Here is a 115,343-nt window from a genome sequence, read left to right as displayed (position 1 = left end):
CATTACCCTGATAATCGGCTAGCGTGAGCTCACGACCCTTCTTGCCCACGACACGCGTGACCACACATCGCGTCCCTCCGTTCAGAAAGAATCCGTGAACCGCAGCGGGCAAATAGGATTTCGACCTTTTCCCATTACTTTGAAATTCTAGGCGGCCAAATATTTTCAAGAACTGCTCATAGCTTGTGATGACCGTTGGAACAGATGGACCACGCTCGGATTCGCCGATGAATCCGACGGTCGAGGTGCTGACGCCACTAATTGTTTTTATTCTCAGTGATACGTCTTTAATGTGGATTCCTGGCGCAACATATTTGGGCATGCGTGTGACTCCAGATTGGTGGAATTCGGTTATAGGCAAACGATTGCCTCCAAGAACACATCGTCATGATTTAAGATTCTCATCTATCCTGCACAGCGTAATAACTTTGTCAACATTGAAACGGAACCGGAGTGTGTGACGAGTGCAGAAAAAGGAAGTTATGTACACTGACATACTTCTTTTCTTGAGGTACCATTGATGTATGGGAGTGAATATGTTTCGGCATATCTTGGTTATTAGCTTTCTGTGTATCATTTCACCGAGTAGCATTTCTGCCAAGGAAGCTGAGAAGGTATGGCCTCTTCACGAAAATGAGTTGTACCAGTATTCCGTTTCCTTATTAGGCATTCCTGCCGGCACAGGGACGCTTCAAGCCAGGCATGAGATGCCCCCTCTGGGACAACCACGCCTTCGGCTGATGTCCACCGCACAGTCGAATGATTTTATTTCATTGTTTTTTCCCGTGAATAATCTGGTTGATTCGACTCTTGATGCGGATACATTATTACCGCAGCACTTTATTTTTCAGCGGCGAGAAGGGAATGATCATGAAGACTTCGACGTGACATTTGATCATGACATGCATGAAGCCGCGATCATCAAGAATGGGCAATTGAGTACGATGCCCATTTCTTCTCAGACACATGGCCCGCTATCGTTCCTTTATTACGTGCGAAACCTTCAACGACTGGATCCTGGACGTTCGATTCAATTACATGTCCACCATGACAAAAAGAATTATGAGATTGAAGTGAAGGTCGAGGAGATTGAAGAATTACCTGGCCCGTGGGGAGAGGTCGAAGCCATTCGATTCGAAGCCGTCATGCCGTTTCGTGGAATCTTTGCCAACCAGGGAAGTTTTCATTTTTGGTTGACCAACGATCACTCCCGCGTCCCGCTCATGATGCAAGCCAAAGTTATTGTTGGGTCTGTGAAGGCTGTGCTGGAAGGGTGGACGCCTTAAACACGTGACGCTCAAATTTGAATGTGCTACTTGACCAAGGTCGTGACCCAGATTGGGTTAGCCCCCGTTTTGTATTGTGTGATTTTCTCTAACTCACCAGTATCGGGATGAATCTGATAGACGCCGAGCTTGGCATCGCCTTTTCCTGCCACATAGAGATATTTTCCGGACTGACTAATACAGAATGAACGAGGCACATGTTCACTCGGGAAATGCTTGATGAGGCTCAAGTGTCCATTCTTTGGATCAATGCGAAATCCAATAATGCTATCGCGCTTGTTCTTATCATCGCGGTTTGAGATATAAAGGAATTGATTGTCTGGGGTAATGTGCAGGTCTGCCATCGTAATACTTTTCACATGATCGTTGGTCGTCACTATATTTTCCAGGAGGTTCAGAACACCATTTTCCGGATTCCATTCCCATGTCGCAACACCGGGATTCATTCGTTCTTGGGTGGTATAGGCAATATTTAGCTTACGGTTAAAGACAAGATGGCGAGGCTGACGTGCATCGATTTTTGGCCCACGGGCGAACGCCGGATTATTGAACGCGACTCTCCCGGTCTTCTCATCGAATGTCATCTGAAATACTTTATTGGGACCAGTTGCCGGGACAAGAATATAGTGATTATTTTTTGAAAACACTGTGGAATGCGCCTGTTGTTCTAAGGTGAATTCTTGAACGGTCTCTCCTTCATACACCCCCTTCGTCAACTTCCAGACTGACATTTTCCCTTTGCCATAATGACTCCCGATGAGATACTGGCCGGTGGCATCGGCCTGTACATATTCAGAGGGCATGTTGATTGCTGATTTCTGTTGAAATGTCAGCTTCCCATCATTGCCAATTGTGTATGTCGCGATGAACTGCTGCCTCTTTGAACGTGGCGTCTGTATCACGACATAAAGGAAGGAGTGATCAGGAGAAAAGGCGATAGGTCCGGTGCCATCGAGCTTTACAGTTTGATAGTCACGTAATGTGCCCGTGTCTTGATCAATGGCTTTCACGGTAATGGTATTCCCCGAAGCCAGATAGAGATATTCAGTTGCAAAAGTCTGATACGGGAGGCTCATGAAAACCATCAATACAAGAATGCGTTTTAAGAGGGTCATCATCATCCCTTTTTGAATGAGGTCATGTTTTGTGACAACACGTATTCTATTTCCCTGCAAGTAACAAGTGACACTGTCGCTTAATGTGACGTTATTCATTCAGTCGAACATGACAAACCCTTTCTCATGAAATAGCGGGTAAAATCGACTCCATTGAGATTTGTAGATTCGATATTTATCACTTCAAACCCAAACTTTATAAACAGTGGTTTAGAAAATTCAGACGCGTGCGTGGTAAGTACACCAATATCTGCCAATTCCGCTTCTGCGAATAAGTGAGTCAGAAGTGCTGAGGCAATCCCCTGGCGCATAGAGCCAGGTTCAACAAAGATTGATGATATTCGGCCAGTTTTTTCAAGCCCGCCAAATCCGACCAGCTCGGAATTCTCTGCAAGTGCTACAAATGTTGAAGCCTGTTGGACCCATCGTTTGAATTTGGCTTTGTCGTCAGGGTAACTCGCCCAGGCTGCAATTTGCTCAGGAGAATAGTATTCTTTTCCAATCGCCCGTATCGCCGACTGATATACATGGCTCATCGAAATGATGTCTTTTTCTTCGGCTTGCTGTATCAGCCATGTCCCCACGTCGCCCGCTTCATTCTCTAAATTTTTCAATATTCAGAAGCACTATAGCGAATCCAAGTGAGTTCCAGCTGAGGCATATCAACTAATCTCGCGCAAATACCCACTTCAAACATGCGGAAGTTATTTGAACCGGCTATAGAAAAGCAAGGCCAGGCTTTAGACATCAGCATTGCAAGCAAGGCTGCACAGGATATGTCACGAAGAAAATATTTCCGCCTGACTGACAAGGCTACGGATACAACGTGTAGAGCATCCGAGGGAAGGGAATGGTTTCGCGCACATGCTCTAACCCGCACACCCATGCCACCACCCGTTCGATCCCCATACCAAATCCGGCATGCGGGACTGAGCCATACTTCCGGAGATCGAGATACCAGCGAAAGGCTTCTTCCGGAAGTTGATGTTCTTTAATTCTCGCGAGCAACTTATCGTAATCGTGAATTCGTTGTCCGCCCCCGATGATTTCACCGTATCCTTCCGGAGCTAACACATCCATACAGAGTGCAAGGTTTGGGGCTTCAGGATCAGACTCCATATAAAACGCTTTGATCGAGGCTGGATACCGATGGACAATCACCGGCTTGTCAAATGATGAGGCTAAGACCGTTTCATCATCGCCACCAAAGTCATCGCCAAATTCAATGGAAACGCCTTTTTCTTTTAATAACTTGATGGCGTCTTCATACGTGACACGAGGTAATGGCGACACCACGGCCTCTAATTTTGAAATATCCCGTTCCAAGATCGTTAATTCATTGCGGCGACGATCCAAGACACGCTCAATCACCATCTTCAGCAATCCCTCAGCTAAGTCCATCGCATCGGAAAGTTCCGCAAAGGCCATTTCCGGTTCCACCATCCAAAACTCCATCAAATGCCGTCGCGTTTTGGATTTCTCTGCACGAAAGGTCGGGCCAAAGCAATACACGTTTCCAAAGGCTGCCGCCGAGGCTTCACTATACAGTTGCCCACTTTGCGCAAGATAGGCCGTTTGATCAAAGTATTGCGTTTGAAATAAGGTCGTCGTCCCTTCACACGCATTCGGCGTAAAGATCGGCGTATCGATCAAGGTAAAATCTCGATCATCAAAAAAGTCTCGACAGGCACGTATGATTTCATGCCGGATCCGAAGCACGGCATGTTGCCGTTTCGAACGAAGCCACAGATGCCGGTGTTCCATCAGAAATCCGACGCTGTGTTCTTTGGGTTGGATGGGAAACGGTTCGGCTAACTGAACGATGGTGATGGTCACCACATCTAACTCATAGCCACTGGACGCTCGGGGTTCTGCTCGCGGAATGCCGGTAATGACGACGGAGGATTCTTGAGTCAATTGGGCCGATCGCTCAAAATATTCTGGCTCGACAGTCGCTTTATTGACCACGGCTTGCAATTCTCCCGACCCGTCCCTGATCACAAGAAAATGGATTTTGCCGCTTGAGCGACGCTGCCGTAACCAGCCGCAAATCGTCACTTCTTGTCCAACAGCATCGGCAATATGTTCAATGGCAATACGAGGGAGATTCGGCATATTTTTCACTAGGTTATGAATTATTGTTGTTCATGATCAGTGAGCGACCTGAATAGAATCCTCAGCCGACTCTTTCCGTTGACAGCGTAGAAAGAGTAGGGATATCATAATCTTCTATTCTAATGGAGGTGCCTACAGATGAGCTATACCATGACTGTTCGAGAACTCAAAGATCGACTTGATAAAGGTGACGATCTCTTTATTTTGGATGTCCGTGAACCTCACGAATATTCCATGGCCAAGATCGATGGGTCGGTCTTGATTCCACTTGGAACGCTTCCGACTTCCCTTGAACAACTTGACCCCAATAAAGAAATCGTTGCTCTCTGTCACAAAGGCATGCGAAGCGCCGATGCCATGGGCTTCTTGCTTCAGCAAGGCTTTTCAAACGTCAAGAATCTTGTCGGCGGCATTGATGCCTGGTCCGTCGAAATTGACCAATCGGTTCCTCGATATTAGTCTGTCGGAATATATTTCGTGAAGCGTCGTTCGTATTTCGTGTAAGAGAAGTCGTCATTTAGAATGTACGGACAACGAAATACGAGCGACAACCCATGCATCCCTTCTCACGATTTAAAATATTCGACCGTTTGTGAGAGCCCCTCTGATAGGGTCACATGAGCATCCCAGCCAAACTCTTCTCGCAGTTTCGTCACATCTAAGACACTCCGCAGTTGCTCGCCCTTTTTGGCAGGCCCGTAGAGATCTTTACATTCTGACTTGGTAAACTTCTTCAAGTGCTTATAACATTCGTTGACCGTTGTCTCTTGCCCTGTTCCAACATTATAGATGCCTTGAACCTCAAGAGGTAACGTGGCCATGATCGATTCAACGACATCATCAACGTACACAAAATCTCTTGTTTGCTTGCCTGTCCCATTGATGATGGGTTGGTCTCCCTTCAACATTTTTTTGGTAAAAATGGCAATAACCCCAGCCTCCCCTTCCGGTTCCTGTCTAGGGCCATAGACATTGCCAAAGCGAAGAGCCACATATCGAATGCCTTGTTCATGGGCGTAATACGCGAGATATTTTTCACCAGCCAATTTGCTAATACCATACGGAGAGAGTGGATCTGTTCGATGAGACTCTGAAGCCGGAAACACTTCTTGCTCTCCATACACCGCCCCTCCAGAAGAGGCGAATGTAATCTTTCTCACACCATGCTGCGTCGCATATTGCAATAGATTAATGGTTCCAAGAATATTGACTGAGGCGTCAAATGTTGGATCTTCTGTCGAGAGTCGAACATTCATTTGAGCGGCCAAATGGATGATCACCGTCGGACGCTGCGTGCGAAGCACCCGGTCAATACTTCGACTTTGAATATCCATTTTGTAGAGCTTAGCTTTCTTATTGACCTGTTTCCGCTTGCCTGAGGAAAGATTATCAACAACAGAAACTTGGTGGCCTTCTTGGATTAATCGATCCACGACATGAGAACCGATAAACCCCGCTCCGCCAGTCACTAGCACATTCATAGACATACAATCCCTCCAGACAGTTCATACCATTTCCAAATGCAGCAAAACCCCAAAAAATCTAACCCGATCTTTCTGACAACACGCAATGCGACAGAACCGATTCGTAGACGTGGCGCGGAACAGCTATCACTGGACTCTGGTCATTCACGAAAATTCAACAGCACTTTCCTCTTCACTCAATCACGTCTTCGCTTTTAAGGCAATGAGAATTTCCCTATTGCCTTTTCGGCCTAAGACAGGAGAATCCATAGTCCCTATTTCTAAGAATCCCAATGATTTCGAGAATATCAGTAGCTCATCTCTCACCAATAGTCGTTTGTTCTCATCACGAACAATGCCCCCGCGATCAACCTGTCCCCTTCCCACTTCAAACTGAGGTTTCAGCAGCATCACAACGGAGGCAGCCTTATCAAGAAACTTGACAACACTCGGCAACACGATCCGCAACGAAATAAATGACACGTCAATCACTGCCAGTTCAATTCGATCCGGAATTTCTTCTACTGGCAGGTATCGAATATTACATCGTTCATGAATGACGACCCGAGGGTCATTGCGAAGCTTCCAATCTAACTGTCCATACCCCACGTCAATCGCATAGACCCGCTTAGCCCCATGCTGCAGCAGACAATCCGTAAACCCACCGGTCGAGGAACCGACATCCATCGCAACCACGTCAGAACACTGAACGCCAAAGGCATTAATCGCGGCCACAAGCTTGTCGCCAGCCCGACTCACATAGGTCGTGGCCGGGAGGTCAAGAACAATCTCGACGGTTTCATCGACAAGCTTTGCTCGCTTATCTATCAAGACCCCCTCAACTTTCACGAGTCCAGCCAAGATATAGCGATGCGCCTGCTCACGGCTGTCGGCAAAGCCACGAGCAACCAACACATGGTCCAACCGCTGCTTTCTGACAATCTGGCTTGGAGAATTCATGAATTGTTCACTGAGCAAAATGGAGATAGTGAATCGATGGGATGCATAGAATCTGTGCGAACGAATTACGACGGCTCACCGGAGGATTCAGACGACATATCCCCCTCCGAGAAGGCTTGAATTCGTTTTTTTCCGTCCTTATCTTGCACAAGAATTTCCACTTTTCGTTCAGCATCATCAAGGACTTTCATGCAGGTTTTAGATAATTTGATACCTTCCTCAAAAATTTTCAAAGACTCATCTAATGGTAATTCACCACGCTCTAATTCCGTCACAATGGTTTCTAATCTTGCCAATGCCTGTTCAAATTTCTGCGCTGCCATGTCTTCCTCACCTTCCTCGCGTCAGGACTGAATCGTTTCCAGTGCTCAATGCTCTTATCCGCCTTCTCAATTTCATTTATGTGTTCTCACATAGGTTTCGTTCTAACAAATGTCACACGTTCTGATAGTTGAGGGGATGGCTCACGACCAGCGTGCCGGTTAAGAATGTACGTCTCAACACTCCTCCTTGATTTCTTCCACAAGACATTTTACCGTCCCATCAACGAATTTGGCTCTGACATAGTCTCCTACCGTCACATCACGAATACTTTTGACAATTTTTTTCCGACTCACATCCTCGACAATGCTATACCCTCGAGACAGCACTGTTAACGGGCTCAACGTCTGGAGCATGGCTATTTTGACGAAACTCTGGTGTCTCTTTTCTTTCACTATGCTCTGCATGCCTTGTATCGCCCTGATCCACAGTTGAGGAATAAGACGTTGCCCCGCTTGAGTCCGATGTTGTGGGGTATTCGCTGAAATTTGTGATGCAAGATAGGTTAACTCCTCACGAAGCCGTGCGTGAAAGTTTCTCACCATGTAGCCAAGGCGGGCTTCCATGTCATCTACTCGTTGCCCGTATCGATACAACCAAAGTACTGGATCGGGAAGGTCGGATCTGGCAGATTTCACCTTATGTCGATCCTGCGACAACCGATTTTGTATGCATCGTGTCAGTCGATTGCTCAGTTGCATGACTTGGAGAAGAAGGTCTTCAGCAGACGGAGCCACCATCTCTGCGGCTGCTGATGGGGTCGGCGCACGAAGGTCTGCAGCCATATCGGCTAGGGTCACATCGGTTTCATGACCTACCGCCGAAATCACCGGAGTTTTCGATTCGGCAATCGCTCGAACAACCACCTCTTCATTGAACGACCACAAATCCTCAAGCGACCCTCCGCCCCTCCCAACAATAACCACATCCACTTCAACCTGCGTGTTCATGGTATGTATAGCATGAGCTATTTGCTGAGCCGCGCCCACTCCTTGAACTAAGACAGGATGTATGATGATGGACATCATCGGACACCGTCGGTGGACAATATTCAAAATATCATATAGCGCTGCCCCATGACGGGACGTGATAATTCCAATTTTTGAAGGAAAAGACGGAATGGCTTGTTTTCGATGGCGATCGAATAGACCTTCTTCTTGCAATTTGGCTTTTAATTGTTCAAAGGCAAGCTGAAGAGATCCAATCCCTTTTGGTTCAACTGATTGGAGAATGAGTTGATAGTCGCCACGGAGTTCATAAGCGGTGACTCCTCCTCGGATGATGACTTCCAACCCCTCTTCAAGAGCAAAAGAAAGATGTTGCGCCACTCCGCGAAAAAGCACGACTCGAATTTGACTCGACTGATCTTTAAGCGTGAAATACTGATGACCGGATGACGGTCGACGAAGGTTGGAAATCTGCCCCTCGACCCAAACCACAGGGAATTGGTCTTCCAGGGTGTTTCGGATCTGGCTGGTCAGTTCCGAAACGGTCAGAATGCGGGATAGGACGTTCTGCAACAACTCGCCCCTTATTCATGAACTTGCAATCGTTGAACACCGATCGCTTTACCGGTCATAGCATCTATTTCAATCAGTGCGGCTCTTAAGACGGCAGGACCTTGGGCTACCTCAAAACGCCTTGGCGTTTGCAAGAGAAATTTTTGAATCACGATATCCGCCTTCATCCCAATGACGGAATTTTGCGGACCCGTCATTCCAATGTCCGTCAAATAGGCGGTGCCTTTCGGGAGAATCTGTTCATCGGCTGTTTGAACATGAGTATGCGTTCCGACCACAGCTGAAACCTTTCCATCCAGAAAATGGCCCATCGCCATTTTCTCGGATGTTGTTTCAGCATGCATATCCACAATAATAGCCTGCGTCTGCTCTCTCAAGCTCGCCACTTCACGTTCGGCGACGCGAAACGGGCAATCAAGAATCGGCATAAATACTCTCCCCATGAGTTGGAGAATGCCGAGCGATTCACCCGAAGCCGTTTCAATAACCATTGCCCCCCGACCGGGAACCCCATCAGGGTAGTTCGCTGGTCGAAGGACACGTGAATCTTTCTGTATGAAATCAATCGCTTCCTTTTTATCCCATGCATGGTTCCCGAGCGTAATAACCGCAAGACCTAAGTCAAATAAGTCGCTGGCGATGTCTGGCGTAATCCCAAAACCTCCTGCGGCATTTTCCCCATTGCCGATAACCAAATCGACTTGGTGTTGCGCAATGACTTTATGCAGACGCTTCATCATCACGCGCCGACCAGGCTCTCCCACTATATCGCCAACAAAGAGAATGTTCATAGAGAGACGACCACTATCCGTTACTTCGCAAACTCAATAAATCGATTTTCCCGAATGACCGTGATTTTAATTTGCCCAGGATATGTCATTTCCTGCTCAATTTTTTTGGCCAACTCACGAGAAAGTGTGAAGGCTTCGGTATCATTCAACTCTCCCTGACGTACAACAACACGAATCTCCCGACCAGCTTGAATGGCATAGGCCTTATCAACGCCATTAAATCCGGTGGCTAGCGACTCTAGCTTTTCAAGCCGTTTGACATAGGCTTCGAGCGTTTCACGGCGAGCGCCAGGTCGAGCCGCGGACAACGCTTCGGCAGCAGCAACCAGCACTGATTCAGGGCAAATGGGTTCGACCTGTTCATGGTGTGCAGCAATGGCATTGATAATTTTCTCAGATTCGCCAAATTTTTTGGCCATTTCAGCACCCAGCATGGCATGCGTCCCTTCTTCTTCATGACTGACCACTTTACCAATGTCATGAAGGAGTGCTCCGCGTTTGGCTAATTTCACATCAAGCCCAAGCTCGGAAGCCATAATCCCGCAAATATAGGCTGCCTCACGTGCATGATAGAGATTATTCTGTCCATAACTGGTTCGATATTTTAAACGCCCCAAGAGTTTCACGATTTCCGGATGGAAGTCGGATAGCCCCACTTCAAAGATGACCTTTTCTGCCTCTTCTCGCATGATTTTGTCCAAATCACCTTTCACCTTTTCAACGACTTCTTCAATACGGGTTGGGTGAATTCGCCCATCCTGCATTAATCGCTCAAGAGCAATTTTGGCAATTTCACGACGTAGGGGATCAAACCCAGACACAATAACGGCTTCCGGGGTTTCATCAATAATCAAATCAACTCCAGTCGCCGCTTCCAATGCCCTGATATTTCTCCCCTCACGACCAATAATTCTCCCTTTCATCCCATCACTGGCAAGTGGAACGACGGAAATAGTCGCTTCATTGACATAGTCCCGGGTAATACGCTGAATGGATCGCGTGACCATTTCAAGCGCTTCTTTGTCCGCATTCTCGCGAGATTCATCCAGTATTCGCTTACTAATGAGCGCCGCGTCCAATCTGGCTTCGCTTTCAATTTCACTCAAAAGTTGACGTTTGGCTTCTTCCACCGTCATACCGGCCACTCGTTCAAGCGCCTGACGATGCTCTTGGACTGCTTGGTCACAGGCCGCTTCTTTGCTCGCAATGCCCTCTTCTTTCTGTATGAGCATTTTTTCTCGTCGCCGAGATTCCTCCTCTCTTTTTTCTAGGTTTCCATACTTGCGATCAAGGCCCTCTTCACGTTGAAGCAGTTTTTTCTCAGTTACCTGAAATTCTGAACGTATTTCTTTTTCCCGCCGTTGAATATCAGACTTGGCCTGAAACAGCAGGTCCTTGGCTTCAAGTTTGGCATCTTTAATGAGACGCTCCGCATCTTGTTCGGCATTCTGTGCGAGCTGCCGTGTCTGCTCTTCGACTTCAGAACGTTTTGATTCATCCTTGTTTCGTTGCATGACCCCGTTCAAAATAAAACCCAGGGCCAATGCCAGGACGCCAACAAGAACTGAAATTGTGATCGTAGTAAAAATGGCAGCCACCCCCTTCCATACTATCCACACTCTAGAGTGGTGGAGTCGTGTGAACGAACACTACGTATAGTAGTGACCGGCTCAACACGAGAGAATTGTTGTAGAGGAACTGCTAAAAATAAGGCTGTGCTGGAAAGACTGGCCGTGAAAGAGAAGGTTTCGGAGAATGTGTGCTGCGAAAACGTATCCGAGAAAAAGGCCTATCTCGCAGAAAGTCATCAGGATGACTTGATTTATTGACAGGAATGGGTGAATGGGAAAGATTCTGCAGAGGAAAAACGAGTTGATGACGAGGAATAGCTTTTAATCTTAAATACTTCGTCGACGACTCATTTCTCAACTGAGTTACGATATTCTTCAGGTTGGATACGTAGTAGTTCGCACACTGTCTTCCGAAAACGATCATCAATAGGGTGAAAGACCCCAAAAACTTAGCCATTACCAACACGGCTGCACTTTCATGACAGCCTCCTCCAATTTTCCCTTCTTGAACAAAAAAAAGGGAACGTACATTTCTTTAATTTTAATAATCTAACACAGCTTTACAGTACCAGAGATAGACAAAGATTTTCAAGTTAAGCTGGGTTACCCTTGAAATACCAATGGTCGTGAAAATTTATTGGCCTGCAACTCGCAGAAATGCTCAGCAAAGTACCTAAGCGATAGGAAAAAGGGGATAGACTGCAGTAATACGGACGAGGTCAGCTCAAGCGGGGTTGAGTTCAAGTTGGTGATCAATATGTTCAAGCATACTCTGCGTCAACCGCTCGACCTCAACTTCGCCTGCCCGTTGATCGCGTTGATGTTGAAATAACTGATCCGCAATATTGATAGCAGCCAGGATAGCCAATTTCGTGGGCGTTCCTGTCTTCATGTTTTGTGTTAATGTTCTCATCTGTTCATCGACATAGCTCGCAAGCTGTTGAATATAGACTTCATCAGCTTCTCCCTGGAGTGAAAAACGCTGACCGTAGATTTCGACTTCAATGGGTTTTCTCACATCATCCCTCCTGGTGGTTACTTGTATTATCAAGAAACTCTAATTCACCAAGGACTTTTTCAATCCGTGAACGTATATTGGTTCGCTCATCCTCCCATCCCTGCGTCAGTTCATCATGCTTCACCATTCGTTCCCGTGCAACCTGAAGTTCTTCTTCTAAAGAGGCCTTGTCATGGCGAAGCTCAACGACAAGATCAACTAACTTTCGTACCCGTACTTCCAGAGCTTCTATGTTATCCAGACTCATGATCCCCCCTTATCAACATACTTGGATGAATCCACAAATCGGAATATAAAAATTTCAACACATCCTGTCAAGCGAAGCTGCCTGGCAAGAATGCCCCAAAAGCTCTCGATAGACACGATAACTTCCGAGCACTCGCTTAACATACCCCCGTGTCTCACGGTAGGAAATCCTCTCGACAAACTCATCGGGATCGGCTTGAGGATCCTGTGCAATCCACCTCCGCACCACATGCGGACCAGCATTGTACGCCGCAACCGTATGGACAAGGTTTCCATTAAATTGCTCCAAGAGCTGTCCCACGTAGGTTGTACCTAACTGAATATTGGTTTTGGCATCAAATAGGTCATCTTGCTGTGGAGAGGACAATCCTAACTGATGAGCGACTCTCTTGGCTGTTGCCGGCATCAGTTGCATCAGACCACGAGCCCCAACCCGAGACATGGCTCGTGCATCATATAAACTTTCTTCACGAATAAGTCCCGCGACCAGATAGGGATCTAAGCCAGAGGGTGCGTGTTGTTGAATCGTTGGTATATATCCAACTGGATACGCTCCATTCCATGCGTAGGACGTTCGAGGAATGAGGTCTTGCTTCAGTTTCTGCCCAAAGTGCCGAATCGCTAAGCGTATCCCAAAATCATAAGCCCCAGTCTGTTGAGCCAAGGAAATGATTTCAACAAGATTCGCGGTTTTCGACGTCGCACGCTTTGTGACAGCCTTGACCTCTTTTCCAGCCTCTTGCAACAGACCCAACTTCAGCAACTCACGCGCTTTTTGGTAATGCAGGTCATTCATAAGGTCATTTGATACTGCGGATGATAACGGAAGAGTTTCGTGGTTCACCAAACCCACTGTTCTCGTAGAAGCAGGCTGAAACAAGCGTGCTTTCGCTAATTGACCATAATACGTCAGCGGCTGTTCTTCAAACAAATTCCGATAGACTTCTTGAGCCTTAACCGACTGCTGCAATTGATCATGTATCCGACCTTGCCAATACTGGGCGCGCGTCCGAACATCCCGATCTTTAGAGCTCTGCCCTAAGATCTTTAATGTTGTCAGAACCTTATCGTATTGTTCTTGTTCATAATATATCCACGTCATTCGCCATAAAGCGTCCTGTCGCCTATTGAGCGAACGTGCAGATTGAACCGCTTGCTGAAATGCATCCAAGGCGGCCTCTGTTTGAGCTTGATCGTGCAGCCATACCCCTGCAAAAATATGAAGAAGCGCTTGTCGATCTCTCGATAGCCGTTTAAGGTGGGCCTGCTTATGAAGAGCAAGCACTTGAGGACCTTTACTCTGCCGAAGATAAGACCGCGCCAACCACACGACTCCATCCTGACTTCGACCCGATTGGGAGCGAGACACTCGGTCGAATACTTTTTCGGCCTTGTCATATTGCTTTAATCGAGCCAATGCCATGCCTAGCTTATATTCTGCCTCATCATATTTCTTCCCTTTCGGCACCTGCTGGAGATACTGTCGAAGCCCGACAATCGCTTTTTCGAATTGAGCGGCTCGATAGAAAGCCAGCGTACGCTTGTGCTGTTCCTCGAGAGTTGGGGCTCGTTGATTCGATTGAGGTAATTGATCAAGCAGACTCTGGGCTTCCTTACCTTCAGATTTATGGGGCACTTTCCACCAAACCTCTCGAAGTGCCTGCTGTGCATTGTCCAACTTGCCAAGCTCAAGGTGACATTTTCCGATCTCGAGCAATGCCGTTGCGGCTTGGGAAGATTGAGGAGCGCTTCTGATAGCTCGAGAATACCAACGAATCGCGAGTTCACAATTTCCAGATTCACGCCAGGCTTGGCCCGCTAACACCAATGCGTCATGTCTCAGCCTTGATTGAGAGCCCCACGTATCCACGCTCTCCAACACTTTTGCGGCTTCGTGAGGTCGCTTCGCAGTTAATAGCGTTTCTGCCAACCAAAATTGTAGATAATCTTGTAAAAGTGGAAAGGCCTCATTGGCTTGACGAAAGTAGGCAATCGCATCTGCTGGAGACGTGTCTTTCAACATGAGCCCAAGATGAACGCCAGCCCGATGAGCCCAGACTGTTCCAGGAAACTGGGTTTGAACTTTTTTCAAACTGGCGACCGAATATGACTCTGGAACTACCGAAGCCGGCGTGCGTGCTTCAGGGTTCATGGCTTGGTGAAAACAGGCCTCTGCGCTCTCACACTGCACAGGGTACGGTTCAGGAGACAGCAATGATTCGGCAGAAAATGCCGACACACCCACAAAGACACTCATCAAGACGAGATGAGCTGCAGAGAGAGTTTGTCTTCGGGTAGAACGAATTATCATGCGTATCCTTGCAAGACCATTCAGAGGTCAAGATTCTATATCATTGATCGACTAGATTCTCTCAAGTATACCGAAGATTCGTCTAGCTTCAAGAAGAAATCGTCTCAAAAAAATCTGAACAGGATATCCATGACAGCCCAAGACTGTACGGGTAAAAGGACAAGCAGGAAGCAACCAGACGAGTGAATAATTTCCACTGTAGATCATCACACCAGGAATTGTCTTACAGTCAATCCAACCAGGAAGACACCAGAAAAGGTTCCATAGACCCAGAAGCCCAACTCACAGATTGATTCCAGTGATTTTCTAACGACGATGTCACTCGACAGACCTCTTTATCTTTTTCTCTATAGAAGAACTCGGTATGCTTGGACACATCAGAAATTTGTTCACGACATTCATTGTTCACACGTACCCCCCCCAAACGGCGATCACGAGCTTGATAGTCCACTAAGGCCATAAGTAATTCTCGACGACTAAAATCGGGCCAAAGCGTTTTGGTGAAGTATAGTTCGGAGTACGCAATCTGCCACAACAAAAAATTACTCACGCGCGACTCCCCACTCGTTCGGATCACTAAATCTGGGTCAGGCAAATCAGCAGTGGAAAGGTATTGAGCGAACTGAGCCTCGTTGAGACTGTGGCGGTCAACCAGACCCTTCTCAGTATCTCCCACAATCTTATTGACGGCCGAAAGAATTTCATCTCGCCCACCGTAACTGAGCGCGAGTGTCAGCGTGAATTGATCAGCAGCCTGGGTCGCCCGCTCGAGTTCACGAATCATGATTTGCACGGGCTTCGGCAATAACTCTCTACGACCAATCACTCGAAGACGGACACCCTCCTGAAGAAATTGCCGACAATGCTGTTGAAAAAACTCCGTAAAGAGTTCCATCAGCAGCGCCACTTCTTCACGAGGTCGCTTCCAATTTTCTAAAGAAAATGCATACAATGTGAGAGCAGGAATCCCAAGGTCTCGACAGAGGAGCACAGTCTCACGTGCCGATTCTACGCCGGCGCGATGCCCGGCAATACGTGAATACCCACGCTCCAACGCCCACCTCCCATTCCCATCCATAATAATCGCGACATGCCGGGGGAGCGCATCAACGCGTAATTGAGCCGTTAACATTTCGGCTGATTTATGCACCTTTTCAAGATTGGCTTGATACATAGACGTTCCTGTTCACATTCATGTCTGACTGATGAACATGTTGATCGTGGGTTATTAATCGTCACACCGCCCGTGGGTAAATTTTTCTTTGGATACATTGAAAACCCGCTGACATTCAAGAAATCAGTCCATAGACAAACAAGACAACTCCGACAAGCAACGCAAAACCAAACAGCATTTGAAGCGCAGTTTTTTTCCCAGATGTCAATGTATTCCATTCTTCGCACAACTCTGTCAGCCATTGATTCTTCACAGGTTGCTGACGTTGTCTAACATCTTCTGAAACGCATACCTCTTCGAGTTCAACAGTAGGGGAAGGCTTAACGACCAGGGGTTCAAGCACCTGTTGACACACAACCAAAGAACTTCTTTCCTTTTCTTGGTAAAGAATTGCTTCAGGAGCAGATGGGTTCATCTTTCCGCAATGTGGACAAGATAACGCGTAATTGGACATTTCCCCATCGCATTGGAGACAGGATGTCATGGCCATCTGATCGTTTCTTCCGCACGACCGTACATATTCATTGATGACATTTCTCCGTTTCGTGTTTCAACCTCCAGACCTCACATTCCCTAACATCACATCAACCGCATTCACCGTGTACCAGCTATTCCCGCGCCGCCGAAGCGCAAATTGACCGTTATGATGTTGCGAGCTCATCTTCCGCAAGCGGCACAATGACCTTTATGGGCTCTTGAATCGGTCTCTGATGCGCCAAATACATTAGGTGCATCAACAACCCATCCGTCAATTGCTGACCTTTACTGATGATAACTTTTCCCACCTCATCCCGAACACCTTCGGCAAGAATCATACCTGCCCTCAACCCATCTAATGACAACTCCATGATGGTGTATTTTCTCTCTTTCGCAAACGACTGCTTCAGTGCGTCCAACAAGATGGGGTCATACCACCCTTCACGCTTACACAATTCTTGCAGTGCCGTTCCCTGATCCGTTCCGCCAGTCTCTAACGTGTCAAAATCCAAGACCACCTTGAGCATACGCGCTTCAACAGGTATTTCCCTTCCCTGATTTGAGAGTTCGAACGGCGGACCACTACCATCAAATCGTTTTTCTTGAAAACGAACGATTTTGGCCACTTCCTCCATACGCGGAATGGCAGCAAGCAAATCTCCACCAATTTGCGGATGCTTGGCAAAGAGTTCGTCTTCTTGGGCGGTTAACGGTTCACCGCGATATTTTTTTTGAAGCACCTCTTGCGGCATCGTGACCGTTCCAATTTGAGAAAGCAGCGTCGCCGTCTCAAGGAGCCAGGTACATTCTACCCCCATCGGCCTCGTCATCCCCTTCATATATCGCTGAATACGCGATGTCCGACCAAACGCCTCCGGGTTCGACAATGAAAACACTTCAATAAGACTCTTCAAACACCCATTGAGTGTCCGCTCCAGAATATCTCGCTCCGTTCGCAAGAGCCGGTGATGTTCAAGACCGGCCTGAATGGTCTCAAGTAATAATTCATGCGGACACGGCTTTGAAAGAAACCGAAAGACCGCACCATCATTGACGGCTTTCATGGCCGTCTCGACATCAGCATATCCCGTAATGAGAATTCGAGAAGTTTCAGGCATCTGGGCTTTGACCATCTTTAAAAACTCTATCCCATCGACATTTGGCATTCGAAAATCAGACACCACCACGGCAAATGGGCCATCGCTGCTTAACTTCTCAATGCCCCATTCTGGTCCTAAGGCCGTATCGATTTCATACCCTTTACGAAACTGTCGCTTATAGGCATCCAAGACATTTCGACTATCGTCTACAAATAAGATTTTTTCAGGCATATCCCAACTCCTGCCCCTGAATCTTGGCCGCAGACCGTTGCCATTTTGGCCAAGGATCACGGTATCCATGACTCGTCAAGTACTCCATCGCGCGATTGGATGGTACACCGTCGCTGTCCTGCGGCCACCCCCCACCATCAAGCGTATTGGCAGCATACACCGCAATCGTTGGTGTAAATTCTGACATTCCTAACCCTAAAGGATTGTCATGATACGCAACAGCATCAACAATAGCCTGAGGAAATGTTTGTCGTCGAAGATATTCAGCACCAACTATTTCATGTGAAATCCCCAACTCAAGCAGTTCAGCCGTTGCAAGAGAAAGACTCTCCCGCCGTGCCCGTGACATCACATCGAGATAACGGTTCGAACCAAAAGAAACAACGAGGATCAGTAATCCAATGTCATGCGAAAATCCAGCGATACAAGACTGCATGATCACCTGTGAATCCACACACTCCTCTTTGGCCAGAGTTCCGGCCAAACAACCCGTGCGTAGACTATGCCGCCATAATCGCTCGACATTCAGAAACTCATTTCGTTCATTCTCTAATAGAGCAAACGCCCGAGCCACAGCCAGCAGTTGCTTCATCGTCTCGGCTCCCAACCACACAATTCCTTGATCAATCGTCTTTGGCTGATAATCAAATACCAACCATGTGGCCTTGAGCAGTTGAATCAACTTGCCCTTTATGTCGCGTTCTGATCCTCGACGAAGACCCTTCTCGCGGCATAACCCAGGCATGCCCAACGCGACCTCTTCGTGTCGAAGACATGTCTTGAGATTCAACAATGTGGCATCGCGAACATGACCTTGCTGTCCGCCCACTGACAATTTCTCCTGATTCAAACATTCCCACACAAATGTCGAACCAAGCAGATCAAAACTTTTTGTATTTGGCGTCCAGGGTATCTCCTGCGGGAGAACCCGTAGAGATGCATGAGAATACGTCTCTGACAGGGACGTATGATTCGTACATAATATGCGACGTGATCTTTTCATTACATAGGCCAGATCAACTGCAAGTAAGCTCATTGACTCAATTTTTGAGTAATCATGGGCAAGGCCTCGACACTCTTAGGTGGCGTACCATCTTGGCCAAGCAGTAAAATACCTTGACGTGTATCTGTCTCACCGTGAATGGGGCTCAGAGTCATATTTAAAAAATGTTCAGTACATGAGTGGTCAAGATACCGTAGCTCGAATATCTGAATGGGCTGTTGTTGATCACGACAATCTTGTACGGCCATCATCAGAGTATCCGAATCCCACTGAATGCCCATTGATTGAATCGAATGTCCTAAGATCGTTGAAGAGGAAATTCCAAATGTCTGTTCTGCCACGGCGTTCCACCGAATGACACAATTGTGTTTGTCTAGACCGATCAAGACTGAAGAAATCGCTGCGATGAGGTTTTCAGTTTCAGCAAGCACTTTTCGGAGCGCATTCTCAGTCTGACCTATGGACACCAGTTGCTGTTTGGCTCGATAAGCAAGATTCCATTTTGAGGTCAGTGAATCCGCGAGTTGCCGGACTTCGACCATGTCAAAAGGCTTACGTAAGATCAGCAATTTCTCACTATGCCCTAACCGTTGCATGACCTGATCCCATTGATGGTCTGAATAAGCCGTGCAAATCACCATTTGTAAGTCCGGATCCGCTTTCCATAAATATTCAATTGTCTCAATGCCATCCCATCCTGGCGGCATTCGCATATCAACAAAGACCATCGCAAATGGACGCTTATCCCGAATCGCCTTTTGGACAAGTGCAAATCCGACTTGACCTTGGTCCGCACAATCCACTTCATATCTCCCTGAGGTCTGGGCATCCTGGACGTCGCCAAAGAGTATTATCTCGGCATCGGTCAAATCATCGTTTCGGGATCCACTCCCGAGAATCTTCCTGAAGTCCTCATGAATTGCTTGATTTTCATCAATAATCAGAATTCGCCTGTTCACGTCAGACTCATGTTCTGTCATAGAAGCAATCTTTCTTCGCCTTTGGGATCGTTATCGGGAGGTATCTAAAGAATTTGGAAAGATACGTCAGTCCCGTATCCTTTTTTCTCGGTTAGATACCACGCACTCTTAAATGCAGAATCGCCTTAGGACCGAGTTGCCTGCGGCCTCAGAACGCTCACCATGGACATCATTAATGCAACAATGAAAAAAGCCGAAAACGAATGGAGTATAGGTATGAGGGTGTGACGATTGATCGAAGTACCAATACGCACTACGTGGCCTTTGATCGCAATGATAAGATCGGAGCCTTTTCGATCCAGCCGAGCTAGCCGATCCCGGAGCCCAGCACCGGATAGCTTGTCAGACCTACGGTCTTGGAACTCATAATCTGGAATATGCGTCAAACACGGAAAAACGTCGCCTAAGAATCTGCCAGACAATTAGTGTGAACACAAGAGATAGGACCCGGATCATTTCTCTTATGAACAGGGGAAAACTATCGTCATAGGTCAGGCGGTATCGCAACCGGCAAGGTTAAGATAAATGTTGCCCCGTATCCTTCTCCATCACTCTTCACATGAAGCGAACCACCCATATTCTTGGCCAAGAGAGCTCCACTGTGCAGTCCGAACCCATGTCCATCTTTCTTGGTAGTAAAACCTTGAGAAAAAATATGTGTGAGCTGGTCAGAATGAATGCCGACACCCGTATCGGTCACTTCGAGCTGGACCATATTTCGTTTATTCGTCGCAGGCCCAATTCGAACCGTGAGTATTTTTGAATCAACCGTCTCCATCGCTTGCGTGCTATTACGAATTAAGTTGACCAAGATTTGCAAGGTTTGATGCTTATCAACAATCACTTCTGGGGTATCGACGAATTCTCGAACAATTTTCCCTTCCAGTTTCTCTAGCAGCACCTTATTGATTGTCATGGCTTGCTCCATGAGATCAACCAACACGACGGGCTCATGCAGCCCACCCGCTTTGACCATTCCTTGCTGCATCGCCACACATTGCTTGGCATGTTCTGAGCTTTCGATTAATGACTCTAACTCTTTAAGTGTCACTCGCTGCTCATCAAGCAGGTGGTCAGCTAGCTGCGCGAGATACCCAGGGATCTGTCGGCCTTTCTCATCCCGAGACAAATAGACATTGAGGTCATCCATGTGAGCGTTGAGCATTTGGGAGATTTTTCGGACATCACCCACGAGCGACTGCCGCAACGTCGTCCCCATAATCCCAACAGAGACATTGATACTGTTCAGCACATTCCCCACATTATGAAGCACGCTAGTTGCCACATCAGCCATACCAAGACGACGAGATGTTTCAACAAGTTGATCCTGAAACTGACGCCGCTCGGCTTCGAGGCGCTTGCGCTCGGTTATATCTTGCGCAACACACACTAATCCCTGGATGACCCCGCTTTCATCTTTCATCAGTGAGCCGGAAAGTGCCATGGGAATAACTTGGCCATTTTTGGCATGGTACGTGGTTTCAACGTTACTTACCACGCCCTGAAAATACAGCCTTTCCATAATGGAGCCTTGAGTCAACTCTTCACCAAAAATCTTACTCGGACATTCCCGAAGTAATTCGTCTTCTGCGTACCCTAATAACGTCAACAACGAACGATTCACCGCCTCAATAGTCATATCAGCATTGATAACCAGTAACGTATCAGCCATCGATCCGATGATATTTTCCATATGCGTTTTGGCAGCAGACAACTCATCTTTTGCCCTCGCCAGCTCAAAATTCGTTCCGTCCAAATCTTGGGCTGTTCGAAAATTATGCGCCTCAACACTCCCACGAGGCTCCATATCTTGACTCAATTGTGCATGGGTTCCTTGTAGCTGTAAGTGTTGCGCAACAGCCACAGTTGAGACACCTCCCACCTGATACCTGATACGTTGAGAAAGAGACCATTTGTGTATCATGACAGTAAAAATTTGTTGGACGTCGATCGCGTGAAATGGCTTTCGTAGAATCAAGAGTTGCTCTCGATGCGTACTACCCTCGAGCCCTAAAACACATTGACTGTTCACATTGGCCTTGCAAAGAACGCAATGGAGAAAGCGATCAACACGCCAATATTCTTCGATGGTTTTTTCCCCTGACCATCCCGTCCCCACATTTTCATCGAAAAACACCAGAGCATAGGGATATTTAGCTTCTAAGGCTTGTCGAATGAATGCTAAACCGGCCTCACCCGTTTTCACATATTCAACGTCGAACGATGGACGAGATGTAGACGTTCCTACCAATAGTTCGTCAAAAATTTGTCGAAAATCCGCATGAATTTTCAGCTGGTCATGAACAACCAATATTCGGCATTTCGTATCTTGTAGAACATCCACGACCAGGCACCCTTCTCTGATTCAACATCTTCGACGTTAGCTGACGTTTCTTCTGTACTTAATTCAGATGGAGAGGCTTGACTCGCTGTAGACTATGCATCGCCTGTAAGCTTGCTCGATATTTGGTTATACCTTTCATAAACTCTAAATACCCGTCTAAACTATTGGGCTTGGTGATAAACGAATGGGCGCCCAAGTTATAGGCACTATCGATATGCTTGGCGACACGTGAGGTTGTCAAAACCAAAACGGGAATATCCTGCAACTCTTGATCAGATTTAATCTCGACTAAGGCCGAACATCCATCTTTTTTGGGCATATTCAAATCCAAAATAATCAGACCAGGGCGAGGTGATTTCACGGGATCACCATACACCCCGCGACGAGTCAGATAATTCATTAACTCTTCACCATCATGCACAAACCGCAAATCTTGTCCGAGTCGACACTCATCCCAAGCCGCCTGCGCGACCAAACAGTCATCAGTACTATCATCCGCCATTAACACAATGAAGGGAACGGCTTGCATACAGGTACTCATCATCACGCCCTCCTTTTATCTAAAGAAAACTCATCGTCTGGGAAATCGTGCGCTTCTCGCCCACAGTATTTCTGGTGCTAGGCATCTCCAATCACGAGGATCTATCTAGTTAAATTATTGAGTTTTTTATCATGCAGCATCTCAACGCAGAAATGTCATAATTAACAGACGGTTCGGGCATGGAAAGATCATCAATCAGGAAGTAATTGGATTTGCCTATGGTTTGCGCGACCCATTTTGGCAAGTCATGCGACATCTACTCAAAAACAAGACCGCGTGTGCGAAGATCAAAAGCAGGATGGTAGGGTCCCTCTACGCTGAGCAAGGATAGGAAACTGGAGGGAGAAGCGTGCTCCATAAACACAAACGCCCATCGACAAGATGGGCGCAAACAGACCATGACGCTTCATTGACCAGTGTGGCGGCCAGGCGAACCCCGGAAGAACCATCCTCCCAATTCAGGTCCCTTAGCTTTGCGTCCTACCTTCTCAGGTAGTTTGCCCTTTGCACCCTGTTGTCTCTTTTATCGGTGTCCAACAGGATTACTTGAGAAATGATTTTATTAGTAATTTTAATCAGTTACAGTCTGGCCTTGATACTGAAACGGTACTCGTATTCACTCGGCACTCACAGGACGATTTAAAGCTGTGGAACTGACTCCAGCTTCTGACCCACACGCGGTTTCGGTAGAATTTCCCATTGGAAGCGTGAGAAGAAAAGTCGACCCCTCTCCAAGCTGACTCTGCACGGTAATGGTACCGCCACAGCGATCAACAATTTTCTTACAGACGGCTAGGCCAATCCCCGTTCCTTCGAATTCATCTCGACCATGTAGACGTTTGAACATCCCAAAAATACGATCCGTATATTGGCTATCCATACCAATCCCTTCATCTTCGATTTGAAGTTGGCACAACATACGTGCCCGCAGTCCATCTTGTTGACGACGCTCTTTCATCATGCGAGCAGACACGCGAACGACAGGTGCTTCATGTGGCTTGTGAAATTTCAATGCGTTCCCGATTAAATTTTGCAATAACTGACGCATTTGAGTCTTGTCGGATTCAATCACCGGAAGGTCCTCCACTTCGACCTTCGCATGTGTTTCTTCAATACGCACGGCAAAATCATGAAGAATGTCCTCAACGACTTCGCCAAGCGCCACTGACTCAACACTTCGATCATGGTGTTCCAATCGAGAATAGACCAGCAAGTCTTGAATGAGCCGTTGCATTCGACCAGAAGCCTTGAGAATTCGCCCCAAGAACTCGAGGCCAGATCCGTTTAACGCACCTCCACATTTCACTCGCAATAAATCGCTAAAAACTTGGATAGTATGAAGAGGTTCTTGAAGGTCATGGGCGGCCACAGAGGCAAACTGGTCAAGCTCATGATTGGATCGTACCAATTCTTCAGCTTTATTCCGAAGTGCGAGCTCCGCTCGTTCGCGTTCATGCACCTCGATTAGCGCATGATCTCGAGCTTCACTCAGGTCTTTATTCCGTTGTTCCAAGTCTCGAATGGACTGCGCGAGTTGCGTTTCGATCGACTGTCGGCGAAGTACATCATGTTCTAATTGAGCATTGACCGCACGGAGTTCAGACATTCGCTGATCCACGAGATGCTCTAACTCGCCTAGACGGAGCCTGGCATATCCCGCCCAATACCATTTGTAGGTGAGCGAATTCGCTAATTGTCGAACTTCAATGGGATCGAACGGTTTTCGGAGAATAAGGAGTTGATCGCGATGTCCTAAGCGAGGAATCACCTCGTCCCATGGATGATCTGAGAAGGCGGTACAAATCACCGCCTGAATGGCTGGATCTATTTCCCAAATTCGCTCAATGGTTTCGACCCCATCCCATCCTGAAGGCATTCGCATGTCCACAAAGACCACAGCATAAGGATTTTCTTGCTCCACGGCCATCTTGACCAGATCAAAACCCGAAGAGCCCCGGTCAGCACTGTCAACAACAAATGTCTCTTGATAGGGTGACCTCACACTCTCCTCAAATAATGTGTCTCGTGCAGCATAAATGGGGAACTCTGAAGTCGAAGAGCCTAATACTTTTCGGTAGTCGTCAATAATGGCAGGATTATCATCAATCACCAGGATGCGTCGATTGAGGACAGGCGCTTCAGACATACGACATCGCCTCCGTTGTGTATGGGTAACCTAGGGACACTCTCGACCCAATGAGTTCACGATGGCTAAATGTTGTTGACCCAGTGCATCGCCTGCCACCTTCTGGAAATCCCAGACAAAAAAACCAGCCCCTTACGCCACTTTATTCAAAAACCCTTGGCTGCACTTTCCGAAGCCAACCGGCCACATCCATAATGAACAAATGCCTATATTCATAACTTGAAAGGAAGACAAAAACATGAGAACAAGGAAGCGGTCGATCACTCGTAGTTAATCATGTTTCGCAGGAGGCACGACCATCGCCAATTGAATTTGTTCAGCTTCTCGTTGAAATTCCTCGGCACGTTCATCCGCCAGTTGCGCCATCAGATCAAACTGCCCCTTGTCATGTTGAGCTTGATGCCATCGCTTGGTCAGGGAATTCGCTAATTGCCAGACTTCAATATTGTCGAATGGCTTTCGTAACACCAAAAGTCTGTCATTCTGCGGTAATCGTTCCATGACTTGATCCCAATCGTGATCTGAAAATGCGGTACAAATCACCACATGGAGATGGGCATCGACTTCCCAGAGATGTTCGATCGTTTCCACGCCATCCCACCCAGGAGGCATTCGCATGTCGACAAAAGCCACGGCATACGGCTTCCCCTGCTGGGCAGCCTGTTGAACCATCCGGTACCCCTCCTGCCCCTGATCAGCAAAATCAAGCTCAAACGGTTCGATCGTCTGTTGTGCAGGAACATCATCAAACAAGCCTCCCCGTGCCTCGTGAAGTAAGGTCGCATCGAATCCTTGACACAAGATCTTGCGAAAATCTTCGTGAATGGCCACGTTGTCATCAATCACAAGAATTCGCCGATTCGTCTGAATACTCTCCGTCATGAGTTGGCCTCCATTTGAACATCAGGAATATCAAAAATGAACATTGGTCAACACGTATTCCGCAATCCTGCCACGAGTCGGCTAGATTCATTAGTATCGTCGGATTTGAAATGCCAAATCTTAAGACCTAAGAGATATTTCTGTGTATTCTCCGACGTTGAAAGTCCTTATGTTTAGGATAAAGAAAATGCAAGTAACTTGAGCGGGGGAATCATCCGCACCTGTTTCACTGCCATGGGAAGAATAGGAATAACAGCCACATGGCAAGAAAATTCCCTTTATGACGAATGATCAGAAAGATGAGGTTTTTCTTTTTATTTAGTGCTGGTCAACCCCTGGTATGGACGAACGCATGAAACGAGGCTATGAGCACTTACTGAAAGATCTTGAAAAAACCAATTGGCAGCGACATCCCCAGAACTCTCTTGAGAGGGAAGAAGAAGTGATTGATAAGGTTGAGCGGTTGCGTGTCAGATGGGAATTGAGAAAACATCACCTTCCATCATCTATCAAGAAAGACCATAATGCGGCAAAACCTGACTCCTAAAAGATAGACGTCATCATCACCGTATATGGATATGGAATGGCGTTCATAGGCTTACTTAAGCACCTTGCCCTCTTCCGCCTTCCCAAAAAGAATGGATTGGCACTTGATGTCGTATCCCGCGATGTTTGGGGGTAATCGAGTCATTGGGTAGACGAACCTTTGCCTTGGACACGTTTCGGGAATGACGATAGAGACACCGACGCATTCGCCAAAATGACACCGTCGGCTTCTCTACGCGAGGCTTCGCACCATCAACAAGCTGAAGAGCCACACAACGATGCAGGGCATCTCGCTGAACTACCGGGTAGGCTAGCGTGTAGCGATTCCCCCATTGATCACCGTAACAAATCGTTAAGCGAATATTGTCCCGTTTTTCTTGAAGCAACGGAGAATCTGACCTCGTTTTAATCCAAACCTCATATTCCCTGCTCTCTGCCTCCATCATCGGTATCACCGGTAGCGGGGAAACCCCTTCCCCTCCATGAACCGTGACACGAATATCGGAGGCTTGTGAATCTCCAAGATTTTGAAGATACACGGTTAAGATATCTTCCCCATTCGAGTAGATCGTGGCACGCCTTGTAATGTGAACATCAGGCTGGATGGCACAAAAAGCTCTGTGCGTTTTTTCCAACATAACCAGATAACGTAAATACAGAATAGAAAGAACAATCAGTCCAATCCCAACTGCGAGAAGAAGATTTAAGTCATATGGCGTAAGGGTAAATGATAGGTCCATGATCATAATTCCTCTCGCACACCCACCGCTTTAATCGGTCACGAATAACTACGTACGTTGAGGGAACCCCTCATTAGTTATGAAAAAACTATAATTGATTCATTGGTCGAGCAAGATTAAAGCCAACTTTCTTCCTTATAGAGAATCAGCAAGATTTTTCGATAACGCCGTACGATCAACACCATCGATAGACATTTTACCCTACCGAAGGAATCACGTTTTTTATTGAGTGGTGTAAAACAGAAAGATGACTGACACCCTCAATCTTCGAAACCTACAAGAGTTCATCCCGAACGAAACTAGGCAACAAATAAGCGGTAAAACATGCGAGAAAAAGATAACAAAAATTCGTTAGGGTTTTTTACACTTGAGTCGTACGGTAAAAACTCTTAAGTCTTTCATGCTAAACCATAACTGAATACGAGGGTATGTGAGAAATATGGGAGCAAAAATCTAGAACTACCAAATAATACAATCATCAAACAGCTTGAAGGCTGTGCTGTTAATAGACGCTCTCCCGATGGCCACCACCCTGCATCGTGTCAACCTTCTGTCTAGAGACCATGGAAAAATTTCTCTTGATCTGCCCCATAACGACCTCTGCCCTCAGGGTGTTAAACAACTGACTCACCTTGCCAGTTTTATGACCTCAGGACAGGTCTGAGCACAAGGCAAGCCAAGAAGGTTTACGAGAATATTTCATGAAATCAGTAATTTTATTCATCAAACACATCGAACATTTCACATAGTGAAACTGGTCCGACTTTTGCTGATCTCATGAGACATGCCTACACAACCAACATCCGCTACAACTAAATATCTATCGCAGCAACCAAATCGCCTTCACACGTTAGTCAGGAAAGACACAGCATCGGGTTTTGGTCATCAGAATTCCCTAGATGCACTAACACATGCATTGCTTGATCCTTTCCTCACCGTTGAAGAAGCCACCGTACAAGCGCTCATCCAACGCCACCATCCTCCAAACCAAACACGTTGATTCAAGAAGGGTCAGAGTTCATCACCTGAACGTCAACTTGGCATTTGAAGATATATATCCCATCTCATTGTCAACCAATCGGCCGCTGCCCATCGTTCCCCTTACTATAGCGGATCCAATTAATTTCCAGTTGAGTGAGAAAAGGAAACCTAGGCGACGGTTGCTGCAAACCTCTTCTAGGATTGAAGCAGTTGCCAATGGTGCGACCAGTTCGCCTCTGGAGTGTTGATTATAGGTCGCCTAGCAGCGTAAGACTACGCCTCAAACATCGGAAGTTGTTTGAAACGGCTATAAACAGAAAAATTGGCTTAAGGTCCTTCTCATTCAGATACGATTGACACTCGCCAACTCCCTATCACACAGATATCTACAATCCATCTAGCGTCTATCCACAACATTTTGCAGAAAATGAACTGTATCCCTAGCAAAGAAAGCTTATCCAGGGGACAGTAAGGACTGTCATAGGGTCTGTTTGCACAATGAAGAAATCTAATTCTAATTGCGCATGATCGCACCTAAAGGAAAAGCCTGATACAATCTCATGAATGCATGTGTAGGAGTCATCATTCGCTTACAACCTCATCCATGCCTAGAATAGATTCATCCATCCCATTCCGAACTGACGTATGACCCCATCATCCTCAAATCCTCTTCGCGGTTTGCTGATCACACAGTTTTGCGGAGCGTTTAACGATAATGCCTGGAAACTTATGGTGGCCCTCTTGGCTATCAAACAAGTCGCAGCCGAGTTAGGTGGAGCTGGAGCCGAGTTTGAAGCCGCAGCTCAGACACAAACCACGATAACCTTTGTGATCTTTACCCTGCCCATGATGATCATCTCGGTCGTTGCCGGCGTCTTTTCTGACCGGTTCAGTAAACGAAGCGTGATCATCGCCATGAAATGGGTCGAGGTGGGATTCATGGCACTTGGCACCGCCGCGCTCTTTTACAATCCAGCTGGAGGCATTTTGCCCCTCATCATTCTCGCAGGCATGGGTGCACAAAGTGCCCTGTATAGCCCAGCCAAATATGGAATCCTTCCGGAAATCCTTCCTCATGAACGTCTCACGGCTGGGAACGGCTCTATAGAATTATGGACATTCGCCGCAATCATCACGGGGACGGCAGCCGGAGGAGTTTTACTTGAAATGACTGGCGTCACGACATGGCTGGCGGGATTATTCCTCACAACCCTTGCCCTTGTGGGATTAGTCGCGTGTTATGCCATTCCCCTCGTACCGCCCGCTCGTTCAGAAGGAGGCGTGTCTGCCACCGTCGCTTCGGCATGGAAGGCCGTACATTCCGATCAGGTTCTGCGATTTGGCATACTCGGCGCCATTATGTTTTGGACCATTGCCAGCTTGGTAGGACAAGATATTATTATTTACGGAAAGTCTGTGTTAGGACTATCGGACTCAAAAACCGGGCTCCCCTTGGCAGCCTTTGGCGTTGGCATTGGCATTGGCGCAGTCCTTGCCGGGAAATTGTCCGGAGCCAAAGTTGAATATGGACTGATCCCGCTAGGCGCGGTCGGTATCAGTTTGTGCCTACTGATTCTTGGGTTCACCACCCCCCAGCTGTTCGGGACACTCCTTTGGATGTGTTGCCTCGGCATCGCAAGCGGATTCGTCGTCGTTCCGATCAATGCACTCATTCAGTGGCGCGCGCCTCAAGATCAACGAGGGGCAGTGATCGCGATGTCAAACTCAGCGGTATTCAGTGGAGTTTTGATAGGGTCGTTGAGTGCCGGACTGTTCTCAGGAATTGGCCTCAGTACCAGTGCCATTCTGATTGTCTCTGGAGGATTCACCTTGTGTGCCACCATATGGGGGCTGACACTGTTGCCCGATGCCTTTCTTCGAGTCGTCTTAAGCCTCTTTACCAATACGTTTTACCGGCTGACCATTTTGAATCGTGAACATGTTCCTCCAGAAGGCGGTGCCCTGCTCGTAGCAAACCACGTGTCCTTTATTGATGGATTATTGGTCTTGGCCAGCCTTGATCGTCCGGTGCGATTCATTATTGACCGATACTACTACGAGCATCCACTCTTTCGCCGTTTAGCTCACATTATGGGTGCGATTCCGATTTCATCGACCGGCACTCCACGAGAAATTCTCACCGCTCTTCGCGAAGCAGGACGTCATTTGGATGATGGCCATTTAGTCTGTATTTTTCCAGAAGGTCAAATTACACGAACAGGCGGGTTGCTCCCATTCAGGCAGGGCTTTGAACGAATCGCCAAGGGCCGTAATGTCCCGATTATCCCTGTTCACCTTGATCGCGTGTGGGGAAGTATCTTTAGTTTCATTGGCGGGAAATTTCTGACGAAACTTCCCGAGCGGTTACCGTATCCAGTCACAGTCTCATATGGAGTCCCCCTCCCCTCTGACACATCAGCTCCTGCAGTTCGAAAAATTGTCCAGGAAATGGGAGAAGCCGCTTGGTATAGACGTAAACCCAGCACCCGGCCATTACATCATTCGTTTGTCTGGGCCATGCGTCGTCATCCCTTTCGATATGCCTTTGGAGACGTCACACGCCCCAAAGTCTCCTGCCTTGAAGCCCTTACTGGAGCTATGGCATTAGCACGTGCCCTTCGTCCTCATTGGGAAGGACAACACACTGTGGGAATCTTACTTCCAGCCAGTGTGGCTGGAGCGCTTACGAATGTTGCCGCCACGCTTTCAGGTCGTACAACCGTCAATCTCAATTTCACGGCAGGACAAAGAGGAATGGAGTCTGCAGCCAAGCAAGCCAGCCTCCAGACAATTGTCACCAGCCGCCTGTTCGTCGAAAAAGCGAAGCTCGACCTTCCTGAAACTCTGACGATCATATGGCTTGAAGATATTCGGAAAACAATCACGTCAGTCGAAAAACTGATCTCCATGGCCCTTTCGCTCTTTGCTCCCATGACGCTCCTCGAGCGAAGTGCAGGCGCCGTCTGCCGTCCGACGATGGATGATCTCGCCACCATTATCTTCAGCAGCGGAAGCACCGGAGATCCCAAAGGCGTGATGTTGAGCCATTTTAATATTGACTCCAACGTGGAAGCCGTGGCCCAATCGCTCCATATCGATAAACGAGATCGTATACTTGGAATTCTGCCATTTTTTCATTCATTTGGATATCTTGCGACGCTGTGGTTTCCAGCAATTCATGGTGCTGGTGTGGTCTTTCACCCTTCGCCGCTCGATGCCGCCGCCATTGGAGAGCTCGTTCATCAACATCGCATCACTGTACTTCTGACTACCCCCACATTTCTCCAGCTCTACTTGCGACGATGCACACCTGACCAGTTCGGCGCTCTTCGAATGGTCGTCACTGGTGCAGAAAAGCTCTCCAATCGATTGCTCAGTGCATTTGAAGAACGATTCGGGATTCGTCCCATTGAAGGATATGGCGTCACAGAATGCTCACCAGTCATTGCCGTGAATTGTCCAGACTTTCGAGCGGCCGGGTTTTTTCAACCGGCATCTCGTCTCGGCACCGTTGGACAACCACTTCCCGGCGTCTCAATCAGTATCGTCGATCCGGACTCGTTTGAACCAGTCCCAGTAGATTCTCCTGGCATGCTTCTGGTGAAAGGACCCAATGTCATGAAAGGGTATTTAGGGCGCGAAGACCTGACCGCAAAAGCCATGCATGACGGGTGGTACATCACTGGGGACATTGCGAAGGTCGACGAAGACGGATTTATTGCGATTACTGATCGACTCTCTCGATTTTCAAAAATTGGAGGAGAAATGGTACCGCACGGAAAAGTGGAAGAAGCGCTGCATCATGCTGCAAATGCCGAAACGCAGGTCTTGGCCGTCACGTCTGTACCGAATGAAAAAAAAGGAGAACAATTAGCCGTTCTGCACATGCTCGATGATGAAGCAATCGCAGAAATTCTTGACAAGGTCTCCGCAAGCGGACTACCGAATCTTTTCATTCCCCGAAAAGATCACTTTATCAAAGTAGAACAACTTCCCGTACTAGGCACAGGCAAATTAGACCTCCGTGCTTTAAAGCAAATAGCGAAGGACAACCTTTGTCCATCGAACTAATCCGCAGAACTTGAAATCAGCCCATCACTCAGAATTTTCCCACCGTTTTTGATTTTCTGGATAAATCCTGGTCACGATTGGACAGCAGGACAACAAAACTTTATTAGGAATTCGTACGTTCTCTACCACACTTCCAGCAGGTTGTGAACTCGCCAGAATGTTGTTCACCGCAACCGACGCAGGTCCATGCCGAGTCTTCTGACGGCGAAGCGTTATCCCATTTATCTAATATGTCTTTGGCTTTCTGATACTCATCATCATTGACCACCCAGAGTTCAGGAAAGACTTCAGCAAACGGCACTTCGCCCGCAAGCGAAGATCCCTGTTGATTTTTAACCGTGCAGAGGATGCCTTCTTGATCGAGAATGTCCTTGCGCGATTCAACTTCAATGAGACTATTCGAAATAAAGAGTTTAAGCACTGCTAATCCTCTATCAGAAAACAGGCCCATTTTGGAAGCTTATAGCCGATTCAGTTAACTTGCCTACCCTTGAAGTGTTTGATACCGCATTGAGAGTACGTATGATTCAGCTGCACGTATTTAGATTCGCTATAATGGATCGCATTGAGGTTCTAGTGTGAAAAAGCATGACCAATATGATCACGACAATGTGGTCAAGAAAATTACCGTCTCCATATAGAAAACAACCGCCAGGAAATAAGCTGATCAAAGGGTATGCGTGTCATCCAAATCAATAGTGGATTAGCAGCTCTCTCAATGTTCAAACTCTTACGGAATAAAAAAGGAAAATCCACCACTAAACAACCAGGCGTTCAATCCCACATTTCGAGACCCCGTATTGGCATTGGAGATATGGTGATAACGCACACTCGTCGTAAGCGCAAACTGTTCGGTCACAAAATAGTGCAGGCCAGGCCCAGTCTCCAGAACAAAATTAAATCGCTGGCTCTGCTCGGGAATCTTGGGAGCCAAGTCTGTCCACAACATGCCGGCTCCGATATCCCAAAATGGCATCCAAGGGCCAAACGACAAGAAGTTGTACTTCACAACAAGAGAACCGCCAAAGGCGTACGCTGTGAAAGGCTTTGAATAACGAGCCCCCAGCGGCTCTGCAAGCACTTCGATATTTCCACTCAACCACCCGGCATCAAATTCGTCAGTCAAAATCATTCCGATTTGAGGAAGCACAAAGACGGCTCGCTGATTCGAGGAAGGCTTAGTCCCATCCAAACTATTTTCTTTCCAATATCCGCCAATCACTCCCAGCTCAACGGTACCTTTTTTCACCGTATCACGTGCTTCAAATTCAGCAAAAGCCGAGGCCGGATGAATGGGCAACAGACACAACAGAAGCAGGACAACGCTCCGCATCCAGTTAAGGACGACTAATTGAAAGAAACAAACATCCATGTTCATCACAACAATTCCTCACCTATCAGAAATCACCATCAAGAAATTTGGCAGAACGCCACATCTTATCCTTGGGGCCTGGCTCGATCAACTCTACAAAATTTCAGCAACAAGCACGAGATTTCACAAATCGAAAAGAACAAATCAATGATATTCTCTGCAAGGTTCAGTACAATAAAGCACGTTTCATTCACTTCACTGCAACAATGTCACATCCACACACATCACAATCGGCCAATGACATCGATCAGTTCGTCGGCATCATCGAGCGTATCAATACTGCCATGCTGACCTTAGACCAGCTCATCATCCGCACGCACAAACTCAGCACTAAAACGAATGACATTCCTGATCCGTCGCGCCAATCATCCTAAACAAACCCAATACATCGCCTCACGGCAAAACAATCACATCATCGAGGAGAATGTAATTTCAACCAATAGGAGACTAAGGACACGAACAGCAGACAAAAAAAGAGCCTTACTCTGTCAAGAATAAGGCTCTTTTTTCTAGATTGTGCGTGTGACCCTATGCGAGCTGGCCCTTCCACCACCGCCATCCAATCAAACCCATCAATCCGCTCCCAAAGAGCAAAATCGATGACGGCACGGGAACCGGCGCGTGCGCAACACTAATGGGCTCTGATAAGGCATAGAATGGACGGGGACCAGAGGACGGAAACGAACCTCGATCAATCCATAACGCATTGCTTAATCCTTCAATCCCAAGTGTCGAACTGGAAGAGGGATCGCCCAACACGTTACTTATCGATTGCGTACCATCAGTACGCGATCCTGTCCAGATAGCCCGAGCATTCGAATTACCAAACTCATTAAAATTAATAGGAGCAAGGAGAGATCCATCCCACATATCCGCAAAGCCTGTGGCCACAAGCGCGCCACCCAAATTATAGACAAGTGTCGACACCACGGCATTGTCCAAAGCCGCAACAGTTTCAGTTGAGGCAATGGCATTCCAAGACATATCGCCTAAAGGTGAGCCGAGACCAATTCCAGCTGAATCCGCCGCACCTTGGACGAAGGCATTATAATCCCCAATGTCCGTGGATACCGCATTGCGAGTCCCACTAGTACTAAACGCTAACTGATAGCTATCCCCAGGGTTTAGACCTGTGGGCATCAGGATCGGCATCGCATAAGTTGACGTAATTCCGCCCCAACAGACGACACTGAAGACACTCAAGAAGAAATACATTCGCAAACGGTTCAATTGGATACGACAGACGTTCATACTGGCCTCCCTGCCACATGATTCAGACATGACGTTTTAGACGTGTACGGATATGGAAGTAAGAGAATTGTTACCCCACATACCGATGTAAGGTTTCACTCTACATCAAACAACACCTCTGTCAACTGGCTCATCTTCACACCGGCTTCAATAGCCATGAGGCCTGCGAACCTCCCATTCTCTTCATAGATCCCTTCATCCACTTCCTTCCTCACTTGTTGTCCCACGTATTATTCATGAATAAATTTCAGAAAATTCAGGACTTTTAGAGGAGCATACGCCCCAGCAACTTGCCCGACTTTAGACTTGATCTCTGCATTTAAGACCTGTCCAGTCAGTACAAGATGTTCATGCGCCGTGGTAATGACGATATTCTTTTCCTCAGGAAATAATGTTGAAAGGTTATGACGGAATGCTTCAATGGGAAGATGAACGACCAACTCCAGAACGGCCGAGAGTTTTTTTTCTTTATCCCACAAAGTTAGCGTGGTATACCCAATCTCCTTTCCAGATAAATACAATTGCGTTGAGCTTAAGATCAGTGAATCGGCTACAGCAGGATTCGCCACCGAGGCATGCGAGAAAGGCAGTGGAAATGCCAACACCATCGCATGGCCCAATGGAATCTGTTTCATGACCACTTTCGAGGTACGAATATCGACCTGCGTTTCGACAGTGGCGGCCCCGCCCTCCTTCGTAACTCGCTTGATCTCCATTTTCTCGACCAACTCTTCCCCTAACACATTCGACGAAATTCCAGTGAGCATAATCACCAGGGCTACGCACAAGAAATATCGAGTGTTCATCATGATGGCTTCCTCCTCCCGCATACATGAATAAAAAATCAGATGAAATAGATCGGCACGGTCAGCGTTCGGTAAATTTTGCAACTACAAATATATCCCCGCTCAGATATCGACGATACAGGAGCACTGAAAAAGGTATAGAACTGACAAGAAATTCCTTTACGAACGAACCCAAGCATGACATTACTTCATAACTTCCCAGATAGAATTCACAAAGTGTTTATTGGCATCAAAGAGATGCGTCACGATTCGGTATCCACTCTTCACAGCCAACATCTCGATTTCAGCAATCGTATACTTATACGAATGCTCCGTTTGCATTGCTTCCCACGCATCAAAGGAAAATGTCTTCTTCAATGTAGCAAGACTGACCACCTGCTCTCGAGTACTGTAAATAAAACTTTCAACGGCATGTGTCTTCGGATTATACTGTCCCTGCTGGACATACCATTCTTTGACAAAATTCGCGCCAAGTTTGTTATTCAAAACATCAAGTAGATGAAGATTAAACTTCTCGAACACCCCCGTAGAATCATTATAGGCGGCATACAGGGCCTTCGGGTGTTTCATGAGATCAAACCCGATCATCACGTAGTCACCGACACCCAAGGACTCTCGCAATTTCTGAACAAACTGTTGGGCCGATGGCAGTTCCATATTTCCAATTGTCGAACCCAAAAAAAGCACAAGGTTTCGCCAATTGGATTGTTGGCTTATGGTTCGGAGTCCATCAAAATAATCGGCAGCTAATCCCATCACCGACATACCACTCTGCGAAAACTTCGACTCCAAAACAATGACGAGATTTTTGACAGCCCCCTCGGAGATATCGATCGGAACATATTCGAATGTCAATTGATTCTGAATGAAGTGCTTAAGAAGAATTTGCGTTTTCCCTCCATCACCAGCACCCAGTTCAATCACTCGAAACTCCGTCTTCTCGAGAAGATCAGTAATGGTCTGTTTGTAAGCCTGAAAGATTTCGAATTCGCATTGAGCTGGATGATAGCCTGGTAGCTGCGTAATTTCGGTAAAAATGTCACTGCCTCGATTATCAAAAATCAACCACGAGGGTAAACGCTTAGGTTTTCTTGAAAGTCCTTCCATCACGGCCTGAGCAAATTGCTCATTGGATGATGCCGTGGCGGACCCAGATCGCAAACTATGAAAGGTAAATGGCATAAATATCCTTCTCGTGACTTGATAACATGCAGGATTTGCTCACTCTGACGAGTGCTTGCTAGAGTGTTACGAAACATCCTTCATGCAGTTTTATCATGTTTTCATTCTTCTTATAATTATGAATATTACTTCCTTCCAGCCCCTGACTGAACTCGATTATCGCAATGCCCAAGAGGTTCTCACACACCTCCTCCAACATAAAGACCTTGATCACTATGCCGCAAATTCACCCAGATGCCTAGAGCCATTCGAACAGGTCCTGGACCTTGCCATGCTGGAGGCCTATGAAGACCAGCCCCCCTCTCCGAACGCCCATCTCTTTCTTCAACGGGTTCTCTATCGCATCAATCGATTAAAACTGTTCTGGTATGACAATCTCGAAAACTATATCAATGAGAATTCAGCGTTTCTCTTTTCCCTCCGATCAAAAATTGAGACCATTTGGCAGGCCTGGGAAACCCAGAGCCTTGATATCCCTGCGCTCAAGGGATTAGACATCGAAGCGGCGTTACGCGAACGCACCACAGAGGACCTTGACCCTGAACCATCGCAAATAGGTCTGTTCTTTCGCAACGACATGTCGCAATCCGGATATCGTCATTTACTGGCCATTGCCTCACTCGATGGGTTAGTGGAAGCCAGCCAATTATCACGAGTCATTGGGGGCGTAGGAAACGAAGTTCAATCGATGCTCACAAAAATCTTGATGGAAGAGTATGGAGGGGGAAAGCTCGCGAGAAAACATTCATCCTTTTTTTCAGCAATGTTAGCTGAATTTGATCTGGACACCTCGCCAGAAGCTTACCTTGATATCGTGCCCTGGGAAGTACTCGCCAATATAAATCACAGTTTTACCGTATGTGAGCGGAAAAGAAACTTTTTACGATATATCGGTAGCCTTCTGTATTTTGAAATCTCCGTTCCTGCAGCCTTTCAAAACTACAAATTTGCCGGAGAGCGTCTTGGCTTAAGCGAACAAGCCATCGGCTACTGGGACGTCCACATCAAAGAAGACCTCCGTCACGGCCAATGGATGCTCAACGAAGTCGCCCTGCCCCTTATCACCCGCTATCCGAATTCAGCTTGGGAAATCATCTTGGGCTACGATCAGCAACGACTTCTCAGCACCCGCGCCAGCCAAGCCATCGCCCAATCCGTCCAGCAAGCTGAAAACGTCTTGACCTGAAGTCAAGAAGCTTAGCGGTACCTCCAATTGTTCTCTTCCGTTCCTACTTCTACGTCATGAAGCACAGAGTCAAAAAACGTCTCTAGCTATAGCCGTTTCAAATAACTTCCGACATTTGATGCGTCTTTTTTCGCTGTGGCAGTCTGAAGAGTACAACTGGTTAATTGGATTCGCAATAGTTCTCATTCAATAAGAAATCAAGTACGCTTTACCGTTAACTTTAATCTTTCAAAAAAACCGTTAAACCTTGCTGCAATGAACCCAGCACAACTATTTAGAACAAAAATATATTAGATTTTAATAATGTCATATTTAATGTCGTTTGGATTAACTTGAATCGTTCGCTGACTGTAGGGAATTTCTTGTTCTCCACCTTCGAATGAAATAATTCGATATGCCTTTTCATACGAAAAATCACGAATTTCTCTAAATGTTATTGGCTTTCTTCCTCTAAGCTGGCTCATAGAATCAATATATTTAACCCGATCAAAACTGATATGGGAGCAGAGGCATAGCGATTGATATCGATCAATAACAGTCCTAACAAAGCTCTCTCCATTCTTCATTACATGGCATGCATCAGCCTCAAATAACATGACCATTATGGCTTCACATGAATTTGAGAAATAAGAAGCATAAAAATCACAGGTTGCACTAGTCGTTATTTGACTATTTCTAAAAGGAATCTCGGTACCATCTGCTCAGGTAGTTTCTAGTTAGGGAAGGACATGATCGATATTCAGTTCATCGTCACGGATGGCTACGTTGAATCCTTCGAGGTTGTACGAAAAAGCCGTTTTAAAAGCGAACTTTCCCACGAAGGATAGAATCTGCATTAATTTGTTTCGTAAATTTAAACAAACATTTATAGCCTTCAAGACCACTTATTTAATGCTGTTAATCGTTCATTTATAACCTGTCACTAGGGCCTCCCAGAGTTGCACTGACAAGTTGAATTCAAGTGAAGATATCTACTGAGTTTCGGAAGTAGTGGTTTTCCATAACAAGCATAATCCTATGATGGCGGCGAGGCTCGAGGCAATTAAAATGGCTAGTTTAGCCTCCGATAACATGGCGGAATCCTCAAATGCCAGTGTCGCGATAAAAAGAGCCATCGTAAACCCTATGCCTCCCATAAAACTTAAGCCGATAATCTGTGGCCAAGTAAGGGGGGAGGGAAGTGAGGAACGTCCTAGCGCCACAACCACCCAGGCTCCCAGGCATATACCTAAGGGTTTACCCAGCAACAATCCTAACGCGATACCAAGAGAGAGCGAACTGTTGGCTAAAGTTGACAGGTCTGTCTTGATAACCACTCCTGCATTGGCAAGCGCAAACAGGGGCATGATTGCAAACGTTACCCATGGGTGGAGAGTATGCTCAAGTTTTTGTAGGGGGGGCTGGATTAAGTCGCTGGCGGTTTCGAGAGCTTGGGCTGCATGAATCTGCTCTTCATTCTCCAATACGGAGACACCCGGAACTTCCGATTTTTGAAATTTATTTTGAAACCTCCGACTTTTCTGAGCAAATTCCTTCTTACTCATGGCCGAGGTTGCAGGAATAGTGAGTGCCGCGAGGACTCCAGCAATCGTCGGATGAATACCGGACAAGAGGAAAGCCAGCCAAAGACCTCCACAGCCCACGAGGCCGTAAACTAATGGAGACCGAATTCCTGCCCAGTTGATGGCCATCAAGATGATCAAAAAGCTCAATCCCGTGCCCAGACTGACCCATGAAATGTGGGAGGTGTAGAACATGGCAATTACCATGACTGCCCCAAGATCATCGACGATGGCCACAGTAGTCAGAAAAACTTTGGCGGAAAAAGGAATTCTTGATCCCAACAACCCTAGAAGGCCTATGGCGAAGGCAATGTCGGTAGCCATGGGAATTCCCCACCCGGAAATATGGGACGAGTCGATATTGGTCAAGAGAAAGAGAGACGCCGGAACGACCATGCCGCCGATAGCTGCCACAATGGGAAGGAGGGCTTGACGAGGCTCTGACAATTCGCCGATTAAAATTTCACGCTTAATTTCTAGCCCGATCACAAAAAAGAAAATGGCCATCAAGCCATCGTTAATCCACAATAATAATGGCTTTTCTAAAATGTGTGGCCCAATGCCAATGGTGATCGGAAGATGCCAAAGTTCTGAATAGATTTCACGGTAGGATGAATTGGCAATGATGAGCGCTAGGGCGGTAAATCCAAGCAGAACGATTCCACCTGATGCATTTTGTTTCGTGAAATCTTCTAACGGTGAAATGATTTTTTCAATCGGTCGGGATTGAATTGACTGCTTAGCTTCTTTGATGAGATCCATAAACTGCAAGGGCTAGGGATAGCGGTTCTCTTCGAAATTCATTCGCTTTTAAAAATCACTGAGGAAAAGCTGCAGAAACACCTGGTCCTGATACCGCCCCAATGAGTTCGGTTGATGCTAAGACCATTATAAAAGAATGTCCGCTATGAAGGATACCTGTAAAAATCTAGACTCTGATATGCGAGCATATCCGTGTATTGATGCCTTGGCAGTGCTCTCCTGTGGCATTAGGCCATGGACAACGATTTCTCTGGTACGCTGTTGATGAGATTCAACCTACCAATTTCATACTCACATTCAATTCACGCTGCAGTATTTCCTTGACGTTTGAATTAATAGACATTCCTCGAAAAGAATGTAATAAAACCATCTAACGGTTCATCGACACTGAGATTCCGAGTCCTGAACTCTTTCAAAAGTTCGACAAAAGCAGTTGCGTCTTGTCCGTTTGTCACCTCAAACTGGAGTCCGCTATAGAAATCAATAGCAATTAGGAAAAGGAGTCATCACTAAACTTTATACCTTATGGGGATATGATTGCTAAGAGAAGTGAGCAATCTAGCGATGACACCCCTCCCATTCGACAAATTGATCTATTCATAATGGGTCCACATTCGAAGGACTTTCACGATCTTCTCTTCTGACTAAACTTGATAGACGAGTCGATGTTGCCGCGAATAGGTACCGGCTAAGTCTCCCATCAACTTCTCATAGGAAGGCGGGGTCTTGAATGGATGAGTTTCTAGGAGGGATATAAGTTCCTGAGCTTTGTCTTTGAGTCCACTGGACGCCAATTTCTTAGCATTGCGTTGGGCCTGTTTGGTAAAGACAACTTGCCATTTCACCAACGAACGTCCTTGGCGCATTCCTCAATGGGAATTTTTAGACCTTTCTGAATAGACTTTCGCATGCCTGTGATAGAGAGTAGATAGAGCGTTTCTTCAATCGCTTTCCAATCTTCTTCAGCTAACATCACTGCGTTTGACCGTTTCCCGGTAATCGTAATTGGCTCATAGGACTCTGCGGCTTCATCTATGAGCCGGTAAAGTTGAGAACGTGCTTGACTCGCAGAAAAAACAGTCGTTGGTTTGTGTTTCATATAACAGACCTACAAGTTTCTCTTTTTCGTACGACATCACGTACGCTCAGTCAATGGCTCTCTCTTTTTTCCAGAAATTGCTAGGGCAAATACCAAACGAATCAATCTTTGCTCAACCGCCACGCCTTCTTCTTTTCATCTTGCCCACCCTCATCTACCAATTCGACCGAGCCTTCTCGGTGCAGCATTTTAAGCATCTCACTACACGTATGATCTAACTCCGCACTCCCCATACTGTGCAGACCGGCTCGTCGAGCCACTTCTTCTTGGAGAATTCCTTTCCCGTTAGACACCGCATCTGGATGACTTCGTAGGACTTCTAAGACATGATCCTTGAGTTGATGAATAAGTTCTGAGCCACGTTGATGAAGATTCATCGCATCACCTCTCGTAAGATTGCATTATGTAATGATAAAACGCTAGAAAGAAAAATATGGCAAATAGACCGAAGTGGGTTCGCCGAGGATTCCTCTCCCCTATCTGCCAATTCCTGACCACTTTACTGCCTGCAATATGGATCTTCCCACTGATCAAACAATATTTCTGTGTTGTTTTGCAACACTACGAACCACAATTGGCCAAAAATGTCTCATGTACGTTGACATGACTATGCGGTAAGGTGAAGAAAAAGGTTGAACCTTCGCCGAGTGTTGAGTCAACCCAAATGTGTCCCCCGTGGAGTTCAACAATTTTCTTACAAATAGCCAGGCCGATACCGGTACCGGAATATTTCTTTTTCGTATGGAGTCGTTGAAAGATAACAAAAATCCGTTCAGCATACTGCAAGTCAATCCCAATCCCATTGTCGCGAACGGCAAATTCCCAATGCTCAGGTTTTTCGATTGCCGACACCTCAATCACTGGCGCATGGTTCCCTCGATACTTCAATCCGTTTCCAATGAGGTTTTGAAATAACTGTTCCAACTGAATGGCATTACCCTCAATGGTTGGAAGTGGTCCAATCATCAACGTCGCCTGAGCATCGGCCAACACCTCCTCCAATGTCGTTTTCACGTTTTCTGCAATAATTTGCAGGTTAACCGGCTCGAGAGGCTGCTCCACACGAGCCACTCGAGAATAGGTCAGCAGGTCTTGGACCAACGCCTGCATCCGAATCGCGCCATCCACAATGGGAGGTAACAATTTCTCGGCTTCTTGCGGTAAGGAACCTTTGACACGCACTGCCAGCAATTCAGCAAAATTCCGAACCTTTCGGAGCGGCTCTTGCAAATCGTGTGATGCCACATAGGCAAACTGCTCCAATTCAGCATTCGAGCGACGAAGGTCATCAATATAATGCTCGAGTACGACTTCTGAACTTTTTTCCATCGTGATATCATTAAATGTCACGACTGCCCCCGTGACCGTGCCCGCCTCATCGTGAATGGGCGTACAGGTATATTCGACGGGAAAACTTGTTCCGTTCTTACACCAAAACACCTCATTGGTGATGCGGGACATATGATTGTTCCATATGGCGATATGCCAAGGACAGTCCTGCTGAGGATACGGCGAGCCGTCTGATTTTGTGTGGTGAATCGTTGTGTGCATCGGATGACCCAAGAGTTCTGTCGGCTCATACCCCAACATGCGCGCCGCGGCAGGGTTGATAAATGTGGCCTTGCCATCTAGATCCAAGCCGTAGATGCCTTCCCCGGCCGAAGTCAAAATCAGTTCATTCTGACGATGAAGCTGATGAATTGCCTGCTCACTTTGTCGTCGTGACGTGATGTCAATGATAGACGCTAAAACAAAATGGCCTTGATCAGTTGTCAGAGGATTCAAGGCAATTTCCACAGGGAATTCGGACTGGTCCTGTCGTAAACCATACAGGTCTTGCCCCTGGCCCATACTGCGTGGCTCAGGAAAGGAAAAGTAAGCGTTGCGATCATTGACATGTTTCGCACGGAAACGTTCGGGAAGCAGCATTTCGACTGGTTGACCGATGAGCGCTTCTCGTGGATAGCCAAACTGTTGCGTGATCAGCTGATTGACCAACTCAATAAGTCCATGGTCATTGATCATAAGCATGCCACTTGGCGTCGCCTCCACAATGGTTCGCATTTGGGCTTCTTTCTGTGCCAAGGCGGCGGTTCGTTCTTCGACTTTGGTGGCCATGGCATTGAATGCCATAAACAATTCCCCTATTTCATCCTGTGAATAAACAGAAAACTCGGCCGGCTTTTCCCCACGTCCAATGGCCGCAGTTGCTCTATTAAGATTTTTCAACGGCGAAACAATAGATCGAGAAAGAAAGTAAGCTCCGATAAAGGCGAAAACTAATAAGACGATACTGAGAAAGATTGCTTCCTTTTGTATCATCATCGCATTCGCAAATACATTACGATAGGAATCCTGAATCGCGACGATGAGATAATGGTTGGGATCAATAGGATTCAAAGGGGCTCTGGCCATCCCAACAAGAAACTCTTGATCGACATTGCTATAGGTAAAGGGAGCGTCGTGTTGTGACGAATGTTCAATCCAGGATGTCGCCTCTGGCACCAGGTCTTGAATCCGATTCAATTGACCAAATTCAAATCCGAACACTTTTCCTGGATCAGGGTGGAAGATATACTCTCCCGCACTATTCGCGACGTACAAAGTTTGTTGGGTTTTGATACTTGCATGAAGGCTTGAAAAAAAGTTGCGCATATCCACGTTCACGACGATAAGGCCGAACACCTCTCCTGACGGCCGAGTGACAGGGGTCGCCACTCGCAGGGTTGGAATGAAAGGAACCATCAATTCACCATGCTCGCGATTCAGCGTAATTTGAGAATAGTACACCTTCCCAACCAATTGCCGAATCGTATCTTGAACATACATTTCACTTCCTTTTTTTTGTAAATCAACTTCTGCAACTCTTGTAATCACCCCTTCTTGTTTTTCAACTCTGACAAGTTCACGCCCATTGTGGGCGACTCCAATGTATCGAATTTGGAAATAGTCAGACTTGGCTTCAAGCATTTCTCGAAAAATGGTTGCCAAACGATCTTTTCCTTGATGTGTGGGGAAGCCTTCAATTTTGGACATTCCATTGGCACCGAGTAGACGCATGATCTCTTGAACAGGAGGTGTCCCTGCAAGCATACGAACATCCTCTGCAAATCGTTTCATTTCGGTTGAGAGACGAACACTCATCAGATTGGCATCCTGTCCAACATTCGAGATGAGTTCGTTCGTTAACGCGGTGTTAAAACGCTCAGAGGTCCAATAAAAGACAGAACCCCACGTCGCGAGCACTAACGTACAAACAAGAACTGTGACTTTGGTTCGAAATCCAAGCCGGAAGGAATTAGCTGAAAAAATATTCGGATATCGTAGTGTGTGAGGGGGCACGGTTATAGCCAAATATGATGTCTTGTCGATGAAAAGGAGTACGACATCTTACACCCTACATGCCTGTAAAAAGATGACAGGTCCGAGTAAAAACCCAGACGATATAAGGCCAGACTATCACAGCAAAAATAATAGGTCGAGCTATTCAGCGAACAGCTGACTGTAGCGAATCCAATTAATTTCCCGCTGAATGCGGAAAGGAGGAAAGGAACCCTAGACGACGGTTGTTGTATACCTGACAGAGAGCTGAATCGGCATTGAACGTAGAGCCCAATTCTCCCCTTGAGATGTTGTTTAGGGGTCGCCTTGGCTACGATCGTCGTATACCTGACAGAGAGTTGAATCGGCATTGAATATTGAACCTGGTTCTCCCCTCCACTTGAGGAATTGATTAGAGGTAGCCAAGACGACATTGCACTGTTCACATTTTCAGAAAACGGAAAATGACAAATTTAATGCAACGACAATGAAATTGCTTGATTGCTCATCTTCAGAGAATGTCATGGAATCGTTCACCCTTACTCCGCCAGCAAATACGACACAGACATCCACTATGAATATCATTTGCCTGAGAGACATTTTGAGAAGCGTACAGACGCTCCGTTTTGATTACACAAGATAAAGACGCAAAGAATTAATGAAACGATGACAGACAAATCCGTGGCCCAGCATCCTTCTGCTCGTCCTCAAAAGAGAAACGTCCGGAGTTAAAGCTTCTCGAAATGATGGATTGACTATGGTAAAGGTGGAGCGTAAGAATCTATGACAAACAATAGTGAACGCCTATCGATTGGAAGGCATTTGAAACGGCTACATGAGACCGTACACGTGATGCTAAATCTTCATGTCAGAGAGGCTCCTCCACCTCACAACTCTGATTGTTTATTCTGATTGAGCGATTATAAAACGAAATTTGGGGTGAGTGACGGGCTTCGAACCCGCAGCCTCCGGAACCACAATCCAGCGCTCTACCCTTGAGCTACACCCACCACGCACGGTTGAGATAGTCTAATTAATTAGGAAGAGGAACGCTATCTTATCAAAAGGCCTGGAAGCTCGCAAGAAGTATTCCCCCTCAGTTGACCCATCCAAAACGCCTGTGGTAAGAATTGAGATAATGTTTACTATTACCCTGGGGGATCTATGGCATTAAGGCATCAATCAGCAATCAAGCGAGCCCGTCAATCGATTAAACGAAGTCAACGTAATCGCTCGATCATTAGTAGCATGAAGACCGCCGTGAAAAAGGTCAGAACGGCGATTGACCAAAAAGATACAACGCTCAGTCAGTCAACACTTCGCAACGCCACATCCGAACTTCACAAAGCGGTAACCAAAGGTGTACTTCATCGCAATACAGCCTCTCGCCTTGTTTCTCGCTTGACTAACCAAGTCAACAACGTTTAAACCACCCAAACTATTTGCTCTGGGTGCTTCGCACAGTTCGAGAAGCACTTCCAGGTCTCGATGTCTTGGATGTTCGAGTGCTGCCTGCGTTCTTTCCTACCCCACATAATGAAATAACCAAAGCGTCAAGTACTCGCTTGGGCGAGGCTGACGCACTCCCCTTCAGTGCTGAATCAGCCTGACAAAACTGTTCCCATGCAAGACAGAGTTTTGGTTCAGTCCATTGCTGGACTTGCCGAATAAAGCCGGAAGCGCGAAATGGCGGAATCCCAACTTGTCGGGCAACCTGCGACTGGCCGATACCTTGTTTCAAGAGATCCTTCGCTTTCCATATCCGGCGGACTTGCCAGATCAAAGCCCCTAAGATCCGTAACGGAGCTTCTCCAATTTCAAGATTTTTCGCGACAATCTGTAGGGACTTTCCCCGTTCTCCTTCCCCCATTGCCTCCGAAAGGTCAAAGACTGAAGCTCCAGGTTCCATGCCTCGAATGGCTTCAACATCCTGAATCGTGCCCACTGCACCCGCGGGGAGATACGCTGAAAGTTTTTCAATTTCCGTATGAGTGACATACAACCCGTCAGCGGATAACTCTTTCAGCATCTGTAACGCATTGCCATCCAACGTCACTCCCGCTTGAGACGCTTGCTGGGTCACCCATCCAATTCGTTGATTTTCATAGAGTGGTGCGCAATCCACAATGATGGCCTGTTTTTTTAATTGTTGTACCCACTTTAACCGCCCATCTAACTTCGCGGCCACGATAACAAGCGTCGTAGTATCTGTTGGATTCTGAAAATAGGGAATTAAGGCTTCACCTTCACGTGTCGGCAACTTTTCAGCCCAAGTCATAATGACCAAACGCCTCGCCACAAAAAACGACATTTCCTGAACAATGGTCAGGACTTCAAGAGCATCAGTTTCATCACCATAGAGGACATCATAGTTGAAAAATTGATCAGCATTATCGGCTGAGTTTTCTCCTGATACCTCCTCTCCTGAATCGTCAGATGGGGATTTCGCGGCAGTTCTTATGGTCATGACAACCTTATTCCGTAAATAGGCCTCTTCCCCCACCACTAAATATAAGGAAGCTAATCCGTCCCGTTGAATGGCCGATTGTAATTCATGAGGTTTCATGGTTGACTTCCTTCAGTATCCTGCTCCCTATCATCAAAAATTTCAGGAGTCTTCTCAGTCGGAGATAACGAAGGTTGAGCATCTATTGGTATCTGGCCTCTATCCAGTGAAGGTGTTTTAGGAGAGGGAGATGGCAGCTTAGGGGGTTCAGGCGTGAACACCCCCTGCTCTCTTGCAAACAGAAATCGATCAGCCAGATCTTCGACCACAAATTGACCAGCTTGCTCTAACGCCCGATCTTGCAGCACCCGGTTAAATTGAATTCCCCCTCCGCCACCTCCTGAAGTTGATGATGAACTACCGACGAAAAATTCAGCCGAACTCGAGGAGGATTGTTGCCATAAAATCTTTCCAGTTCGCCGTTCGGCAATCTGAACTCGCACATTCACCGTCACTCGGCTTTCTTGGGTTTGATTTTGAGTAAACGTCAGCGACGGTAAGGTCACCGACTCAATGGCGCCTTTCATGACATAGTCGGCATCTCGGATATTTTCAACCACATTCGCTCCGCCGGTCACCACAAACTCATCCTTCAGATATTCGGTATACTTATACTCTAAATTTGACTCAAACGTTCGATTCGCAAGTGGCTCAATGACCATCACAACTGGAGGACCTTCATATTCTGGGACAGAGGCAGTCCCCAGCGTCGGACCTCGACCTTCAACGCTAAATCGATACCCGCATCCTGTCGTACAGAGAGATATTGTCAAAAAAGCAGCGAGTACAAAACGATATATATATTTCATATGATTCCAAGGTAGGCTAGGAAACGGTAGATCCCAATCCAGCACGCATTTGGACATCTCTTCTTTTTTTGTGCGTGGAACAGTCATTCCCACATCTCTTTTATAGGTTTCCTAACTAGAAAACGGTCGTCCTGTGGTCCATTCGTTCGCGATATATCTATTTTGTTTAGATCAGCTGACCATTGAGTATGTGTATTACAGGTTTCCTAGCTAGAAAACGGTTGCGGTAAAGACCTTTGGCTTTTGTTACGCTTTCCTTACTCAAGCCACAAATCCTAGTTGAACATGTGGATTATAGGTTTTCTAGCTAGAAAACGGTTGAGGTAAAGACCTTTGGCTTTTGTTACGCTTTTCTTACTCAAGCCACAAATCCTAGTTGAACATGTGGATTATAGGTTTTCTAGACAACAAAGTTTATCAACTTTTTCTCTACGTAAATGACTTTTCGCGGCTCTTTTCCTTGTAACGATTCTTGCAGTTTTGCATCTTGCTCTGCATGCTTCACGATTTGATCTTTAGTCCAGTCTGCCGGCACTTGGATTTTGCTACGAAGCTTTCCGTTAATCTGAAGCGGAATCGTCATTTCCTTTGCCACAAGTAAGCCAGGGTCGTAGTCAGGCCAAGGCTGCCATGCCACACTAGGCGAATGGCCAAGCATTTCCCATAACTCCTCGGCCATATGCGGTGCAAACGGGGCAAGAAGACGCACAAACGATTCGGCTGACGTTCTTGGCAAGGGATCCTTTTTCGAAATATCTCTGGCAAAGACCATTAGCTTGGAAATGGCGGTATTCAACCCCATCGCTTCAATATCTTGGGTGACCCCGTGAATGGTGATCGCGGTCAACTGAGCCTGCTCTTGAGTTCCGGCACCTTCAACCATCGGTGCCAGGGAACTCGATTCATTCCCATCACCTTTTATCAGTCGATAGGCGCGTTGAAGAAATCTGTACATCCCGGGAATAGACTCAGCTGACCATGGTGCACCTTTATCAAGCGGCCCCATAAACATTTCATAGAGCCGAAGGGAATCGGTTCCATACTCCTGAATCACATCATCAGGATTGACCACATTGCCCCGACTTTTCGACATTTTTTCTGTCACTTCCTCCAGTACAAGGCCTTCAATCGTCGGATGTACGGGTTGACTCTGATCGTTCCATCTCACATCGTGAGCCGAAACCCATCGAGCCTTCATTTCTTCTCGGCTTTCTTTATGGATCACCGTTTCCCCTTCAATCACAACTTCCGAGTAGGAACACATGCGTGACATCACTGAAGAATCGTCGGAAAGATTACTGTCATAATATCGGTAACTATAGCCCAAGATCATTCCGGGATTAAGTAATTTCTGAAAAGGCTCGTTCGTATGAACAATTCCCAAATCAAATAGTACTTTGTGCCAGAATCGAGAATACAGCAGATGTAACACCGCATGTTCCGCCCCGCCGACATAGAGGTCCACTGGCATCCAATACCGTTCAGCCTCGGGCGATAACGGCGCGTTATGATTCAAGGGATCACAAAAACGAAGGTAATACCAACAGCTACCCGCCCATTGCGGCATGGTATTGGCATCACGAATCGCGCGTTGTTTGGTTTCAGGATCAATGACTTCTTTCCACTCCTGGGCACGCGCGAGTGGTGGTTCAAATTCCCCGCTTGGTCGAAAGTCATCCAATTCCGGAAGTAGAACGGGCAGGTCAGATTCCGGAACTAATTTTGTGGTTCCATCTTCGAGATGAATGACCGGGAACGGCTCACCCCAATACCGTTGTCGGCTGAACAACCAATCACGCAATTTATAATTGATCGTTTTCGAACCTTTCTTATTGGCTTCCAACCATTCAATCATCTTGACCTTGGCCTGAGCAGTCGGCAATCCATTCAGGAAATCAGAATTCACATTGCGGCCTTCTCCCGTAAAGGCTTCAGCGTTACCTTTTCCGCCAGAGACAACTTCGACAATGGGAAGGGAAAAGGTCTCGGCAAATTCGTGGTCCCGCGTGTCATGGGCAGGGACCGCCATGATGGCTCCAGTTCCATATGTGGCCAAGACATAGTCGGCAATCCAAATCGGTAGCTTGGTTCCCAATACGGGATGGATCACGTAGCCCCCAGTAAAGACTCCGGTCTTCTTTCCAAACTCCGCCATACGTGAACGATCACTCCGCTGCGAGACCTCATCCACATAGGCCTCCACAGCCGCACGCTGTTCAGACGTCGTCACATCCTTGACTAAAGCATGTTCGGGAGCCAGCACGAGATAGGTTGAACCAAAGAGCGTATCGGGGCGAGTGGTAAAGACTTCAATGCGGTCGTCAGCACGCTCACACACCTCAAAAAATACTTGTGCGCCTTCAGAACGTCCCACCCACTCACGCTGCATTTTCTTAATGGGCTCCGGCCAATCAAGCCCGTCAAGATCGTCAATCAACCGATCGGCATAAGCCGTGATCCGCAACATCCACTGACGCAAAGGCACCCGAACAACAGGATGTCCCCCACGCTCGCTTTTTCCATCTTGGACTTCTTCATTGGCCAGTACCGTGCCTAATGCTGGGCACCAATTCACGGGAACTTCGGCCAAGTAGGCTAAGTCTTTTTCATAGAGCTTGCGGAAAATCCACTGAGTCCAGCGGACATACGTGGGATCAGTCGTATCAATTTCCCGTGACCAATCATAATCCATCCCCAGTGATTGAAATTGCCGCTTGAAATTCTGAATATTCTTCTGGGTCGTAGCACGCGGGTGAGTTCCCGTTTCAATCGCGTACTGCTCAGCCGGAAGCCCAAACGCATCCCACCCCATCGGATGCAAGACGTTGAACCCACGCATTCGCTTGTATCGTGAGATCACATCGGTCGCAATATAGCCTTTGGGGTGGCCAACATGAAGGCCTGCACCTGAGGGGTATGGAAACATATCAAGCACATAAAACTTGGGTTTCTGAATATCAATGCTGGACGCAAACGTCTGGTGTTCTACCCAATATTGTTGCCATTTCGCTTCTATCGGGTGCGGATCGTAGGGAATTGTCATAAAAAATCTATCCTAACAATAGGAGTGTTCAGGACCAAGGAAGGGTATAGCGGAAACAAACAGCGATAATTCGGTGTGCTTGAACCCGACTGCTTTTTAGGATCATGAGCTACCAGGAAGGCAACCTACCTTGAAATCCCACCAGCTCTTACCTGTCGATCTCTGGGGTCCAAGCTGACACCGCACGATATCTCTCACGACACACATCGTACGTTTCTCGTAATGGCTATACTCATAGAATCGACAGAAATTTAGCACACCTAGCTGGGGGCGACAAGCGGAATAGGAACCTTCTTTCTCATAGCAAGACAAGCGGTTCCATATTTTGTAGAAAAGAAAAGGAGAGGGAAACCTATGGTTTTCTAGAGAGAATGGCAACCGGAGCGTGGGTCTTATTGGCAGGATTTTTCGAAATGGCTCCCACCAGCTCATACTGAGCCTGTTGGGCTTGCCGATGTTTTAAGATAAGAGGATCAACCACTTCCCCACATGAGAGACAGCGCCAGCCAGACATCCACACATCTCCACTATCTTCCATATCAAGAAAATAATCCGTCACCATCGTTCCCTGGCATCGTGGACAATTCATGGTCTTCTCCAGATAAAATACCGCATTGAAAAAATGGCACGACAGGCAATGCCAATACCCAGCATTGCAATGTACCGTGGCCTCTCCTTCGGTCATTCTGGAATGGAGCTTAAGAAGAAAAAGAGTAAGGGGACAATTGCAGTGAGAACGATGTTAAAATTCCCTGAAGTTTCTTATCATTTTGAAGAAATTCATGAATATGCTGGCTCCAGGCAACTCGCGAGAATACGCGAAAATGAAGCCACACTTCCCCTGACACATGAAGTCGAAACGCTCCTGAAGAGTGCCGTCAAGCCCTTTAGCACTTGACCGATCGATTGCTATTGACAGAGTTCATATAATTAGGAAGTTGACTCTCTCATGCTCACTCAAAAATATTGATGATCCTACCCATTGGCTGAGGTTCTTCTGGGAAACGATGCGTGGAATCACAGATCATGAAAACCATATGGGCAATCAGACCGTAACAGCTCAGCAACTTAGAGCGAGGCCATTGACTTTATTTACACAAGACTTAGAAAGAATGCCTTAGGGTCTTGAAGTTTCCCAACTCAATGGTAAGATACCGTTAGTCATGCCCATCCTGTCCTACACAACATAACGAACATTTTTCACCATGCAGTTTTATCTGGCTTCACGACTTTGCCTCTCACTCTGCCTGCTTCTATCCGTTTCGTCTTGCATACATAGTCTGACTACTGTGTATTGGTCCAAGACTGGGTCGGAGCCCGCCGAACTCGAGCATGACAAAACTGAGTGCCAATCGCTTCAACGGTCAGTAGGAGCTGATGAGTCGAGGATACACAAATGCCTTGAGGCCAAAGGCTGGACACAAGTCCATCAGAAGCCCTAACAATGACTCGTGAAACTCAGAGTCATTCTTCTAGGTCTGACAGCCGAATAGTGTATATGAGATCTACGATTCATGAAGGAATCATAGAAACGCTGGAAACCAAAACGACGAATCTTATCTATTGTTCAAAGCACGACGCCTGCTGGTTAGAATTCACTGGTCAACTGCGAGTCCCACTTCCTGAAAAAGAATATTTAATGACCCGTCGAACTCGGGGCGTTCGCCGAGTGATGACTGATGAGGTCATTCGCGTAGTAAGTAGCGGTCACCGAATCTAAAAAATAGTAGACGCAGACATATCCAACAATACTCATGGTAATCGTATACGGTAGGGCCATCCACACCATTCGCCCATATGAAAGTCGAACTAACGGAGCGACTCCAGACGTCAATAAAAATAAAAACGCCGCTTGGCCATTGGGGGTGGCCACACTTGGAATGTTCGTCCCTGTATTAATGGCGACAGCCAGCATATCGAATTGATCCCGACTGATTGCGCCACTCATCAAAGCCCGCAAGACTTCATTTATATACACTGTCGCCACAAACACATTGTCACTGATCATCGAGAGTAAACCGTTGGCAATGTAAAACATCCCGATTTGATGGGCGCCATCAAGGCTTAGTCCGTATTGGATGATACCGCCAAATAAGTTCTGCTCTTGAATCACGGCGACAATGGCAAAAAAGACTACTAGCAATGCCGTAAAAGGCAGAGCCTCATGAAAGGCTTCACCCAAATTATGTTCTTCAATAATTCCATTGAACGCCGTGATCAACACGATCACGGAAAGGCCGATGATTCCAACTTCTGCCAAATGAAAGGCCAGCGCAATCATGAGCCATACCCCGGCCACGGCTTGCACAATCAAGCGCGCAGTTTCCACTTTCTTCCTTTTCTTGGTTTGCTCTACATCAAAGCTCCACAGGATTTCTCGTACGGGGTCTGGAAGTTGATACCCATAATCAAACCATCGAATTTTTTCTAATAAAATCGAGGTTAAAAGTCCGACCGCTAACACCGGCATCGTGACAGGTGACATTCGCACAAAAAATTCAGCGAATTGCCATGAGGCTTTGTCTCCTATCAATAAATTTTGAGGTTCTCCCACTAACGTGCACACGCCGCCGAGAGCTGTTCCAACAGCACCATGCATCAGAAGGTTACGAAGAAATCCTCGAAACTGATCTAAGTTTTCTCGATGCTCCTCATGGAACACTTCGTCTGTGGTTGAATCATGATCATCATCATATTTTTTGCCGGATGCCACCTTATGGTAGATGCTATAGAACCCTGTTGACACAGCAATGATCACGGCCGTTACAGTCAACGCATCGAGAAACGCTGACAGAAAGGCCGCCGCGAAACAAAATAAAAACGAAAGAAACGTCTTCGACCGTACTCCTAAAAGGATTTTCGTAAATGTGAATAACAATAACTCCTTCATAAAATAGATACCGGCCACCATGAAAATCAGAAGAAGGATCACTTGGAAATTATTTAAGGCTTCATGATACACCGTTGCAGGGGTAGCCATTCCGAAGGCGACGGCTTCTATGGCTAGTAGTCCCCCAGGTTGAAGCGGATAGCTCTTCAACGCCATCGCCAATGTAAAAATAAACTCAAGAATCAAAATCCAGCCTGTGACGAACGATCCGAACGTCAGCAACAAAAGCGGATTCGCAAGCAAAAACCCAATAATGACAAACTTATACCAATTGGGGGCATGGCCTAAAAAATTTTGTGCGAAGGCTTGAGGCAAAATATTATTCATATTCCTTTTCTCAATTTAAATGGTGTGCTCACAGAAAGAATTGATGACACAGATTAGACCAAGGAAGGAAGGTTAGTGCTCTTGCTGAGCGGAGAGATTAGGACGAATACAAGTACGTAGTATAACAAACCTCTACAGAAAGTCACGATGCCTAATATATTTCGTCAAACACAACATATGGAGAACATCCGCTTTCGTCACGAATCTCTTTGTGCTCATGAACATTTTTCACCAAAGGGGATCTACTCAAGCGGAATTTGGATGACTAATCCGCCCACGACATCATTCAATCTAAAGTCTCGCTTGGGAGCCTCCGTATGTGCATTGTGACATGACACACAAGCACGACTCACTGCCCGATCTGGATAAATGGCCTTAAAATAGCGCTGCCCGTCGAGCATGACTTCCATTTCAACAACATCTCCGTTTTTCACAACCTGTTCAAGAGCGTCTTTTTCCTCTGGAGATACCGGAGCATTTTGAGAGTTGAGTGGCCAGAGACTCACAAGTCGGTAACGGAACGGTGCATCCAGGGCACGAAGGCTTTCCGACGACTCTCTGAGAAACTGAACTGGCAAAGGTAGCCCCTGTTCTTCTCGCCACTTTTCAGAGACAGGCACAATAAGCATGTCTTCCATGCGCTCAACAATGTGTTGTGTGTAAAACGTACGATCAGCTTCAATCACCGCATGCAGATAGTCTGCGACCGTACGCGCAGAAATGTTGTTATCCACCTTCATGCGTGACCCAACCATCCCGCCGACAATTAAACACAGTAGTGCCAGCCCCCCAATAAGCGCTGTTGTCTTACCATTCATGGTCAATTTGTACCTATAATTGATATCTTTTTGGCCAGTCGATTTTGTGCCATTCTAGCTGAATAATCACACGCTCGCCACTAAACTCGCACCTGAAAAGGAGAAAATCATTTTACAATCCCTGCTCAATTTCACTATTGAATTTCACCATGAAAAACTGGAATTCCCTTGAAATATCGAGGCATTCACTGATCACGATCGATCTCGAAGTAGAGAGACCCCGAAAAAATTTATGCAAACTAATGCGACCAAACCACACCTTGGCATAGGAGCAAGAATCTTTTTGATCAAACAAGATTGAACGATTAGAGAGGGGCTAGCTCCATCTCGACGTTGATAATAAAACACCAAACTTTTAAGAAGCTCCTACAGCACGGTTGCTCAATAGTTCAATAACCCAGGGCGCGCATTCTTGGCTGCAAAAATTCTTGGCTTCAGCTTCAATGGCATTCCAAGTGTCCGAGGACACGCTGGGGCTCATGTCCAATCGCCTCTGGACACCCGTTTTTCGTTGTAGCGATTCACGGCAGCAGCAGCAATGCAATCACAGGTGTCCGAGGACACGGTGGGTCGCGAGCCCGATCCCCCTGGACACTCATTTTTCGTTGTTGCGATTCACGGCAGCAGCAGCGATGGAATTACAGGTGTCCTAGGACACGGTGGGTCGCGAGCCCGATCCCCCTGGACACTCATTTTTCGTTGTAGCGATTCACGGCAGCAGCAGCGATGGAATTACAGGTGCCCTAGAAAGACGAACGTTGAACCATTTCTGTCATACATACCCAATGGTCCTATAAACGTTGGCGCAGGGTACCTCCTGACATGTCGACTTCAAGGAACCAGGTGGTCATATAGGATGCAGATACGTCCACATAACATTTGACAATTCATCTCAATTCACGATCGAGTCATATCACTAATATCTGCTGAAATTTTTGTAAATATTACATTTGACACGCCTAGGGGGTTAACCTACGATAGCCTCGTGCAAATCACCAAAATCATACTTCGCTCATTCATCAATCTACCTATTGAAAAGAAGCTGTTACTCGTCTCATTGATTCCTATTGCCACGATCTTCATGCTAAGTATAATGACTTATGTTCGCGTACAAACGTTCGCTGAAGACGAAGATCGACTGAACCATATTTATCATGTCCAAACGACTGCCGCAGAATTTCTTCGTCTGATCGTCGATCTCGAAACAGGATTCAGAGGATATGTGCTAACACAAGACCCTAAATTTTTAAAACCCTACCTTGCCGCTAAAAACCGTGTTCTCTTAGTCGGACAATCGCTCGCGCAAATGGTCAAACACAATACCACGCAACATGCTCACATTCAGCACGCACAAGAAATGGTGCGACATCTGATGAACGACAAGGATGAATTCATTCAGCAAGTAAAAAACAAACATTCCCCTGATGCGGTGCATTATGTCGAATCAGGAAAGGGACTGAAATTGATGTTGGGCATTCGTGAAGTGATCGCCAATTTTGATCGAAAAGAGTTTAACGATCTCCAAAGCACACTTTCACGAACATCCAAAGATCGCTCCTTTCTATTAGGAGTCATCATCGGTGGTGGCTCATTAGCCCTGCTGCCAATGGTATTTGTCTTGAGACTTCTTGCACGATCAATTGCAGGTCCACTATCGGCTTTAGCCAAAACCGTTGAAAACCGATCTGAAGAAACGATTCCGGAAGTGACGGTTCTCAACCGAGAAGATGAAATTGGCAACCTGACACGAGTCATGAGTAAAATGAGTCAGCAATTGCGTGATCATATGGGACGCGTAAAACGTTCCGAAGCTGAACTTCGCACGCTCAATCACGAGTTATCCTTATCGGAATCAAAATATCGAGGTATCGTCGACAACGCGCCATTTGGCATTTTTACGGCCACTGGCGATCAAATCTTCTTCTGTAATCGACATAATTGGATTCTTGCCGGCCATGACCCAGACATCGATTTACCGCCTCAAGCCATGTGGGACGCCGTCCATCCTGACGACCGGGACCAGGTTCTACAATCCTTCATTGAATCCACACAACTACATCGACCATTTGAACAAATCTTTCGATTCCTCCACTACGACGGAGCAGTACGAAAAATTTTAAGTCGTGCAGTTCCCATTGAAGATCAGGGAAATCATGACTTCCTGTACCAAGGATTCAACGTCGATATCTCGGCATTAGAGCAGTTACGAGAAAAACTCAACCGCTCTGAACGGCTGGCAACATTAGGGCAGGTGGCAGCCGGCATTGCGCATGAAATTCGAAACCCGTTAGTTGGAATCGGCTCAACAGCGTCTCTGTTGATCGAAGAATTTGATCATGATGATCAAAAGGTTTCAGACCTAAAAACGATTCTTAACGAAACGAGGCGCCTGGATCGCATTGTCAATCAGATTGTCGATTACGCACGACCTCGTTCCCTCGTATGGGCTTCGTTTTCATTAAAAGAGCTGGCAACCGAAACGCTAGCCATACTCAACGACCCACTTCGGCAGAAAAACATTCATGTCGAATGGAATCTTCAAGACCTGAATGAGCGAGTGTGGGCTGATCGCGATCAAATCAAACAGGTCTTACTCAACATCTTTCAGAATGCCATCGAAGCCATGACTCATAACGGCACCCTCAAAGTCTCTGAACAAAAGAAAAAACATGAAGGTGCGCCAGGAATTTGCTTATCAATATCTGACAATGGGAAGGGCATTACGCCAGCAGATTTAACACATATCTTTGAACCATTTTTTACAACAGGAAAAATTCGAGGAACCGGACTAGGACTTGCCATCTGCAAGAATATCCTTGAAGGACATGGAGGGAATATACACGCACAAAGCGAACTTCAGTGCGGTACCGTCATGTCCATATGGTTACCCATATCTCATCACCCACAAACCTCTATGGTGTCATAATATGCGCGCAACAATATTCGTGACCGATGACGATGAAGTCGTTCGCTCATCGATTACTCGTCGCTTAGCCCGACAACAGCATCTGATCCGCAGCTTTAATTCCGGTGAGGCTTTACTTGAGGCACTGGACCACGACACTCCAGATATTATTCTCCTTGATTTGAAAATGTCTGGATTGACCGGAATTCAGACCCTCCAGCAAGCAAAGAGCAAAGCACCCGAAGCCTTATTCATCCTCTTGACCGCTTATGGAACGGTTGAAGATGCCGTCGCAGCGATGAAGCTAGGAGCCTACGATTTCCTGATCAAAAGCGTAGACCTTGGAAGCGTCGATCCCGTCGTCAATCGTGCCCTCGAATACCTTGAACTACGACGTCGAATGCATTTTGAGGTCAAAAATGTTGCAGGACGATTCGCACTCAATAACTTGATTGCGGAAAGTCCAAGCATGCAAGGCTTGGTTGCTCAAATACAAGAAATGACCCAGAATCATAAAACCACAGTCTTACTGAATGGTGAGACAGGGACGGGAAAAGAATTTATCGCACGCGTCCTTCACCACAATGGTCCAAGAAGCGATAGGCCATTCGTCGGTGTGAATTGCACCGCCATACCGGAAGAACTCTTTGAAAGTGAATTATTCGGATACGAACGAGGAGCCTTTACGGGTGCCAACCAACGGAAACCCGGTTTATGCGAGCAAGCCGAAGGCGGGACGTTATTCCTCGATGAAATCGGAGATATGAACATTGGGATGCAAGCGAAATTACTTCGTGTCATCCAAGAACGCTCTCTCAAACGATTAGGCGGGAGAGATGACATTGACGTGGACTTTCGCTTAATTGCCGCTACGAATCATGACTTACGAAAAGAAGTGACACTTGGGAACTTTCGTGAAGACCTTTTTTTTAGGCTCAATGTTGTCTCTTTTGAATTGCCTCCTCTTCGGCAGCGCGTCGAAGACATTGTCCCATTATGTTTTCGAGCACTCGCACATCATGCCAAAGATATTGGGAAAGAAATTGTTGATATTGCACCAGAAGCACGTGCGCTATTAGAAGATTACGACTATCCAGGTAATATTCGAGAGTTAGAGAATGTGATCGAACGCGCAGTAATCTTCTGTAAAGAAAAATTCTTAACCATACGTGACTTCCCAAAAGAACTGCATGAATCTACGCATAAAACTGCAACCGCACAAACCAGAGCAGATAAACAACTTGTCAAAATTGAAATGGCCATTGGTGAGCACACATTGGCTGACATTGAATCCGCGATCATTGATGAAGTGATGCGACTATCCGACGCCAATAAGAGCCTGGCAGCTAAACACCTTGGCATCACACGGTTTGCGCTAGACCGTCGTTTAAAAAAGTCTCTATAGCCGTTTCAATTATACCGAAACGATCAAGCGCCAACTTGGACAATATTGCTATCCAATACGTGAGAGAAAACGTCAATCATTGTCAGTTATAGCCGATTCAATGATTTTTCGTACTCTTCACACATGGGATATCGCGTTGAAAGTCCTCATGGTTGAGCTGGAACGTATTTGTATTCGCTATAATCCAAGCGGGTATAAGCTTCCAATATTTGAAGTCGGTCAACTTGGATACCAGTAACACAAACGGCCGCAGGTTTATTCAGACACTCTCGTTAAAAACATGTCAATAAATCTTGCTCTTCCCGTCTATCGTATGCTCTAGGCAACCTGTTATCCCATTCCCATATTCCAGAGAGATTCACGGCCAAGCTGCTCATTCAGAAGCCAGTCGCCTAGTCACCTACCGTGGCCTACACCCTCAATAGGAATTTATTTTGCTTGATAATAGATACCTAAAACTCTGCCAATATTCCGCTTTCAGCTTTAAATACAACAGGCCGGAAGGGGCAGATGCCCCTCCCGGCCTGTTGATTTCCACCCTCGACTGTTGTCGCGTGACTTACAGCCAGTTAATGCGTTCCGCCGGGCGGACATAGATGGGCTCTTCCACCTGCTGCCGCACCGCCTCTTTGCCCGACTTGTTGAACCCCAACACGGTGTCGTTATACATCTCAAACTTCTTCCCGTGGATCTGGGTCTCAAACACTTTCGGGCCCGGGATCACATCATACCGGAACAGAATCTGCTGGCTCGCCCGCCACAACTGCAGCACCGCCAACAACTCCCGACTCGGCACCAGGTACTTCTCAATCGCGTTATCCACCCCTGGCCCAAACATCTGCCGCGTATACCCCCGCGGGGCTTGCCGCGGCGGAATGTAGAACCCATTCGGCTCCGTCCCCCACTGCGGGTACAACGGCAACGCCACCTGCTCCACCCGGATCGTGTAGTACAACGGGTTCCAGCGGTCTTCCGCCCACAACCCATCTTCCCCCACCTTCACCAAGCTCTGCAGCCGGATCTTCCCGACACACGCCGACATACACCGCGTTTCCATCGGCTCCCCACCCGTGAGCGGGTCCTTGCCTTCCACCCGCGGGTAGCACGCAATACACTTCTCCGTCACCCGCGTCGTCCCCCGGTACATCGGTTTCTTAAACGGACACTGCTCCACACACTTCTTATACCCTCGGCACCGGTTCTGGTCGATCAACACAATCCCGTCTTCCGGCCGCTTGTAGATCGCCTTCCGCGGACACGCCGCCAAACACCCCGGGTACGTACAGTGGTTACAGATCCGTTGGAGATAGAAGAAGTACGTCTCATGCTCCGGCAGACTACTCCCCGTCATCTTCCACGGCTCTTCTTTCGTGAACCCCGTCTTATCAACCCCTTCGACTAACGCCCGCATCGAGGTCGCCGTATCTTCATAAATATTCACAAACCGCCACTCTTGGTCCGTGGGGATATACCCGATCGCCGCTTGCCCGATCTTCGCCCCCGCGTCAAAAATGGTCATCCCTTCGAACACGCCGTACGGCGCATGGTGCTTCCGCCCCACCCGCACGTTCCACACCTGTCCCCCGGGGTTGACTTGCTCAATCAACTGCGTGATCTTCACGTCGTAGAACTGGGGATACCCGCCGTAGGGCTTCGTCTCCACGTTGTTCCACCACATGTACTCCTGGCCCTTCGAGAACAACCACGTCGACTTATCCGCCATCGAACACGTCTGACAGGCTAAGCACCGGTTGATGTTGAACACAAATGCAAACTGCCATTTTGGGTGCCGCTCCTCATAGGGATACAGCATCTTTCGGCCTAATTGCCAATTATACACCTCTGGCATGATTTCCTCCGTTTCGTCTAATGATAAGAGACTTTAAAATGGTCATCACTGTTGTGCGCTCACGAGTCCCCCCAAGGCCTGACGCGGGAAGCGCCAGGCCTGTAAGGGATAACCCGTGCTTACACTTTGATTTTAATATGGTCACCTTTGAGCCATTTAATCATGAACTCATTCTCCTGACCCGGTGTAAACCCGGTCCGGACCGGCTCCCATGGCCCCCGGCCGCCGATACCGCCGTCTTCCGCTTTCGTAATCCGCATCAGACATTCTTTCGGCGTCGTATTGACCGCATGGTGATCAATTTCAAAGCCCCATTTGAACTTCCACTTATTGGCACTCTTGCCCGGCAAGGAGTCCGTTTGATGCATCGGCATCAACCAACTCCGCGTAAACGACTGCTGCGCCCCATACCGGAAGTTCGATTGATACCCCGTATCCACGGCAATCGCGCGACCGTCCGGCCGTGTTTCATGCCCTTTCACCGACTTCGCCGTCGACACAAACGGCGCATGCTTCGCCATCGTCACGTGATACGGGAAGGCCGGGTTATACTTCGCCCGAATCATCAACCGCGCCACTTTGTAGTACGGGTCACTCGGTTTCCACCCTCGATACGGCCGATCCACCGGGTTCCCATCGACGTAGACATAGTCCCCGTCATTGATCCCCCGATCCTTCGCCGCCGCCGGGTTGATGTGCAGCTGATGTTCCCCGACCCCCGGCGTCCGTTTGTCCATCCGGTACGCATCCCCGAAGTTCGACTCATACATCTGCACCCAGTCGTTCACCGACCACTGACTATGCACCCGATGCCGGGTCTTGGGCGTCACACAATAGAACTGATACCCTTTCTCCCACAACGGATTCGAGTACCGCTTGATTTCCTGCCACGGTAACTTGATATTCCGCACCGTCTTATCATCGTGATGCTGCGCGGTGATCGGAATCCCGTAGTCATCCGGCCGAATGTACGGATTCGACGACATGATCGCATTCGGCAAGTACGGCGTCGCTTCCGTCCCTTCCCGATGGACAATGAAGTTTTCCCCGTACTCAATAGCTTCCGGCTCCACCCGATAGGTCTCCAGCCGTCCACTGCGCGTCCAATGCGGCTTCGACTCGTTCGTCTCTTCCCAGAACGGATGCCGCGGATAGGTCCGGCACATCACCATCCAGCCCTTCTCCGACTTCAACATCGTATCGATGTTATAGCCGTACGAGGTTGTCCCCGCATCCATGAGCCGTTGCGCATACACATCCACCCGGTTCTCATAGACGAACTTGAAGTAATCCCGGAACCGCCCGTCCCCAGTCATCTGCGTCAACTTGGCGGCCACCCCGGCCGTCGTATCCAAGTCATTCCGCGTGTCATACAACGGCCGAATGCCGCCCTTCCACACTTGGAACCAGGGGTTCGACACCGTCGCCGTCATCTCCGGATAGGTAAACTCCATCCAGGTATTGACCGCAAACGAGACATCGGCATGATTGACGTCCGAGGTCATTTCCACTTCTTGATGCACAAGCGTTTCGATGTGGGAGTCCACATTTTTGACCATGTCATAGTGATGCTTGGCATTGTTTAATACGTTGACGTTGGCCACCCACCGGAATTTACTCGGCGTCGGCATATGCGTCTTTCCGGTAAACACCCGGCGGCCATACTTGGGCGTATTCACAATCAACGCCGTATCTCCATGGTTCCAATACCCCACTTCCTCACCGTAGTAGTAGGATTTGACGACGATTTCCTTACCATGAGCATTGGGATCCAAGGTGATGTTAAAGGGATCTTCCCCGGTATGCGTCCCTAGGCCGGCACCAGACCATGGCGTTGCCGCCCAGACCCCGGCCTTATAGTTCCCCGACCAGGTATGACAGCCCGACCCAAACTTCCCGATATTCCCGGTCACAATCAGGTTAAAAGCCGCCGCCCGGCCATTTTGCGTCATATGGAAGTAATGACAGACCCCTTCCCCGTTATGGATCGCCGCCGGTTTAATCGTCCCGACATCCCGACCCCACCGCACGATCAAATCCTTGGGCGACCGACAGATCTGATGCACCGTATCCAAATCATAGTCCTGCAGATGCGCCTGATACATTTGGAAAACTGGCATCACATCCACTTCCCGCCCATTGAGCAACTTCACCCGGAACGTCCCCATCAAGGCCGGGTCAATCCCGCTATTGCGGAAATGCCAGCCCACCAATTCCCGATGAATCGGCACCGCTTGCTCTTTATTCAAATCCCACACCATCAAGCCCCCTAACCGCGCCACATATTGCGGACTCAGGGTTTGCACTTTGCCGGAATAGGACTTCGAGAAATCCGGGAGCTTGTAGTCTTTAATGCACTCCCGCGGATCCAGGTACTGCAAGGTATCCGTCCGCACCAACAACGGCATATCCGTAAACGTTTTACAGAAATCATGATCGAACATGTTTTCATCCAGCAAGATCTTGGCCGCCCCTAAGAAGAACGAGGCATCCGATTCCGGCCGAATGGGAATCCAGTAATCCGCGCGATAGGCCGTCGGGTTATATTCTGGCGTGATCACCACCACCCGGGCGCCCCGCTCAATGCTCTCCAGCTTCCAGTGGGCTTCCGGCATCTTGTTTTCCACAAAGTTCTTGCCCCAACTGGTGTTCATCTTCGAAAACCGCATGTCGTTGAGATCGCAATCGGAGTTTTGTGTCCCGTTCCACCACGGTTGCGAGGGATCTTGGTCCCCGTGCCACGTATAGTTGTTCCAATACCGGCCGCCTTGTGCCTGATGCGGCTTCACTTTCCGGATATACGTATCGAGTAACGCCCCACAGCCCCCGTTCATCCGCGTAACGCTCATCTTCCCGATGATCCCCAACACGGGCATCCCAGCCCGGAACTTCATGGTTCGCACGCCCGAGCCCTTCATCATCTCAATCTGCTCAGGAGCATAGCCCTGTTCACGTAACCGTCGAGCGCCAGACTCGCCACTATACCGATTGGCAATAATCACCATCGCCTTGGCAAGATAGGTAAACGCCGTGTCCCAGGACACCCGCAGCATGTCATCTAAGTACCGCGCATTAAACTTATACTTACTCCGCACATCCGGGGTGAATTCTGGACTCCCGGCATCCATCCAGGCTTTCCAGCCGCGGCGAATCAAGGGGCCTTTCAACCGATACGGGCCGTACACCCGCCGATGCATCGTATACCCCTTCAAGCACATCCGGGGATTATGCGCAAACGTCCCCCGATTCCCGTAGAGATCTTCATAGGTTTGATGGTCGTAGTTCTGCTCCACCCGCATGACGATTCCGTTGCGGACGAAGGCCCGAATCCGGCAGGCATGCGTATCGTTGGGCGAACAACACCAGGTAAATGAGGAATCATAGCGATACTGGTCGTGATAGACCCGCTCCCACGACCGGTCCGGATACTCGCCCAGGGGGTTGCCCACTTCAATGACCGGCTGCAAGGCCGTTAAGGCTAATGCCTTATCCGCCAATGCCACCGCGGCCACCGTGCCCGCTGAGACTTTTAAAAATTGCCGTCTGGATAAGAACATGAAAATACCTCCTTAGAAGCTGTGAATGATAAGAGATTGAATGACTAGCATTCCAAAATCTACAGGGCTTGCCCCTGCCCTGCTGCAAACACCTCCTTTGTGAAGACTTCCCGATGATTTTCTACACATACTCATGACATTAAAGATCGCACATTTTTCATCTATTCAGATTTCTATGACTAAGCAATTGGTATACCTTGTGAGGTGTAAAGATATGGTGACCTTGAAATTTCGACAAAACACATAAAAATAAGCTGAATATTCAATGTCACACTAAAACCACAAAAAACATGCCGACAATGAGCATTGAAATATCACGTAAATTAAATTCAAGTATTGAAATATCGACGAAATGCGACACATATCAATCCATTAAATACGTATATAGACTTAACTGTTTGGAGAATTTTTAAAGTAGGCGTTACCTAAATAAACCTGTGATTGACTAGTGCACGTGAGGCTATGACATATAAAAGGAGAGATTTTGGGAAGAGACTGAAAGAAAAAACAGGAAATTTTACTTCTTAGCCTGGCGCTGAATACCAAGCTTTTTCAAACGACTTCTGAATGTACTTGAGTTAAGCCCTACCAGCTTTGCTGCACCATACTGACCATCAATACGCCAATTGACCTGCTCCAAGGCTTGAAGAATCTTATTTTTCTCAACTTCTCGAAGGGTATGACCGCTGTAAAGAGAGACGGATGGAGCAGCGGGAGACTCAAGGGAACAGAAATGACTGTCGTCGACAACAAGGACTGAAGACTCCGAAAGGATTGCGGCTCGTTGAATCACATTTTGTAGCTCTCGAACATTCCCAGGCCAAGAGTACCGCATGAGCCGCTCAAGAGACTCAGGATTAATTTCGCTACACGATAAATGGAATTTTGTACAGATACGATCTAGAAAATATTGCGCAAGCAGAGGAATATCGGTAGGACGGTCACGCAGAGGCGGCAAGACAATGGGAAAACCATGGAGCCGGTAAAACAGATCAACTCGAAACCGGCTATCCGAAATCGCACCCTTAAGATCAGAGTTGGTTGCCGCGATGATTCGTACATCCACAAGGATTGATTCCTTGCCACCGACCCGGTCAACTTGCCCATCTTCCAAGACCCGCAACAATTTGGACTGCGCACTCTGTGGCATTTCCCCAATTTCATCAAGAAACAACGTCCCGCCATTGGCCAGTTCAAACCGCCCAAGCTTCAGTTCATCTGCACCGGTAAATGCGCCTTTTTCGTGCCCAAACAATTCACTTTCAACGAGCCCAGATGGCAACCCAGCACAATTGATTGCAATAAAAGGCCTATGACATCGGGGGCTTAAGTTATGGATATATCGAGCCAACAGCTCTTTCCCAGTTCCGGTTTCTCCAGTGATCAAAACGCTAGAATCTGTATGGGCCACAATCTGAGCAAGACTTTGAACTTTCTTTAAAGCCTTACTTTGTCCAACCATCCCCCCAGAGGAGACAGGCTGCTCCTTGACCACTTGAACAGCCTTCGAGGCCTCATTCCTGAATTCTTTGTCAATTCCATTAAGCTGCTCATGAGCTAATTCATTACTCACCAAAAGACCAAGAATGGTGGAAATCTGGCTCAGAAAATCAATTTCATCTTCAGCGGGTTGGCCTTCTTCAACACAGCCGACGTTAAACGTTCCTAGACATTTATCTCCTACAAGCAATGGAAGAGTTACCATACGTGAGAGCCCCTCCTTGCAGTAAGTATAATCCTCTACAAATAATTGGCTCTCCTGAAGACGAGTCCTGATATGCGGCTCTCGATTTTCATAAACCCAGCCAATACCGCTGCCCTTTCGATGGATGAGACAGTCCGCTCGCAGCAACGGATCGGATAATTTACTCTCAACCGCATAGAACTGGAAGGAGTCGAGCTCCGCAAGAAACAGCGTAATTTCGGCTTTATCCCAAGACACAACATCATCGAAGTGGGCAACAACGGCTTTCAAGCAACTTTCAAGGTCTAAACGAAGACTAAGAATTTTCGTGATTTTTGATAATGCCTGGTAATAATTACGTGTCATCACCTGATTTTGATATCTTTCTTCAACTAGACTAAGATTTTCCACAAAAGACTCCATACATTTATTAGGCTGAATTATAAAAATGCCCAATTAAAATTTATCAATGTATAAATAGACAAGCAAAACAAAGACCACACCCCAAGAATCTCACAAAAAAAGCCTTCAAAAGGCTCTTCATCTAAATCATCCAGTGAGACAAACTTCTTTATTAGACGCGCTTTTATTCTCTCGTCAAATGTTCCTTTAATATTACAAACAACTGAAAAATAAAGCTGAAAAGCATACCTTTTCCAGAACTATTAAACATGAATCCTGAGATACAAAACAACATCGTGCGCTTTCGGACAAACATAAGTGTGCGTATACGCAATACCTTAATCTACGAAATATATAACCATGAAATTTCTCGGCTTTTAATGTAGAAATGGTGAAATTTCAAGGCATACAACTTGAGTGAAGATGACTTAGCATCACCATACCACCACGAAAGTGCACGATAGACAATATAATTCAGCGTTCATTAAAGTAATATTGTGCCCTGCCATGTTTTCTTGAGTACACAGAGCTCACGCTCTAGTTAACGAGATTCGCGAATGAATATTTATCAACTCTCCGGCCTTGATGAACGCGAACGAGGATTCACCCGTCAGGTTGAATGTACTTGCGACCAAGAGGAATACCATGCCATCCTTCGCTATGAACGCGTCAGAGTCCATGAACATTCGACAACGAGCGAATCTTTAGCCATTCAAAACTTGATCAACACTCTTCAAACTCAAGGCTACACACAATTGCGTTCTCAGTTAATCTTTCGTGAAGAAACCTATTTAGGGAGCCAAGAATTATGGGTAGACTATCCTGATGTAGAAAGTGTTGAAGGTCAGAAACCATCAAGACTCCAGCGGTTTCTCCAGTGGCTATCTTGGAGAAAGCCATCAAAGCCAGACAGCAACTCCCTTGGGCCATGTTGACGAGAAGAAAATTCTCAGTCGTCCGACTTGCCAAGCATTCAAAAGGTCGGGAAAACTCCTCGACTTGGAGAAACCCTCAAATTGGCAAAGAGGCGAGAGATTTCTAAAATTCCACGTGTAAAATGGTAGTGAAGGGAAAAGGCTATAGTCGTTCCAAATAACTTCCGAAATTTGATGCGTTTTATTTCGGTGCCTAGGCGACCTGTAATTAACTCTCCGCAGACAAACAGGTCTCACCATTGGCAACCACTTCATTCAACACTGCGAGAGATATACAACAATCGTCGTCTAGACTACCTTTCCTCATAAACTGCAAGTTAATTGGGCTCGCTATAGACACTTCTAGCAAGTGGACCGTGACACCCTAATAGTGCCCAGCAACGTTCTGCCACCACATGCTACTCGACAAGGGCTGGAACAGCCTCAGCAACTTCAGTTGTCGAAGGGTAGTATGAAATAATACGGCGAGGATTAAGGTAGTCACGAATTTCCGGGGATAACTCACGGGGACGAACCGCTTCTTTTATCGATATTTCCTCCATACGCGCGAGGTCCAGAATCATGGCCTCTTCTTTCGGGATATCAGGGGAGTACACCATCACGATCGGTCGAAGCCGTGCCTCCATATTCACACTTGTCACCAACCCCATCGATCCATTCGTCAGGACCACCAACGATCCCGGCGGGTAGACACCAAGTTGACGTATCAAGGTCACCACGGCATCACTCCACAACCCTCCCCGTTCTTTCGTATACAACACAGAGAGCGCTTCCGAGGGTGTCAGACTCATCGAAGCGATAGGATGATTACACAGTTCATCATACGCATCAGCGACCATCACAATTTTGGCGTACTGAGTAATGCCGGCCTCTTTAAGTCCTGAGGGGTACCCTGATCCATTTAACCGCTCGTGATGCTGCAAGACAATATCAAGGCATTCATGCGGAACAGTCGGAAATGCCGTTAACGTGTCCTTGCCATACCGAGGATGTTTTTTTAAGACGGCTTTGGTATCGGCTGAAGTCGAGCGAGATTTTTTGAGCAACATTTCAGCGGAATATTTCAGTTCACCAATGTCATGCAGCAACGCACCCATCGCAATCTTTTCAATTTCATGTCGCTTGAGACCAAGATCGCGGGCAATCAGAATGGAAAGTGTGCAGACATTGAGTGAATGTAGAAGAAATTCTTCTCCGGTTTCATTGGAACCCATCAAATTCATCAATGCACGAGAAGAATCGTTACTCACCAAAATATCATTGAGAGACCCGATCATCTTTTTGGCAGTGAGCAAACCACGAGAAGAGCCAGCACTAAGGTCTTGCAGCATGACTTTTCCCTCGCGCAACACTTCGCGATAATCCTGTTCCACCTTTCGGAGATGTTCTTGATAATTTCGATAGTTATCCTGCAATTCAATCTTCTGCTGAACAAGCTCTTCCTGCATCGCCGCATCTGATTCCGATGAACCTTCATCAGCACCCATTGCAGACTGCTCCTCACCCTCACCATCATTCACACTGCCTTCCGCGTCAGACTTTTCAGGATCGTAGAGTAATTTGACTTTGGTTAATCCACATAAGGTTGTCAATTCTCTCCGACATTTGACTTTGAATGTATTCGTTGGAAATGGATGACTAAACCACGATCCCTCGATTTTAATATATAAACCGATTCGCAAGTCGTTTGCTGTGATTTCTTCAAATGCCATTGTGAAAGACTCCGAGACTATTAAGACAACGCTGCTAGTTAATGACTACAACGACTCACCTTTTCACCAAACCCATAAATCCAACCATCTGCTTAAAGTTAGTCCGATCAAGATTCGCTCCCTGCAATTCTGTGCCCGTGAGGTCAGCACGCCGAAGTTCAGCATCAGCCAAATTCGCTTCTCTGAAGTCGGCATCGCGCAAGTCAGCACACTGGAACTGCGCCCTAGTCACATTCGCCTCCCTAAAGTTGGCGTCTCGGAGGTCGGCACTTTGAAAATTGACCTCATGGCAATCAGCTCTCTTAAGACGCGCTAAAATAAATATGGCATACGAACAGTCGGCTTGCACTAAACAGGCTTCAGTCAGGTTCGCACCGATAAAGTGCGCCCCTTCACATTTTGCTCGACCAAGATTTGCCCCTACCATGTTCGCTCCAAACAAATAGGTCTGTGCCAAATTCGCCTCACGAAAATCCACGTCTTCCAAATTGGCCCCGGTCAAATTGATATGTTGAAAATCCAAACCCTGAAGGTCGGCTCCATTGAGATCCGGACGAAGAAAAGGATTTTCTTCTCTCCAGGTATTCCAATTGGAGATTTCTCCCTTCAAAAGTTTGTGTAGATGGAGAGGGTTCGCCATGATACTTCCTTCCTACCGGTCGTCATTACCTGGCCTCATCACACAAACCATTTAGAGGAGGCGGCTGCCTTTGCTCTATCAGTTGTGACTCTATTTTTACGCGTACGTGGAAACTCTCTGACCTCCAAGACGTCAATAAAAGTCTTACTGCACTTTCGGTTGTTCATGGCAGAATATTGAGACATTCTTTGTGTGGGATGAAGATGTTTATGGTCTCGTGCCTCTCAACGGTCAATTCGAAGGACTGGTCGCCGGAATACGCGAAGCCATGGCCTCCTCGTTAGAGGGATACATCTTGATAATGCTTTCAAGATTGGTCAAGGTCAAAATTTTTTGGACATAACTGTGTGCATCAGCAATGACCAGCCGGACATTGGCCCCCTCCAGAGTCTTATACGCCACCGTGATTAGGCCAAGGGCAACGCTATCAATAAAGGTGACCTCTTTCATATTGAGAATGACCAGGTGGGCAACAGACTCCTTGGTCTTTTGAATCTCGGCTTGAAAATCATGGCGAGCATGAAAGTCTAATCGGCCAGCCAGCGATAAAATCGCGACATCGCCTCGTGTCGTTTTGGTAATCAACATGTCATGTTCCTTTATGGCTGGACTTCAACACCGGCATGAGATCATCACACGTATATGGGTACTTGGAAAAATTCGTTGTGGATCATGCATGCCGATGACCAATGCAACCGGCTTTGAGCCCCACTTTAAACTGCAGAGGATCCTGTTCTCTTTAACTTACAAAAGTGAACACCAAGCAGCCTAACAAAACAAAAGAATGGTTCAGATATTGAGAAACGGCATACAAGTTCCAGAGATCATCAAATATCAGTCACGTGATATATCATCACAATAGATCAACCTTTATTTTTTCTTTATATCGGTGAGCGTGAAGGAATTCTTTAGATGCACACGAATTAGGTCTGTCATCGCTTGCTAGTCAGGTTGGAATCGGCTCTTCTCAGAGAAAGATGTCTCCGATGATGATGTAGGCAGGAATTTCAAATTAGCCATTGTTGTAGACGGGGATAGGTTCTCGTGCTCTCAGGTCAACATACGTTCGTTGTACCTCAAGCATTAAGGGAAGCATATCTTCAAAAAGTTCAACGAGATTCGGATCAAGGTGTGTTCCCGCTAAATCACGAATATGTTCGGTCGCTCTCTCTATAGCCCAGGCCTCTTTATAGGGACGTTCTGAGGTCAAGGCGTCGAAAATATCGCAAATGGCACAGATTCTTCCGGGCAATGGTATATCATCACCTGACAGCTTATTCGGATACCCGGAACCATCCCACTTTTCATGATGGGTCAAGGCAATCACCTCTGCCATTTGTAAAAGCGGAGAATCACTACCTGAAAGTAACTCGGCGCCAATAAGGGTATGCCGGCGCATGATGTGCCATTCTTCAGGAGTCAATTGATCCGGTTTCAAGAGAATTTCATCAGGAATGCCGATTTTGCCAATATCATGCATGGGCATGGCCTGCTGAATCAGCTTACAATCCTCTTCGTCCATTCCGACCGCTTGGGCCAAAATAGCCGCGTAGTGACTCATGCGCACGATATGCGCTCCGGTATCATTATCTCGATACTCTGCAGCTCGACCTAACCGATGAATCACATCACGCTGCGTTTCTTCCAATGCTTTTGTTCTGGCGGATACCGTTTCTTCTAATGTTTCCAAGTGCTGAGCATTTTCCCGATGTAAGAGACTCGTCTCTAATAAATTACGAATCCGCATAAGGACTTCGACCTTGTCAAACGGCTTATTGAGAAAGTCTTTGGCTCCCGATTCAAGCGCACGCAACCGTGTGCCACGGTCTTCTTCCGAGGTCAACACAAGAATGGGCAAATAGGTTCGTTTATTGATGATTTTCAACTGCCCCATCACTTGAAAGCCATCAACTTCTGGCATACGAATATCCAGACAAATCAAATCTGGATTGATTTCCCGGTAGATCTTCACAACATCGCTTGACTCTGTCGTACTATGTACATTGGTATAACCCGCCGCTTGAAGAATATTCTCCAAGAGCATGACGTTGGTCATTTGGTCATCCACGATTAGAATCGCCGCTTTTTGACATTGCTGCTGAGAAATCATCGAACTCACCTACAAATATTGACTGAAGAGTGAAAATGAATAAAATCCCGAACACGAAGTATTATAGCGAATCCATTTAAAATCCAATTGAATGATTGAGTCTGACAGTGCGTATATAGTACGCCTCAAACATTGAAAATTATTTAATACGGCTATAAGCATCTCAACGTCATACGGACGGCATAGAATACTGTCTGTTTCGGTTAATTTTCCACGAACTTTATGTATCGTCGCCATTTCATTAAAGCCTGTCGTTTCAGAATAATCATGAAACATGACCTATTGATCATCATCAACGCAGAACCTTGAATCGGTATCGAACATTTGCGCAGAAGGTCTATAAAAAGATACGAAACATTCATTGTTTTTTCTCACAACCCAGGCCTCACCTCCTTTGCCTCACTTCCAACGTTCAATCCTGAATGACTCCACACCCACCGACTTTGTCATGATTCAAGAATGCGAAGACGGACGTTGTACCTCCGATAGGGCACGATCAATGTGGCTTAATTCAGATTTGAGTTCTGCCACTTCCCCTGGGACACCTTCGAGACTATCGGATTGACGTTGATGCTCAAGTTTCTCTGCAATCGCAGCCAGTCGATGCGCACCCATGTTCCGAGAAATACCCTTCAACCCGTGAGCTGCCTCTGCTAGGGTGTTCGAATCTCCCTGTTCCACGGCTTGTTCAAGTTGCATCACACAGGTCATCGCATCTTCCGCAAACTGCTGAATCATCTGTGCTACAAAATCATCCCCACCCATGCTCCGATATTCTTCAAGCACTGTCGTATCAATAGGCACATCCTCTGAAGCATGAATGGGCTCCGGGACCGTATGAGCATCCTGCGACAATTCATCTCCACTTTCCATTGTTGCCCCCTCACTTTCTGCAGAGTGGTTTTCATTCAAACATGGCCGATCGATGTCCGTCACTTGTTCCTCCTCCAGCTTATCCTGTGGCACATTTGCTTGTTTATCCGCACCCTGTAATATGTTTTGTGTCGCGTCTTGTGTCAGGCTTATTTCATTTTCCACCTGAGACATCATTGGTAAAGCTTCTTCATCTGAATGATCCGGCTTAACGTCTGAAGACTCATCCTCATTTTCTGGAAGCCACTTTTCGACCATTTCCGTCAACTGCTGAGGCGTCACGGGTTTCGTAATGTAATCATCCATTCCTGCAGACAAACATGTTTCTCGATCACCTTGCATCGCATTCGCTGTCATGGCAATGATCGGAACGTGAGGACTCGTCGCTCGTCGCTCGTCGCTCGTCGCTCGTATTTCGTCGGATAATTCACGTTTCCCGTCTTGCGTTTCACGCTTCACGAGCGACGCTTCACGGCGACGGATTTCAGCCGTCGCTTGGTACCCATCCATCTCAGGCATTTGGCAATCCATAAGGATGAGGTGATAAGAAATACGACTCCAGGCTTCAATCGCTTCTGTTCCATTCGCGACGACATCAGCTCGATACCCTAATCGTTCAAGCATCAACACGGCCAACTCCTGATTCACACGATGATCATCCGCAACAAGAATACGCTCGCCTTTGCGCCGTCGACGGACCTTATAACTCGAACGATTATCGACCGGTTGAGATTTGGCAATCGAGGTTTCGCCTGTCTCACTCAGGAGCATAGTCAACACTTCAAACAACTGATTCTTCCGAATAGGTTTGGTGAGATAGGCCTCAATTCCAACCGCCTGCGCACTCGCACTGTCACCTCGCTCTCCGACAGACGTCAGTAACATCAGCTTAACGCCCGACACGTGAGGATCACTCTTAATCAAGCGAGCCAGGGCTAGACCATCCATCTCCGGCATGTGTCCATCCACAATGCACACGTCAAATGGTTTTCCTCGTTGCGTGGCCCCTTGCAGCATCGCCATCCCCTCGGCCGGAGTCGAAGCCACAGCACATTCCATCCCCCAATCGTGTGCATATCGCATCATTAGATAACGATTTGTACTATGGTCATCCACGCAACAGAGTCGAAATCCTTCAAGCGTCTTCCTCGGAACTATTGTTATGTGTCCAGACTGTTTCCCTAATCGAAGAGTAAACCAAAACACACTGCCCTTACCGATTTGACTGGTGACCCCAATTTCTCCCTCCATCAGCCCGACTAATTGCTTGCTAATTGCCAATCCGAGTCCGGTCCCGCCGTATTTCCTGGTTGTTGAACTGTCAGCTTGACTAAATGATTGAAAGAGTTTTCCCTGTGCCTCAGGCGAAATACCAACACCCGTATCAGATACATGGACACGGACGACCACATGTTCCGCTGTTTCCTCTTCACGGAGCACTTGCACGCCAATTTCCCCTGATTCGGTAAATTTAATGGAGTTACCCACTAAATTGAGAAGAATTTGGCGGATACGACCCGGATCTCCACGAACCGCAGTCGGGACGTCATCGAACACCAAACCGGTCAATTCCAACCCCTTGCTTGAGGCACGTTCGGCCATGAGCTCCAAGCTTTCTTCAAGGGCTGTTTGTAAATCAAAATCAATCACTTCAAGTTCCAATTTCCCGGCTTCAATTTTAGAGAAATCTAGAATATCGTTGATAATCGTCAACAACGCGTCAGATGAATTCCTCACGGTTTCAGCATAATATCTTTGATGATGAGTCAGCTCTGTCTCTAATAAAAGTCCTGTCATTCCAATGACGCCATTCATCGGAGTCCGGATTTCATGGCTCATGGTCGCTAAAAATTCAGACTTGGCCCGAGCCGCGTCCAGAGCTTGATCTCGGGACGTGGCCAGTTGCAGATTCTTGACTTCCAGGTCAAGTGCCGTTTCCCTCAACCGTGCTTCAATTCGTTCTCGCTCCTGATTTTCCATGCGTAAGAGATCATTCGCCTGAGACAACTCTTCTGTACGATCGGAGACCAGAACTTCGAGCTGTTCTTGATGCTGAGCCAATTGTCGATCACGTTCTTGGATCTGACTCAACATCGCGTTAAACCCATCGATGAGCGTTCCCACTTCATCATTCGCCTGCCGCTGAACACGCAAGGAATAATCTTTCTGCTCTGATATTTTTCGAGAGACCGTCGTCAGTTCCAAGAGAGGATCGGAAATCATCCTCTGGATCCTGGTGGACAGAAGAAACGAGACAAGTCCAGAAACGATAAAGACAAGCAGGGTGATGCCGATAATCTCTTGTAGACGTGTACCGAGCACACTCAGACTGAGCTGAAGATAGATATTCCCGAGTCGTTCCCCATTGAGGGTAATGTCCCGAATAATCGACACGGAGGATAATGAGAATTTCCCACTCTGTTCTCCAGCTATTTTTAATGTCGCCGCCGCCTGCCCCTCCAGGCCATACCGCGCCAACATTTCTCCATCTCGATCATAAATAACGGCTTGAGTAATATCAGGATGAAAACGGAGGCCGGTGAGAATTTCCTCAGCCGCATCGGCATCATGAAACGCTAACGCCGCGGTACTATTGGCACCAACCACATTGGCATGGATGGCCAACTCCCGGACAGAAGCCTGCCGCAATAGATACAAATCATTTAAGATCAAGATTCCATACGACGACAACAACGCAATCCCCGTTGTCGCCAACATGATAAGAAGCAGCTTAACTTTCAAGGGCGCTTGGTCAAAGCGTTCGCGAATCATGTGAAGAGGTCCATTCATTTTGATTTCACTATTCTTGCGAGGCGGAGTAACTTTGAACTCAAATGAAGCTGTTTCTGGTCAAGCGCATCAGGATTAACCGCAAACCGAATGTTGTTTTCGACACGGTAGAACTGAATCATTCCCCCAAACTCAAGAAAATCCTCCGATTCTCCCACGGTCAATGCTCGACTTCGTTGCAAGGCTCGCCGGATATCCTGTTGCGAAGCATCAATTTGACGATTCATAAACAACACGTGACAGGATTCGATGTCCAAAGCCGAGACTCGCGGCTGAATGATAAACTGCCGCGAATGAAGGACTTTCCCCATGAACCTCTTCACCAAATACCCAGCAAACGGATCATCCCCATATACACAGATACGAATTCGCATGTCCGGGTCTGAAAATGCTTGTTCCGGCCATTCAGCAAATTGCACAAAATGATACAGAAAGGCCGCTTTCACTTGGTATTCCTTAGGAGAATCAGCCAACGCAAGGCTTGGAAACTCACTAACGGCCATACCTCCAGCGACCAACACGCTACATAATAATCTGAGAAACGTGACAGAGAAGGAGCGTAGCCTCATATTTTCACGGCGGACCTTTACCGTCATGAGATGGCAAAATTGCATAACATGAGTTGGCACGTTCAGACATCTTCTCGGTGATGATCGCGTCGTGTCCTCAAGCTGGACCATGCTAGAAGCTCCATGTCACTTTACCGTAGACACTTCGTTGAACTAATCGCCGCCGCCGCTCCCGAAAGTTTTTGCTTTCTTTTGGACACTGACGTCACTTCGACATTCATCAATTCTTCTAAACTCAATTGCGTGAAATCATGAACCGTATCGACGGAAGTTTCCCTGACAACACGATCTTGAGAAAACGCATGAAAAGGCATTCCCACTATCATCAGAAACCCAAACAGTACGGAGACAAGCCTTCGACCCCGAATGACCAACCACGCCTTACTCAAGAGATTTCTCTTTCATCTAGCAAACAGCACCGTTGTGCCAGGATACGTCATGGCTAACACCTCAGGAGCGGACACGCACCCGAATCGAATTTCCTCTAATACTTGCTGGGTTCCTTACTATTGCTATCGGTTTGTAATTGATGTTTCTGAATGATTAGGGGGACATATTAGGCAAAACTGACGTTGATCACTTGCTGCCCATGAGGAGGACTAAGTGAGAAAGTCGGTAGAAGGAGTGAAGAACAGTTCTCGAATGAGTACAGAGCAAGAGAAGGGAAAGACTCGTTTTCCGAAATCCGAATTGTGAAAAATGCTGGCTTGACTAAAGGCACACAATTCTATGAGTAGGCATTTTCTATTCTTTTGAAAAAATCCTCTTTTAAATAGTCTATTCGTATCGAAGAAGTGGAATGGGTCTGGTCTACCGTTTATTTCTGGGCACGCAAGGCAGCTTGAGCGTGCACAAACTCTGCTTGCAGCGTCGGGACAAAGGGCTCAGCTTCACACACCGCCCCGGCCTTGCCCACGCCTTCCGCATGCACCGCCAACGCCAACAGCCGCTTCACTCCCAAATTGGCACAAATCCCCTTTAACCCATGCGCCGCGTCCCTCAGCGCCTGCGCATTCTGCGCCTCCACCGCCCGGATCACCCCTTCCACACAGGCCGTCGCATCCTGCACAAACTGCTCCGCCATCTGGCTCACCAGCGCCGCGCCGCCCAACTCCACCAACTCCGCCATTACGGTCGCATCCACCACCGGGACGCCAGGATCAAGCCACGACGAAGCGGCCGGGGCATCTGCCGGGGGCATCGAAACGGGCGTCTCCGGGGGCGTGCCTTGTTCGACGACGTGATCCGGTGCGGCCTCGTGCGTCACGGGAAACTCCGGGTTCCTCATGTTCTCCTCACTTTCTCTCTTCTGAGTCTCAGCATGCTTTTCCTGAAGCTCCAAGGGCTTCTTGTCCTGTGCCGGGCCAGCGACGGCCTCACTCCCTGGCTCTTCCTCACTGACTCTCACTTCTGTCAGTAACCACCGGCTCAACGCCTCGGTCACCACTTCCGGCTTAATGGGTTTGGGAATATAGTCATCCATCCCCGCCGCCAGACATTTCTCCCGATCCCCCTGCATCGCATTGGCCGTCATCGCAATGATCGGCACGTGTGGGCTCGTCGCTCGTCGCTCGGAGCTCGTCGCTCGTCTGACGTCTTGCGCTTCACGCGCGCGTATGGCGCGCGTCGCCTCATACCCATCCATCTCCGGCATTTGACAGTCCATCAACACCAGGTCATACGGCTGCCGAAGCACCGCGTCCAGGGCTTCCTGCCCATTGGAAACCACATCGGCTCGATGCCCCAACCGTTCGACCATCAACACCGCCAACTGTTGATTCACCCGATGATCATCGGCCACCAAAATACGCGCACTCCGCTGCCGCGCCGCTTCTTTCAACGTATAGCTGGTAATTAATGACGAATTTGCGGCCCCCGCGGGGTCTTGCGTCCGCCCCAGCACCATCGCCAGACAGGACTTCAATTGCACCTTTCGAATCGGCTTCGTGAGATAGCCGGCAAAGCCCGCCTCGCGCGCCGCCGTCGCATCCCCGCGACGCCCTAACGACGTCAACAGGACTAGCGGGATCGTCCCTAAGGCAGGATCCCCTTTGATGGTCCGGGCCAAATCCAAGCCATCCATCTCCGGCATCAGCATGTCTAAGATCGCGAGGTCATAGGGGCGGCCGGCCGCCGCCGCCGCCCGTAAGATCGCCAACCCTTCCGACGGTCTCGCCGACGTCGTGCCCGCAATGCCCCAGTCCACAAAATACTGGGCCACGAGCCGACGATTCGTCAGATGGTCATCCACATAGCACACACGCAGCCCCTGCAGACTACTCACCGGGTCCAGCGCCAACACCGAAGAGGCGGCCGGTTGTTTCGGTAAGCGAATCGTGACCCAAAACGTACTCCCGATCCCAGGCGTACTCTCCACGCCTATCTCGCCCCCCATCCGTTCGAGCAGTTGCTTGCAAATAGCCAGCCCCAGGCCCGTTCCGCCGAACTTCCGCGTCGTCGAACTATCGGCCTGCATAAAGGGGGCAAAGAGTTTCGCTTGCACCTCGGGAGCGATGCCCACGCCCGTATCGACGACCTCGGCTCGAATGAGCACAGACTCCTCCGTCTCCTCCAGGGCTTGAATCTGCACCGTGACTTCCCCCTGTTCCGTAAACTTAATGGCATTGCTTATGAGGTTCATGAAGACTTGCCGCAGCCGGCCCGGATCACCCCGCAGGGCCGTGGGCACATGCGCGGAGACCAGGCCCACCAGTTCCAAGTGTTTCTCTCCGGCTCGCCCGCCCAGCAATTCGAGGGTTTCTTCCAGCGCTGTGCGCAGATCAAAGTCGATGATTTCAAAGTCCAGCTGTCCGCTTTCGATCTTGGAGAAGTCGAGAATATCGTTGATGATGGACAAGAGCGCTTCGCCCGAACTGCGCACCGTGTCGGCATACTGCTGCTGTTCCGGCGTCAGCGTCGTCTCTAACAGTAACCCCGTCATCCCGATCACCCCGTTCATCGGCGTCCGGATTTCGTGGCTCATCGTTGCTAAAAATTCGGACTTCGATCGACTGCCATCTTCCGCCATAACTTTGGCCAACTTTAGTTGATCTTCAGCCCGGGTTCGTTCTATGACTCGTCCAATCTGTGTTCCAATGATCGTCATGACCTCCAATAACCGATCATCAGGATCTTCAACATGTCTTGAGAAAAATTCTAAGACAGCAAAAACCTGGTTCCCGATTGAGACAGGAAATGCAAATCCACCCTTGACTCCAATATTATCTGCGACCTTTGCTCTCGGAAAATTCTGATCTTGAGTCACATCAGATAGCCAGACCGCACAACGTGAGGCCAAAACCCGACCAGGTAATCCGACACCTGATGAAAAGTGAGTGCGTTCTGAAATTTCTCGAAACACGTCGAACCCTGGAGAGTCGAGATGCCACATCGTTGTCGGAACAAGCACCTCTTCAGATTCATGTTTATACATATAGACATGTCCAACCGGCCACTTCGTATGCGTACACACGAGATCGAGAATTGCCTGAAAGGCTTCGTCGACAGAATGAGCTTCATTGGCAGAAATCGCCGCTTTCTGGAGCAATTGAACCATCGCGGTTTCACGTCGTAAGGCTTCCTCTGCCTGTTTACGTTCAGTAATATCTCGGATGAAGGCATGAAACGTCCATGTCCGATCTGCAGCGTTCAACGGAGAAATCGTTAGTTCAAGAGGAAAGACTCGCCCTTGTTTATCACATCCCGTAATTTCAACCCGTTTGCCTAAAATAGCTCCTTGTTGGGTTTCAAGAAACCGTGCAAGTCCTAAGTCATGGGCTTGACGATGTTGTAACGGAATAATCGTCTCGGAAAGCCGTCTTCCCAATATCTCTTCTCGAGACCATCCGAAAATTATTTCGGCCTGAGCATTCCAATCGGTGACGAGACCATGGCTATCCATTCCGACGACCGCATCCAATGCGGTATCAATAATTTGACGATTTCGCGCCTCACTAAATTTCAGAGCATGAGACAACCGTTCAACGGCTTTTCGCACAACATAAATAGCCAGGAGAAGCACCAAGAGACTAATCACGATTTGTTTGACAATCGCATTCACGGTTGCCGACTGCTGCTTTTTCATGGAAAGTTCAACGCGAATCCACCCAACAAGTTCATCATTGGCTCGAAGAGGTTGGAAAATAATGAGATGCTCTCCATCGATTCCTTCATGTGGCGTAGTCAACGAGGCAATCCCTCGTCCTGAAGACTCTTGAAGCGCCGGAGATGTCACAGTCTGTCCTATCTGCTCAAGCTGATCGGAGGCCACCACCATACTGTCCTTATCAATGACCACCACGCCTAATATTTCCTCATCATGCTGAACGCGGGTCATCAACGCTTCCTGAACGACAAACAGGTTCTCCAAGACAGCTGTCGCCCCAATCAGAGACAGCCCTTCGGCAAGAGCTAATCCCCGCTGCTTGGATGCCCGTTGCAACTCTTGTTGTTGCTCGATGACTTGGACGACACCATACACACCCATGAACAGGGCAATGATCGTTGAAAGGACAATCGTTAACCACTTTTCAGGATTGTTCATGATAAATTCCTGGAGTCGAAATTTTGAAAATCCCATCAAAAGAACCTATTTTTTTAGTTCAATATCAATCGTCTGTTGATCTGTCTCCGTAACGTGAATCGTCTGCGACTGTACACCCAAGTACTGATGCCAAATGTTCAACTGATACGTCCCAGGCGGCACGCCGCTAATCTTGAATGATCCAGATTTATCGGTCTGTGAAAAAAACGGATGAGTGAAGACATGAACCCACGCTTCCATAAATTTATGAGCATCACAACGAATATCGAGAATTCCCGGTCGGGCTAGTCGTTTTGAAATGGCTCGGTTATTCGGCGGGACGGCCACATTTAAAAATGTTTTTCCGTTTTGATGGATGTGTGTATTGTGCAAGACAGGATCAACACTCGTAATCTGTAACGAACTCCCGCTGTATGCGGCCTGGACGCGAGGGATAAACCGGCACTCGTAATTGGCAAGTTTGACAGCCTGCTTGGGTAAGGTCACTCGGCTCTTCTCAACTCCTTCAATGCTCACGATGACATCCTGAACACCATGCGAAATTGCATCACGCACAACGAGAGGCTCTTGTATTGAGGGACCGCAATATTGGGCATCACGTGTCACGGCTAGCTTCTTGTCTGGTGGAATAGTGCCCCGAAATAGGATACGTCCTTCTACCGTTGTGAACGTTGGGCGTGCCTGACTTTCTTTCGCCATCGCAACATTCAGATAGGTAATATTCGATAAGAGGCATAACGCAATGGCGATATGTGGTAAGCGTGTTCTCATGATCCATCTCCAGACTGTGAAAGTGATGCGACATAGAGCGCAAGGTCCCAAGCTTCTTCTTGAGTCAGAGAATCCCCATACGACGGCATCGGCGTGCCATCCAACCCGGTCACCAGGGAACGGTAGATAGCATGGGGACCTTTTCCGCTTTTCAGTCGAGTTTTCGTGAGATCAGCAGGTTGAATACTTCTACCATTTGTATCGGAAAGAGATTGGGCCAGTGGACCATCCCCACGAGCATGTTCCCCATGGCATGCCTGACAAAACATATGTGTATACAACTCCTGTCCTCGTTGTGCCGCATCTGGTGTAACTGATCGTGATGGAGGAGCAAGAATAGGCTCACCTGCAGACTCTTCTCGAAAGCGAGAAGAAAAATTTCTCACATATTCCACAACGGCTCGACGGTCTGGTTCAGACAAATCTCCATAATCAGACATCGATGTTCCTGCCACGCCGACAGATATTGTTCGAAACAAATCATCCCGAGTGGGTAGTTGCCCGGTCGGCGTGCTGCGAAACTTGAACACCCCTGCGGTAAAGTCTGTCGGTTGTGGGTGTAAGGAACTGGACAATTCACCCGTTCCATCGCCCTGATCTCCATGACACCGCATGCAATGCTTGGTATAAACACGCTCTCCCTGCGCAAGAAGCGCAGGTGACGATTCCAGATTCTGAATTTCAGTTCGCGCAATTGGTTCAACCTTGCTAGGCCGTTCAGCCGTGCCCTGGATGCCTTGGTGTGACAGTGACTTTCTTGCCATTTGATTTTCAACACTGTGAACCGGTGGCTGAGTGGATGATTTCGAATGATTGTTTGGCACGCACCCAACACTGACGAGGAGAAGCAAAGAAAGGAGGCCACAACCATACTGCCACCCATTCAATCTGAGTAATTGTTGCAGACCATTCAGAGCACCGCGTGTTCGACACATGCAATAGCGACAGGACACTGGCCACACACCTCCCATTATTTTTGACCATTCGTAACACGTAAACAGAGATCCCTCTGTCAGTACATGATGACATAGACGATTTCGGCCATAGATTCTGTAATCTTGAGTGATAACCGTTTCAATTATAGCGAAACCGCAGAACGTTCAGCTGAATTGACGATAATACACAACGCAACCACACACATCGTACAAGCGAATGTTCAAAGGTACGGCTATAACTTCAGCATGTTTGAAGTGAGTCATTGCACGGGGTTAGTTGATATGCCTCAGTTGGACCTGGACACATGTCATTGATACATCAGGTCGATGGCTGAGTCACGCCGTTGAATGCCATGCAAGATTGCATCTTCTTGCATGGTATCGTGCCCAGGCATTCCAACTATTGGACTCGCTATAACCTATAGGAGTTATCCAAGATCAAAAGCTCATAAGGAGGTCAAATACAAAGAAATGAGCCAATATCTAGGCAAGAAATACGGTGAATAGGAATAGGGAGGATTGTGAAGAGGTGAAGAAACCATCAACGTTCTCCAGCTTGCCCACTACTACGTCTAGGGTTATCCTTATCGTACCCGTTCTTGTTCAAAGGCTTGACAGACCCGCTGAAACTCTTGCTGAAGTGCCGTGAATTTTTCTGTCAATTGCCGCGCAGAGACAGTTCGCCCTTCTCGTTCCAAGAATCGGCAAATTTCCCCTAGAGGTTCGGCTCCCATATTGCGCGACATACCTTTCAACGCATGGGCCACATCAGCAATGCGATCGTGATCGTGTTGCTCAACCGCTTCTTGAAGCTGTGTCACGCAGTCTGTTGCATCATGAACAAACTGATCAATCATGCGGACCACAAAAGAGGGCTCCCCTAATGTCCGCCATTCTTTCACCGTCGCCTGGTCAATGGGAGGAATCGACTCGAAATTACTTGAATTCGACGAACTCATCTCAGGAGTCGTCTCGCCAATCTCGACTCTCGAGTCTGTCGGAAGCCATTTGGCCAGCAGTTCAGACAATTGCACGGACTTAATGGGCTTAGCGAGATAGTCATCCATTCCCGCATCCAGACATTTCTCTCGATCTCCAGCCATCGCATTCGCCGTCATGGCAATAATGGGTATCCGAGTCGTGCCTTCGCGTATCTCATGTCTTGACTTATGTTTCCGCTGCAAAACTTCACGACGGCGAATCTCGGTTGTGGCTTCATATCCATCCATTTCTGGCATTTGACAATCCATCAAGATCAGGTCATACGGGATTTGACGGACAGCCTCAATGGCTTCTTTTCCATTATTCACCACATCAACTCGATGCCCCCACCCTTGAAGCCGTAACATCGCCAACTGCTGATTCACCTGTTGATCATCCACCACCAGAATCCGTGCGGCAAGCTTCACAACAGATGCATGAACGGCAGAATGCCGCTCCGACGAATTCAGAATCTGATCGAAGCCTTGAGAGGTGAGGTTCATCACCGTCGCAATCCCCTGTTCTAAACACGCCTTTCGAACAGGTTTGCTCAGGTAGGCGTCAAATCCCCCTTCATGCAACGCGACAGGGTCCTCCGGCTTTCCTAACGATGACAACAAGATGAGTTTCGTGAACGCTAAAGCCGGGTCACCTTTGATGGCTTTGGCTAAGGTCACGCCGTCCATCCCAGGCATATGATAATCGAGAATTGCGAGATCAAAGGGTTTCCCACGCGAAACTCCGGCATGTAACACGGCCAGTGCTTCGGCAGGAGTGGAGGCCGTCACGGCCTCCATTCCCCAATCCTGTGCATATTGCGAAAGCAGGTAACGATTCGTTGGATGATCGTCAACACAGCAAATTCTCAAATTCTGGAAACAACTATCGTGTGCCGTGGAAGGCTGACGACACGGGTCTTGCTTCTGTAATCGCAAGGTGAACCAGAACACACTGCCTTGTCCAACTTGACTGTCGAGTCCGATGGTTCCATCCATTAACTCAACCAGTCGTTTACAAATCACAAGACCTAAGCCGGTTCCGCCGTATTTCCTGGTCGTAGAACTATCGGCTTGGGTAAAGGCTTGAAAGAGCCGATCTTGTACCTCTGGGGCAATCCCAATACCGGTGTCAGACACCTGGACTCGAAGTTCCATTTCTGTCTCTGTCTCATCAAGTCGTAACACTTGAATCGCGACCTCTCCCGAGTCAGTAAATTTGATCGCATTACTCACAAGATTGAGCAACACTTGCCGCAACCGGCCAGGATCTCCCCGCACGGCCGTCGTTACATCTGGAAACACAAACGATGAAACTTCCAACCCTTTACTGGTCGCCTTTTCAGTTAATAAGTCCAAAGTTTCTTCCACAGCAATCTGCAGATCAAAGTCGATGACCTCCAGTTCAAGTTTCCCAGCTTCAATCTTTGAAAAATCAAGGATATCGTTAATAATGGTCATGAGGGCTTCACCAGAATTGCGGACCGTCTCAGCATAATACTTCTGGGAGCGTGTCAATTCTGTTTCGAGCAAAAGTCCGGTCATGCCAATAACCCCATTCATCGGGGTCCGTATTTCATGACTCATCGTGGCCAAAAATTCAGACTTAGACCGTGCCGCTTCGACGGCTTGGTCACGAGCCTGTCCGAGTTCAATGTTCTTTGTTTCAAGCTCTTGCGCCACCCGGGCAAGTTGTTTCTCACGTTGCGTTCGTTCTGTCATATCCCGAACCAGAGCAATCATGCATTTTTTTCCTCCCACTTCGATGATCGATGAGGAAATTTCTGCGATCAAATGATGGCCCATTTTCGTCATACAGCTCAGCTGATCAGTCCAGCCGTATCCACGTTGCGAAACAGAGTGAAAAAAGTCCAACAACGCCTGACCTTCGGTCGGATAAATGGCAAAGACCGACATGGAAACAAGTTCTTCTTCTGAATATTCCAGCATACTGGCCGCACGGGAATTTGCTTCGAGGATCGTATTGTCCTTGAGATCAACCACAAAGATCGCATCGTTGGAATGGCTGAAAATTTTACGAAACCGCTCCTCACTATCCAATAAGGCTTTTTCGGCACGCTTTCGTGTCGAAATATCTTTAAAGGTGACAACCGCACCACCCATTCCGCTTTCTTCATCGTAGAGAAACGTCCGTGTATATTCGGCAGGGAAGCGTGTTCCATCCTTTCGAAAAAACTGACTGAGTTTGACTTCACCCATTTCTTCAATGGAGAGATTATCACGAAGTCGCGGTTCTTGTTGAAATGCTTGATCATCCTGAGTCTCGCTCAAAGGCTGAATCAAATGCTCAGGCTTTCCGATAAGTTCATGTCCTTCCCAGCCAAGAAACCGAGTCGCCATAGGATTCACGAACGTGATGTTGCCTTCTCGATCGACTCCGTAAATACCCTCTCCCGCCGTTTCCAATATCAATTCCTGACGCCTTGCTAGTTGCGTCACTTCTTCAGTCGCACGTTGAACACGCTCTTCTAATTGCTCTTGATGGTGTTGTAGTTGTTTGTCACGTTCCTGAATTTGCTCTAACATGTCATTGAACCCGTCAATCAAGGTTCCCACTTCATCATCCGTTTGCTTTTTCAGACGAAGACTATAATCCTTCTTTTTGGAGACTCGACGCACAAGTGCAGTTAGTTCAGTGACAGGCCCTGTGATGGCTCCTTGGAGTCGCGAAGACAACATAAACGCAAGCAAGGTCGCTAAAATCAGCAGAACTCCGGCATAACTGGCATATTCGGCAATCGTGACATACAACGATTTGATGTCTGATTTGATATACAGGGTTCCAATCTTTTCTCCATTCGAGAGAATGACATGCATCATTTCCAGTGTATTTTTGTTAAACAGATACCCACGGTCATCGTTCAGAATGGGAGGAGTGAACGAATGTGGATGACGTACATATTGAGCAAAAACTTGATCATGTACATCGTATAGGACAGCCGCATTGATTCCAATTTGAAGTTCTAGGGTTTTGAGTAACTGATTCCCTGAAATAAAATCATCTGCTGACAACGCAGGAATACTACTCGTACCAATAATATTTGCCTGAGCGGAAAGTTCCTGAACCATGGTTTGGCGAAGCGTGACGAGGTACGTGACAATAAAGACTTCGCAGGCCACCAGCAGGGCCACACACGTCGTCAACGTCGTCAAGGAATTGAGTTTGCGTTTGATTGGCGCATCAAGAAATCGACTAAAACTTTTTTTCGAATGATTGGGCCGTGCTTTCTTTGAAGCCGTCTCTTGAGTCAAGTGACGTTTGCGTAATGTATTCAATTGATCCATATGATCATCTCGTGAAGTCTAGAGTCTTTGTTCGTTTCATTTCGATCCACGTATGACAATCGAAAGAGTCAAATATCATAGGTTAAACAGCATGATGCCATGTGCGATTCATTGAACAGACAATCCTTACTTCTGGGCACGCAAGGCAGCTTGAGCGTGCACAAACTCTGCTTGCAGCGTCGGGACAAACGGCTCGGCTTCACACACCGCCCCGGCCTTGCCCACGCCTTCCGCATGCACCGCCAACGCCAACAGCCGCTTCACCCCCAAATTGGCACAAATCCCCTTTAACCCATGCGCCGCGTCCCTCAGCGCCTGCGCATTCTGCGCCTCCACCGCCCGGATCACCCCTTCCACACAGGCCGTCGCATCCTGCACAAACTGCTCCGCCATCTGGCTCACCAGCGCCGCGCCGCCCAACTCCACCAACTCCGCCATTACGGTCGCATCCACCACCGGGACGCCAGGATCAAGCCACGACGAAGCGGCCGGGGCATCTGCCGGGGGCATCGAAACGGGCGTCTCCGGGGGCGTGCCTTGTTCGACGACGTGATCCGGTGCGGCCTCGTGCGTCACGGGAAACTCCGGGTTCCTCATGTTCTCCTCACTTTCTCTCTTCTGAGTCTCAGCATGCTTTTCCTGAAGCTCCAAGGGCTTCTTGTCCTGTGCCGGGCCAGCGACGGCCTCACTCCCTGGCTCTTCCTCACTGACTCTCACTTCTGTCAGTAACCACCGGCTCAACGCCTCGGTCACCACTTCCGGCTTAATGGGTTTGGGAATATAGTCATCCATCCCCGCCGCCAGACATTTCTCCCGATCCCCCTGCATCGCATTGGCCGTCATCGCAATGATCGGCACGTGTGGGCTCGTCGCTCGTCGCTCGGAGCTCGTCGCTCGTCTGACGTCTTGCGCTTCACGCGCGCGTATGGCGCGCGTCGCCTCATACCCATCCATCTCCGGCATTTGACAGTCCATCAACACCAGGTCATACGGCTGCCGAAGCACCGCGTCCAGGGCTTCCTGCCCATTGGAAACCACATCGGCTCGATGCCCCAACCGTTCGACCATCAACACCGCCAACTGTTGATTCACCCGATGATCATCGGCCACCAAAATACGCGCACTCCGCTGCCGCGCCGCTTCTTTCAACGTATAGCTGGTAATTAATGACGAATTTGCGGCCCCCGCGGGGTCTTGCGTCCGCCCCAGCACCATCGCCAGACAGGACTTCAATTGCACCTTTCGAATCGGCTTCGTGAGATAGCCGGCAAAGCCCGCCTCGCGCGCCGCCGTCGCATCCCCGCGACGCCCTAACGACGTCAACAGGACTAGCGGGATCGTCCCTAAGGCAGGATCCCCTTTGATGGTCCGGGCCAAATCCAAGCCATCCATCTCCGGCATCAGCATGTCTAAGATCGCGAGGTCATAGGGGCGGCCGGCCGCCGCCGCCGCCCGTAAGATCGCCAACCCTTCCGACGGTCTCGCCGACGTCGTGCCCGCAATGCCCCAGTCCACAAAATACTGGGCCACGAGCCGACGATTCGTCAGATGGTCATCCACATAGCACACACGCAGCCCCTGCAGACTACTCACCGGGTCCAGCGCCAACACCGAAGAGGCGGCCGGTTGTTTCGGTAAGCGAATCGTGACCCAAAACGTACTCCCGATCCCAGGCGTACTCTCCACGCCTATCTCGCCCCCCATCCGTTCGAGCAGTTGCTTGCAAATAGCCAGCCCCAGGCCCGTTCCGCCGAACTTCCGCGTCGTCGAACTATCGGCCTGCATAAAGGGGGCAAAGAGTTTCGCTTGCACCTCGGGAGCGATGCCCACGCCCGTATCGACGACCTCGGCTCGAATGAGCACAGACTCCTCCGTCTCCTCCAGGGCTTGAATCTGCACCGTGACTTCCCCCTGTTCCGTAAACTTAATGGCATTGCTTATGAGGTTCATGAAGACTTGCCGCAGCCGGCCCGGATCACCCCGCAGGGCCGTGGGCACATGCGCGGAGACCAGGCCCACCAGTTCCAAGTGTTTCTCTCCGGCTCGCCCGCCCAGCAATTCGAGGGTTTCTTCCAGCGCTGTGCGCAGATCAAAGTCGATGATTTCAAAGTCCAGCTGTCCGCTTTCGATCTTGGAGAAGTCGAGAATATCGTTGATGATGGACAAGAGCGCTTCGCCCGAACTGCGCACCGTGTCGGCATACTGCTGCTGTTCCGGCGTCAGCGTCGTCTCTAACAGTAACCCCGTCATCCCGATCACCCCGTTCATCGGCGTCCGGATTTCGTGGCTCATCGTTGCTAAAAATTCGGACTTCAATCTTGAGGCTTCCAAAACCTGATCTCGAGCAATCGCTAATTCTTGGTTTTTTCGCTCTAATTCTTCCGCGATCTTTGTTTGCGCCGTATACTTGCGATCGATCAGAGAGGTCAACAACGTCAGACCCAAGATCATAAATGTCCCAAATATGATCGCGCCTCCACCAATCATTGAGATATCCATCACGTACTGAATCTTCCCGACCATATGTGGTTCACCCGTAAACTTCGCACCAGCCATTGCCGTATAGTGCATGCCAGGAATGGCAGCCCCCATAAGAACCACACTGCTTATTTTCGCCATTCCCCAAGCCTTCTGTTGTTCATCTCTGAACCAGAATGCCAATCGTAGCGCAATCAACGCGACACTGATGGCCACAATCACTGAAAGGATGACATAGGTCGGCTCGTGATAAAGTATCGCTTTCAGTCGCATGGCAAACATGCCAATGTAGTGCATCGCAACGATCCCGCTTCCCATCAACAAACCGCCCATACACCATTCTTGCGTTCCCATCACACCTCGACTGACAACATACAATGCCACACCGGATGCGAAGGTTGCGGCAAGGTGTGAAAAAATCACCATTGGAATATCATAGAAAACTGGAAAGGGCAGATGGTATGCGAGCATTCCAACAAAATGCATAGACCAAATCCCTGTCCCCATGGCCAACGCTCCACCAAGAAGCCACCACAAGCGAGAACGTCCGGTCGTTACAGATACTCTTCCAGCTAAGTCCAATGCCGTATACGAGGCAACAATCGCGAGAAGAACGGAAAACACCACCAAGCCGACGTCATATGTGCCAGTTATGAATTCTTGATTCAGCATGCTGAATGAACCTCTTTGCTTCTTAATGCGTCATGCATATGGGCTTTTGTGACAATAACCATTTACTCAGGATAAGTTGTAACTGATCAGATTTAATCGGCTTACTTAAATAATCATCCATTCCTGCCTCGAGACATTTTTCCCGATCACCCTGCATGGCATTCGCGGTCATCGCGATAATCGGTATGCGAAGCGTGCCGCGTCGTTCGTTGCTCGTCGCTCGGCGCTCGTTTTTCGTCTCACGTTTTTCGTCTTCCGCTTCACGGCGACGAATCTCAGTAGTCGCCTGATAGCCATCCATCTCCGGCATTTGACAATCCATCAACACCAGGGAATACGGAACTCGACTCACGGCCTCCACCGCTTCATTCCCATTCGCAACGATATCGGCTCGATAGCCGAGACGTTCAAGCATCAGTACGGCAAGCTGCTGATTCACTCGATGATCATCCGCAACTAAAATCCTCGTTTGCGACCGCACCTTGACCTCATGAAGACGATGTTGCGTGATAAACAATGACGATTGACGTTTCTGATCGTCTGGCGACGTGTGGTTCATGACCGCAAGCAGACAATCGTGAAGTTGAGCTTTTCGAACCGGCTTCGTCAGGTACCCGCTAAATCCAGCCTTTTGTGCCAACGCGGCATCGCCGCGACGTCCTAAGGAAGTCAGAAGAATGAGACGGATTTCAGCCAGACGAGGATCCGCCTTCATCACTTTGGCTAAGGTCAAACCGTCCATGCCGGGCATCTCCATATCAAGAATAGCCAGATCGGTACGTTGTCCTTGAGCTGCTCGCTCCTGGAGCAACGACAGCGCTTCGGCAGGCATTGACGCCATCACCGGTTCCATTTCCCAATCCTCAGCATACTGTCCAAGCAGTTGAAGATTGGTGGCATGATCATCGACACAACAGAGACTAAGCCCGCGCAAATTGCTTGAAACCGGTAATTCCTGCTGAGACATCGATAGTTGTTTGGCAAGACGAACCGTAAACCAGAAGGTACTTCCCTCATCTCGTACACTATTGACTCCAATCTCTCCATGCATCAATTCGATGAGTTGTCGAGAGATGGCCAATCCAAGCCCCGTCCCTCCAAATTGACGCGTCGTTGAACTGTCGGCTTGACTAAACGGCTGGAAGAGTCGGGCTTGAACCTCAATTGGAATACCAATCCCGGTATCCGACACCTCAACACGAAGCCGCACGTCATTGTCGGTCTCTTCCAGTAAATGAATGCGAACAATCACTTCGCCTCGTCGAGTAAATTTTATGGCATTGCTAGCGAGATTCAGGATCACCTGCCGCAATCGACCAGGATCTCCGCATAGGGCTGTAGGAACATTTCCAGATACCAACCCCACGAGTTCAAGATGCTTTTCTCCTGCTTTCTCAGCAAGGAGGTCTAAGGCTTCTTCCAATGCCACACGGAGATCGAAATCAATGATTTCAAATTCAAGTTTGCCCGCTTCGATTTTCGAGAAATCAAGAATATCATTGATAATAGTCAAGAGCGCTTCCCCAGAACTTCTCACCGTCTCAGCGAACTGGCGCTGCTGAGGAGCTAACTCCGTTTCCAAGAGAAGACCGGTCATGCCAATCACCCCATTCATGGGCGTCCGAATTTCATGACTCATGGTTGCGAGAAATTCGCTCTTCATTCGCACAGCCGCCTCGGCCGCCTCCTTGGCTTCCCGAAGAGACGTCATGACCTGCTTTCGTTCCGTGATATCTCGAATAAATCCATAGAATTGATAGGTCTCTTCTTTGTAAATTGGAATAATCGCAATCTCGACCGGAAAGCGATGCCCATCACGATGTACCGCCCAGGATTCAACGCGCTGATTCACCATACGATCTTCAGTCCGTTGTGAGAATCGACTGACCCCTTGATTATGTGCCTCCCGATGTTCTTCAGGAACAATCATCTCTGACAATGGATGACCGAGGACTTCCTGTTCAGTCCAGCCGAATGTCTTCGTCGCTTGAGCATTCCATCCAATGATTCGGCCATCGCGATCCATCCCAACAATCGCATCTAGTGCCGCGTCAATAATGGTGCGGGTTTGCTCCTGCTCGCCCTTGATTCGCCGTTCACTGACATTTCGAGTTTCTTGAAGCAGCTCCTGCATTTCCTGCGAAGAAATCGACAACGATCGTTCAAGCAAGGCTCGACCTTGATCAAATTCTGTATAGGTCTGACTGATTTTGGCAAGGAACGCCTGCCAATCGGTTGCTGGGATCTCGAGAGACGGACCTGCCAGACCCAGCCTCTTCAATTGCCTCTGAAGGAGTGCATGCATCAATTTTTACGATTCAGTAATAGTGGTCAAGGTCATGGTTTGATTATGGAGATCGCAACGCCCATTCGTGTATGGTGAAAGTTCGCCATAGGAATAAAACCCAATCTGCGTCGTCCCGTGCGGAAGAATATCCAGCGTCGCCTCGACTTCTTCTTCGGTCCGTTCGCCCAAGACGAGACGACGTCCGACGCAACTGATCGCGATGGCTAACGTGGGCTGCGATTCATGTTGTTCATTTGTCGTCAGTGTTGCAGCTTGCGATGCGCCTTCGACAAGACGATCAAAGTTGGCCCGCATGAATTGAGCCATCGTATTGAGGGGAATATCTCCGGCGAAGATGAGTGACTGTTGCGATTCATCTATGTGTAAAATTGTTCGAACGAGCATATTCTCATCAGAGTCATGCCTTCGAAAGGCCAAAGGAAAGAATAGGCAAGAGGCCGGCAGTTCGGCTGTGCGATCTCCCAGGTATTTTTTATACAATTCCAACGCTGGCTTTCCATCAAGTTCATACAGAACGTTACGCTCTGAACGGGTCACGCGTCGTTCCAACCCCAACATTTCCCATCCGCCTTTTGAACCATGCCCAATCCGTACAGAATCGCCATACAGTCCGACGGCCGTCACATACCCACTTTCTGGTTGCCCATCCTGAATGACCCACGTATGTTGATAACGTTTCCCATCACCGGCCAGTCCTCCCGTCACGACCACGTGCTCGGACAACATGGCGTTCAATCCTTGAGCCAATTCACTCCCATTCACCATCAGTCCGTCTGACAACACAAAGACGCCGCGCAGATCTGGAGCCTGTAGAGCCTGACTCAATGTTGTACCTGCCGCATATGAGGCCATTGAATCCTGAATTTCAACTGATGCCAATCGAACCGTCGTATGAGAAAATTGAACAATGGTCACAGTTAACGTGTCATCATAGATTTCTGTGCCCATGATCTCTCCAACCGTTGAACATCCAAGCACTGGGGCTCCGGGATAGGCCTGACACACACGATGAATCATGTCCGGCGCATCGGGTAAACTGGACGCTCCGAATATCAGAATAAGCGTTTTGTCTGGCTCATGATTGGGAGTGACAATGACGTCATTCTGTTGACCATTGCGTAACGTAAAGGTATGAATGTTCATACATTTGACTCCCGTGTGTGAACTCCTATTAGTGTTATTCGTACAAAGCGAACACGACAAGAAAAGGCGCAAGAAAGATTCCTGACAAAGCCATCCTTACATGCGCAATATTCGTTCTAACACTTTTCTTCGAACGGCATGATAGGCTGACTTCCCTTCGGTGAGAGCCAGGTATTGTCGATAATGCCGACGTGCAAGATTGACCTGGCCTTGATGTTCCAGGTTATAGGCAAGATTCAGCTGAACTTCTGGAAGCTTCGGATCTAACAGCTCGGCCTGACGAAGGGCATCCATGGCCTTTCCATATTGCCCCCGCTGTTGTTCAATCACGGCACGCTGCACCCAGAGATAAGGAACGGTCTCGTCTCGTACCAATCCCTCCATAAATGCATCCTCTGCCTTCTCCAACTCACCAAGGCCAAAGTGCGCCGTTCCCATCCAAAACCAAGGTTCCCAGTTCGAGGGAGGCATAGCAAAAAGTGGTTGCAATACGGCAATCGCCCCTGAATACGATTGCTGCTCAATGAGCAACCGCGCTTTTAACATCCGTTGTTCCGGTGAAAGTCGCGTTACCGTTTCCTCATCTGAACGAATCGCCATTTCTGACAGTATCGGCTCTTGAGAGATCGCTGAATCACGTACGCGCTGAATGGAATCAGCCTTCACCAATGACACCGATGAACTCTCATCAACCGACGAGACAGGAAATGTACTCTCGTCAGCTCTTGCTTGCGCGCGAGGTTGGGTCGTTGCCTCGGAAGTCGTGTGAGATTCGGGGATGGCCTTCGTGTTTTCGGATAAAGTCGGATGTGATTGCGAGGAGACATCTGAATCCATCGAACGAGATTTCGCCTTGGCCTTCGATTCACTCTTTGCAGCATTCAAGGTCTGACTTGAACGAGTCGTGGAGTCATCGAAAACTTCTTCCTCATCACTGTCTGAAGCAGTGACAGGATCATGCTCGATTGATAATCTGGCCACATCCTGCAATCGGCTCTCATGGTTCGGTTCAGATTCAGCCATCGCTTGAGGCGAAAAACTCACGGTGACCTCACCTTCTGAGTCGTCCTGAGCCTCTGTGATTTCGATATGTTCCTGATCATCAGGTGACGGTGAAAGAGGCGGCAATTCTCCAGGCAGGAGTTCGACCAGATCCTCGTCTGATACTGGCATCTCTTGCTCAGAAGACACGGAATCCAGCGATTCATCAATACTGTGGTCAAATGAAGGATCAGTCCGCGCCGAGACAGACGAGGTCATCTTTGGGATATCCGACACAGGATATTCCCCCCACCAATAGGCTCCCATGGCCACGACTGCGGCCAACAAAAAACCGCCAACGGATACACTCATAAATGTTTTATCGACCGTTGGGTTCTTCTCATCTTCTTGCGTCTCAGGCGTGTCGACGTTTGAGAGCTCAGGATCGTGGGCCGCGGTGGGCCGCACGCCACGAGCACGCGCAGATTGAAGACGATTCAATGCATCAGTCACAATACTCATAACTCACCGCCGTGAAGCGTGAGAAAAAATTCGTATCTCGTCGCTCGTATCTCGTCGCTCGCCTTCTTCAATGTTGCCTTTTGCCCTTTGCCTTCTGCCCTCATCTTCTGTTACCCGTCTACCACTTTACGTTTCACGTCTAATGTTTTATCCAATTTCCCGTGCAGCTTGCCGAACCATCCAAGGGCTGATGACCTGTTCACCCTTGGCGTACGCCGCAAGGAGCGCGCGGTCACAGAGTTGATTGATTCGTCTGGGAACGCCTCCACTGATCATATGAACCAACATCAGAATACCCGCATTGACATGTACTCTGTCGTCTCGGGTGGCAACTCTGAGACGATGCCGGACATATTTCATCGTGTCTCTCAACGTAAACGGTTTCAGGTGATACCGAACGCTGATTCGCTGAGCCAACGGACGCAAGGCTCGCTTCGCAAGCTTGAGTTCGAGTTCCGGTTGTCCCACGAGCAGCAAGCACATCAGCTTGTCTTTCTCCGTGTCCAGGTTGGACAGCAAGCGTAACCCTTCCATCACCTTGCCACTTAGGCGATGTGCTTCATCAACTAACACCGCGACTTGCTCTCCACCTTCCGCTAATCGAAGGAGCAACTTTGGGAGTTCTCGTTGCAGGGACCCTAAGGAAGCATCTTTCGGAACCTTGCCGGTCAAGTCTTCGTAGATAGAAGCCAGGAGTCCCCCGTACGATTGATCGGGATTCAATAAATATGCAAACCGCGTATGCTCCGGGGGGTGACGAAGCAAATGGCGGCATAACAGCGTCTTGCCTAATCCCACTTCACCCGTCAACATGGTAAGACTCCCACTCGCGATCCCATACCGGAGATGGGACAGTGCCTCCAGATGTTGACTCCCTGGGAAAAAAAAGTCGGTATCCGGCGTGATGCGGAATGGCGGCTCCACGAACCCGAGTTCCTCATAACACATCGCAAGATTTCCAGAAATCATAGCCCACCCTCCACAATACGAGGTTGGAGAAAAATGACCAGCTCACTTTTTCTCGTGACGTTATACGTTCCTTTAAACAATCGGCCTAGCCATGGAATATCCCCTAGAAGTGGAACCTTCCGTTCCGTTTCTGAAACTTCGTCTTGAATGAGTCCGCCAATGATCACCATCTCACCGTCTCGAAGACGCACAAGACCAGACGATTGCTTGACATCAAGAACCGGAGCCGTCGCGGTCTGTTGTGGGGATTGTCGAATTTCCCGAAGTCGTGAAATAATTGGCGTCACATCCAACATAATCCACCCATCTTCTGAAATTTGCGGGGTCACCGATAATACGAGTCCCACGGTGACCGATTGCGCCTGCTCAGTCACAATGTTCCCCGTTCCACCCGTACCCTGAACAACGGTTTGCGTGAAAAAGGCTTCATCGGTTGCGACCTTAATCAAGGCAGGCTGATTATTGAGCGTCAGCAAACGAGGTTGTGAAATAACCTTTAACTCTCCTTGCTCTTGCAAAGCTTCAATGACGGTATCAAAACTGTTTTTCGTATACGTTGCATCGACGGTCGCGGCTTTGGCGACAAATCCACCAAATGGTGCGGTAATAATATTTGAGAGAACAAGGTTCCCGGCAACACCACCAAACTCGATTTTGTCCCAATTGATTCCCAGACTATAATTATCGTCAAGATTCACTTCATATATGCGAGCTTGAATTTCTACTTGCCGATGAAGCGACCCCCGAACCTTCGCGAGATATTGCGCAATCTCTCTAACCCGTTGATGCCGGTCGGTCACTTGGATCGTGCCGGAAAGCCGATTAAAGACCAGCCGACCTTCGGTCGACATCAACACTTTGACTTGTGTCTCCAATTCCTCCCAGAATTTAATCTCATCCTGTTGATTGACCGTGATCTCCCCAGTGCCTTGACCGGCCCCCCCTCCGCTTGACGTGATTTGCGCTTTATTTTCTCCGGTCCCACCTCGTACCAGTCGAATGTAGTCCAGGTTGAAGATTCGCGTTTCGAACTTCCGAATACGAATCAACTGGCCTTCTTGTTCCCAGAAGTATCCATGGGAATCAAGGAGAGCTGACATGGCCTCTTTCAGTGGCAGGGCATGAAAGTTCACCGTAATATTTCCGGTAATATCTGGGCCCGCAACGATATTGAGCTCATTCGAATGTGCAAAGAGCGTCAAGGCATCTCCAAGAGGAATATCCTGGGCACGAAAGCTGAACAGAGGTCCAAGATCTTTCTCTGGTTGCGTGTCTGCGTTCATGTGACTTAACGGCATACGGTCAGCGAGAGAGATCGCATGAGGGCTAAGCCGTCTCTCCAGTTTCTCAGGAATCGATTCTTCAGCCTCTTGTAGAATAGGCGTGTGACTCTCTTGCGGCTTCGTATCCTCAACCGCCACTGAGCGGGTCACCGGACTGCAACTTCCCAAACTCAACAACACAGGAAACAGAGCGGTACACACCATCCCGGGCCACAACGGACTCCGACTCTGGCCCCGAACAACTATGAATGTCTGCATAACATCATTGCCTTGCTTCAGATAAAGAGTAAACAGCTTCAAGAATTAATGAATTAGGTATCTCTCCTGACTGACCGTGTTTGTCCTAAAGGTCGACGACCAGTCCCATCTCTTTGCCGATCCGTCAAAGATGTTGCAGGATCATAGCTGTCAAACACGAGATGATGAGGACCCGATGGCCCGTTGAGCCAGACTCCATCCGAAGTAATCTGTGTCACACACAAATCCTCGAGACACTCGCCCTCTGCTACGAGTTTTCGATTAATCATCGCCAACTTCGGTTCGGGCTTCAGCGTCACAGCCGTCAAATGAAGTGAGGGCAGAGCGACACGACGCTCGGCCAACGACCCAGAATCGATGCCTTGTTGCACAGTGACATTATCCGCGCTCTGAATATGCCCGTCTTGATTCGTCATCGGGGCAAACGGATCACGACTCAGCGATTCGGGCCAATCTAGCTGAGCGACATCGATAGCTACGGTTTTCATCGATGACGAGTCGACGGTTGGATTCACGGGATCCTTCTCAGCGCGACCTTGCGGAGCACTCACCGGTGTCGCGGGACCAATGGCGTCCGTATTGAGATAGACAATGAGCATGGCGACCCCACAGAGTCCTATCACCACCCATGGGTTGTTCAGAATCTGTCTCATGTCGTCGCCTTCACCCACACGTGAATCATAACGGTCATATGAGCCGCTCCTGTCCCACCTCGCACTTGGACCTCTTGCAGATCCACCCGCACCGGATCTTCCGTCAACGAACGAAGAAAATGTACATACCGTGCATACGCGCCAGTCAGAACCGAGGATTTCTCTGGAAACACTTCTAACGCCACGGGAATCACTTCCACATCCTTGAGTTCCGCCACAAGTTCATGAGCACCATGCACACGATACTTCGACCGCAATCCCATCGAAGCCGCCTTCGCCCCCATTTGTTGCAACCACATTGTCAGATGATCAACATCACGAAGCAGCATTTGTTCAGCTGTTTTCACGCGTTTCTGCACCTCACGGGGCTTACTCTGAGACCATTGCGTGCGTAAGGCGGCAATGTCATGTGAAAGGTTGTAACTTGAACGACTGCTCGAATGAGCTTCTTCAATCAACGTCATTTGGGTCATAAGCACCAAGCCCACAAACCCAAGACTTAGACAGACGAACAGTACGGAGAGCGACCCCTGATACTCACGTACCCACGTCGACAGGTGATCAAATGACAGCATCTTGCTCATCCTTGAATTCGTCCAAGCATCGAAAACTTGCGCGGCCATGAACTAAATTCTTGTTGCGCCAGTCCAGACACTTCTTGAATCCATGCCCCTCGCCAATCTTCAATGAACTCAACATGAAAGGGCCCATCTTTCAACCGTTCTTCGAAAGTGGTTAATGTTTGAGACCCGCCGACCAAATCGCCTGGAGCCATTCCTGTCAGTTCGACCTTCCATGCATTGGCTCCACGAGTAATCTTCGCCTCCTTTAACGTTAGCTCCGACGGAAGTGCATTTCCCAAATACCCCAACAACCAACCAGGAAGGGGGTAAGGCCGATCTTCGATAATGTGCTGCGTCTTTGCCTTCTGAGCCATCAGTTCCTGCACACGCTGAGTCCAGATTTCTTTTTCCCTGATCAAATCAGTTGACTCTGAAGCCAGCGCGAGCGCCTGGCCTTGCTCTCGCACCAATCGTCCCTGAAAGAAACTCGTGAGACCGACACCCAACAGCAAAAACCCCAAAACAGCGGCAGCCGTCAACTTCATACACATCTGTCGTAGGGGAGCGAGACGCATCTCATACGAAGTAAAATTACTCAAGCTTTGAACCGGTAGCGATAGACTAACCCAAATCCAATACGATGGATCCGGATTCATTGGACTTTGCATAATGGTCATGCCAGTAAACGGCTGCACGCTCGAAGCTGACACATTCGATGACATGCCGACCATCCACACTTGCGAGACATTAATCCCGAATTGCTGTGCACAAAAAAGGATGGATCTGGTGATCTCACGTCCAATACGTTCTGAAGGATCCACCCCATCACGCGTCGGACTTAAAAATCGTTCAAACAAGGGAGTGCCATCGCCTTTGGCGACCAGCAACACGATCTTATCCGACATGAGGGTCACAAGCAGCACTACATCGCCATTCTCAAGAGGCAACGAACGAACCTGTTCGACAAATATTGAAGAGAGCGGCGTCAGCTGCATGGGTGTCAGATCCAAGTTTCGGCAGATCGCAATGACCTCATCAACAAAATCCTTGGGCCAAATATCGACCAAAACACCGATCTTTCCCCTGGCTTCTTGCGTCGTCCGAAACCTCCAAGACGTCGTGCCTTTCCACGGCTTTAACTCTTCCACCACACCCTTCAAATAGAGACGAAGATCGGCCGGCTTCATGGAAGGAACCTGAAGGTATTGATGAACAAACCGGTCATCTTCAATGAGAAAACTAACTTTCTGGCCTTGATACTGCGTTTCTCTGATCGCCTCTTGTAACGCCGCGTGTAACTGCTCAGTCGTATCAATAACTTCTGGAAATTCATAATTGGCCACCACCTGATCCTTCACTACCGATAGTGCCCGTAAACGACCGTGTATCAGACTAATGCCAAGAATAGTCTTTTTCAGAGGTTTAATGAGGTTTCGCATATGAATGGGAAACGTAAACATTTGCATGTAACCTGCCGGGTTCTCAACGATTGCACAAAGTTCGATATAGACACTTATGGAGAATTTCGGCGTTTTAGGTACGATTCTTGATAGTAGAGGGGGAATTTTGTTTTGAGGTGATGGTGGGGAAATAAAAAGTCGTTGCTCGTTACTCGTTGCTCGTTGCTCGTGTCTAGCGCTGTATCAACTTCGCCATTATGAGCCTCTTGTGGCTACAAAGAGCAAATCTCGCGAAAGAAAATACCCTATCTCGTTGCTCGAGAAAGAAGGCTCAGAACTCTTTTTCTACACGAGATACGATTCACGCTTGCGCGCCGGAGCGCTCCCGGCCGTCGTAGCCAAGAGACTACTATGGCGGAGTCGGCACAGCGCGCAGGCACGAGATACGTTTGTTTCTTCCATGAGCGACGAGCACGCTTTATGTATTTATCTATGAACCAAATGGATCTTCATCCGTTTATCGGCAGAAACATACTTGACCTTCCCGCGGACTTGTCGGTCCACAGCTGTCGTCCCGAGGCCTGGATCAAGCATCGCATCGACCTTCTCAAAATTTCTGTTCTCAATATCGATAAAACGCAAAAACACGACCTTGGCATTCGTTGGGATATCACTTTTACCATTATTATCAAAGTTCCAACCTCTAAAGATACGGTTGCTTCTTGTCACTTGTGTAGTAGGTAGACTCTCATCCGATTGGTGGCCGCATCATATTTTACTTGACCACGAACCTGGCGCTCTGCCTCCGTCGATCCAATGCCAGGATCAAGAATACTGTCGACTCTTTCATAGTCTTGCAGGGCTACGCTCCTAAAACGCAGAAACACCACATGCGCATTGGTCGGAATGTCACTATTTCCGTCGTTATCGAAATCATATCCTCGATTTGTTGCAGTCGTAGCCGTGCCAAAAGCTGGAACATCGCGTACAGGCATGAACACACGGGTCCCCAAGCCGGGGGGAACATCTGACGAGAAATTGGGCAAGTACGGCCCCCTGAATTTCACCCACCTATTAGTCCCCGTATTCAACGGATCAGATTTATCCAAAGTCAGTCGAGCCGGCAACGACAAGGGATTCGCACTATCTCCCGTTGTTTCGACAGAGGGCACACCATCGACATCCAGCGGAAGGATTGACCTAATGTCGGCACAGTAATCCACGATGGCGGTCTTATGCGTCCTGACTGCCGCCACAAGAGCCCGGACCTTCGACTCCGCCATCACGTCAAAGACTTTGGGCAGCAACAGGGCCACCAAGATCGCGATGACCGCTAACACGCCGATCATTTCGATCAGAGTAAAACCGTCGCTCGTGAAGCGTGAAGTGTATCTCGCATTATGAGTCCTCTGATTCTTCTTTGACGTTTCACGCTTCACGTTTTTTCTCCAGCGCTTCACGTTCTTTCTCCGACGTGATACGAAATACACCCAGCAAGACAGTAGTCGAGATAGACTTCTGTTGTTATCTTCGGTGATTAAACGGAAGGTCTTGAAAATATGAAGAATTAGAGAGAAATTCAGATACGCAGGAATTCAACACATATGAGGGCGAAGGTATGGATCACCAAAACTAAAACAAACTCTCAAGGTCGCGCGAACCGTGCAAGACGCGGACGACTTCGATACCGTCATCCAAAGGTAGGTAGAATAGGAGGTGTTTTCCAATGACGAAAACCCTCAGGTCAGGAAAAAGACGATCGCAAGCCGTGCCTAACTTTGGGAACTCGGCAAGGAGCCGGCATTTTTCTTCAACTGTGTCAATGAAGTAATCGGCGGCTTGCGGGTTATCTTGTGCAATGTAATCCCAGATATCATCGAGGTCCTGAAGGGCAAGTGGACGTCGAACAATCTTCGGCATTCGTTAGCGGCCTTGCTTCTTGCTCTTCAGCCGTACCCGCCCGCGTTGTTTAATATCATCAAAGTCCATCAATGACACCGGCCCGCTTTCAATCCCGGCCTGAATATCTTTACGCAGTTGTTCTATGCGCAATTCACGCAGTTGTTCCTGTTCCTCCCACAGCCGCAATGCTTCGCGGACCACCTCACTGGACGAATGATACCGGCCGGTCTCCACATATCTTTTCACCAAGGCTTCTAGTTCAGGTGTTAATGAAACATGCATACGTACAGCCACCCTCCTTCTCTTCTCCGTTAAAAGTCAGTATGAGGGCAATGAGCAAAATTGTCAATAATTATCATATTTGTCCCTTCAAGGACTCATGTCTTATCTCAGTAAATCTGAAAAAATTTCTTGCGAGCGACGATTCACGCTTGCAAGCTGACGCGCTCCAGCGCGCAGGCACGAACAACAAGGAACGAGACCCGCTATAAACGTTGGCGCATGGCTTCGAGAATACGGCGGGAGCGGACCTCATCGCCAATCAATCCAACACGAATAGAAATTTTTGAACGTGTCTGGCCTAGCGAGTGAATACTGATCCAAATTTTCTTTTGATCGGCGGTCTCTGATTCGATCTCCGCACTCAGCTTATCCCTTCTATTTTTGTCCACTGGAAGATCGAGGCTTTTCAACGCTGCGACAGCCGCATGATGAACCTTCGTGACTGAGACTTCCACTTCGTCTTCAAGCTTTCCCATCACATACGTAGCCCCCGCCACACCGGCTCCAGCCCCGGCACCGAGGAGTAAGGCTGCACATCCCGAAGCCGTCAAAGACCACCCTAACAGGATGCAGAGCATCAAGCATTTGCTGAACGGAATACGTCTGGTTAATTGACTCATGGTGTTTGCGGCCCTCTCAATATGTTCACTGATATGTAAGAAATGAAACGCAAAGTGGATCTTATCAAAAAAAGCTAACCGTCTCTTCCCTCGAAATACGAGAAACAGGCAACGAGATACGCTTTACGTTTTTTCATGCGCTTCACTCTTCACCCACGACGCTTCACGAGCAATGCTTTTCCCATTAACCGATGAGCCAAATAGATTCTTAACGCCTTGTTGGTATCGTTATATTTGACCTTCCCTCGTCGACGTCGTACATCAAACGTCGTCCCTAGGCTCGGGTCCAGAATTGAATCAACCCTTTCAAAATCCTGTCTCTCAACATCCGTCAGATGGACACATACAAGATCGGCATCGGTTGGTAGATCGCTATTTCTATCATCATCAAAGTCATACGCTCTATTTGTCCCTCCCGTTGCGGTCCCATACGCTAGGGCGTTTTGCGCCCGCATTGTAATACTGGTACCGAATCCTGGAGGCACTTCTGTCAAAAAGTTGGCCAAGTACGGACCTTTGAACTTCATCCAACTATTGCTCCCCGTATTGAGAGCATCAGATTTATCCAAAGTCAGTCGAGCCGGCAACGACAAGGGATTTGCACTATCACCATCTGCATCAATAGCCGGAGTACCTACAGCATCCAGTGGAAGAATCGAGCCAATATTCGCATAATAATCGACGATGGCGGTCTCATACGTCTTGACCGCGGCCACCAAGGCTCTAGCTTTCGAATCGACCATCACGTCAAAGACTTTGGGCAGCAACAGGGCCACTAAGATCGCGATGACGGCTAACACGCCGATCATTTCGATCAACGTGAAGCCGGCATCAGCTTGCCACTTGCCTATCATCTGGACTCTATCTTTCATCTTCAAGTGAATCGTATCTCGTGAAACGTGAAGCGTTGCTCGTCGTTCGCAGAAGAAAGATCAGAGCATTATTCTTAAACGAGATACGCTTCACGTTTTTTCTTGTCACTGGTGCGTGAGATAGATCCTCATCCGGTTGGTGGCCGTGTCATATTTCACTTGCCCCCGAAGTTGGCGTTCTACATCAGTCGATCCAATTCCTGCATCCAGAATGTTATCGACACGTTCAAAATCTTTTTGGCCAACGCTTCTGAAACGCAGGAAAACCACATACGCGTCCGTCGGAATATCACTGTTTCCGTCGTCATTAAAGTCATAACCGCGATTCGTTGCAGTCGTGGCCGTGCCATGGGCGACGGGATCGCGGGCCGGCATGAACACATCGGCCCCAAACCCTGGAGGCACTTCTGTCGAAAAGTTGGCCAAGTACGGGCCTCTGAATTTCACCCAACTATTGGTTCCCGTGTTTAAGGGATCAGACTTTTCCAATGTCAAGCGGGCTCCAAGTGACTCCACGTCGGCACTATCACCACTATTCTGGGTTGTCGGAGTACCTCCTGCATCCAACGGAAGAATCGAGCCAATATCGGTATGATAATCTACAATGGCGGCCTCATATGTTCTGACGGCCGCTACCAAGGCTCTGGTCTTCGACTCTGCCATAATCTCAAGGACGTTCGGCAGCAACAGCGCCACCAAGATGGCGATGACGGCCAATACCCCGATCATTTCGATCAACGTGAAGCCGGCATCAGTATGCCGATGGGCCATCTGTTTGATTGTATCTTTCACCTTTAGCTAATCCGTTGTTCGTCGCTCGTTGCTCGTCGTTCGCATAAGAAAGATCAGAGCACTGGGTCATTGGTGTGTGAGGTAGATCATCATCTCATTCGTACCTGTGTCATACTTGACTCGACCACGAAGCTGCCGTTCTGTTGCAGTCGCCCCCATCCCCGGGTCAAGAATGACATCAACGTTTTCAAAGTCTTGATTGCTAATGCCCGTGAAATAGACGTACACCACGCTCGCGGTGGTTGGGATGTCACTATTGCCATCGTTGTTAAAATCCCAGCCTCTATTAGAAGCTGTTGTGGCTGTCCCATAGACGACAGGCCTTCTCGCCGGCATATACATTTTGGTGCCCAACCCCGGCGGGCTATCTGACGAAAATTTTGACAAGTACGGACCCTTAAATTTCGACCAACTATTAGCTCCAGTGTTTAAGGGATCAGATTGATCCAACGTGAGCCGGGCCGGAAGCGACCGGACGACGAAACTATCTCCGCTTAAATCGGTTGCAGGACTGCCTGCAACAATCAACGGGCGAATCGATCCAATATCGGCATAATAATCGATGATCGCGGTTTCGTAGGTTCTCATCGCACCGACGAGCGAATTTGCTTTGGACTCCGCCATGATCTCAAACACTTTGGGAAGCAAGAGCGCCACCAAAATGGCAATCACCGCCAAGACCCCGATCATTTCGATCAACGTGAAGCCGGCATCAGCTTGCCACTTGCCTATCATCTGGACTTTATCTTTCATCTTCACGTACATCGTATCTCGTGGAGGAAACAAACGTATCTCGTGAAACGTGAAGCGTATCTCGCAGAGGGAAACTAACGTCGCTCGTATCTCGTGAAGCGTATTTCGTATCTCGCAAAAGGACGCTCGGAGCCTTTTCCCGCGCTTCACGCTTCACGCACGACGCTTCACGTTCCTTCTCCCACGGTTCACCAATAACGCTTCACGCTCAAAGGGTAGGTGCCAGCGTGAGCCCATCAACATCTTCGGATGAGGAGTCTAGATTCGCGTCCGTGCCCTCAAGGAACAGTGTGGCCGTAGCATCTGTGGTGCCGCTTCCGGTTGTCGTCACGTCTAAAATAAAAATGTCATTCTCCTTAGTGGCGATGGGCGATCCGTTACCTACAGCGCTATCATCCCGATCCAACGTGACAAGGATTTGGCCAGACTGCAAGGTCGTTCCCCCAATCGTCATATCGCTCTCTACAAGATCGATTCCGGCAACGCCTGCTGATCCACCGCTCGTGCCACCCATGCTGATATTACTCCCGTCGATCAAAGTCGTAGTGGTTCCGGAGGTACTGAATAGACCCACATCATCAGCCGTAAAATGATAGATCTTGTTTTTATACGCGCTCCAGGAACGGCTATACAAGAACGTCCCGGCCTGCAAGGTCTGCCCTCCGACGACGGTATCTTGTTCGACGAGGGAAAGACCTTTTATTTCAACGAATATTCCCGCCGGATTGTTCAGAAGAAAGATGAAGGTCCCTGAGCTATAATTACCAGGCGTGTCCGGTCGAAAGACAAAGACATCATCCTCTGTCACGGTTATCGTGTTCGTGCTGGTCAACACGGTAAAGTACGCGAGTGAGAGCAGCACATCACCCGCCAATAGATCAATACTGGGCGATGTCGCGCCACCCACGGTCATGTTTCGACTCACATAATGGATCGCGGTGACATCCGTGAAGAAGGTAAAGTTATTGAGATCGCTGATCGACGAAAAGGTTCCACTCGTTGTGCCTGGCTCAAACGCTAAGCTTGGCTGTTTGAGTTGAACGAGCTGCGCACTACTCCACGAATTCAAGCACGAAGCGCCGCTTCCACTCACATTGCTCGTCGTGGAGAACCACAACGACCAACACGATGGGCCTTTGGATGGGTCTTTTCTCCACCGAGATCCCGCTGGAAGCCCACAGTTGAACTGGTAGCCAGTGTCGCTCCCTTGCGAAAACTGCACTTCTGACACGCTGTAAGTTCCGGCTTCGTCGAGGCCCACCATCGTGCCGGGAAGGTGATAGCGGGTATGTGTCGTAAGATTCCCACAACCGGGATTAGTGGCGACCCCATCGATTCGGTAGCTACCCCCGGCCACATCCGCGCTCAAGGCGAGCAGACGAAACCAATTCGCGACGCTTCCTCGGTGAATCTTTAAGTTTGGGGTACTCGTCTCATCGGTATTCCACCAGGTGTCGAACTCGGCAGCATTGGTAATGGTTGGCGCGGCATCCGCTTTGAGATGAGAGATGAGTAGAAAACGGACGTCGTCAAGATCTGTCGGTGCCAGGCCGGTGGCATTGGTAAATCCACTCGTGTTGGGATGAACCACGTAATACCGGGGGAAGCCTGCATCGTTTTGGGTAATTTGCACCGTGTTCTTCGCAAGATATTGCGGGCTCAGCGAGACCAAGTCTGCAGGCCATGTCCGGTTTTCACGAAGTGATAATTCAATGGCCTGAGCGATAGAGGCCAGATTCTCCACTTCTGCATCTTGCGCCCCCGCGTCAATCCGGTGAATCACAGTGGGCAACAACAAGGAAGACAGAATCACGATGATCGCCATGACCCCGATGACTTCCAGAAGGGAGAAACCTCTTTTGTTATTGACTGTTGCTATGGCATCTGGCATGTGATGAGGTTCCTGATACTCAGTTTCCTACCTTTGATCCGTGAAGCGTCGTGCGTGAAGCGTGAAGCGCGGGAAAAGGCTCCGAGCGTCCTTTTACGAGATACGAGATACGAAATACGCTTCACGAGATACGAGCGACGTTAGTTTCCCTCTGCGAGATACGCTTCACGAAATACGAGATACGTTTCCCCCCAGACGAGCGACGCTTCACGTTCTAAAAGATAGAGTTCTGTTGGTATTTCGGTGTTTTAGAAGTTGTTCTTGATGAAATAGAGTGATCGGGGGAGGAAATCATAAGCTTAGGTATTTCTTCGAGGAAATAATCGTATCTCGTAAAAAGAATCCCCGCGTCAGCACCAGACCCAATTCAGACAACGGAAAAACTGGCATAAGACAGCCAACGAAAGAAGTGGGGGTGCACGGGATCCTCATTGGCAACTGTTCATGAACAGTGCACACTATAAAGAATGCTTATCAGTATTAAGCATCTGGGCTTAAAACGGTGGTTTTATAATGAAGACTCATCGGGCTTAACTCCGCATCTGGTCCCGATCATCGACGATATCCTGGCGCGGTTGAACGTGGCCGAAGATGTGACAGCCATGAACCTTCCAAGATGGAATCTGCATCCTAAAAGGGGAGTTAAAAGGGTTTTGGAGTGTGAAAGTTACTAGAAACTGGATAATTATTTTTCGCTTTGAAGGCGGGAATGTTTTGGATGTGAATTTGGTAGATTATCACTAAAAAGGAGAATGTTATGGGACTGCATAATCCACCCCCCGGGCCGCTCGATTAGGAGAGACTGCCTTGAATATCTCGGATTGACGGTCACAGATGGGGCCAAAATATTGGGGATTACTCGTCACATGTTGTCGAGGATCCTAAATGGTCAGGCCGGGGTTTCACCGGAAATGGCTGTGAGGCTGGAAAAAGCTTTTGGCGGAACAGCCCAAAGCTGGTTAGCGCTTCAGCAGCAGTATGACCTTGCACCGGTAGAACGTGGAAAAATCAAAGTTCGCCCGGCTCGTTTGGCCTTGGCTGAAGCGAGGGATAAGGGAAGGCTCTTCGTCGTTAGTAGAAGAAACAAACGTATCTCTTCGTTCGTTGCTCGTATCTCGTAAAAGAAAAACAAAGAGGCTCTTTCCACGCCCCTCGCTTCACCCTTCACGCACGACGCTTCACGTCTTTTCCTTCGCTACACGCTTCACGAGTAACGAGCGACGTTTGTTTCCTCAGGGAGCAATCGTTAGGGTGCCCCGGACATCGTCAATCCCGCCGTCCAGCTTGGAACCACCAATTTCTTTCCTTCCTAGCAGAAGGAGTTCGATGCTTCGAGTCCCGGCAGGAACAGGGGCATGATAAATGAAAAGGGGATCCCACGTATTGGTGGTGTTTGCCCACACGCTATCGTAGGACACACCAATCGGCGATCCGCCCGCCACAGCGTTATAGAATGTGATGCGCAATTTGGCTTTGTCATCGCAACAGCCCCCTGGCGTCTCCCCGTGGCCAAAGCCGGAAAAACTGGCCGTGGCCTTGCCTGCATCAATTTCTGCTATCGACGCACTCAGATCCAAACGCTGATACACTCCCAATTCATGAAAAAGTATTCCCGTTACGGCACCAGTAGATTTGGCATCAGCAAAGTAGGTTCCACTGTGAGGCACTGACATCGCGCTCGTTGAGGTCGTGGCGCCCCAATCGTTGTAGCCGCCATTTCCCGTCAGATCGCCCGTCTTGATCCAGCCCGTCAGGTCTCCCGTTTCAAACCCGGGATTCACAATCGACTGGGCGACAAAAATATACTTGGGGACCAATGTGATGCCGTCGATATCATCAGGACTCGAAGTGAGCCCAAGATCACTCCCATCAAAGAGCAGCGTAGCAGTGGCTGCCGTATTGACCCCTGTTGTTGTGACGTCCAGTATTATAATGTCTTGCTTGGTGACTGGAATTCCATTGTCCCCAAATGCATTGTCATTTTCATTCGTTGTCACCAGTATTTGGCCTGATTGAAGTCTTGCGTCTCCTATGCCGACGTCGCTGCCAATGAGATGAACACCGGACAGATAGTTACTGCTCTCGATCTGAATATCTGCCCCCTCGACAAGCACGGAATAACTTCCACTTGTCGTCGTTCCAGCCGATGTCAGTGTCAGATGTAAAATGTCTCGTTCATTCTGCATGTTGAGCAAGAATGTTCCTTGTGAAAGGTTCGCACCTCCGACTGTCGTCATTTGCTCAACTAAGCTGACGCCTTTAACGTCACCACTGGGCAGGCTCAAGTCAGATCCGTCGATCAGAACAATAAATGTCCCAGCCGTATAGTCCCCAGGGTTGTCTGGGCGGAAGATCGTGACATCGGCGTCGTCTACGGTCAGCGAGTTGGTACTGGTCAGAGTCGCCGCGTCGGTCAAAGAGAAAAGAATATCACCGATGTAAACATCAATCGGTGTGGTGGTGCCAATCGTGAGGCTTCGTGTGACATAATGCACCGCATCTAATGAGGCACTTCCGGTAAAGTTATTCAGATCGAACTGAGCGCTAAACGTTCCAGAAGTGGTTCCGGTTGGGCCTGACTCGTATGTGAGATTCGGCTCATCGAAAGACCCTGCCTGCGAGTTATTTAAGACACCATCACCGTCAGTTGTGAGCCATAACACGGCTGATGGCAGACATGGTTCCGCGGGCACGATGCGCCAACGAAATCCCACGCTGCAAAGCGGATCAAACTGGTACACCACATGGCCTGTGAGGGCAAACTGCACCTCAGGCGTTCCATAGGTATTGCCCTCATCCAGTCCCACCACCGTGCCCGCGACATGATATCGGCTGTAATCCGCCAGTAGTCCCCCGCCAGAATTCGTCGTTGTCCCATCGATCTGGTAACTCCCCCCGTCATCTATCGCCTTAAGCGTCACCTGATGAAACTGACTCGCGAGATTTCCGCGATAGATATGCAAACCAGGCGTCGCGCTTTCGTCCGTGGTCCACCAGGTTTCAAACTCTGCCGCGTTGGTGATAGTCGGCGTGGCATCTGCTTCAAGGTTTGAAACCAACAGAAAACGAACATCGGTGAGATCACTCTCGGCCAATCCATTGCCGTTGGCAAACGTACCTGTGTTGGGGTGCGCAAAATAATAGCGAGGGAAGAGACGAGTATTTTGAGTCAGCTTCGTTGAAGCAAAGGGTGCATACCCAGGATTGTGGGCCGCCAAGGTGGGAGGCCACGTCCGATTTTCTCGCAGATATATTTTGGAGCCTTGCCCTATGGCTTGGAGGTTCTGCCTCTCTATCTCGACATTTTGGATATCATGAGAAGTTATACCGTTTGGCAGCAAAATGGTGATTGCCACGGTGAGCGCTACCAACAAACCCATGACGGCAAGAATGGCAAATCCGGCTTCATCTGACACAATGCGTGTCTTATGGATTTTCTTCTGCATCATTAGATAAAACGTTGCTCGTCGCTCGTAAAAGAAAGAACGGAACGCTTTTCCTAAACGAGATGCGAGCAACGAGCGACAAGATACGTTTGTCTCCTCAAGGAAATACGATCAACGTCTTTTTCCCCCACGAGCGACGATTCACGCTTGCGCGCCGGAGCGCTCCCGGCCGTCGTAGCCAAAAGACTACTATGGCGGAGTCGGCACAGCGCGCAGGCACGAGCGACGAGATACGTCTGTTCTTTACATCGTGCATGCAGTGCCAAGCACCTGCCACTGGTTACCACTGGTACAATTGGGATCAAAGAGATAGCCGGCATCCGAGGTCAGGGTCCACTGGACCTCAGGCGTGTTATAGTTATTAGCCTCGTCCAGCCCCGCAGGGGTACCCACAAGATGATACCGGTTGTACATTGCCAGAGTTCCGCCACCAGAATTGGTCGTGTTCCCATCGACCTGGTAGCTGCCCCCCGTACCCACCGCACTCATAGCAACTAAGTGAAAGAGGTGTCCCAGGGTCCCTCTATAGATTTTGAGGTCCGGGGTACTGGTTTCGTCGGTATTCCACCAAGCATCAAACTGCGCAACGGTGTTGATGGTCGGATTCGCATCCTCCGTCAGGTTGGAGATCAGGAGAAATCGCACATCATCCAGGTTACTGGCGGCCAGGCCGGCGCCATTCGTGAATCCACTGGTATTGGGATGGATTGCGTAATACCGCGGGAAACCTCGTTCATTCTGGGAAATTTGAGCAGAGCTAAAGGGAACGTACGCTGGTGTCAGGGCAGCAAGGTTGGCCGGCCACGCCCGGTTTTCCCGTAGAGACACTTCGACCCCTTGCGCGATGGCTTGGAGATTGCGCATTTCGGCTTCCCTCATGTCCCGATTGAATCCTTGAATAAATTTGGGGGCAATGAGGCCTCCGAGAATAGCAAGGATAGCTAGGACTCCTAGCATTTCGATCAGAGTAAAGCCAGCGCTCGTGAAGCGTGAAGTGTGAAGCGTGGAGCGTGGTAGAACGAACGGGAAAGGTGAAGCGTGAAGCGTCTTGCGTGAAGCGTATCTCGTGGGGAAAAAAATGTTTCTGGTCTTCTGTTTTTGATCTTGCGCTTCACACTTCACGCAAGACGCTTCACATTTTTTTTCTTTCGCTTCACGTTTCACGAACGACGCTTCACGCTGAAAGTTTTTTAATGAGATTTCTGAGCATTCGGGTTTCATGATCTAACTTTTCTAAGATAGCCTGAGCTTTGACAGATGAGAGGTACTGTAATTCAGAGCTCACTTCTAGTTGCGTTTCTAATTCGGCACAAGAACCTAAGGAGATATAGAGAAACTGTCTATATTCCTTGTTGTGTCTTCGATTAAAGCCCTCGGCCACATTGGAAGGTATCGACACGGCAGCACGACGCATTTGCGAGGCCAATCCGTAGAGTTCTGCTTGAGGAAACGATTTCGTCATATTGTACGTGTCTATGACAATCTCTTTCCCGAGCTTCCACACCTCCAGGTCTCTAAAGTTCTTAATCGTGGGTTCCATATCGTAAGAACATATCTCGTGTCTCGTCTTGCGCCTCACGCCTCACGAGATACGCTTCACCCTTCACGCACGACGACGCTTCACGTTTGTTTCTTAACGCATCCCTCCCATCAAACTCATCATTGGGAGAAAGATGGAGACTGCAACCAGACCGACCGTCCCAATGAGTCCGACGGTAATCATGGGTTCCATAATGCCAAAGATTTTTTTCACGCGCCTGGGGATTTCTTCATTGTAATAATGCGCCACATGCATGAGGGTTTGATCGAGCCGGCCGGCCGCTTCTCCAACAGAAACCATTTGAATGAGAATGGGTGGGAACACTGAATGTTGCCGAAGCGCATTACTAATCGTGGCACCTTCCGACACATCTTGCTCAACCTTTTTTAACGCACGGGTGATCACAAGGTTCCCGACGAGCCGCTGACACAAACTCAAGCCTTGCAACACCGGGATACCCGCTTTGTAGAGAACACCAAAATTGTGCGTGAACCGTGAAAGCGCCAACATGCTTTTCAAAGGCCCGAAGATCGGGACTTTGAGCGTCCAGGTATCCCATAAAAAGGCAAATCCCGGGATACGGGATTTGATTATCCACACAAGCACCGGCACACCAACTAGCAGCATCCCCAATATCCACCACGCGCCTTCCATGAACTTACTAAAGGCCAATACCGCAACCGTGACTAAGGGAAGGGGAACATCCAAGCTCTCAAGAATTGGCGTAAATCGCGGGATCACAAACGTAAACATGATGATAAACAGCCCCAGCACCGCCGTGAGAATCGTGGCCGGATAGATCACGGCCTGCCGGACTTCGCCTTTCATTCGTTCCACCCATTCGAGATATCGCTGAAGCTCTTGAAACGTTTCAGGCAACGTTCCGCTTTCTTCTCCGGCTTGCACGAGATTCACGACGAGTGGCGGAAAGACCTTAGGATATTGGTTCATGGCAGCATGCAGCGGAATCCCCGTTTCAACGGTACGCCACACTCGCCCGAGGATTTGTCCAAATTCCGGATGCGAGGCCTCCTGGGCCAAACTCATCAGTGACGAAAGTATTGGCACACCTGCCTGTGTCAGGCTGGACATATGCGTCACAAATTCCAGAATAACCTGTGGTTTAACCTTCGCATTGCCTTTTGAGCCGGTCACGACCGCACTGGTCTCTTTAGCCTCCAACAACAACTTTCCGGACTCTTTGAATCGAATGCGTAGCTCATCGACGCTACCCGCGCTTGTCACCCCCTTATGGGTTTTGCCTTCCTGATCGATCGCTCGAAATTTATAATTACCCATCGACCACCCGCAACACTTCCTCGACCGTGGTTAATCCTTCGAAGGCTTTGGCCAATCCGTCTTCTTTCATTGTCTGCATGCCATCCCGCTTGGCAATGGCTCGAATTGCAGGAAGATCGGGTCCTTGAACAATGGGCAAATGAATTTGTTCATTCATGAGCAACACTTCGAAAATGCCTTGACGTCCACGAAACCCGGTCATGCCGCACGCCCGACACCCTTTTCCCATCCATAGCCGAGGTTCTTGTCCTACCGGAGGTGGAATCTTTAACGCTTTCAACACAACTTCGACGTCAGTCCTCTCCTCCTTACAGCCATGACAAATCAGACGGACAAGCCGCTGAGCCACCACACCAGACAGCGCTGAAGCCAGGAGATAGGGTTCAATACCCATATCGATTAATCGGGGAATGGCACCCACCGCATCGTTCGTGTGGAGTGTCGAAAACACCAGATGTCCGGTCATGGCGGCTCGCATCGCCAGATCTGCCGTTTCCAGGTCTCGAATTTCTCCAACCATGATGACGTCGGGATCTTGCCGCAACAACGCACGAAGACCTGTGGCGAATGTCATGCCAATGCCAGGATTCACTTGCGTTTGACGCACCATCGGCATTTGATATTCCACCGGATCTTCTAATGTAAAGACGCCTTTTTCTTGTGCATTGACTCCTCGCAAACTGGTATAGAGTGTGGTCGTCTTGCCACTTCCGGTTGGGCCCGTCACAAGGAGAATGCCATAGGGACGCTGCACAACGGTTTCTACTCGTTTCTGATTATGCTCGGTGAATCCAAGCGAGCCAAACTCCAAATGGACTGCTGACTTGTCCAAGATTCGCATGACTAAACTTTCACCAAAATTGGTCGGTAAGGTGGAGACACGAAGATCGACGCGCTTCGTTCCCGACGTGAAGGGAATTCGCCCATCTTGCGGCAATCGTTTCTCCGTGACATTGAGCGTCGCCATCAACTTCAATCGGGCAATGATCGACGCTTGGAGCGCTTTCGGAATAAGGATTTCCCTGCCCAAGAGTCCGTCCACGCGAATTCGAATACGCAAGTACTGTTCATCGGGTTCGACATGAATGTCTGTGGCCCGGATTTGAATGGCAAACGTGATGATCTGATTGCATAACCGAATCATCGGCGCTTCGGTGCCGGACTGTTCTCCCAATACTCCGATGCCTTGTTTCGCAAGTTGATCAACCAAGTTGGTGATCGTCTCACTTTGGGCGTAATACCGTTCGATCGCGTCGGCAATGGTTTGCGGCGGAGCCGTCACCACCTCGACATTCAATCCAGTCACCCGTTCAATCGTGTCGACCGCCATGACATTGTAGGTATCAACGAGTGCCACTTTGAGGAGATTCCCCTTCCGACTCAGGGGAAGAAGCTGGAATTGTGCGGACAGTTCGTGGGGCACAAGCTCGAGCACATCAGGAGGAATAAAATAGTCCGTGAGGTCGAGAACTGAGGCTTGCGACTCTGTGGCAAGATACGTCGTTAAGACTTCATCAGTGATGAACCCGAGGCTGACGAGTGTTTCACCGAGAAATTTGCCCAGACGTTTGGACTCTTTCAAGGACAGATTTAATTGATCTTCAAGGAGAAGACCATCCGCCACAAGACGGTCGCCAAGACGCTTGGGTTTAGGCGTGGCTTCTGCTTCTTCAACGAAAGAAGAACTCATACGTCATTGACCTTGCGAAAATATTGAGTTCGAGGAAAGGAGGAGACGGAGGTGACGATCGGGAATGGTGAGGGTGATGTGGAACTCAGCGTTCTTTTGTCAGTGCTGTCTAACACCTCCTCTCTCCACTTAGGCACGTCCAATACGCCATCCACCTGGATGACGATCAATTGGCCGGGAAGTACACAGTGACGGT

The 115,343-nt window shown here is 48.4% G+C and carries 91 protein-coding genes, 1 tRNA gene and 1 riboswitch (1 of these 93 running past the window's edge); of the genes, 15 read left to right on the top strand and 77 right to left on the bottom strand.

What is annotated here, in order from left to right:
• A protein-coding gene (locus ACWQXP_RS18375; RefSeq protein ID WP_454064310.1) for a phage tail sheath family protein crosses the window boundary here: on the bottom strand, nucleotides 1-322 show its 5' portion. 827 nt of this gene lie to the left of the window's left edge; only the first 322 of its 1,149 coding nucleotides appear in the window; its start codon is at nucleotides 320-322; its stop codon lies beyond the left edge, outside the window.
• A gap of 214 nt (nucleotides 323-536) precedes the next feature.
• On the opposite strand from ACWQXP_RS18375, the gene ACWQXP_RS18370 reads away from it, so the two are divergent.
• Nucleotides 537-1,286: a DUF3108 domain-containing protein gene (locus ACWQXP_RS18370; protein ID WP_454064309.1), complete on the top strand. Its 750-nt coding sequence runs from the start codon at nucleotides 537-539 to the stop codon at nucleotides 1,284-1,286.
• A gap of 26 nt (nucleotides 1,287-1,312) precedes the next feature.
• Here ACWQXP_RS18370 and ACWQXP_RS18365 read toward each other — a convergent pair whose 3' ends face one another.
• The 3 genes from ACWQXP_RS18365 to asnS all read right to left on the bottom strand — a co-directional run bounded on the left by ACWQXP_RS18365 (nucleotide 1,313) and on the right by asnS (nucleotide 4,516).
• Complete coding sequence (locus ACWQXP_RS18365; protein ID WP_454064308.1) at nucleotides 1,313-2,362, bottom strand: lactonase family protein; 1,050 nt, start codon at nucleotides 2,360-2,362, stop codon at nucleotides 1,313-1,315.
• A gap of 134 nt (nucleotides 2,363-2,496) precedes the next feature.
• Nucleotides 2,497-2,985, bottom strand: a complete 489-nt coding sequence (locus ACWQXP_RS18360) for a GNAT family N-acetyltransferase (RefSeq protein WP_454064307.1) — start codon at nucleotides 2,983-2,985, stop codon at nucleotides 2,497-2,499.
• Between the two features lie 229 nt (nucleotides 2,986-3,214).
• Nucleotides 3,215-4,516 (bottom strand): asparagine--tRNA ligase, encoded by a 1,302-nt coding sequence (gene asnS, locus ACWQXP_RS18355; RefSeq protein WP_454064306.1) that lies wholly within the window; start codon nucleotides 4,514-4,516, stop codon nucleotides 3,215-3,217.
• A gap of 138 nt (nucleotides 4,517-4,654) precedes the next feature.
• On the opposite strand from asnS, the gene ACWQXP_RS18350 reads away from it, so the two are divergent.
• Complete coding sequence (locus ACWQXP_RS18350) at nucleotides 4,655-4,975, top strand: rhodanese-like domain-containing protein (RefSeq protein ID WP_454064305.1); 321 nt, start codon at nucleotides 4,655-4,657, stop codon at nucleotides 4,973-4,975.
• 107 nt (nucleotides 4,976-5,082) lie between these two features.
• Here the strand turns inward: ACWQXP_RS18350 and ACWQXP_RS18345 are convergent, their stop codons facing one another.
• The 18 genes from ACWQXP_RS18345 to ACWQXP_RS18260 form a co-directional block, all read right to left on the bottom strand.
• Nucleotides 5,083-6,003 carry an NAD-dependent epimerase/dehydratase family protein gene (locus ACWQXP_RS18345; protein WP_454064304.1) on the bottom strand — a complete coding sequence of 307 codons (921 nt, stop codon included), beginning with the start codon at nucleotides 6,001-6,003 and terminating at the stop codon, nucleotides 5,083-5,085.
• Between the two features lie 177 nt (nucleotides 6,004-6,180).
• Nucleotides 6,181-6,939 carry a TlyA family RNA methyltransferase gene (locus tag ACWQXP_RS18340; RefSeq protein ID WP_454064303.1) on the bottom strand — a complete coding sequence of 253 codons (759 nt, stop codon included), beginning with the start codon at nucleotides 6,937-6,939 and terminating at the stop codon, nucleotides 6,181-6,183.
• Between the two features lie 65 nt (nucleotides 6,940-7,004).
• A complete protein-coding gene (xseB, locus tag ACWQXP_RS18335) occupies nucleotides 7,005-7,262 on the bottom strand; it encodes an exodeoxyribonuclease VII small subunit (RefSeq protein WP_454064302.1) in 258 nt (85 codons plus the stop codon).
• Between the two features lie 174 nt (nucleotides 7,263-7,436).
• Nucleotides 7,437-8,780, bottom strand: coding sequence for an exodeoxyribonuclease VII large subunit (gene xseA, locus ACWQXP_RS18330; RefSeq protein ID WP_454064301.1), 1,344 nt, complete (start codon nucleotides 8,778-8,780; stop codon nucleotides 7,437-7,439).
• 11 nt (nucleotides 8,781-8,791) lie between these two features.
• Entirely contained in the window at nucleotides 8,792-9,571 is a 780-nt protein-coding gene (locus ACWQXP_RS18325) for a TIGR00282 family metallophosphoesterase (protein ID WP_454064300.1), read from the bottom strand.
• A gap of 20 nt (nucleotides 9,572-9,591) precedes the next feature.
• On the bottom strand, nucleotides 9,592-11,169 hold the full coding sequence (gene rny, locus ACWQXP_RS18320; protein ID WP_454064299.1) for a ribonuclease Y: 1,578 nt from the start codon (nucleotides 11,167-11,169) through the stop codon (nucleotides 9,592-9,594).
• Between the two features lie 697 nt (nucleotides 11,170-11,866).
• The gene (locus ACWQXP_RS18315) at nucleotides 11,867-12,160 is read right to left on the bottom strand and encodes a cell division protein ZapA (RefSeq protein WP_454064298.1); all 294 of its coding nucleotides are present in this window, start codon (nucleotides 12,158-12,160) and stop codon (nucleotides 11,867-11,869) included.
• A 1-nt stretch (nucleotide 12,161) separates the two neighbouring features.
• On the bottom strand, nucleotides 12,162-12,407 hold the full coding sequence (zapB, locus tag ACWQXP_RS18310) for a cell division protein ZapB (RefSeq protein WP_454064297.1): 246 nt from the start codon (nucleotides 12,405-12,407) through the stop codon (nucleotides 12,162-12,164).
• 54 nt (nucleotides 12,408-12,461) lie between these two features.
• Nucleotides 12,462-14,717: a lytic transglycosylase domain-containing protein gene (locus tag ACWQXP_RS18305; RefSeq protein ID WP_454064296.1), complete on the bottom strand. Its 2,256-nt coding sequence runs from the start codon at nucleotides 14,715-14,717 to the stop codon at nucleotides 12,462-12,464.
• Between the two features lie 229 nt (nucleotides 14,718-14,946).
• Nucleotides 14,947-15,891, bottom strand: a complete 945-nt coding sequence (locus ACWQXP_RS18300) for an isoprenyl transferase (RefSeq protein WP_454064295.1) — start codon at nucleotides 15,889-15,891, stop codon at nucleotides 14,947-14,949.
• Nucleotides 15,892-16,006: 115 nt separating this feature from the next.
• Nucleotides 16,007-16,375: a hypothetical protein gene (locus tag ACWQXP_RS18295; RefSeq protein WP_454064294.1), complete on the bottom strand. Its 369-nt coding sequence runs from the start codon at nucleotides 16,373-16,375 to the stop codon at nucleotides 16,007-16,009.
• Between the two features lie 157 nt (nucleotides 16,376-16,532).
• The gene (locus ACWQXP_RS18290; RefSeq protein ID WP_454064293.1) at nucleotides 16,533-17,699 is read right to left on the bottom strand and encodes an HD domain-containing phosphohydrolase; all 1,167 of its coding nucleotides are present in this window, start codon (nucleotides 17,697-17,699) and stop codon (nucleotides 16,533-16,535) included.
• Nucleotides 17,692-18,528, bottom strand: a complete 837-nt coding sequence (locus tag ACWQXP_RS18285) for an HDOD domain-containing protein (protein ID WP_454064292.1) — start codon at nucleotides 18,526-18,528, stop codon at nucleotides 17,692-17,694. The genes ACWQXP_RS18290 and ACWQXP_RS18285 overlap by 8 nt, the downstream gene beginning before the upstream one ends.
• A gap of 203 nt (nucleotides 18,529-18,731) precedes the next feature.
• On the bottom strand, nucleotides 18,732-19,661 hold the full coding sequence (locus ACWQXP_RS18280; RefSeq protein ID WP_454064291.1) for a response regulator: 930 nt from the start codon (nucleotides 19,659-19,661) through the stop codon (nucleotides 18,732-18,734).
• Nucleotides 19,662-20,166: 505 nt separating this feature from the next.
• The gene (locus tag ACWQXP_RS18275; protein WP_454064290.1) at nucleotides 20,167-22,026 is read right to left on the bottom strand and encodes an ATP-binding protein; all 1,860 of its coding nucleotides are present in this window, start codon (nucleotides 22,024-22,026) and stop codon (nucleotides 20,167-20,169) included.
• Nucleotides 22,027-22,084: 58 nt separating this feature from the next.
• A complete protein-coding gene (locus ACWQXP_RS18270; RefSeq protein WP_454064289.1) occupies nucleotides 22,085-22,570 on the bottom strand; it encodes a response regulator in 486 nt (161 codons plus the stop codon).
• Between the two features lie 414 nt (nucleotides 22,571-22,984).
• Nucleotides 22,985-23,079, bottom strand: a riboswitch (cyclic di-GMP riboswitch).
• A 104-nt stretch (nucleotides 23,080-23,183) separates the two neighbouring features.
• Complete coding sequence (locus tag ACWQXP_RS18265; RefSeq protein ID WP_454064288.1) at nucleotides 23,184-24,713, bottom strand: ATP-binding protein; 1,530 nt, start codon at nucleotides 24,711-24,713, stop codon at nucleotides 23,184-23,186.
• 270 nt (nucleotides 24,714-24,983) lie between these two features.
• Complete coding sequence (locus tag ACWQXP_RS18260) at nucleotides 24,984-25,595, bottom strand: response regulator (protein WP_454064287.1); 612 nt, start codon at nucleotides 25,593-25,595, stop codon at nucleotides 24,984-24,986.
• A gap of 352 nt (nucleotides 25,596-25,947) precedes the next feature.
• Between ACWQXP_RS18260 and ACWQXP_RS18255 the strand changes: the two genes are divergently transcribed.
• Nucleotides 25,948-26,142 (top strand): hypothetical protein, encoded by a 195-nt coding sequence (locus tag ACWQXP_RS18255; protein WP_454064286.1) that lies wholly within the window; start codon nucleotides 25,948-25,950, stop codon nucleotides 26,140-26,142.
• 55 nt (nucleotides 26,143-26,197) lie between these two features.
• Here ACWQXP_RS18255 and ACWQXP_RS18250 read toward each other — a convergent pair whose 3' ends face one another.
• Nucleotides 26,198-26,881 carry a hypothetical protein gene (locus ACWQXP_RS18250; RefSeq protein WP_454064285.1) on the bottom strand — a complete coding sequence of 228 codons (684 nt, stop codon included), beginning with the start codon at nucleotides 26,879-26,881 and terminating at the stop codon, nucleotides 26,198-26,200.
• A 1,626-nt stretch (nucleotides 26,882-28,507) separates the two neighbouring features.
• Between ACWQXP_RS18250 and ACWQXP_RS18245 the strand changes: the two genes are divergently transcribed.
• Nucleotides 28,508-31,933 carry an acyl-[ACP]--phospholipid O-acyltransferase gene (locus ACWQXP_RS18245; RefSeq protein WP_454064284.1) on the top strand — a complete coding sequence of 1,142 codons (3,426 nt, stop codon included), beginning with the start codon at nucleotides 28,508-28,510 and terminating at the stop codon, nucleotides 31,931-31,933.
• A gap of 103 nt (nucleotides 31,934-32,036) precedes the next feature.
• On the opposite strand, the gene ACWQXP_RS18240 is transcribed toward ACWQXP_RS18245, so the two are convergent.
• Nucleotides 32,037-32,354 (bottom strand): putative signal transducing protein, encoded by a 318-nt coding sequence (locus ACWQXP_RS18240; RefSeq protein ID WP_454064283.1) that lies wholly within the window; start codon nucleotides 32,352-32,354, stop codon nucleotides 32,037-32,039.
• Between the two features lie 309 nt (nucleotides 32,355-32,663).
• Nucleotides 32,664-33,311 (bottom strand): acyloxyacyl hydrolase, encoded by a 648-nt coding sequence (locus ACWQXP_RS18235; protein ID WP_454064282.1) that lies wholly within the window; start codon nucleotides 33,309-33,311, stop codon nucleotides 32,664-32,666.
• Between the two features lie 200 nt (nucleotides 33,312-33,511).
• On the opposite strand from ACWQXP_RS18235, the gene ACWQXP_RS18230 reads away from it, so the two are divergent.
• Entirely contained in the window at nucleotides 33,512-33,679 is a 168-nt protein-coding gene (locus ACWQXP_RS18230) for a hypothetical protein (protein ID WP_454064281.1), read from the top strand.
• Nucleotides 33,680-33,833: 154 nt separating this feature from the next.
• Here ACWQXP_RS18230 and ACWQXP_RS18225 read toward each other — a convergent pair whose 3' ends face one another.
• The 3 genes from ACWQXP_RS18225 to ACWQXP_RS18215 all read right to left on the bottom strand — a co-directional run bounded on the left by ACWQXP_RS18225 (nucleotide 33,834) and on the right by ACWQXP_RS18215 (nucleotide 36,544).
• A complete protein-coding gene (locus tag ACWQXP_RS18225; RefSeq protein WP_454064280.1) occupies nucleotides 33,834-34,556 on the bottom strand; it encodes a PEP-CTERM sorting domain-containing protein in 723 nt (240 codons plus the stop codon).
• Between the two features lie 230 nt (nucleotides 34,557-34,786).
• Nucleotides 34,787-35,365 carry a pilus assembly protein N-terminal domain-containing protein gene (locus ACWQXP_RS18220; RefSeq protein WP_454064279.1) on the bottom strand — a complete coding sequence of 193 codons (579 nt, stop codon included), beginning with the start codon at nucleotides 35,363-35,365 and terminating at the stop codon, nucleotides 34,787-34,789.
• A 180-nt stretch (nucleotides 35,366-35,545) separates the two neighbouring features.
• On the bottom strand, nucleotides 35,546-36,544 hold the full coding sequence (locus ACWQXP_RS18215) for an L-histidine N(alpha)-methyltransferase (RefSeq protein ID WP_454064278.1): 999 nt from the start codon (nucleotides 36,542-36,544) through the stop codon (nucleotides 35,546-35,548).
• Between the two features lie 82 nt (nucleotides 36,545-36,626).
• Here ACWQXP_RS18215 and ACWQXP_RS18210 point away from each other — a divergent pair, with 82 nt between their 5' ends.
• Nucleotides 36,627-37,730 carry an iron-containing redox enzyme family protein gene (locus ACWQXP_RS18210; protein ID WP_454064277.1) on the top strand — a complete coding sequence of 368 codons (1,104 nt, stop codon included), beginning with the start codon at nucleotides 36,627-36,629 and terminating at the stop codon, nucleotides 37,728-37,730.
• Between the two features lie 290 nt (nucleotides 37,731-38,020).
• Here ACWQXP_RS18210 and ACWQXP_RS18205 read toward each other — a convergent pair whose 3' ends face one another.
• The 7 genes from ACWQXP_RS18205 to ACWQXP_RS18175 all read right to left on the bottom strand — a co-directional run bounded on the left by ACWQXP_RS18205 (nucleotide 38,021) and on the right by ACWQXP_RS18175 (nucleotide 45,484).
• The gene (locus ACWQXP_RS18205; protein ID WP_454064276.1) at nucleotides 38,021-38,332 is read right to left on the bottom strand and encodes a hypothetical protein; all 312 of its coding nucleotides are present in this window, start codon (nucleotides 38,330-38,332) and stop codon (nucleotides 38,021-38,023) included.
• Between the two features lie 369 nt (nucleotides 38,333-38,701).
• On the bottom strand, nucleotides 38,702-40,054 hold the full coding sequence (gene nhaA, locus ACWQXP_RS18200; RefSeq protein WP_454064275.1) for a Na+/H+ antiporter NhaA: 1,353 nt from the start codon (nucleotides 40,052-40,054) through the stop codon (nucleotides 38,702-38,704).
• Between the two features lie 644 nt (nucleotides 40,055-40,698).
• Nucleotides 40,699-40,920, bottom strand: coding sequence for a Txe/YoeB family addiction module toxin (locus tag ACWQXP_RS18195; RefSeq protein ID WP_454064274.1), 222 nt, complete (start codon nucleotides 40,918-40,920; stop codon nucleotides 40,699-40,701).
• Nucleotides 40,896-41,153 (bottom strand): type II toxin-antitoxin system Phd/YefM family antitoxin, encoded by a 258-nt coding sequence (locus tag ACWQXP_RS18190; RefSeq protein ID WP_454064273.1) that lies wholly within the window; start codon nucleotides 41,151-41,153, stop codon nucleotides 40,896-40,898. Before ACWQXP_RS18190 ends, ACWQXP_RS18195 begins: the two co-directional genes overlap by 25 nt.
• Nucleotides 41,154-41,254: 101 nt before the next feature.
• Nucleotides 41,255-41,530, bottom strand: a complete 276-nt coding sequence (locus ACWQXP_RS18185; protein ID WP_454064272.1) for a hypothetical protein — start codon at nucleotides 41,528-41,530, stop codon at nucleotides 41,255-41,257.
• A gap of 184 nt (nucleotides 41,531-41,714) precedes the next feature.
• On the bottom strand, nucleotides 41,715-44,507 hold the full coding sequence (locus ACWQXP_RS18180) for a PAS domain S-box protein (RefSeq protein ID WP_454064271.1): 2,793 nt from the start codon (nucleotides 44,505-44,507) through the stop codon (nucleotides 41,715-41,717).
• A gap of 902 nt (nucleotides 44,508-45,409) precedes the next feature.
• Nucleotides 45,410-45,484: transfer RNA gene (locus tag ACWQXP_RS18175), tRNA-His, on the bottom strand.
• Between the two features lie 154 nt (nucleotides 45,485-45,638).
• Here ACWQXP_RS18175 and rpsT point away from each other — a divergent pair.
• The gene (gene rpsT, locus ACWQXP_RS18170; protein WP_454064270.1) at nucleotides 45,639-45,902 is read left to right on the top strand and encodes a 30S ribosomal protein S20; all 264 of its coding nucleotides are present in this window, start codon (nucleotides 45,639-45,641) and stop codon (nucleotides 45,900-45,902) included.
• 10 nt (nucleotides 45,903-45,912) lie between these two features.
• On the opposite strand, the gene holA is transcribed toward rpsT, so the two are convergent.
• The 4 genes from holA to ACWQXP_RS18150 form a co-directional block, all read right to left on the bottom strand.
• Nucleotides 45,913-47,040, bottom strand: coding sequence for a DNA polymerase III subunit delta (holA, locus tag ACWQXP_RS18165; protein ID WP_454064269.1), 1,128 nt, complete (start codon nucleotides 47,038-47,040; stop codon nucleotides 45,913-45,915).
• Nucleotides 47,037-47,876 carry an LPS assembly lipoprotein LptE gene (gene lptE, locus ACWQXP_RS18160; RefSeq protein WP_454064268.1) on the bottom strand — a complete coding sequence of 280 codons (840 nt, stop codon included), beginning with the start codon at nucleotides 47,874-47,876 and terminating at the stop codon, nucleotides 47,037-47,039. Before lptE ends, holA begins: the two co-directional genes overlap by 4 nt.
• A gap of 313 nt (nucleotides 47,877-48,189) precedes the next feature.
• The gene (leuS, locus tag ACWQXP_RS18155) at nucleotides 48,190-50,832 is read right to left on the bottom strand and encodes a leucine--tRNA ligase (protein WP_454064267.1); all 2,643 of its coding nucleotides are present in this window, start codon (nucleotides 50,830-50,832) and stop codon (nucleotides 48,190-48,192) included.
• A 352-nt stretch (nucleotides 50,833-51,184) separates the two neighbouring features.
• Entirely contained in the window at nucleotides 51,185-51,421 is a 237-nt protein-coding gene (locus tag ACWQXP_RS18150; RefSeq protein ID WP_454064266.1) for a hypothetical protein, read from the bottom strand.
• A 141-nt stretch (nucleotides 51,422-51,562) separates the two neighbouring features.
• Here ACWQXP_RS18150 and ACWQXP_RS18145 point away from each other — a divergent pair, with 141 nt between their 5' ends.
• On the top strand, nucleotides 51,563-51,730 hold the full coding sequence (locus ACWQXP_RS18145; protein WP_454064265.1) for a hypothetical protein: 168 nt from the start codon (nucleotides 51,563-51,565) through the stop codon (nucleotides 51,728-51,730).
• A gap of 738 nt (nucleotides 51,731-52,468) precedes the next feature.
• On the opposite strand, the gene nhaB is transcribed toward ACWQXP_RS18145, so the two are convergent.
• Nucleotides 52,469-54,049, bottom strand: a complete 1,581-nt coding sequence (gene nhaB, locus ACWQXP_RS18140; protein ID WP_454064264.1) for a sodium/proton antiporter NhaB — start codon at nucleotides 54,047-54,049, stop codon at nucleotides 52,469-52,471.
• 242 nt (nucleotides 54,050-54,291) lie between these two features.
• Nucleotides 54,292-54,867: a Tll0287-like domain-containing protein gene (locus tag ACWQXP_RS18135; RefSeq protein WP_454064263.1), complete on the bottom strand. Its 576-nt coding sequence runs from the start codon at nucleotides 54,865-54,867 to the stop codon at nucleotides 54,292-54,294.
• Nucleotides 54,868-55,852: 985 nt separating this feature from the next.
• Here ACWQXP_RS18135 and ACWQXP_RS18130 point away from each other — a divergent pair.
• The 3 genes from ACWQXP_RS18130 (at nucleotide 55,853) to ACWQXP_RS18120 (ending at nucleotide 59,415) form a co-directional block, all read left to right on the top strand.
• Complete coding sequence (locus ACWQXP_RS18130) at nucleotides 55,853-57,793, top strand: ATP-binding protein (RefSeq protein ID WP_454064262.1); 1,941 nt, start codon at nucleotides 55,853-55,855, stop codon at nucleotides 57,791-57,793.
• A 1-nt stretch (nucleotide 57,794) separates the two neighbouring features.
• Nucleotides 57,795-59,177: a sigma-54-dependent transcriptional regulator gene (locus tag ACWQXP_RS18125; RefSeq protein ID WP_454064261.1), complete on the top strand. Its 1,383-nt coding sequence runs from the start codon at nucleotides 57,795-57,797 to the stop codon at nucleotides 59,175-59,177.
• Between the two features lie 100 nt (nucleotides 59,178-59,277).
• Entirely contained in the window at nucleotides 59,278-59,415 is a 138-nt protein-coding gene (locus tag ACWQXP_RS18120) for a hypothetical protein (protein WP_454064260.1), read from the top strand.
• A 321-nt stretch (nucleotides 59,416-59,736) separates the two neighbouring features.
• Here the strand turns inward: ACWQXP_RS18120 and ACWQXP_RS18115 are convergent, their stop codons facing one another.
• The 3 genes from ACWQXP_RS18115 to ACWQXP_RS18105 all read right to left on the bottom strand — a co-directional run bounded on the left by ACWQXP_RS18115 (nucleotide 59,737) and on the right by ACWQXP_RS18105 (nucleotide 66,678).
• Nucleotides 59,737-61,026, bottom strand: coding sequence for a 4Fe-4S dicluster domain-containing protein (locus ACWQXP_RS18115; protein WP_454060786.1), 1,290 nt, complete (start codon nucleotides 61,024-61,026; stop codon nucleotides 59,737-59,739).
• Nucleotides 61,027-61,145: 119 nt separating this feature from the next.
• The gene (locus ACWQXP_RS18110; protein WP_454064259.1) at nucleotides 61,146-64,583 is read right to left on the bottom strand and encodes a molybdopterin-dependent oxidoreductase; all 3,438 of its coding nucleotides are present in this window, start codon (nucleotides 64,581-64,583) and stop codon (nucleotides 61,146-61,148) included.
• A 517-nt stretch (nucleotides 64,584-65,100) separates the two neighbouring features.
• Entirely contained in the window at nucleotides 65,101-66,678 is a 1,578-nt protein-coding gene (locus ACWQXP_RS18105) for a sigma-54-dependent Fis family transcriptional regulator (protein ID WP_454064258.1), read from the bottom strand.
• A gap of 548 nt (nucleotides 66,679-67,226) precedes the next feature.
• Between ACWQXP_RS18105 and ACWQXP_RS18100 the strand changes: the two genes are divergently transcribed.
• Nucleotides 67,227-67,604: a hypothetical protein gene (locus tag ACWQXP_RS18100; RefSeq protein ID WP_454064257.1), complete on the top strand. Its 378-nt coding sequence runs from the start codon at nucleotides 67,227-67,229 to the stop codon at nucleotides 67,602-67,604.
• Nucleotides 67,605-68,002: 398 nt separating this feature from the next.
• On the opposite strand, the gene ACWQXP_RS18095 is transcribed toward ACWQXP_RS18100, so the two are convergent.
• The 20 genes from ACWQXP_RS18095 to ACWQXP_RS18000 form a co-directional block, all read right to left on the bottom strand.
• Nucleotides 68,003-69,316 (bottom strand): HD-GYP domain-containing protein, encoded by a 1,314-nt coding sequence (locus tag ACWQXP_RS18095; RefSeq protein ID WP_454064256.1) that lies wholly within the window; start codon nucleotides 69,314-69,316, stop codon nucleotides 68,003-68,005.
• Nucleotides 69,317-69,371: 55 nt separating this feature from the next.
• Nucleotides 69,372-69,956, bottom strand: coding sequence for a pentapeptide repeat-containing protein (locus ACWQXP_RS18090; protein WP_454064255.1), 585 nt, complete (start codon nucleotides 69,954-69,956; stop codon nucleotides 69,372-69,374).
• Between the two features lie 231 nt (nucleotides 69,957-70,187).
• Entirely contained in the window at nucleotides 70,188-70,544 is a 357-nt protein-coding gene (locus ACWQXP_RS18085; RefSeq protein WP_454064254.1) for an STAS domain-containing protein, read from the bottom strand.
• Between the two features lie 424 nt (nucleotides 70,545-70,968).
• Entirely contained in the window at nucleotides 70,969-72,066 is a 1,098-nt protein-coding gene (locus tag ACWQXP_RS18080) for an HD domain-containing phosphohydrolase (RefSeq protein ID WP_454064253.1), read from the bottom strand.
• Between the two features lie 453 nt (nucleotides 72,067-72,519).
• Nucleotides 72,520-75,711 (bottom strand): response regulator, encoded by a 3,192-nt coding sequence (locus ACWQXP_RS18075; protein WP_454064252.1) that lies wholly within the window; start codon nucleotides 75,709-75,711, stop codon nucleotides 72,520-72,522.
• 14 nt (nucleotides 75,712-75,725) lie between these two features.
• Complete coding sequence (locus ACWQXP_RS18070; protein ID WP_454064251.1) at nucleotides 75,726-76,232, bottom strand: YfiR family protein; 507 nt, start codon at nucleotides 76,230-76,232, stop codon at nucleotides 75,726-75,728.
• A gap of 197 nt (nucleotides 76,233-76,429) precedes the next feature.
• A complete protein-coding gene (locus ACWQXP_RS18065) occupies nucleotides 76,430-76,687 on the bottom strand; it encodes a hypothetical protein (RefSeq protein WP_454064250.1) in 258 nt (85 codons plus the stop codon).
• A 428-nt stretch (nucleotides 76,688-77,115) separates the two neighbouring features.
• Nucleotides 77,116-80,841 (bottom strand): response regulator, encoded by a 3,726-nt coding sequence (locus ACWQXP_RS18060; RefSeq protein WP_454064249.1) that lies wholly within the window; start codon nucleotides 80,839-80,841, stop codon nucleotides 77,116-77,118.
• Nucleotides 80,842-80,886: 45 nt separating this feature from the next.
• Nucleotides 80,887-81,612: a hypothetical protein gene (locus tag ACWQXP_RS18055; RefSeq protein WP_454064248.1), complete on the bottom strand. Its 726-nt coding sequence runs from the start codon at nucleotides 81,610-81,612 to the stop codon at nucleotides 80,887-80,889.
• Nucleotides 81,609-82,376 (bottom strand): c-type cytochrome, encoded by a 768-nt coding sequence (locus ACWQXP_RS18050; protein WP_454064247.1) that lies wholly within the window; start codon nucleotides 82,374-82,376, stop codon nucleotides 81,609-81,611. Before ACWQXP_RS18050 ends, ACWQXP_RS18055 begins: the two co-directional genes overlap by 4 nt.
• A gap of 755 nt (nucleotides 82,377-83,131) precedes the next feature.
• A complete protein-coding gene (locus ACWQXP_RS18045; protein ID WP_454064246.1) occupies nucleotides 83,132-86,830 on the bottom strand; it encodes a response regulator in 3,699 nt (1,232 codons plus the stop codon).
• 126 nt (nucleotides 86,831-86,956) lie between these two features.
• A complete protein-coding gene (locus tag ACWQXP_RS18040) occupies nucleotides 86,957-89,980 on the bottom strand; it encodes a response regulator (RefSeq protein WP_454064245.1) in 3,024 nt (1,007 codons plus the stop codon).
• A 22-nt stretch (nucleotides 89,981-90,002) separates the two neighbouring features.
• The gene (locus ACWQXP_RS18035; protein WP_454064244.1) at nucleotides 90,003-92,285 is read right to left on the bottom strand and encodes a response regulator; all 2,283 of its coding nucleotides are present in this window, start codon (nucleotides 92,283-92,285) and stop codon (nucleotides 90,003-90,005) included.
• Between the two features lie 6 nt (nucleotides 92,286-92,291).
• Complete coding sequence (locus tag ACWQXP_RS18030) at nucleotides 92,292-93,431, bottom strand: FIST signal transduction protein (RefSeq protein ID WP_454064243.1); 1,140 nt, start codon at nucleotides 93,429-93,431, stop codon at nucleotides 92,292-92,294.
• A 96-nt stretch (nucleotides 93,432-93,527) separates the two neighbouring features.
• Nucleotides 93,528-94,934 (bottom strand): tetratricopeptide repeat protein, encoded by a 1,407-nt coding sequence (locus ACWQXP_RS18025; protein WP_454064242.1) that lies wholly within the window; start codon nucleotides 94,932-94,934, stop codon nucleotides 93,528-93,530.
• 147 nt (nucleotides 94,935-95,081) lie between these two features.
• Complete coding sequence (locus ACWQXP_RS18020; protein WP_454064241.1) at nucleotides 95,082-95,903, bottom strand: ExeA family protein; 822 nt, start codon at nucleotides 95,901-95,903, stop codon at nucleotides 95,082-95,084.
• Nucleotides 95,900-97,444: a type II secretion system protein GspD gene (locus ACWQXP_RS18015; RefSeq protein ID WP_454064240.1), complete on the bottom strand. Its 1,545-nt coding sequence runs from the start codon at nucleotides 97,442-97,444 to the stop codon at nucleotides 95,900-95,902. The genes ACWQXP_RS18020 and ACWQXP_RS18015 overlap by 4 nt, the downstream gene beginning before the upstream one ends.
• Before the next feature lie 53 nt (nucleotides 97,445-97,497).
• Nucleotides 97,498-98,097 carry a hypothetical protein gene (locus ACWQXP_RS18010; protein WP_454064239.1) on the bottom strand — a complete coding sequence of 200 codons (600 nt, stop codon included), beginning with the start codon at nucleotides 98,095-98,097 and terminating at the stop codon, nucleotides 97,498-97,500.
• Nucleotides 98,094-98,672 (bottom strand): hypothetical protein, encoded by a 579-nt coding sequence (locus ACWQXP_RS18005; RefSeq protein WP_454064238.1) that lies wholly within the window; start codon nucleotides 98,670-98,672, stop codon nucleotides 98,094-98,096. Before ACWQXP_RS18005 ends, ACWQXP_RS18010 begins: the two co-directional genes overlap by 4 nt.
• 5 nt (nucleotides 98,673-98,677) lie before the next feature.
• The gene (locus tag ACWQXP_RS18000) at nucleotides 98,678-100,126 is read right to left on the bottom strand and encodes a hypothetical protein (RefSeq protein ID WP_454064237.1); all 1,449 of its coding nucleotides are present in this window, start codon (nucleotides 100,124-100,126) and stop codon (nucleotides 98,678-98,680) included.
• 414 nt (nucleotides 100,127-100,540) lie between these two features.
• Between ACWQXP_RS18000 and ACWQXP_RS17995 the strand changes: the two genes are divergently transcribed.
• Complete coding sequence (locus ACWQXP_RS17995) at nucleotides 100,541-100,804, top strand: hypothetical protein (protein ID WP_454064236.1); 264 nt, start codon at nucleotides 100,541-100,543, stop codon at nucleotides 100,802-100,804.
• On the opposite strand, the gene ACWQXP_RS17990 is transcribed toward ACWQXP_RS17995, so the two are convergent.
• The 8 genes from ACWQXP_RS17990 to ACWQXP_RS17955 form a co-directional block, all read right to left on the bottom strand.
• Nucleotides 100,786-101,520, bottom strand: a complete 735-nt coding sequence (locus ACWQXP_RS17990) for a type II secretion system protein (protein ID WP_454064235.1) — start codon at nucleotides 101,518-101,520, stop codon at nucleotides 100,786-100,788. The two genes, ACWQXP_RS17995 and ACWQXP_RS17990, sit on opposite strands and share 19 nt — an antisense overlap.
• 172 nt (nucleotides 101,521-101,692) lie before the next feature.
• A complete protein-coding gene (locus ACWQXP_RS17985; protein WP_454064234.1) occupies nucleotides 101,693-101,980 on the bottom strand; it encodes a type II toxin-antitoxin system RelE/ParE family toxin in 288 nt (95 codons plus the stop codon).
• A 3-nt stretch (nucleotides 101,981-101,983) separates the two neighbouring features.
• Complete coding sequence (locus ACWQXP_RS17980; RefSeq protein WP_454064233.1) at nucleotides 101,984-102,244, bottom strand: type II toxin-antitoxin system ParD family antitoxin; 261 nt, start codon at nucleotides 102,242-102,244, stop codon at nucleotides 101,984-101,986.
• 203 nt (nucleotides 102,245-102,447) lie between these two features.
• On the bottom strand, nucleotides 102,448-102,864 hold the full coding sequence (locus tag ACWQXP_RS17975) for a DUF3568 family protein (RefSeq protein ID WP_454064232.1): 417 nt from the start codon (nucleotides 102,862-102,864) through the stop codon (nucleotides 102,448-102,450).
• 149 nt (nucleotides 102,865-103,013) lie between these two features.
• On the bottom strand, nucleotides 103,014-103,736 hold the full coding sequence (locus ACWQXP_RS17970; protein ID WP_454064231.1) for a type II secretion system protein: 723 nt from the start codon (nucleotides 103,734-103,736) through the stop codon (nucleotides 103,014-103,016).
• 105 nt (nucleotides 103,737-103,841) lie between these two features.
• The gene (locus tag ACWQXP_RS17965; protein WP_454064230.1) at nucleotides 103,842-104,528 is read right to left on the bottom strand and encodes a type II secretion system protein; all 687 of its coding nucleotides are present in this window, start codon (nucleotides 104,526-104,528) and stop codon (nucleotides 103,842-103,844) included.
• Between the two features lie 66 nt (nucleotides 104,529-104,594).
• Complete coding sequence (locus tag ACWQXP_RS17960; protein ID WP_454064229.1) at nucleotides 104,595-105,281, bottom strand: type II secretion system protein; 687 nt, start codon at nucleotides 105,279-105,281, stop codon at nucleotides 104,595-104,597.
• 208 nt (nucleotides 105,282-105,489) lie between these two features.
• A complete protein-coding gene (locus tag ACWQXP_RS17955; protein WP_454064228.1) occupies nucleotides 105,490-107,172 on the bottom strand; it encodes a type II secretion system protein in 1,683 nt (560 codons plus the stop codon).
• Between the two features lie 621 nt (nucleotides 107,173-107,793).
• Here ACWQXP_RS17955 and ACWQXP_RS17950 point away from each other — a divergent pair.
• Nucleotides 107,794-107,916, top strand: a complete 123-nt coding sequence (locus tag ACWQXP_RS17950; protein WP_454064733.1) for a type II toxin-antitoxin system RelE/ParE family toxin — start codon at nucleotides 107,794-107,796, stop codon at nucleotides 107,914-107,916.
• Nucleotides 107,917-107,924: 8 nt separating this feature from the next.
• Nucleotides 107,925-108,293 (top strand): HigA family addiction module antitoxin, encoded by a 369-nt coding sequence (locus ACWQXP_RS17945; protein WP_454064227.1) that lies wholly within the window; start codon nucleotides 107,925-107,927, stop codon nucleotides 108,291-108,293.
• A 111-nt stretch (nucleotides 108,294-108,404) separates the two neighbouring features.
• Here ACWQXP_RS17945 and ACWQXP_RS17940 read toward each other — a convergent pair whose 3' ends face one another.
• The 5 genes from ACWQXP_RS17940 to ACWQXP_RS17920 form a co-directional block, all read right to left on the bottom strand.
• The gene (locus ACWQXP_RS17940) at nucleotides 108,405-110,621 is read right to left on the bottom strand and encodes a hypothetical protein (RefSeq protein WP_454064226.1); all 2,217 of its coding nucleotides are present in this window, start codon (nucleotides 110,619-110,621) and stop codon (nucleotides 108,405-108,407) included.
• A gap of 240 nt (nucleotides 110,622-110,861) precedes the next feature.
• A complete protein-coding gene (locus ACWQXP_RS17935; RefSeq protein ID WP_454064225.1) occupies nucleotides 110,862-111,839 on the bottom strand; it encodes a type II secretion system protein in 978 nt (325 codons plus the stop codon).
• On the bottom strand, nucleotides 111,793-112,158 hold the full coding sequence (locus ACWQXP_RS17930) for a four helix bundle protein (RefSeq protein ID WP_454064224.1): 366 nt from the start codon (nucleotides 112,156-112,158) through the stop codon (nucleotides 111,793-111,795). Before ACWQXP_RS17930 ends, ACWQXP_RS17935 begins: the two co-directional genes overlap by 47 nt.
• Nucleotides 112,159-112,251: 93 nt before the next feature.
• Nucleotides 112,252-113,457 carry a type II secretion system F family protein gene (locus ACWQXP_RS17925; RefSeq protein ID WP_454064223.1) on the bottom strand — a complete coding sequence of 402 codons (1,206 nt, stop codon included), beginning with the start codon at nucleotides 113,455-113,457 and terminating at the stop codon, nucleotides 112,252-112,254.
• Nucleotides 113,450-115,147 carry a GspE/PulE family protein gene (locus tag ACWQXP_RS17920; RefSeq protein ID WP_454064222.1) on the bottom strand — a complete coding sequence of 566 codons (1,698 nt, stop codon included), beginning with the start codon at nucleotides 115,145-115,147 and terminating at the stop codon, nucleotides 113,450-113,452. The genes ACWQXP_RS17925 and ACWQXP_RS17920 overlap by 8 nt, the downstream gene beginning before the upstream one ends.
• Nucleotides 115,148-115,343 lie beyond the last annotated feature (196 nt).

Source organism: Candidatus Nitrospira salsa (assembly GCF_965152625.1).
The sequence above is the reverse complement of the archived record's forward strand: the minus strand, read 5'-3'. Positions and strand labels throughout refer to the sequence as shown.

What these genes read in the sequence shown, in the direction of transcription:
- ACWQXP_RS18370 (WP_454064309.1), top strand. Translation starts at nt 537, where the DNA reads ATGTTTCGGCATATCTTGGTTATTAGCTTTCTGTGTATCATTTCACCG.
- ACWQXP_RS18365 (WP_454064308.1), bottom strand. Translation starts at nt 2,362, where the DNA reads ATGAGCCTCCCGTATCAGACTTTTGCAACTGAATATCTCTATCTGGCT.
- asnS (WP_454064306.1), bottom strand. Translation starts at nt 4,516, where the DNA reads ATGCCGAATCTCCCTCGTATTGCCATTGAACATATTGCCGATGCTGTT.
- ACWQXP_RS18350 (WP_454064305.1), top strand. Translation starts at nt 4,655, where the DNA reads ATGAGCTATACCATGACTGTTCGAGAACTCAAAGATCGACTTGATAAA.
- ACWQXP_RS18345 (WP_454064304.1), bottom strand. Translation starts at nt 6,003, where the DNA reads ATGTCTATGAATGTGCTAGTGACTGGCGGAGCGGGGTTTATCGGTTCT.
- ACWQXP_RS18340 (WP_454064303.1), bottom strand. Translation starts at nt 6,939, where the DNA reads ATGAATTCTCCAAGCCAGATTGTCAGAAAGCAGCGGTTGGACCATGTG.
- xseB (WP_454064302.1), bottom strand. Translation starts at nt 7,262, where the DNA reads ATGGCAGCGCAGAAATTTGAACAGGCATTGGCAAGATTAGAAACCATT.
- ACWQXP_RS18325 (WP_454064300.1), bottom strand. Translation starts at nt 9,571, where the DNA reads ATGAACATTCTCTTTGTTGGCGATATAGTGGGAGAGCCTGGTCGGCGC.
- zapB (WP_454064297.1), bottom strand. Translation starts at nt 12,407, where the DNA reads ATGAGTCTGGATAACATAGAAGCTCTGGAAGTACGGGTACGAAAGTTA.
- ACWQXP_RS18305 (WP_454064296.1), bottom strand. Translation starts at nt 14,717, where the DNA reads ATGATAATTCGTTCTACCCGAAGACAAACTCTCTCTGCAGCTCATCTC.
- ACWQXP_RS18300 (WP_454064295.1), bottom strand. Translation starts at nt 15,891, where the DNA reads ATGTATCAAGCCAATCTTGAAAAGGTGCATAAATCAGCCGAAATGTTA.
- ACWQXP_RS18295 (WP_454064294.1), bottom strand. Translation starts at nt 16,375, where the DNA reads ATGACATCCTGTCTCCAATGCGATGGGGAAATGTCCAATTACGCGTTA.
- ACWQXP_RS18290 (WP_454064293.1), bottom strand. Translation starts at nt 17,699, where the DNA reads ATGCCTGAAAAAATCTTATTTGTAGACGATAGTCGAAATGTCTTGGAT.
- ACWQXP_RS18270 (WP_454064289.1), bottom strand. Translation starts at nt 22,570, where the DNA reads ATGATGAGTACCTGTATGCAAGCCGTTCCCTTCATTGTGTTAATGGCG.
- ACWQXP_RS18265 (WP_454064288.1), bottom strand. Translation starts at nt 24,713, where the DNA reads ATGTCTGAAGCGCCTGTCCTCAATCGACGCATCCTGGTGATTGATGAT.
- ACWQXP_RS18260 (WP_454064287.1), bottom strand. Translation starts at nt 25,595, where the DNA reads ATGACGGAGAGTATTCAGACGAATCGGCGAATTCTTGTGATTGATGAC.
- ACWQXP_RS18255 (WP_454064286.1), top strand. Translation starts at nt 25,948, where the DNA reads ATGAAACGAGGCTATGAGCACTTACTGAAAGATCTTGAAAAAACCAAT.
- ACWQXP_RS18250 (WP_454064285.1), bottom strand. Translation starts at nt 26,881, where the DNA reads ATGGACCTATCATTTACCCTTACGCCATATGACTTAAATCTTCTTCTC.
- ACWQXP_RS18245 (WP_454064284.1), top strand. Translation starts at nt 28,508, where the DNA reads ATGACCCCATCATCCTCAAATCCTCTTCGCGGTTTGCTGATCACACAG.
- ACWQXP_RS18235 (WP_454064282.1), bottom strand. Translation starts at nt 33,311, where the DNA reads ATGAACATGGATGTTTGTTTCTTTCAATTAGTCGTCCTTAACTGGATG.
- ACWQXP_RS18230 (WP_454064281.1), top strand. Translation starts at nt 33,512, where the DNA reads ATGTCACATCCACACACATCACAATCGGCCAATGACATCGATCAGTTC.
- ACWQXP_RS18225 (WP_454064280.1), bottom strand. Translation starts at nt 34,556, where the DNA reads ATGAACGTCTGTCGTATCCAATTGAACCGTTTGCGAATGTATTTCTTC.
- ACWQXP_RS18220 (WP_454064279.1), bottom strand. Translation starts at nt 35,365, where the DNA reads ATGATGAACACTCGATATTTCTTGTGCGTAGCCCTGGTGATTATGCTC.
- ACWQXP_RS18215 (WP_454064278.1), bottom strand. Translation starts at nt 36,544, where the DNA reads ATGCCATTTACCTTTCATAGTTTGCGATCTGGGTCCGCCACGGCATCA.
- ACWQXP_RS18210 (WP_454064277.1), top strand. Translation starts at nt 36,627, where the DNA reads ATGCAGTTTTATCATGTTTTCATTCTTCTTATAATTATGAATATTACT.
- ACWQXP_RS18205 (WP_454064276.1), bottom strand. Translation starts at nt 38,332, where the DNA reads ATGGTCATGTTATTTGAGGCTGATGCATGCCATGTAATGAAGAATGGA.
- nhaA (WP_454064275.1), bottom strand. Translation starts at nt 40,054, where the DNA reads ATGGATCTCATCAAAGAAGCTAAGCAGTCAATTCAATCCCGACCGATT.
- ACWQXP_RS18195 (WP_454064274.1), bottom strand. Translation starts at nt 40,920, where the DNA reads ATGCGCCAAGGACGTTCGTTGGTGAAATGGCAAGTTGTCTTTACCAAA.
- ACWQXP_RS18190 (WP_454064273.1), bottom strand. Translation starts at nt 41,153, where the DNA reads ATGAAACACAAACCAACGACTGTTTTTTCTGCGAGTCAAGCACGTTCT.
- ACWQXP_RS18185 (WP_454064272.1), bottom strand. Translation starts at nt 41,530, where the DNA reads ATGAATCTTCATCAACGTGGCTCAGAACTTATTCATCAACTCAAGGAT.
- rpsT (WP_454064270.1), top strand. Translation starts at nt 45,639, where the DNA reads ATGGCATTAAGGCATCAATCAGCAATCAAGCGAGCCCGTCAATCGATT.
- holA (WP_454064269.1), bottom strand. Translation starts at nt 47,040, where the DNA reads ATGAAACCTCATGAATTACAATCGGCCATTCAACGGGACGGATTAGCT.
- lptE (WP_454064268.1), bottom strand. Translation starts at nt 47,876, where the DNA reads ATGACTGTTCCACGCACAAAAAAAGAAGAGATGTCCAAATGCGTGCTG.
- leuS (WP_454064267.1), bottom strand. Translation starts at nt 50,832, where the DNA reads ATGACAATTCCCTACGATCCGCACCCGATAGAAGCGAAATGGCAACAA.
- ACWQXP_RS18150 (WP_454064266.1), bottom strand. Translation starts at nt 51,421, where the DNA reads ATGAATTGTCCACGATGCCAGGGAACGATGGTGACGGATTATTTTCTT.
- nhaB (WP_454064264.1), bottom strand. Translation starts at nt 54,049, where the DNA reads ATGAATAATATTTTGCCTCAAGCCTTCGCACAAAATTTTTTAGGCCAT.
- ACWQXP_RS18135 (WP_454064263.1), bottom strand. Translation starts at nt 54,867, where the DNA reads ATGAATGGTAAGACAACAGCGCTTATTGGGGGGCTGGCACTACTGTGT.
- ACWQXP_RS18125 (WP_454064261.1), top strand. Translation starts at nt 57,795, where the DNA reads ATGCGCGCAACAATATTCGTGACCGATGACGATGAAGTCGTTCGCTCA.
- ACWQXP_RS18120 (WP_454064260.1), top strand. Translation starts at nt 59,278, where the DNA reads ATGATTTTTCGTACTCTTCACACATGGGATATCGCGTTGAAAGTCCTC.
- ACWQXP_RS18115 (WP_454060786.1), bottom strand. Translation starts at nt 61,026, where the DNA reads ATGCCAGAGGTGTATAATTGGCAATTAGGCCGAAAGATGCTGTATCCC.
- ACWQXP_RS18110 (WP_454064259.1), bottom strand. Translation starts at nt 64,583, where the DNA reads ATGTTCTTATCCAGACGGCAATTTTTAAAAGTCTCAGCGGGCACGGTG.
- ACWQXP_RS18100 (WP_454064257.1), top strand. Translation starts at nt 67,227, where the DNA reads ATGAATATTTATCAACTCTCCGGCCTTGATGAACGCGAACGAGGATTC.
- ACWQXP_RS18095 (WP_454064256.1), bottom strand. Translation starts at nt 69,316, where the DNA reads ATGGCATTTGAAGAAATCACAGCAAACGACTTGCGAATCGGTTTATAT.
- ACWQXP_RS18090 (WP_454064255.1), bottom strand. Translation starts at nt 69,956, where the DNA reads ATGGCGAACCCTCTCCATCTACACAAACTTTTGAAGGGAGAAATCTCC.
- ACWQXP_RS18085 (WP_454064254.1), bottom strand. Translation starts at nt 70,544, where the DNA reads ATGTTGATTACCAAAACGACACGAGGCGATGTCGCGATTTTATCGCTG.
- ACWQXP_RS18080 (WP_454064253.1), bottom strand. Translation starts at nt 72,066, where the DNA reads ATGATTTCTCAGCAGCAATGTCAAAAAGCGGCGATTCTAATCGTGGAT.
- ACWQXP_RS18075 (WP_454064252.1), bottom strand. Translation starts at nt 75,711, where the DNA reads ATGATTCGCGAACGCTTTGACCAAGCGCCCTTGAAAGTTAAGCTGCTT.
- ACWQXP_RS18070 (WP_454064251.1), bottom strand. Translation starts at nt 76,232, where the DNA reads ATGGCCGTTAGTGAGTTTCCAAGCCTTGCGTTGGCTGATTCTCCTAAG.
- ACWQXP_RS18060 (WP_454064249.1), bottom strand. Translation starts at nt 80,841, where the DNA reads ATGAACAATCCTGAAAAGTGGTTAACGATTGTCCTTTCAACGATCATT.
- ACWQXP_RS18055 (WP_454064248.1), bottom strand. Translation starts at nt 81,612, where the DNA reads ATGAGAACACGCTTACCACATATCGCCATTGCGTTATGCCTCTTATCG.
- ACWQXP_RS18050 (WP_454064247.1), bottom strand. Translation starts at nt 82,376, where the DNA reads ATGGCAAGAAAGTCACTGTCACACCAAGGCATCCAGGGCACGGCTGAA.
- ACWQXP_RS18045 (WP_454064246.1), bottom strand. Translation starts at nt 86,830, where the DNA reads ATGGATCAATTGAATACATTACGCAAACGTCACTTGACTCAAGAGACG.
- ACWQXP_RS18040 (WP_454064245.1), bottom strand. Translation starts at nt 89,980, where the DNA reads ATGCTGAATCAAGAATTCATAACTGGCACATATGACGTCGGCTTGGTG.
- ACWQXP_RS18035 (WP_454064244.1), bottom strand. Translation starts at nt 92,285, where the DNA reads ATGCATGCACTCCTTCAGAGGCAATTGAAGAGGCTGGGTCTGGCAGGT.
- ACWQXP_RS18030 (WP_454064243.1), bottom strand. Translation starts at nt 93,431, where the DNA reads ATGAACATTCATACCTTTACGTTACGCAATGGTCAACAGAATGACGTC.
- ACWQXP_RS18025 (WP_454064242.1), bottom strand. Translation starts at nt 94,934, where the DNA reads ATGAGTATTGTGACTGATGCATTGAATCGTCTTCAATCTGCGCGTGCT.
- ACWQXP_RS18020 (WP_454064241.1), bottom strand. Translation starts at nt 95,903, where the DNA reads ATGATTTCTGGAAATCTTGCGATGTGTTATGAGGAACTCGGGTTCGTG.
- ACWQXP_RS18015 (WP_454064240.1), bottom strand. Translation starts at nt 97,444, where the DNA reads ATGCAGACATTCATAGTTGTTCGGGGCCAGAGTCGGAGTCCGTTGTGG.
- ACWQXP_RS18010 (WP_454064239.1), bottom strand. Translation starts at nt 98,097, where the DNA reads ATGAGACAGATTCTGAACAACCCATGGGTGGTGATAGGACTCTGTGGG.
- ACWQXP_RS18005 (WP_454064238.1), bottom strand. Translation starts at nt 98,672, where the DNA reads ATGCTGTCATTTGATCACCTGTCGACGTGGGTACGTGAGTATCAGGGG.
- ACWQXP_RS18000 (WP_454064237.1), bottom strand. Translation starts at nt 100,126, where the DNA reads ATGCAAATGTTTACGTTTCCCATTCATATGCGAAACCTCATTAAACCT.
- ACWQXP_RS17995 (WP_454064236.1), top strand. Translation starts at nt 100,541, where the DNA reads ATGTATTTATCTATGAACCAAATGGATCTTCATCCGTTTATCGGCAGA.
- ACWQXP_RS17985 (WP_454064234.1), bottom strand. Translation starts at nt 101,980, where the DNA reads ATGCCGAAGATTGTTCGACGTCCACTTGCCCTTCAGGACCTCGATGAT.
- ACWQXP_RS17980 (WP_454064233.1), bottom strand. Translation starts at nt 102,244, where the DNA reads ATGCATGTTTCATTAACACCTGAACTAGAAGCCTTGGTGAAAAGATAT.
- ACWQXP_RS17975 (WP_454064232.1), bottom strand. Translation starts at nt 102,864, where the DNA reads ATGAGTCAATTAACCAGACGTATTCCGTTCAGCAAATGCTTGATGCTC.
- ACWQXP_RS17970 (WP_454064231.1), bottom strand. Translation starts at nt 103,736, where the DNA reads ATGAAAGATAGAGTCCAGATGATAGGCAAGTGGCAAGCTGATGCCGGC.
- ACWQXP_RS17960 (WP_454064229.1), bottom strand. Translation starts at nt 105,281, where the DNA reads ATGAAAGATAAAGTCCAGATGATAGGCAAGTGGCAAGCTGATGCCGGC.
- ACWQXP_RS17955 (WP_454064228.1), bottom strand. Translation starts at nt 107,172, where the DNA reads ATGCCAGATGCCATAGCAACAGTCAATAACAAAAGAGGTTTCTCCCTT.
- ACWQXP_RS17945 (WP_454064227.1), top strand. Translation starts at nt 107,925, where the DNA reads ATGTTATGGGACTGCATAATCCACCCCCCGGGCCGCTCGATTAGGAGA.
- ACWQXP_RS17940 (WP_454064226.1), bottom strand. Translation starts at nt 110,621, where the DNA reads ATGATGCAGAAGAAAATCCATAAGACACGCATTGTGTCAGATGAAGCC.
- ACWQXP_RS17935 (WP_454064225.1), bottom strand. Translation starts at nt 111,839, where the DNA reads ATGAAACCCGAATGCTCAGAAATCTCATTAAAAAACTTTCAGCGTGAA.
- ACWQXP_RS17930 (WP_454064224.1), bottom strand. Translation starts at nt 112,158, where the DNA reads ATGGAACCCACGATTAAGAACTTTAGAGACCTGGAGGTGTGGAAGCTC.
- ACWQXP_RS17925 (WP_454064223.1), bottom strand. Translation starts at nt 113,457, where the DNA reads ATGGGTAATTATAAATTTCGAGCGATCGATCAGGAAGGCAAAACCCAT.
- ACWQXP_RS17920 (WP_454064222.1), bottom strand. Translation starts at nt 115,147, where the DNA reads ATGAGTTCTTCTTTCGTTGAAGAAGCAGAAGCCACGCCTAAACCCAAG.